Here is a 115,343-nt window from a genome sequence, read left to right as displayed (position 1 = left end):
ACCTCATTAACCAGCTTCTCTAAACTTTTTATATCGCTGGCCGGAGTAACGGAGACCACCGAGGCGATTTTCCCTTCCTGTTTTTCTCCGCGGGACGTTCCAGCTCCTAATTTATCTTCCAAGGCGAGTTTTATTAAATCCAAAATTAATTTTGTCTTGTCTTCATTTAATTCTAATCCGCCGACGCCAATTGGTTTTACAAGGATATTTTTTATTTCTAAACTGTCGCGCACGCCCTTTAGGCCGGAAACGATAACATTAAAAAGCTGGTCCCGCCTAACCGGCGTGAGTGCCACACTCCCACTCTTATCTATTATTTCTTCGGCGATTCTTTTGTAATCCAAAACCGGCCTCTCTCCTCTCGCCGCTTCGTAGGGCGCTAATTCTGCTCCTCTTAAAATATAAAATTTTCCGTCACCCCCTTTTACTAAAACCTCATCATCAGAAAACGTATTAACTGCCGAATGATTATTATTTTTTTTATTGCCAACGGCCATAGAATTATTTCCAGACAAATTGCCCTTTATTTAAATCAAAATAGGAAATATCAAAATAATCGGCTCCACCGGATTTTTTAAGTGCGTTGGCCAAGCGCTGGCCTTCGCGAGCCGCTTCATTAACACTCATCTCCAGCAACTCTTCAAAAATATAACGCAAAAAGGCCTGTAAAAAAATCGTGAGCTCCGGAATGTTGGCGTTTTTTTGGGCGTCGGTTAATTTTTTTGATTTGGCAAATAACGCCTTAAGCCCGCTAAAATTGGCCGGTGATTTTAAAAACGTCATCAATTTATTTTCCTCTGCTAAATAATATAAAATGGATAGCGCTTCGTCTTTGTCCGCGCTCCCCAATAAATTACCGGCGATTTTTTTAAATAGATTATCTGCCGCCGCTTCCAGAGTTTTATATTTCTTTAAAATTTGTGGTTTAGAAATCCTTTGCCAACCGACCGCGCTGTAAGCCGTCGCCACTTCTTCCGGAGCGCGCGCCTTTTCCAAAATTTCCCTGATATCCGCCATCAATTTTTTTATATTGGGGTCCACCTTTTCCGCCCGCCCCTCGGTGACAGTATATGTTTCTCCGTCCTCAACTATTGTTAATTCCTCATCTAACAAAAACGGTTTGAACTGCGCCATTCGCAAATAATCATAAATCTTCAACAAAAGGCCTATCTTATTTTTTTCTTCTTCGCTGGTTTTTTGCATCGCCTCCGACCGCGCCAGATATTCCTGCAATTTTAAAATTTCCGGTTCGGCCTGATTAATATAAGCCAAATAATTTTTAATCCAATCGCTGACAATAAAAAGTTGTTTTTCTCCGATAGCCGCTCCGGCGGCGTTCGCTATTCTTTTGTTATTCTCCTCTATAATTTTTTGCAAGTCGTTTTTGGCGAGCAATCGGTCGGCCAGTATCGGAAAACGGTAGATAAAAAATTTCTTTAATTCATTCAAAACGTCAAATTCGCTCAACTCTAACATAGTCGGCAGACCTTCGGCAAACAATTGTTTAGCATCATCAAATTCCAAAAGAGCAAGGGACACAAACCCGGCCTGCCGCATTAATTTATAATATTCCTCGGCCATCGCCCCTCCCGTTTCATTAATATTTTCTTTAACTAAAATATCACGGAGAGAAGTATAAAGAATTTTGGCGTCATTCAAATCGTATTCCAAAATATCATTATCCAAGCTCCTTTTAAAATCATCTAAAACTTTTTGGTTGTTTATTTTATCCCACATAAATTTACGGGCCTCCCGTCAATTTTGCGATTAAATCCGCAGCTTTAGGCGGTATTTCTTCTTCTCCGGTGGCATAACCCACCGCGGTTATTTTATCGGCCAATTCTTTAGTTAATGTGCCAACTCCAACAATTTTTTCAATACTGCCCTTAACATCTCTCAAGGCTTTTTGTAAAGCCGGAGGAAAAGTTCCTTTAGAAATCATTTTTTCAAAATCGGGAGCAAAAGTAGAAACCACTGTCGCTCCCAAAGGAGTTAAACTCTTTTTCCCTAAAATATCCGTTTTAACATAAGAAGATATTTTAACTTTAACGGCTTGGGAAGCGTCTTTACTGGATATTCTTTTGGCTATAATATCAACCGCCTCATTATCACTGACGGCATCAACCTTACCGGTTGATGGATCTGCTCTAAATATGCCGCCATAAACGGCGTCACCGGATTTTTCCGCATACAAGCTCATTTCACTGCCAACACTATAAGCAGCATTTTTATCGTCCTTATTAACCTTTAAAAGCTCCTTATCAACAAACTCCTTAAAACCAGCTATATCTTCTGTTTTACCCATTTCTTTCAACATATCGCCCATCTGCCCATTTTCACTCAATTTTTTAGAAATAACGTTGGCGGTAGAGGCATCACCATCCGCCAAAGCCTTTTTCAGAGCTCTCATTAAATCCGGAAAGCCAGCGGTGGACGGAATATTTTTAAGCGCTTCGGCTTCGGCCTTTTTGGCCTCCACATCAAACACTAAATGCTTGGGAATATTAGGCAGATATTCCGATTCTATCCTTCTCACATCTTCTTTAATATTTCCTATTACGTTTTGGTTAGTTTTTATTGTATTTTCTGCTTCTCCTCTTGTGAATCCGGGATTATTAGCGATAAATCTGTTTAACCTTTCCTCTGCTTTGTCTTTTTCTTTTTTCACCCTACTCCTTTCATTTTCAAAAGCGAGAGGATTTTTATTGCCGACATATTTATTAAACTCCGAAGCGGAAAGTTTAACTTCGGGAGTGCTTAAAATCGCGTCTAAATACTCAAATTCTTTTTTATCTTTTCCGCTTGCGCCGGGAACACCGGCTTGTATCCTTAATCGCTCCCTTTCTTCTTCTAATTTTTCAATAATATCTCTGTCTCCTACTTTGTCTAACATCACGGTGGAAGTACCGAACCTACCAAAATTCTCAGCTGAAATCTTCTGTTCTTTTTCTAAATCAGCTTGTTTTTCTATTTTATCAGTCAACGTTTTATTTTCGCCCTCTAATTTTTTATAATCAGCTCTCTTAATATCCGCTTCCTGTTTTTTCTGTCTATAACTCTCCAACCCCGGTAAAATGCGGCGAGTTTGATTAGCCGCCTTTAATCTTCCCTTCACACCACCATATTCCATAATAGCTTTGTCCGGAGTGGCAAACGCCATATACGCCGGCAACCAACCAGCTCCGGCTCCCCGGCGCTGAATTGCCAAGGCCTTCTTGGCAATCTCTTTTTCCTCCATTTCTTTTTTGGTAGCAAACCCGGCTTTAATTCTTTCGGGAATTTTAGAGAATTGTATGCCCGTTACGCCCCCTTGCAATCTATCAAGTGCGCCTGCTCCAACTTTCGTCCCACCCCATAATTTACCGCCGGCCCATTTAGCCGCGCCTGCTGCTCCTCTAGCCGCACCCACCGACCATTGCCTGGCCTTACCAGAGGCAAAACTACCAACTTCACCTCCGATTCTCTGCGACATATAAATACCACCCCACATTAAAGCGATACCCACAATAAAGGTGGCAAAAACACTCAAGTCGTCAGCTTGGCTAATGGCTCGCGAAACGGTGTCCCCAGTTGCCGTTTCTCCCACATCCTCTTCTTGCTCGGTGGTTAATGTCCTGGTTAAACTGGAGTTTCTGGGATTATCCGCCGCTGGTTGCATGGCCGCCAAAGATAGCCATAAAAAGAAAGCTAAAATCGGACCGATGACAATGGTCTTGGAAAATTCATCCCACCATTGCGAAGCGAATTTCTGCCCCTGCGGAAAAGCGCTTAATAAAAAAGTCAGAGGGGAAAGCACCACTAAAATCCAAAGCATCACGATGCGATAGGCCAGCGTAAAGCAAATAATGGCGACGGTTATAACAGTGACTACAATATAAATCAAAGCTAAGAGATACGCCGCCACTATAGTTAAAGCATTAACCGTGGCCGAGGAATCTTTCGGCAGGGATAATATTTTATCAATACCTAAGCCAACAGTAAGATTGACATCCGTAGCCGCCGCGAACCCATTGACAAAAGTGAGCATTATCACCTGCCCAAAATCTATAAACAATCCGCAGATGGTTTTGGAAAAATTTATGAGTATCGCCATGATGAGAAGGCGAGGCAGAAGTTTCTTATATTGATAAGATTCCACCCGCAGGATGGTGGCAAAAGCGATAACCAGCAAGATGAGAATAAAAAACATGTTGCTTAAATCGCGGATAACCACCCAACCCAACTGGACCGGTTCGGCGCGAATAAAATCATTATAACCGGCCAAAAGTTTTAAAACTTTCAGAAGTAAAACTAAAAGCTGACCGCCAAGAAAAATAAAAAGTTCCACTATGTAACCGAGGGTGAGTCGAAGAATCGTGGCAGTGGAGCTGTCTTTTATGGTGGCCGCTGGGTCTTCCGCGTGAACAAAATTTCCGATAAGAAAACCGCCCGCGATAATTATCGTCGCGGACAAGATTAAGGATAGAATGAGTTTTTTATGTTGTTTAAACATTCTTGGGCTTATAACTTTTAGTTTTGAACGTGTAACCGACTGGCTTTTATTTATTTTTATTCGCTATTCTATTTGGATTTTTTACAAACCCGGACCATGGTTTCCGCTGTCACTTTTGTTTCTCGAGGAGTGACATCGTTTTGAAATTCCGCCAAGTCGGCCATATTATCTTTAGCTGATATTTTAATTTCGCAAAGACGGCAATTAACATCATCAGGGTCTTCATCACATAACGGTTTTCCCTCATCAACTATGCCTTTGGCGCGGTAAATATGGAAAAATTCCAACGGTTCATTAGTACAACGTTCTGGAAAACGTCCCCAATTGGAAGAATCGCAAACAAATTTATTTTCCAATATATCCACTTCATCAGGGTCAGCGTAATTACCAAAACTACTGGTTACTTCTTGAATACTTTCATCACCCCAGTCAACTTTAATATCGCGGATCGGCAACTGACCTCTGCCGGTTGGGTCAAATACATAGAAAGACAAACTAACCTTGCCGAACTCATTCACTTCAACTTTTGATTGACTGCCACTCACATCATTAACCTTTACTCCGGTAATCTTTGGTTGACCGATCGGTAAAACCGTGTCTAACTCTTTTAAAACTGGCTTATTATAAGTAAAATTGTCATCGGAAAATTTCCACTGCTCAAAAATCCGCGCAAATAACCAAAATAAGGAACTTTCATAATTAATACCCTCACCATCTCTTGAAAGCCGTGATTCTTTCATCGATACATCGTTGTATAAAGCACCACAATACTCGCAATTAGTGTCTGTTTTTTTAATAACATAAGTGTTAAGCGGAGGATGTTCACTATTATGTATCGGCTTAGTATAGGCGTTCGTCCCACCCCAAGGCTGCCAGTTAGAAAGATAGTCAATATCAAGATCTTGTTTAAAATCTAGTAAATCAGAGAGTTTAACTTTGGCATTTACGTTATTAGTAAAAGCATAATTTTTACCATTCTCTGCCACCCTCCCAAGAACTGAGCACCCACCACGAAACTTAATCTCATATCCAGCTATTATGAAAGCTCCTACCCCATCTTTATCATAAGCTTCTACGGTTAAACTGCTTAACGAACTATCATTAGCAAAATCAGCGTAGATTCTTACTGAACCCTGATCATTACTGATGTCATATGTCCATGAATTTTCGTCCGATAATACATTTTTAACAGCGACGGCTATCCCGTATGTTCCAAAATCTGTCTCGCTAGCTAAATCCATACAATCGCCGTTATTAGCTTCAAACCCTTTCTTGTCATCATAATCAGTCCCATTTAAACACTCTAGATATTCTCCGCAGACATCAAAATCTTCCTCTTTAAAATCCATAGCTCCTGTGCTGGTGTGACTTGAAGAAGAAATAAAAATATTTATACTGGCGATTTGATCTTTGTATAACTTGGGTTGGTCTCCTTTATATAAAATTTTAGTAGAAGACCCACCGCCCGCCTCAGCATCTACTATATATAAACCTAATAAATGTCTTGGTAATTCTACCCACATCCCCGAAATTGAACCGCTATCAATCCCCCAAAGCTCGTCGTAAATCCTAGTGGTGTCATATGCATACTCTGGCCAATCAAATAATCTATCATTAATATCATCTTTATTTTCACACTCTTTCGGTAATCCGACAGTAGCTTCGGAAGGCGTAGCTTTATCTCCCCACGCAAAACTAAAATCTGACGATTCACAATAATACTCCGGTCCGCTATGGGTGTAAGTAGCGGCGGGATTGTAGCTGAATAGATTCGCCTCCCCTTCAACCACATCAATCGGATACCAAGTCAAACAACGCCCGGGCTTTTTATTGTCATATTCAAGACAATACCCCTTCCAGCCAAGCTTGAGAGAATTGTCTTTTACTTTTACGCATTCTTCGCCAACGGGACAAATAATTTCTTCACTTCTTGGGTCACAAGCCTGACCGCTAACAGAACAAACATAAGCCGGTATTTGAAAACCGGTCGGATAATACAACTTTTTACCAGAAGCATTGGCTACCTGATAACTGCAATCACAAGTATTAAAAGTTAATCCGGCTTTAGTAATGGAACTCTCGGCGCAGCGCGCGGCGTCGGAATCGGTAGATTTAAATTTATAATCAAACGGTGAAGATGAATCTGGATAGGAGCGGCAGGATTTATCTATAACACATGCTGTGGCAAAGTCCTCACCTTCAACTAGTTGATAACTGGCATTCAAAGTTTCCAGCCCTTCACATGATTCATTTAAAATTTTGTCATTATAATTTGCTAAATAATATTTACTTTCGCATTGTCCGGAAACACTCATATTTTCATATTCGCCACCACAATCATTATTATCATCGCACGGCTCGCCAATTTTCTTTATCCCGCCAGCCACACAATATTTTACCGAACTTTTAACCTCGGCTAAACCTTCGGCGGATTTCATACCCGGGATGGCATAGCCGGAAAAATCCTTGGCTAAAGACCAGGTTAAGCTCCTCTGCTGATAAACCTCTTTAGTTAATTCGGGATAAGCGCATCGGCTATTACTACATTCTTGACCCTCAAGACAATCGGCTGCGGTATCGCATTCTGTCTGCGCCCACTCGGCGCACTCGCCGTTGTTTTCTTTCAAATCTATACATCTGCCAATGTCGTAACAAACATTGCGGTATTGGTTATTGCGCGTCGGGTCCTTAATGCGCTCTCCAATAGTGCAGTCAATCCACTCGGCGCACTCGCGGTCGCGAGTAACTTTAAGGATAGTATTGGCGGCGGAACGATTTTTTATATCTTGCTCAAAATTCAAACATTTGTCTTCAATAAATCCGCCGGTGACTGAACGGCAATCGCTGTCAGAATTACACTGGCTATTTTTAAACCAAATATATCCTTCTGTTTTATCGGATTTCCTGCGACAAATTGAAGAATTTGATGAATCTATAATCTGGCAAGTTGTGCCCGGTTGTTTTTGACAATCACTATCTTTTGAACAGGGTAAACCATCAAAAATAGCGGATTGATTAGCCGTCGCGCAAAAACGATTATCCGTTGAATATTTTACCGGATTCACAAGATTATTATTATTCTTCTCACTGGTTCTATACGACATCGGAGCATTCCAGTAGATATTAGGATTGCTGGTTTCGTTAAAGAGAACACAGCCATCTCGCAGGCTTACTTGCCCGTTGCAAGAAGAACGGTCCAGCTTGTCATTATCCAAATAATAATACGGCTGGCCTTCCGGATGACTCGGGGTAGTAGCCACCGGGTCAATAAACTCTTCGCAGCCACTGTATTCTTCCGCGCAGACACCGGCCCAACCATCATATTTGGAATCGGCATTTTTCAACAACTGATAATTGCCAAAACACGGTTCTTGCGTGTCCTTCTTAAACCAGCCGGTTTGAATTTTCCCTGCGACATTTTCGTTTGTGACATTTTCATCTATGCGGTAATCACACAGCTTAGCTCCCGGGTCCTTAAAATATAATAATTTATCTTTCGCTTTGTATTCTTTACAATTCACCGCCCGCGGCTCGCACAACGTCGCATTGTAACTATCGGGTAAATCTTTAAGATAAGTGGACTCCCAGCCGGCGATTTTATTCTCAATATCAATTGTCGGCTGGCCTAGTTCTTTACAGCCCCTGGCTTGTTTACTGCAAGAGTATTTTTCATTTTCCGCCAGATACACGAAGTTATCCCGCGGCACCACCACTGTGGCCGCGTCGCCCTTAGGCAGACAAGTGGTCTCACCTTTGTTTGCCCAACAGCTTATTGCATTTGAACCGCCTTTTTTACAAGAACAACCGTTTAATTGCGTGCAGACCGACCCGAGGGTGCAACGATCACTCGTTTTCAGCCCTTCATAAGGGTCAGCCGGGTCGGCAATATCATAACGGCAATAAACCTTGCCAGTTTCTATAGTGCAGACATTGTTACCTTCGCGCTGACAAAGATAATCGCCAGACAAATTACTCTCCGGCCGCCAGCAAACGGCGTTTTTTACCTCCGCGTATCCGGCCTCGGAATTTTTAGTATCAATAAATTCATGGCAGCCCACGGCTGACTCGCGGCAAAGTTTGTCAAAAGATTTTAAATTATAAGCCACGCCATTACGGTCAAAATAACCCTGACAACCGACTTGCGCTCGCGGTAAATAATTGCCACTATTATCCGCATCGCACTCCGCCGGAGTTTTCCACGAATCCTGCACCAAGAGTAATCTCTCCTGCACTTCTTTCAAAATAATATTGTCAAAATAATAATCCGCGCCGGATTGCAAACCTTTAAACATCAGATAAAATTTATTGCCCTCTTCCGGTGCCGGGAAAATGACTGTCCCCAAAGAATACAATTTCCATTCTGGTTTCAAATCCGCCGTGCCGAATAAAAACGAACTGGAACCTAATCTGCCCATCTCATCGGAAAATCCTACCTCCACCGTTCCCTTACCTTTCGCCCAGAAAGATAAGGAATAAACTTTATTGGTTACGATTTGCCCGGTTATATCCTTATATAAACCATCAGTTGAAGTGTTGGATACCAATAAAGAATGTCCTCCCACAGACAGAGAATCAGCGCTTAAAACCGAACGCGCACCCTTGGCTCCCCAGCCGGCCGGTATCCCCGCTTCAAAATTATCATTGAAAATAACTGCGATATTTTCAGCGTAATTACCTTTGTATTCGCGACAACCGTCTTCCGCGGCGGGACATATCGCACTCTCCGCCGGATAACCATGATAAACGCAGGTCTGGGTATTGGCATCAAAATAAATCGGCGAATCAGTGAGATTAGCTCCTAACGCCTCGCATTCTAATTGGGAAATTCTCTGCGTCTGCCTGTAAGGATGGCAATCATCGGCAATCGTGATGGTTTTAGAATAATATCTGTAATGCACCCCTCCATTCACGTCATAAAATTGCCGGCAATCGGGGTTTTCCCCATATTCGTCTTCGCAATCGCAATCAATATCAGTATCATTAATACTGCGCCCGACGCAAAGCGGAGCACCGCTCGACGCCGCTTTTAAATTCCAAACTTTGAGCTGATAGCCAGTTTGGTCTGAACCCTCCCAAGTATAAAATACGGGTAGAGCCCCGTTCGGCTTTTCACAAAGCCGCAGTTCGGAAAAATATTCAATTTTTTCCGTGTCTAAATTGGTAAATTCCTCACAACCCACGGCGGTACATCCTCGGGCGGTGGAAGGAATAAAATAATCTTCTGAACCGTCAAAAGCTCCGACGTCAAACTGCGTGGGATGCTCCAAAAACATATCATAACCAATACAGCTTGCCGGACAAAGGTCATTGGAAGTAACAATGCCGGGAACGCCCGGGTCGCCGTTGGTTGGAGTAAAGAGTTCACAACCGACTTCCTCGGCCTGGCAAAAAGGAGCGTAAGAAGCGCAAAGAGGATTATCCGGATTGGTATCACATTTTAAATAATCCGGAGCTTTCTTTATGTAAACCAGATTATCAGCACCGTATTCGGAATAATTCGTAATTTTGGTCGCTTCTTCTAATTTAAGAGCGTCTATAATAAAGCTGCCGCCGCTGACAAAGGCTACTCGAAAATCCACTTGGCCGTTTCTGGTTAGAATAAACGGTTCCGCGGATTCAATGTTCTGCCACCCCCCATTACCTTCCGCTGATTCCACTTCCGTTATTTGACCGGAGTTTCCGGATTCATTATATATGGCAAAAATTTTTATTTTTACTCCCCTATCGGCCTTAAACCATCCGCTCATCATGTAAGGAACTCCGGCGCGTAAATATCCCACGGACTGCGACAATGGATAGCCCGTAGAGCCAATTTTAGTAACCCTTAGAGAATATGACCCTGCGCCCGGATAAGATTCTGAAATAATTTCTGTTTTTAATGACGAGGGACCACCGGCCACGACCTCCCAATCCAGAACTCGATCATTTTTGCCATCGTCAACTTCTCCGTTGAATTTTTCAAAACTTCCATTAACCAAAAGATTGGTGCCGGTGCCGACGGCCGGCCTGATAAGTTCCGTACAGCCGGCGCTAGATTTATCACAACTCTGAACATCTTTATTGAAATATAATTTTTTATTGCTTGCTAAACCCAAATCCGCGTCTTTCACTGTGCAGGACCATAAACTTTGCGAATCGGCGACATCGCAATACCACGAACAACCGGCGTTGGAAGCGTTGCAAATATCTTTGTTAATGGTGTTTTCAAGATAAGCCACGCTACCGCCCTCGGTATCCGTAAAGACTTCACAAGAATTATAATAAGCCGGGCATTCCGTGCCGCCGAATCTCCAGATATTGCGCTCGCGGTCGCAATAACCCCAGGCCAGACAATTTCCCTTTTCGTCTTCACGCAAACAGGTCTTGGTATCCACGCAAATTTCTTCTCTGGCGGAACTCTGCGACACCGTAGTGGCGCCATAGGCCGTAACATCGCAACGTTGCTTAGGCGCCTTAAGCACCCAGTTGGAATCAACTAAATTACAAAATGGCGATTCGCCTATATCGCACTTAACTCCATTTAAAGCACAATCGCTATCACTAATACATGTTTTGCCTATCAGAGCACCGGTAGCCTCAATAAAACATTGATTTCTAGTTCCGCAAACGTCATCATCTCCGTATTTATTAAATCCATCTATTACCTCCTTGAGAGTGGTAGGTTTTTTTGTTTCATTTTTTATAACCTCCGCCGCCAGTTCCCAGCCCACCGGCAAAATCCGCATGGAGCGCAGTTTGCGCATATTATCAATTGAATAAACGTTTTCCAAGTCCGGCTGTTCGGTCTGCGTACCCCCCACCGGATCTTTATATCCGAAGAAATAATCGCCATGGAGCAGGCCTTCGTTAACGGCCTCTCCGACTGTTTTCCCCTCTCTGATGGCCTGGAAGAACTGCTGGTCAACCACGCAATTCTGTTGTTCGGCATCCGAAACATTCTCCGGGCAAGCGATAAGTTTATAGATGTCAACTTCGCCGGAGGACTTTAATTTTGGAGTGCCAATAAATGAGGCGTAGTATTCCTGCGCGGATTTGGTGGTTCTGCCCGTACTACCAGAATAACGATTATAAAGTCCGCCAGTGGTATCGCTGGGAGAAAAAAGACCCTGAAAAGTTAACTGCAAATACTGGGCTAAAAAAGTATTGCCAAAAGCATCTATGGCATCAGCTATGGGATCTAGCGTCCAGGTCATTACTTCTGAGCCTGCTAATCCCGTTGCACTTTTAACTGATTCCCATCCCCAAGAAGCCGGAGTTTTTATTTTTTTAGTGACCGGGTCAGTTAAATCCACCATGGGCTTTTCCGGCAGACGCTCTAAAATCGCTAATTTTTCCTGCTCGGAAATGAGTTCAATCATCTTAGTTTGCAGGCCGAGAGAAACACCTAAATCATTTTCATACGGACTAAAATAAGGGACAAAGTGATCCATGAATCTGGGGTTGTTAACAAAATCTTTCCAGTTTTTAACTAATTCTGAAATGGTACAGATTGGCGGCTCCGGATACTGATACTGTTGTAAACCCAGGGAAATAGATAAACTGATAACAAAATCCGGCTGACAAAAATTAAACTTGGCAAAACCATTTTGCTCGCTTAAATTCTGCAAAAATACTCCGGCGGCGGCGTCAGTGGTATTTAATAAATAATTGCCAAACCCCTCTTCAAATAGTAAACTCTCCCGACCGGCCGCTTTATTCGCTAAATAAGTAGCGGTGTCCATCGCCAATTTGCGACTGAAATATTTTAAAGTGTTTTTAATAGAAACCTTGGCGGCCGTGGCCAAAACGGCTTCGATTTTTGATTCCCCCTCTTTACGAACGGCTTGCGCGGCTTTATAAGCCTCCCAGCCCTGTAATCCTACATCAACTACCGGTAATTGCGCCTTAACGACCCCTGCCCCAAACACAAAATTAAAAATAACAAAACAGGCCAAAACTAACGCCGGAATTTTAAATTTTGAATTGAAATTTTGCATTTTAGATTTTGACCCATTCGGCTGTGCTCAGGGTCAATCCTGAGCCTGTCGAAGGATTGACTTTTAAATTTTTATTCTTCCGTCGCTTCCTTATAAAGTTTAATTAGCTCCTCGTCACTTATTCCCTCAAGGTCGCTTTCTTTCATCCCGCCGGCGATTAAGAGCTGCCTAATCTGCTCCGGAGTGATGGAATCTGACGCTGGGAGTTTGGTGCTCTCGCCATTCTGCGTTTCTGCTGTGCCCGAGGAACTTTCCCCGGCCACAACCTGCTTTTGCACTTCCTGCAAGGTCTTATCGTAAAGTTTTTTTAAATCTTCGTCACTTAAACTATCAACCTGCGCCGCGCTCATTCCCATTTCCTTAAGAAGCGCTCTTAATTCATCAAGGGATAAAGACCCGGAAAGAAGTTTTTGCCCTTGATTTAAAATTTCTTCTTCCGCCGCTGTTAAATTAGTAGCTGTTTCTTCCGTGGCGGTTGAACTTTCAGACGGTGACGAAATACAAACTCGCCCGGCCGGGCAGTTTGGGTCATAGCCCTTATCAATCTCTTCCTTGTCTTTATAATTATCAGAGTCCGAATCGTCTAAATATGGGGAGGTGTTGTAAACATATAATTCATCATAATCATTTAAGCCGTCGCTATCCGTATCTTTATTGCGCAAATCCAAACTATCCTGGGCTTCTTTATTCACCGAACCGCTGGCTTCCTCGTTTTCAGAACCCTTAAAAACGAACGGCCCCTTTATATTGTTATAATAATTGGAAAAACCGAGCGCTACTCCGGTTATGGCTAAAATAAAAACCGCGGCAAAGATAAAATTTGCCTTTCCTTTTGAAGCGGGCTTGACGCGCCTTTCTTCCTTCTCTCCTTCGCCCCCCTCTGCTCCGTATGTATTAAAATCGCCCGGTAAATCAATATTTTTTTCGTAATCTTCGGGCATCATATATAAAATCAAAATTAAGAAACTTTTCTGCTTCCTTGGCTAACCAACTTTTATAAAATTATAGCATAAAACCAAAATAAAGGGAAACCTTCTGAGAGCTGCTGATTTTTATGCTTTAATTGGAGTAATTTTAGCTAACCTTAGCCAATCTTCCACGCTTAACCCTTCCGCCCTTATCTTGGGGTCCAACCCGGCCGCAATTATCCACTTTACTGCCGTTTCTTTCGATATTTCTAAATTCCTAGACAAGTTATTTACCAATTGCTTTCTTTTTGCCCGAAACCCGGCTTTAACTACCTGCCAAAAAAGGCGGTCATCAAAATCTTCCTTTGACCCTCCATGCCTTTCCCCTACTTCGATTTTCAAAAGGGCGCTCTCTACCCCCGGCTTTGGCCAAAAACTTCCGGGTCGCACTTTCATTAAAATTTCCGGCTGGCCGTACAATTGGACGCTTATGGCGAGTAAGCTCATCTCGCCCGGTTTGGCCAAAATGCGCTCGGCAACGTCCCACTGGATTAATATAATTATATCCTTGGGGCGAGGTTCGTCTGTCAAAAATTTTTGTAAAACGGCGGAAGTAATGCTGTATGGCAGGTTGGCAATGAGGCGATAACCCAAATCTTGAAACTTATAACTTGTAACTCTAAATTTTAAAATATCCTCGTTAACTAATATTATATTCTTATGGCCCCTAAAGGTATTCTTTAAAATCGGGAAGATTTTTTTATCCAACTCCACGGCCACAACTTTTTTGGCTTGGCGCGCCAGCGCTTCGGTCAAAACGCCGAAGCCCGGGCCAATCTCCAAGATTGTATCCGTCTTTTTGACCTCGGCTAACCTCAACATTTTATCCAGCACATTTTTGTCCACTAAAAAATTCTGCCCGCGATGTTTTTGCGGGCTGATGCCATTATCAATGCATAGTTGGCGAATAAAACTAAGAGAAGAAAGATTCATCATAAAAATTAAAAATGCAAAATGTAAAATTATCTTTTACCTTTTGCACTCATAATAATAGCAGCAAGTATCTTAGAAAGTTCATCTACTTCCTTTAAAAGTTTGTCGATGTCTAATTTTTGACCATCGCGCAGTAAGCCGAGCCAATATTTTGTTTCATTAGCTGATTTTAGGGCGACGGTGAGAAAATTAATAAAATCTTTCCTTGAACTAGCGGCCTGCGCCTCAATAATATTGGCACCAATGCTTGTAGCGCAACGGAGCAGTTGTTTAGTCATTACCTCAAGTATCCAATCTTTCCTATCTAAACCCCGCAAAAATCGCAATATTTCTAAACTAAAAATATAGGCCCTCTTTTTGATGTCAATTTTTAATTTTTCATTGTAATTTTCCATTTTTAATTTTAAATTTTTTTATCCACTCTGCTGTTTTTTTAATCCCCTCTTCAATGGAAATTCGCGGCGACCAGCCCAATTCTTTTTTTATTTTTCGGGCATCAAGAACACTCCTCCTCTGCTCGCCCGGTTTAGCGGGGCCGCGGATTACTTTTACCGGATACGCGAAATTTTTCGCAATGAGTTTAAAAATTTTGTTTACATCCGTCTCCCGCCCAGTACCGATGTTATAAGAACCAGCGGCTGATTTTTTTAAAGCCACCAAACTGGCCTTAACCACGTCATCAATATAAACATAGTCCCTCGTCTGCCGTCCGTCGCCGTTAATAATTGGCTGTTCGCCCTGCAAAATCTTACTGATGAAAATAGCCACCACTCCTGCCTCGCCGTCTGACCGTTGGCGAGGCCCGTAGATATTGGCGAAACGCAACGCGACGTAAGGAATACCAAATTGCTTCCAAAAATAACACAGGTATTTTTCGGCAGCGAGTTTGCTGACACCGTAAGGGCACACGGGGTTGGTGGGGGCGCTCTCCGGCGTTGGCAAGAGTGAGGATTCTCCATATACCGCCCCTCCGGAGGAAGCAAAAATTATTTTTTTGATTTTATATTTTTGCGCGTTAGCAATAACATTCAGCCCGCCCAAGATATTGACGCGCGCGTCAAATAAAGGGTCGGCCACCGATTTTCTCACGTCCATCTGGGCGGCGTAGTGAAAAACGTAATCTGGTTTTTCTTTTTTAAAAACATTCTCCAGCTTCGGGCCGGAGATATCTAATTTATAAAATTTAGCGCGGGGGTTAAGATTGGATTTTTTGCCGGTTGATAAATCATCAACCGCTACAACTTTAAAATCTTTTTTAATCAACGCATCAACGAGATGAGAACCGACAAATCCCGCTCCGCCGGTAACTAAAACTCTGGACATAAAAAAATTAATAAAAATACTGTCTAATTCCGGCTCTCAGATATGCTTCAATAATCTTTTCTAATTCTCCATCCAGCACCTCCCTAACCTCACTTGTCTCAAAGCCGGTGCGATGGTCCTTAATCATTTTATAAGGGTGTAAAACATAGGAACGAATCTGACTGCCCCACTCCGCCGGCTTAACCTCCCCGCGAATTTTTTCTCTTTCCTTCTTCTGCTCGTTTTCTAAAAAAGTTTGCAATTTGGCGGCGATAATTTTCAAAGCCATTTCTTTATTTTGCGCCTGCGAACGTTCATTCTGACAAGCGGCGCTTAGTCCCGTTGGGATATGGACAATCCGCACCGCCGAATAAGTAGTATTGACTCCCTGCCCGCCATGTCCGGAAGACATAAAAGTATCTATTCTTAAATCGTTTGGGTCTATCTTTATTTCCGCAGTCTCCAATTCGGGCAAAACTTCCACGGAAGAAAATGAGGTGTGGCGCATCTTGGCCGCGTCAAAAGGCGAAATACGCACCAAACGATGAACTCCGGCTTCGGATTTTAACCAGCCGTACGCGTAAGTGCCGGCCATCTGAATCGTAACACTTTTTATGCCTGCCTCGTTCCCGCGGCTTTCTTCTAAAATTTTGACCTGCCAACCTTTCCTTTCGGCAAACCTTGAATACATCCTTAAAAGCATTTCTGCCCAATCCTGCGCGTCAACCCCTCCGGCACCGGCATTAATAGACAAAATAGCGTTAGCTCGGTCATGCTTACCACGAAAAAGCAAAGCAAACTCCAATCCGCTAAACCGCCTTTCTAAATCCGCCAATCTTTTCCCCGACTCTTTTGAAATTTCTTTGTCCGCAGGTGAAGATTTTAGAATCTCAATCAAATCATTTATTTCCCCTGATAATTTTCCCCAAATTTCCAGCTCTTCCTCTAACTCCGTAAACTGTTGGCTAATCTTTTTTGCTTTTTTTTGGTTAGACCAAAACTCCGGTTCAGCCATCTCTCTTTCCAGCTCCTTTAGTTTTTGCAGCTTTTGGACATGGTCAAAGCAACCTCCGTGTTTCCTTGACCCGTTTTTGGAGTTCAAAAAATTTATTTAAAACGTCAGACATAAAATTTGATATTTGACATTAAAATTTTAACACTCTGGTTTCTACTGATTCTCCTTATATTCTTCTAACTTCACTTTTACTATTTTCTCCTCGCCCTTATTATAAATCTTCATTTCTACTTCCTCGCCGGGCTGATATTTGACTATCTGGCGAGCTAAATTAGTTTCCGCATCTATTTTCTGACCGTTAATTTCCAAAATAATATCGTTCTCCACTAGGCCCGCCTTATCCGCCGGGCTTCCCGGGATAATAGCTAAATCGGTCGTATTCCTGCCGCGAATAATTAAAGCTCCGTAATCAACGCTAAGATTATTAGCTTTAGCAATTTGTTCGTTTAATAAAACATAGCGCACTCCTAAAAACGGCCTGATTATTTTCCCGTATGTTTTGACACTTTCAATCGCCGGCTTTACGCTGTTTATCGGGATAGCGAACCCCACGAGTTGCCCCGAACGGTTGATGGCAGTATTAACACCTATAACTTGCCCAGATAAATTGATGAGTGGCCCGCCGGAATTGCCCGGATTAATAGCTGCATCAGTCTGAATCGCGCCTTCTATCACCTCGCTTTGACCCAGCCCGTCACCGGCGGTCACCTTTCTGTCAATTCCGCTGATAACTCCTTTAGTGACGGTATTTCTATATTCTGCCAAAGTATTGCCAATAGCAATAACGGTCTGACCTATTTCCAAATCATCGGAATTGCCGAACTCCACTACCGGCAGATTCTTGGCATCTATTTTTAAAATAGCAATATCATTTAAAAAATCCTCACTTAAAACTTTGGCTTCATAACGTTCCCCACCGCTCGTAATAACCGTATAGCTCGCTTCATTATCAGAAACTACGTGCTTATTAGTTAAAATGAGACCATCGGCTGAAATAATAAATCCCGTCCCGCCGCCGACTTCTGTTTTCTCTACATCCGAATTACCGTCTCCCGAATCAGTGCCATTATTATTAGAGGGGAAACCAAACTCAAAAAAATCGTCAAAGGGGAAAATATTGGGACCGGTCAAATTATAAATTTTACTTAAATCTTTGGTGATTACTATACTGACAACCGACGGAGAAACTTTTTTTACCGCGTCAATGGTTGCCGACTCTTCTTCCACGGTTACAATTTTGTTCTTTTCTTTAATTGAATCATCGCCGTTATTCTTAAGTTCTAAACCAAAACCGCTAAGCCACTCCGGAGCGGTTTTTGCCAAACTCCCCAAGATAACTCCGGCTACACCTCCGGTAATTCCTCCAACAACTAAACTCACCAAAATGGCGACGACAATTATTTTTTTGAATGAATAAAATTGTTGTTCAGACATATGTTTCGATTATTTATTTTTGTTGAACTTAAAATAGTACAAATTCCGCTCCAATTCAACTATCTTTTTCTTCCCTACCCTCACCCCCTCCTCCAATAACAATTTTCTTTTCTTTTTTACTCCCCGATTATACTCCCCCAAGCTCCCATCTGACTTTATAACGCGATGGCAAGGTATCTCTTTATAATTTTTATTCTTTGCCAAAACATTAGCCACGGCGCGCCAGGCCCCAGAGTGACCGGCGGCGTGGGATAAAATTTTATAGGTTGTAACTCTGCCGCTAGGTATCCGGGCGGTGAGGGCTAAAACCGACTTTTTAAAATCGCGCATCTCAATTCATTCTATTTATCAAATTTAAATAATCACTAACAATCTCCCTAATATACGGCGGTAAATAGATGACCGCTAAAATCAGAGGTATTAAAAATAATATTATTTTTAAAACAGCCCAAGCCCCGGCCAGTTTAATACAAAATTCTATCTTCTTTAAGCGCCGTAAAATCTCCCCTTGATTATCTGCTATTTTTTTGATTTCTTCCTCCATAAATTTTTCTTCTTTACGGCCGCTGAACGGGACGACGGCCTTAAAAGGTTATTTAACTCTCTCTGAAAGGTCTCCACATCTTCGAAGGAACGATAAACTGAAGCAAAACGGATGTAAGCGACTTCGTCAAAATTTTTCAATTTTTTCATTATTATCTCGCCAATTTCCTTGCTGGTGATTTCGCGCTTCTTTTTCTTCTGGATATCGCGCTCAATATTATGAATAAGCTTTTTAAAGTCCTCGGCCATAACCGGCCTTTTTTCCAGAGCTTTCTTTAGCCCCCGCTCAATTTTTTCCCGGGAGTAAGCCTCTTTCTCGCCATTTCTTTTTGTTACTGTCAAATCTAAAATTTCCATCTCTTCTATGGTGGAAAATCTAAACCCGCATTTTAGACATTCTCGACGCCGTCGGATACCTAAATTATCAGAAGTTAAACGCGAATCATTTACTTTAGTATCAATGTTATTGCAAACAGGGCAATGCATAAAAATAAATTAAAAATTAAAAATAGCTCTTATTATTATAACACTCTTCTGGAAATTTTAAAACAGCTCGCCTAAACGAACTGTTTTTTATAAAAAAGTCATCGCCCCTGCCTTTCCGCCGATACTCTCTACATCATTTTTCTTCTGATAAAGGCTGGAATTTCTAAATCCTCGTCTTCTTCGCCGACGATATTTTTTTTGAACTCATTGCTTTTGACAGTAAAATCTCTTTTTAACGGTTTCTTGATAAATTCCTTTCGGGCGACTGGCTGCCTTTCTTCTTTTTTTTCTTCAACCGACGGCTTATTAACTTTAGATTGCACAAAAGTGGTCGGCTGATAATTATTTTGTTCCACCCGACTGATATTATTGCCGATTAAATGAGACAAGTCTCTGTTGTCAAAACCCGTAGCCACCACCGTAACTTTTACTTCGTCCTTCATCTCTTTATCAATCACCGCGCCAAAGATAATCTTAGCGCTTGGGTCGGCAGAGGAAGTAACAATTTTAGCGGCCTCATCTACTTCGTGCATGCCCAAATCGGGACTACCGGCAATAGTAAAAAGTATCCCCTTGGCGCCCTCAATAGAAGATTCCAAAAGCGGACTAGAAACGGCCGCCTTAGCCGCTTCTACTGCTCTCGCTTCTCCTTTAGCGCAGCCGATTCCCATTAAAGCCGAGCCAGTATCAGCCATAACGGCTTTTACATCGGCAAAATCAACATTAATAAGCCCGGGGACGGTGATGATTTCCGATATACCGCGCACGCCTTGTTCCAATACGTTATCTACTATTGAAAAAGCTTCCAACAAAGAGGTCCTTTTGTCTATAATCTGAAGCAGGCGATCATTAGGTATGGTAATTATCGTGTCTACTTTATCTCTTAAATTATCCAGGCCTTTTTCCGCCAATTCTCTTCTCTGGGCTCCTTCAAAAGAAAACGGCTTAGTCACCACCGCCACAGTTAAAGCGCCTATCTCCCGAGAAAGTTGGGCGACAATTGGAGCAGCTCCCGTACCTGTTCCTCCACCCAAACCGCAAGTGATAAAAACCATATCCGCCCCCTTCAGGACATCCCTGATCTCATTTTGATTTTCTTCGGCCGATTGTCTTCCTAAATCCGCATTCATGCCTGCGCCTAATCCTCGCGTCACCGTCTTACCGATCTGTAATTTGGTCGGGGCCTGGGAATAATGAAGAGCCTGGACATCGGTATTAATAGCAATAAATTCCACACCCTGGATATTTGATTTCACCATTCTATTGACAGCCGAACCGCCGCTTCCGCCCACGCCGACTACTTTAATTTTAGCAAAAGTTTCCACTTCTGGTTTAACTTCTTTCATATAAAAGGATAAATTTATAATATTTACTGGAATTTATTATATGATAACGAGTATCGGGAAAAACGTCAAGAATAATAGATCTCTTTAATTCCGCCAATTAGGGCAACAAATTTTTAAACCATTTTCTTATCTGGCCCGTCGCTTTATCAATACTTTTAAAACGCGAAACAAATTGAGTTAATTTACTTGATTTATTCTGCGATAAAATCTGCTCACCCCATAAAACTAAACCGACTGCGGTAGTGAAAGAAATATCATTCGTCTTATCAATCGCGGATATTATTTCTTTGGCATGCCCAATGGCCGCCGGCAAGCGCAACTGTTTTTTAGCCACCTCCACTATCCCCCGTAACTTAACACTCCCTCCGGTTAAAATAGCTCCGGCGGGCAGAAGACCACTGCGGTCTATTTTTTTAAGTTCATTATCAACTTTATCAAAAATTTCCTCCGCGCGGGCTTCAATTATTTCGGCCACGTAACGCAGAGAAACCACGCCCTCTTCCGACCCGAGTTCCGCTAAATTGATTTCTTCTTTTTTGTTAAACTCCCGCGAAAGAGCCGACCCGTATTCAATTTTTATTTTCTCCGCTGTGTCAATAGAGATTCTTAGCCCTATGGCAATATCGGCAGTTATATGATCTCCGCCGATAGGTAAGACGGCGGTGTGGATGACCTCTCCTTCTTCAAAAACAATAAGGCTGGTCGTGGAACTGCCGATATTTATGACCACGGTTCCAAGTTCTTTTTGTCTATTTGTCGCTACTGCTTCAGAAGCGGCTAAAATAGAAAAAACTAAATCCTCTATATCCAAACCGGTCCGATAAATACATTTAGTTAAATTATTAACTTGTGAGGAAAGACCCTGAATAATTTGTGTATCCACCTCTAATCTTATGCCGGTCATACCAATAGGGTCCTTCATCCCTCCTTGTCCATCAACGGTAAAGGTTTTGGGAATCACGTGAAGTATTTCGTAGTTTGGCGGACTGACTACGGTCTTGGCTGCCTCGATAGCGCGTTCAACATCCTCCTCTTTTATCTCTCCATCAACCTTGGAAACGGCCACCACTCCCTTACTGCTTTGGGATAAAATATTAGGACCCGAAACTCCCACCCAGGCCTGTTCCAGCGGTATGCCTACCATTCTCTCGGCCTTTTCCAAACAAGCCGAAATAGCATTGCTGGCATCATCAATGCTGGTGATTACTCCTTTATTTACACCGGCTGAAGGAACTTCGGCAATACCAACAATCCGCAATTTTGCTTCCGGAGAATCCTTTTGCCCAACCACTATCCTCACTGCCGAAGAGCCAACGTCCAAACCGGTAATAATTTCATTTATCATATCTTTATGATAACAATAATTAATTTAAAAAGCAAAGGGGAAAATACAATTTTTAATTTGTAAATTTTAAATCAAAAACTAACAACTGCCCTCAAATATGGCCAAAAAATGAAAAGGCCAATTATTATTGCCGCTAAAGAAGCTAATAAAACAGCCGCGGCCATAATATCTTTAATCCCCCTGACATATTCATGAATCCCGGGCTTGATTATATCCACCATCCTTTCAAAAATACTATTAATCAGCTCCAATACTAAAACTAAAGTAATAACTAAAAATAAAACAATAATCTGCCAAGTAGCAATTTGAAAATAAAATGCTAAAATTACCACTAAAATTGCCGCTAAAATCTGTAAACGAAAACTTTGTTCTTCCCTAAAAACTTGCCTTAAGCCCCGGCCGGCGTAACGAAAACTTTTGAAAAATCTTGATAAGCTCAACATAAAAATTCGGTCTAAATTTTTAATTCCTCTCGCACAGGCCTTCCCCTAAAATTTCACATTCTTTTTTATGCATCCTTACTTTATCTTTTTCTGTTTTGTGGTCAAAACCGACTAAGTGCAAGAGTCCGTGGGTAAAAAGAATCTGCATTTCTTTCTCTAAAGAATGTCTGTAAACTTTTGCTTGTTTTTTCGCTTGGGGATAGGAAATTATGATTTCCCCCTCTCTGCCGCTCTCCCCTCCATAAGAAAAACTTAGCACATCTGTTGGTAATTTTTTATTTCTATAAATACTGTTTAATTTCTTAATTATTCTGTTATCAACGATAGCTAAAGAAACCCTAACTCCTTTTCCTTTACGTTTGACATTTTTTAAAAATTTTGTAAAAACCGCGGTAAAAACATTCTTCCTTAAACGACGACCGGCCAGCTGATTTATTTCTAATCTCTTCATAAAGAAGCGCCTGGATTAAAAGTAAAACTATTTACCATCATTTGGAAAATTGTTTTAAAACTCATTTCCGATTTCGTCCCTATATTATAAGTGACAATAAAAATATTTTTCCCATCGCCATTTTTAGGCACTAAATAAACAGTAAGCGTGTCTAAACTTGATACTCCGGAAAAATTTTTTGTTTCAACGGGCTGAATCTGCTCTTTGGCTATCCCCGGAGATTGATTCAGATACCAATCAAGCGGTGAAAGCCCCAAAGAATTTTCCTCAACTATAACCTGGATAAATTCTCCGGTATCGGAATTAAAAATAACTTCTTTACCAGTATTATCAATCACTCTACTCACCCAGGTTAAGGGGTAAAAAATACTATAACCAAACTGCGAATTATTATAAATTTTAACCAAATTAGAATCTTTAAGCATCCCTTCTTTAGCTAAGGGATTATATAAATTAGCTACCTCATTACCATCTAAATAACCATCTTCGTCGGTATCTGGTAAATTAACACCGGTCCCAAAAATTGTTTCCTCTGCATCGGTAAAGTTATCGCGGTCGGTATCTAGGCCAACCGCCGGCATATTGGGCAAAGTCACGACTGGGGGTGACGATTCTTCCTCTTTTGAAATTTCCGGTTCCTCTGTTATTTCTTCTGCTAACGGAGCGGGTTCTTCTTTTTTTTCTTCAACAACCTTAACTTCCTCCGGCGGTGGCGCTATCTCTTCCTTTGGCAACACATTTTCAACTACCGGCAACGGGGCTTCACTCGCTGGCATCTTTAAAACAAAAATGGCGGCGGCAACCACACAAACAATAAAAATTCCGCCCCCAATTAAAACTATTTTTAACCCTTTGCCCGCCTTTTCCCTTTGGTTTAAATAAAATCTTTCGGGCATAACATAAATCTCCCCCACTCTCGGAGGTGACTCAACTGTCTGGGTATTTTCTATTTGTCTATTCTCCGTATTATTAAAATTAACCATAAAACTTGCCTCACTGCCTAAAGTTTAAACATTTTATTACAGATTGATTTCTAATAATTTTCCCTCACCCCTAGGATTATATCCGGACTTAATTTCCTGTCCGTCTAAATAACCATCGCCGTCGGTGTCAGGGTTAAGCGGGTCCGTCTTGTATATTCTCGCCTCTTCACGGTCAAATAAATCATCACCATCAGTATCAACCTTGCTGGGGTCTGTGCCTAATTGTATTTCTTCCTCATCGGTTAAACCATCGCCGTCAGTATCTAAATTCTCGGGAACTTCCGCGGGAGGCAATGTCGTTTCTTCGTTGCCAGTTTCCGGAGTCGTTACTGCCGGAGTTTCTTCCTCCGCCATATTCAATTCTTCAATATTCTCAACTGGGGTAAAAGTTTCTTCACTCGGCTGTTCCTCAAGCTGAATCTCCGCCTCCGAACCGCCGCTTAATTGCGAATACCAATACCACCCGCCAAAACCCATGCCAACTAAAATTATTATAATAATAACCAACCAAAAAATCTTGGCTGAACTTTTTTTCTCTGGCAATTGGGGTCCCGGGAGAGGCGGAGTCGGAATACCCCCCATTTTTAAGGATGACGAAGTGACCGGACGCGGAGGAGGGACAAAAGAAGCCGCCGACGGAGTTTTCTCCACTCCGGCCAAAATATCTTCTGGTTCCTTGCCGCCAGTCGGCAGATTAGAGGGAGGAACCGGTCTGGACGCGTTTTTATTGTCTTCAAACATAAGAATTAAAATTAAATAATAAATTGTATGTTATATTTTTATTCTAATTTCCCCTCCCCCGAGGGATTAAATCCATTACTAATTTCCATATCATCGCGAAATCCGTCACCATCGGTATCGGCTTTCAGAGGGTCTGTTTTATACTTAAATATCTCGTCATAATCCGATAAAATATCGCCGTCGGTGTCAGGATTATTAGGCAACGTATTATATTTAGCAATTTCTTCTCCGTCTAAGATACCGTCGCCATCACTATCCTGATCCCATGGGTCCGTAAAATATTTAAATATTTCTTCTCCATCGCTTGCCCCGTCACCATCCGTATCTTTATTCTCCGGATTTAATACTAAAAATAATTCTGAATCTAGTTTTTCAATATCCTTCTCCGTGATATTTTGGGGATCTAGCCCGGCTTTTTGTATGTCCTCCATAGAACCAGTAAAAACTCTGTAATTTTTTTCATCTTCATCGGTAATGCCGTCTCCGTCCGAATCTCTAGCCCCCGATTGGCCATTGTTGTACATAATAGCCAATCGCTCGGCCGCTTCTTTATCAATACCTACTAATTCTTTCAATGCGATATCTTCATTCGATAATATGTTCTGAATTTCTGCCTCGTCCAAAACATCAGCATTTTCTCTATCTCTCTTATAAAACATTAGCAAAACAAGGCAAACTATTATTACCGCCAGCCCAATCATCAAAATTTTTCGCTTTGATAATGACATTACATTTTATTATTTATGGACAACTACCACACTCATAAACTTTTTTACCGGCAGTATTACAAACCCAATGTTTTTGACATCCTAAAATCTCGCATATTCTTCCATTACAAGCCCCGTCCGTTGACGTCGTATTATGGCAAGAGGTGCCTTTCGGATTGCACTCAACGCATTCGCCGCCATAACAAACGTTATCGCATTGCCGCGGTTCCGTAAAACAACCATAAACACACTCGCGAAGATAAGTACATGTTCCTTCCACACAAAGTTCTAGGCCCGGTCGAGGAACACAAACATTTGAAGTACAATCTCCGTATTTACACTCACATCCCGCCGGCTCGGCCTCATTCTTCTCACAAATCTCTACATCACTGCAATTTTCATAAAGACCATCTTTTTGACCGCAACCATCCACCCACCAAGCGTCACCATCAAAACATTTAGTATATTTAACGGCGTTTTTGGAAGTATGCTCCACCGATGTGCAACCCTTACATTTACCAGTCGCTGAATCGCATCCACCCTTATTACTACAATCAATCCGCTCTTCTGTACATTGATTATTCTTACAAGACGATGTTTTGTGTACTGACGTATTACCGCTACAACTCCAGCTCTCCCGACACTCTCCGCAATCCCCGCCACAACCGTCATCACCGCACTGCTTGCCTGAACAGCTGGAGGAGCACCCACATTTTTTATTAACACATTTTGCATTTGCCCCCATTACCTTACAATCACTGTCAACCTGGCACTGTGGCGCGTCGGCACATTGATTATTTAAACAAATTTTTCCGCCGATACAATTAGCATTCTCCCGACATTCCACACATTCATAATTAACACAAAACTTATCTTTATCATTATCACTGCAATGGTTGTCTTTCTCACATTCCACGCAAGATTGAGTGGCAGAAGAGCAATACTCATCGTTATCGCAACATTTATTATAGCAAGAATCCATTTTATCTTCCGGTGGCACATTGTCTGTCTGACCACTGCCTGTTTCCTGACAAAGTATTTGATTATTTTCGCATTTTTCCACCCCTAAATCATAGACAGAACCATTGCAACAACCAAACCCCGTCAGCAAACACGAATTGCCACAAGTATCTGTATAACGACAGCTAAATTTACCCAAGATACTCCCCGACTGTTGATTACAGGAACCACCCGAACATTGTTCATTCGGTTGGTCGCTGTTTGGTCTAGCTGACGGGCAAAAATCCGACCAACTATTATCCGCATGCCCGCAATCGCCACCGCAAGCGGAACTGCTACAAATATTCTTCTTATAATTTTCAGCGTCAAAAACGCATAAAACAAAATTTCCAGTTATTGGATTGTTGGCTAGGCCTTTAAATTTTTCAAATTCCAATTGCTTTATTCCTCGGTTTAACAGCAAGTCCATATTTAATGTCGGGCATTTGCCGTCCGTGACTTGATTATTTGAAGCCCGATAATAGCAAAGACCTCCATGTTGGGTTAAACCGCCCGGGCAGGACTTCCCATAAAGACCGGCAGTTATTATAGTTTCCGGCAAGCAAAGTTTAAGCGCGGACGAGCATTTCCAACTCAAATCATAGGCCTGCAAACATTGAGAATTGTTAGTGCAATAATCAAAGGGTTTAATAAAACCGCTGACCGCTTGACATTCCGGTTTAACCCGACCATTATTATCAAAACATTTCTGGCATTTGCCATTCACACAACCCATTCCGGCATCGCAAACCTGCTCGTCTCCGCCGCCAACTGTGCAGCTTTCTCCTTCACCGACGTATTCGCACTCTTTGCCCTTATCCCAATCGCAGGAATTATTGCAAGTCAGCTTTCTTACCCTGATTCCGTCCTCGCAATATTCCAGATTATTATTGCCGTCGCACTCTTCGTGGCCGACATCTATTATTCCGTCACCGCAATATGGGCCCTGGACGCGCACGCTCCGGCAATTGGCATCGCAATAAGTGCATTGTTGCGGAGCTTCATTTATTCCTTCACTATAAGGCAATTTTTCTCGACAACTCACCCCATTGACTCCCGCCCCCAAATCACATTCTTCTTTCTGCCCCAGCCCATTGGGATTTTGAATTTTACTGTCCCCGCAAACAGTTAATTTACAATCATTATTACAAGCGTCTTCATTACCATCGGGAATGCCGTTTTGATCCTTATCTCCCGTATTTTTACCGTCATCGCATTCTTCAGTACCTTCTTTTATTTTATTGCCGCACTGCTGTCCGAGAGAAGAACAATCGGCAACTAAGTTCCATTTCTGGCAATCAGAACTACATTGATATTTTTTAAATTGCTGATAACCATCAACTATTGGACAATTTTCCTGTGGAGTCACTATCTCCCCTAATTCACAAACTTCCCCATATTCTTCCTCCACCACTTTGTCGCCGCAATACGGGCCATAGGCCAAACAATCCCAACGACAAGAATTTTCTCTCTTAGTACCGCCATATTCTGTCTTGCCTCCCTTATCACAAACTTCAAATGGTTTATCAATATTATAATCACCGCATTTAACGGCATCAGACTGCCGGCAACTTTTCGGGCAACGACCATACTGCCCATTGCGTTCCACACCATCATCACAGGTTTCGGGACCACTGACAATTCCGTCGCCGCACCTGCCAACATACTGGCAAATGGACGCTGCTAAATTTGTTTCCTCGGACGATGTTTTTATTTCCACTTCCTTGCCGGAAGAATCCTTATATATTTTAGCCGAGCAATCCGACTTACAAGTATAATAAGCGCGGCAAGGGTAATTATTATTATCTTTGATTTCAAAATAACCCGCACCATCGCAAACCTCATTTAAATCAATATAACCGTCACCGCAAACGCCCTTTATCGGACTGGCGGGTGTGGAATTGCAGGACGGTCCTCCGGCCGCGTCAGAAGAAACGGTGATATAGATATTTCTTAACAACTGATAATTCTGTTTTGCGCTGTCTAACCTCCACAAATACTCCGCTGTTTCCTCGTTAGCATTAAATTCAAATTCTCCCGCCAAATTATATTGCCCATCAGCGCGATGGTTATACCAATAGATATGAGAATTTTGGGGACAATAGAAAGCTCCTTTGCTTGACCAGCAAGTGGCGGCATTAAACGGCTCATCAAGAAAAGTTCCTTCCGAACAGTCAGCGGAAAATTCATTCTTAGGGTCTTCGGGCAAAGCCATGCCTAAATTATTGCCCAAAACCGTGTTCCAAGACGGCCAAGCGCTGATTGTTAAACCAGGGAGGAAAGAACCGGCCTCAATTTTTGGATATTGGCCGCTATGATTCTCGGCGTAATTATTCAAGGTGGCGGCAATATCAGTCAAATCCTCCCAGCGCCGCGTATCGCGAAGTAGTTGAGCTTTGGCGGCATTGGCAATGGCATTATTGGAATAAAAGGAGCGGCTGGAGCTTCCGGGACCATGCGGATAAAAACTTTCATTAAATTTTAGATATTTAACCAACTGATTGAAGATATTTTGGATGTTTTGTCCGCCGGTTTCAGTAAAGGAGACCGCCAGCACGTTGGTATAGATAGCGTCAATAAAACAAGAGTCCGCGTTAAAACATTTGGTACTGTTGTTGGCAAAATTAATATAAACAGTGTTGCCGTCGCGAAGAGCTGAATACCCGTCAATGGTCCCCATCGTCTGCGGATTGCCGCTTAATCCTTCTTGCTCTTTATACCAATTTAAAAGCGATAAATGTTTAAGATTGGGTAAAATTCTAAAGCCAACCGCGGCGGGAGTGGAGGGGTCTTTGAACAAATATTCTCTGATACCAGTCCCTTCTTCGGCCACTGTAATTATATTTAAATCCGGTAAGTCATCTTCGGTTTTATCCGGATTACCAGCATCGCGGCAATACCAAGTGGAAAAATTACCAGAAATGGGTGATATTTTTAAAAGGTCTGATTCGAAAAGATACGTTGAGGCCTCCAGCCATTTATATTCATCGTTCTGCGCTGATGACCACAAATTCTCGCAAATACGATTCTTGATATCAATAACTCCTTCCACTTTCTCTCCTTTAGTCGCGGGTTTATTTAATTCATCGTTCAGTATCTCGGCGGTCACCGTGAGTGTCGTATCTCCGCTGTTATTTTCCGGCGTTATCGTTTGGATATCACTTAAAACACAAATGCCGTCCGCGACAGAACATTGAGTGCCGACTTCTTTATCAGAACAATCCTTTTTGGTGATGCTGCAATATTTGTCTTGGCTGGAAACTTTAACTAAACCGGTCTCACCTGGCTGCCAACTCCATGACCAATGATATTCGGGAAAGGGCCGCAAGGGTTGACCGTTCTCCGTTTGTGCCTCCACTTCAAAAATTTCTTCGTCAGCAGCTCTTCTAAAAATATAAGGGTCAATTACTTTACCTCCCTCTGCCGGCCGTTTAAAAACAACCTGCTCCACCTGGCAAATCTCCATACCGGTGACAAAATGCGCGAAGAAATAACGGTCAAAATTGCCGGAACTTTCTTCCATTCTGCCGGTGCTTTCATCTATTTTAAAATGTGTGTTGCCGCCCGCGGCGTCTACTTCTTTAACCCCCACCCCTCCAGTCAAACTGCGCACGCCTTCGGTAATGGCGGCAGTGGTCTCATTGTCTATTTTTACAAACAGACGATAAGTATTATTAACATCTAAAATATCGTTAGGAACAAACTCCGCTTTATTTATTTTATTGCCCCCGTTATCCAAAGTGACGGTTCGCACCGCTCCCGCCACCGGACACCAGTATTCCGGAACGGCCGCCAGACCTATTTTGGCAAACATGTTTTTCGCCCACTTGCCAAGTTTCTCATGCCAAGACAAAGCTTCTTGATTGCAGGGAGTATTTAATTGTAAATGATATAATTTAATATTTTCAGCCAGGCTCGCCAAGTCCATTTGTTGGTCAAACTCTACTTCTAAAACTCCATTGGGACAGGCATTTGGCTCTTCGGGGTCGTTATCGTGAGCTGGTTTTACCGCGACTATGGTCGGCCGCGGATAACAGCAGCGATTCACCTGATTGCAGGCCAAATTCTCGGAATATCCTTCACAATAATCATCATCGCTACAAACGCAAACCACTTCTACTTCGGCGCATCCTTCACCATCGCAAGAAATTTTCTTCCCCGCCGCATTATTCACGCTGGCCTTAATAATCGCCGACGTAGGAGTAGAATCAATGGCCGTCACCGCCTGATACGGGTCTTTCTTGCCGTCGCCACTGCCGGAATCGCATTCTTCACCCGTCTTGATTTCTCCATCGCCGCAGACCGAAGCATTGGTATAAGTTAAAGATGCCCCCTCTTTAACGCACTTTGCGCTACAACCGTCGCCAGCTCTTAAATTGCCATCATCGCAATCCTCGCTGATATCTACCGCGCCATCTCCGCAGATGGCCTTATGACATTCGTTATCTACCCAACGACAAGCCTCAAGGCCAAGGCACTTAATTTCGGTTTTACTTTCACAAACATTATTATAAACGCAAAGGTCATCGCTGGGGTCATCTTCACTCATCTCGTCCCACTGACAATATCCTTGCCGGCCGCAAACAATTTTATCAAAAAAATAAGCGCAAGGAGTAACCCTTGACCCTTCGTTTAAACAGCTATTACTGCAACCGGCGGCGGGATTATTTCCAGCGCCCTCGTCGCAATCTTCCCACTTGCTTTCGACTATCGCATTTTGGCAAACCGCCGCCCCTGCCGCTGACCCTTCATTAAGACAAGCCGCGCTGCAACCGTCGCCCGGCTGGCGATTGCCATCGTCACAATCTTCTCCTCCGCCGATTTGCCCATTGCCGCAGGTACCCAATTCAAAAGCCGCTCCTTCATTTAGACACTGCCCACTGCAACTATCACTGGAACGAGGCTGACATTTTTTATCCAATATGGATTCTAATTTTTTGCCGTCTTTATCAAAAGTGGCCCAATTATTATCTTTGCATAACTCAAAATTGGCGGGCGTGCCGCAGAACCCCCTCATTACCAACTCGCATTCAGTGTCGCTACTGCAATAAGCCCCATTGGCGCAATGTTTGCCATCGTCGCACTCCTCGCCGAAAGATTTAAAATCAGCGGGTAACCTCCCGGCTCTTAGGTCAGTCAGATAATTTTTATATTCGTATTTTTTATCGGGAGCGCCGATATAGCCGTCGCCGCAAACCGCCGGACTGACTGAACCGGCGCTAAGACATTTTGCCGAACACCCCCCTCCGCCATCGCAATCTTCGCCTTTTTCCCAAACCCCATTGCCGCAAATCGCTCCGCCGGTTTTAGAACCAACGCGCAGGCATTTTGAAGAACACGCCCCGCCAATTATGGGATTAGCATCAATTAATTCACCGTCCCATGGCGCCACTCTGCCGAGAGCGCTGCCCGTGAGAGTCACTAAATTCGGCACGCTACTTTCCCATTGCCAATTATAATTATCCAAGCTGGCGCCGGTGTCGGGGTTATTTGTTCTGACCGCTAAACTTTGCCCATTGCCGCAAGCGTCTTCCGGACCCGACACGGAACTCGTCAATTCTTTTCTCTGCCCGATGTAATATAAAGTGGTTTTTCTCGGAAACACTTCAACTTGTTCCACGTCGCAAATTTTATCGTTATCGCGCGTTTGAAACTTCCAAGAATAATCAGCGCCATCATTTCCGCCGATTAAACTGCGCTCGCCGCCCTTTGATTTGACGCCGTTATCCCCGCCCTTAACTTGCACGCGATACCAGGTATCTTTCTCTAAAAACTCATTTTCACCGAGAATGGTCAGCGTAATTTTTTCATTTACTTCCTCCCCGCCCGTCTTGGCGATTTTTTCCGACGTATAAGCCACCGGAATTTCGCTTAAATATTTACAGCTCTCTTCAGCGCATTTATAAAGCAGAATATTGTCTTCATAATTTTCCAATTGGACATTGAAAGTGGCGGAAATCTCCGCGTTGGAGCAAATTCCGTTTTGGCACGCGGGCGAATGATTAATGACCGCCGGAAAAGCGTAATTGATGTGCAACTCCCCGTCGCCGAGTTTGTCTTCAGTATCGGCCATAACTTGCGTAGGTCTGTCCGGCAGGGTTTCATTTTTAGCCGTGACTATCTGCTCCGGCAGACCCTTACCATCCAACTCTGCGTTAGTGACATCGGCCTTAGACGGGTCGGCAATTATCCACCACCAGTCGTAAGCGAACGGATTTATTCCCCAGCAAGAATTATCCTTAGCACGAACCACAACCTCATAATCGCTCTGCGCGTCGGCGCTTCTTAGGGTGTTAGGTGACGGGAGAACATTGATATCCCCGATATCGCAAAGCTTGTCGCCGGTTTTAAATCCCCAACAATAAGCATTGCCCTGACCGCATTCTTCCACATTGGCAATCATATTGGCGCCGGTCTTTCCCTCCGTGTCCGCTCCGCGTAAAGCCGTGGTTAGAACCACCCTGTAAGAAGTATTAGATTTTAAATTAACGCCCGAACCTTTGCCGCCAGGGTAAATCTCAAATCTGTCTTTTCCTGATTCGGAATCCTTAGAACTGGAAATCGCTATGGAATAATCCTCCACCGGAATACAAATCATCTTCCCCTCCGCTCCGGTGGCGCATTCCTCAAAAAGAATATTTTCTTTAATTAAAGTTTCGTATTGCATCGGCACGCTGAAACGAGCCGAGGGAATCACATTAAGACAAACGTCGGTATTGCCAAATTTGGAAAAGGGCACAGGACTGGGCGCGGAATTAGCCGCGCACTCTTCCACCACTTGAGGAATTTTCGGCAATTCTCCGGTATTAAAATACCAGCGATATTTGGCTTTACTGATTTCATCAAAACAAGTTCCGCGGCAAATACCGTCGCCGCAACAAGTTTCCCCCTCCAAGCAAGAATCTTTTTCGCACGCGCCTACTCGAAAAGGAATACGATTGCTTACGAGGTTAGCCCCGTCTTTTTTTTCATTGCTTGTCACAAACACCGGACCGGTCTGGGTATCCGGGGGGACGGTGGTAAATATCTTGTCATCACTCCAGGAAACCGCTTCGGCTTTTTTATTTTGCCAGAAATCAATTCGGCTCTCACTGCCTAATGAAGCAAATCCCCCGCCGCTGATATTAACCTTGGTATTCACTAGCCCATTATCAGGATTCAAATTACAAATGCCGGGCGTTAAAGGATCGCCAGTCACTTCAAAGGGAACGGGATTGCTGTCGCGATTTTTGGCGGTGGTTAAAACTAGGTCGTAAGTTCCATCACCAATCTCCGGAACGCGGACAATCACGTAATTATCGCGCCACCAGCTGCTCTGGCAAGCTGCCGGAAAATCAGTACTGGCTAAAATAGCATTGCCTTTGGCCCGGTTGATAAAATTGACTGTTCCTTGGCCACTGCCAAAACGCGAACCGACAATGGTAACATATTGGCCCTTTCTCCCTTTTTCCGGATTTAGATAATCAACATGCGGCCCGACACTTTTGCCCTCAATTAAAGAAAAATTGACGCCGTTGCTAAATTCTTCTCCGGCTTTTATTAAAACTAAGTAATCCCCTAAATTAAAATTGGGAATGACCGAGGAAATCTTACCGTCTTGCCAGCTGTTTATTTTTTTCAAAATTTCCGAGCCGAAATATAAAGCGCCTGCTTGGTCGCCGAATCCTTTGCCGCTGATATTCAAATCGCCGCCCTCCACTCCTTCGCGCGGAGAAACTTCGCAGATGCCAGGACGTTTACTGTCATTTAACTGGAAATCATTGATAATCGGCCCATAGGCGTCATCCGTGCTGTCCTCGGCTTTATTGCCAGTAATTAATTTAATTGATCCATCGACCACGCCGGCCGGAATTTCCACTACTACCTGCTTATCTTGCCAAGCAGAACTGCAAGACGCGAGCGCGGCTATTTTATCGTCCGAAGAAAGGTCGCTGCCTAAAAAAATCACTTGCCCCAAGGAACGCCCGAAACCTTCTCCTTTAATAGTTAAATAATTGCCCGGCGAACCATTGGGGTTCAGGCCGGCAAAATCATTTTTATCTCCGGAGTAGATATTAGATATTTTCAGGTGAATCTGACATTTACAGGTTGTTGATTCACAATATCCCGAAGCGCAAAAAGTATTGTCTGGCGCGGCACAGGTCCCGGCGTCTTTGTCCGCGCGGTCGCAATCACCACCGGCGCAGGCGCCGCAATAATCTTTGGCCTCGCGCTCTCCGCCGCAATCCACGCCCTCTTCTTTTTCATCTTTAATCCCGTTAAAACAGTGTTTGGCCCGGGCGAGAGCGTAAATTTTATCCGTATTTGTTTTGTGGTCGTTAATATCAAAAACCTGAGCATAAATTTCATGTCTGGACAGAAGCTCCACGCCCGCCGTTTCCCAATATCCTTCGGCAAGATAAGTTGACGCCGTCGGCCCCTCCGGCCCGTCGCTATCAATCAAACGGCCGTCAACATAAAATTCCACGAGGCCGATACCGCTGTCATCTTTGGTTGCCGCCTGAAGCAGAACTGAATCGTCCACACTAAAGCTTCCTCCGTCATCGGGGTTGGTGATTACCCCCGTGGGCGGAGTGACATCAACTAAATCGCCAGTGGTAAAAAATCCATTGCACTTAGGATAAGCGCCGCCGCATTTTAAATCTTTATCATCAGCACTTTTGACCCCTTCTTTAATCTCAACCCGATATTCAGTATTGGAATCAAAACATTTTAAATTTTGATTAGGCTCGGGGCAAGCCGCTGACGGCGAAAATTCCACCGACCGGGAGCCAATATCAAAATTGCCGGCTGCTTCAGAATCATCATTCGCCCTCCTTACTTCTATTTTCCCCGTCACACTCTCCGGTTTTATTTCTTTGTTAAAGATTACTCTGACCTTAACATTGCGAATGGGCACCGGCCCCTGCGGAGTAATACTTTTCACTACTAAATTGTTGGGATAAAAAACCCCGCCGCCGGGGACTTCGCCACCGACAACGCCGCCTCCTCCCCCGCCAGTCGCCTGCATCAATCTGGAAATTACGAAACTGGCAATACCAAAAGAAAATAGCACAATAACTAAACCAATAGCTCCGTTAAGAAGCAACTTCTTAGCCCCGGCCAGCTTTTCCTCATTGCCGGCGGCGGTCATCCATTTGAAACCTCCAATTAAAACAATCACTACCGCCAGAGTGCCTAAAAATCCCAAAATTATGCGGATGATATTGGCAATAGTCACCCTGATATCAGCCGTCCCCAGCCCCGACTGTTCCAAATAACCCAAACCAGCGTCCACTTGGGCCAAAACGGGTTTCCCTAAAAAGAAAATTGCCAGCAATAAACTTGCGGCCAATAAAATTTTAATTGTTAGCTTTCGCGATTTCATTGAAAATTAAAAATTGTAAAATAAAAATTACGGCGTCACTATCTCCGGACCGGGGACCTTCTTGTTCGCCGAGTCCCAAAGACAATTTTGGTAAACATCTTTAAGCTGTGAAGAAATACTCGGCCAATAACCGCTGGATTCAAAAAAGATATCGTGTTTTAAGCTGGTCCGCGTTTTCCTTAACGTTCGGCCATCAACTTCCACGCTTTCATTTTTAGAAATCGGGTAAAACCAGCCATACCACTTAGCGTCCTGCGGCTCGATGACCACGTTAGAATTATTTATTAAACTAACCATCATCGCTTTACTGAAATATATTTCTATGGGTTCTGTTTTATTAATATTATCCAAAATATCGCTCACGCCATCCGGCGGAGAGATGAATTCTCCGGTATTATCTTTATTTTGATGAATTATTTTTTCTACGGCTGGCGAGGTTAAATCAACCTCATCGCTGGTAGCAAAAGACCAGGAATAATTATCCGGATAATTATCTCCTTCTTTTTTATCAACCGCCCCGTCGCCGTCGCCATCCAAGGGGTTGTCACACATATCAACCACTCCCCCGTACGGGAAACTCACTTTTTCCGGGTCAATTGATTTGGCCAAAGCTGTTAATTGAGCGTTGGGCGGCAGACAAAAAACATCTTGCCCGCAGGAATTCTGCCCGCAAAGAACATTGGGAATAAATTCCACTGCTTGGTACTCATTGCCTATATTATATCCACCCTCTTTTGCCACCCCATTTTCCTTTACGCTAATATTCTCAAAGGGAGGAAAGACGCCAGCGGCGGACAAAGGGTCAATTGGTTCGGAAAAATTTATCTGCGCTACGGCGTTCCGCGCTACCGGATTTTTGCCCTCGGAATCGTTTGCCGGAAAAACATTTACCACTTGGGGTGGGGTGATATCAACAAAAGTGCTCACGGTAAACCCCCAACAATATACCCCCGAATTATTTTCACACCGGTCGGCGCCGCTAAAAGCATTTTTGCCATCCGCTTTCTTGATGTCATTAGAAAGAAGAACGATATAATCAGTAGAAACAGAGGAACTGCCCAAAAGATCCAAGGGCTTAAAAACAAAAGTTTTATTATCGCTTGTTGCCATGGCCGAGGCCTCTACAAACGGTCCCGTTTGAAAGGAGTCGCCTTTTTTAATAATACGCACGCTGGTGGTAATCAGACGATCAGAAAGTGAATCTCCAGGGATTTCGCCTTCATCAGCCCCGTCTTTAATAAGAGTATCTGCCTTGATTGATTCTTTGAAAGTAACGACAACTTTTGTGTTGCGAGGTATCTCTTTGGCATTGCGGGCCGGATAATGGCTTTGGATAATGCCAAACCCCAAACCCCCGCCGCCCGCGCCCGTTGCCGGCGTCTCCCCGCCCCCGACCGTAACGCCCGTGGCCCTAAGAAGTGAATTTAAAACAAAACTGGCGATGGAAAAAGAAGTAATAATTATCGCCAGTCCAATAGCCCCGTTCTTTAAAATTTTTTTGGCGGTCTCCATTTTTTCCTCATTGCCGGCGGCGGTCATCCAAAGAAATCCGCCATATAAAATTATCACCGTGGCGATCGCCCCTAAAAGCCCGAGAGCGATACGGATAATCCGCGCGATGGTTATTCTGATATCGGTAACTGCCAAACCGGAACTTTCTAAATAACCCAGTCCTGTGTCAACTTGCGCTTGGACAAAATAGGGAAATAAAAAAATAACCGTCACGACAAAAAATACCGTTAGGACAGTTATCTCTAAAAATAACTTTTTTTTGACAAGCATATTATCCCCCTAATTTGTTCTTAACTACCTCGGCTAATTTATTTCCGCCGGCTCGGCCCGCCGCCATTTTCACGACTTCTTTCATCACCTTGCCAAAATCCGCCGGGGCGGAAGCGTTTAAACTCTTCACCGCTTCATCAACTATTTTTTTAAGCTCTTCCTCTGCCAATTCTGCCGGCAAATATTTTTTTAAAATGGCTATCTCTCTTTCTTCTTTGTCCGCTAAATCTTCTCTGCCGCCTCTTTTATATTCCACGATGGAATCCTGCATTTTTTTTATTTCGCTTCTGATAACTTTCTCCGCATCGGCTTCGGTTAAATCTTTCATTTTGCTGATTCTGGCATTTTTTAAAGCGGCTTTAAGCAGGCGCAGTATGGACACTTCGCTTTCTTTTTTGCCTTTTAGGGCCGCGATGAAATCGGCCTCAATACGCTCTTGTAAATTCATAGTTAAAGCGTATTATTTCCTAAAAAATTTATTTTTATAATCCTCTTCTTTGAGCTTGCCGATTTTCCGCAAGTACTCTTTTTCTGCTCTTACTTTTAAGCGATGCAGAGCTGAACGCTTGCGCAAATTTTTATTGGTAGTTCTCTTAAAGTGCAAGCCCTCTTTTACCTGGATGAGCTTTTTGCTCTGAATCATCCGGCGGTTAAAACGCCTGAGCATTGCTTCAAAAGTTTCCCCTCTTTTGCGCTTAATTTCAAAAGACACGGGTTTTCACCTCCCCTGTTAATATTTAGAATCTCTTTATTATAATAGTATTTTTTTTAAATAACGTCAAATTGGCTAAAATTTATTAAAAAGACCCGTCAGTCGCGACTGACGGGTCTTTAATTTTCCTGGTATTCTAAATATCCAACCTCTTCTTTATCTCTTCTATGGTTTTATTAAAATCAATAACTTCCTGTATCCCGCCCTCCATATCCCTGATTAAAATCGTCCCATCCATAACCTCTTTCTGCCCTAAAATCAAGGTTAATTTTACGCCCAATCTATTGGCCATTTCCAGCTGCTGCCTTAAACTGTCTTTGGCAAAGCTTTCCGCCACGCGGATATTATTACGCCTCAATTCTTCAAATAACACCAAAGCCTTTCTTTTGGCGGTTTCCCCGAGCTGGGCCAAAAAAATCTGGGGTTTAGTCGGGTCATCAACTTCCACGCCCGCTTCCTTAATTTTCAGAATCAAACGTTCAATCCCTATGGCGAATCCGCAAGCCGGCGTATCGCGCCCTCCTAAACCGTAAATAAGCGTGTCATAACGTCCGCCGCCGCCCAGCGCATTCTGCCTTAAGGGCTGGGCTATCTCTTTTTCCTCTTCTTTCTTTTCTTCGGATTTAATTTCCTCCTCTTTCTTTTTCTCCGGTTCCGGGATATTGTCCGCCGGCCAAATTTCAAAGGCGGTACGGTTATAATAATCAAGCCCTCTGACCAAATAAGGATTTAAAATATACGGCACCTCTGCCTCATCTAAATATTCCAAAACTTTTACAAAGTGATTCTTACAAGGTTCACAAAGCCAATCCACCAGCTGGGGCGCCTCTTCTCTGATCTTAACACAGCCCTCTTCTTTACAATCCAAAAGACGTAAAGGATTTTTAGCTAATCTTCTTTTGCAATTTTCGCAAAGCGAGCTTCGTTTAGAGCGAAAATATTCAATTAACTCTTTTTTATACTCCGTGCGGCAAGTTGAACAACCGATACTGTTTATCTGGGCATTGACGTCTAAGCCCAACTCTTTACAAAAATTATGTGCCAAAATCACCAGCTGAGCGTCTACGACCGGGCTGGCATCGCCCAAAACCTCAAACCCCACCTGATGAAATTGGCGTTGTCTGCCGGCTTGCGGACGATCGTAACGGAACATCGGACCGCAATAAAAAAGCTTGACCGGCTGGGGCAAATTAATCATGCCATGCTCTATAAACGCCCGGGCGATGGAGGCCGTCCCCTCCGGGCGCAAAGTAACGCTATCTCCGCCCTGGTCCTCAAAAGAAAACATTTCCTTTTCAATAATGTCCGTCTGTTTGCCGATGGTTCTCACAAATAAATCCGTGGATTCTAAAATCGGGGTATCAATCCGTCCGAAAGTATAACCCCAAGCCAAGGCCTCGGCTTTATTGATAATGTAATACCAATATTTTTGTTCATTAGGTAAAATGTCTTTCATCCCGCGGAGTAATTGCGGAGTTTTGATTTTTGTCTTCCTTTCCTCTGGTTTTGGGGTATTGTCATCCACAGGTTTTTTAACCGCTTTAGTCTGCCCGTGTCTGCCAAAGAACCGCGCCCTGAATGGACTTTTTTTATTTTTTGGTTTGCGACCCATATTTTTAAAATAAATTTTTACAGATTATAACTTGGGTTATTAAAAATTTTTATCTTATTAAACGGCCAACCCCTAATCCAGGCCTTACCGACAATAAAGGGTTCAGCTATCGGGCCGAAAGTTCGGGAATCCAGGCTGGAACTGCGATTATCGCCCAAAACAAAGTATTCTCCCTCGCCTAATTCTATATCAATTCTCCCGGGGGTTAAAACTGTCGCGCTCAAATAATCTCTTTCGTCCAGGAGAATCTCCTGTTTTTTGTTCTCATCATAAAGATAAACCCCTCCGTCTTTCACAATAATCCGCTCATCCGGCAAACCAATAACTCTTTTGATAAAATACTGGCTGGGGTCCTGCGGATATTTAAAAACAACGATATCGCCTCGCTGGGGCATTTCCAGCCGATAAGAGATTTCGTCAATAATCAGATATTCGTGGTCATAAAAATTCGGTTCCATGGAAGCGCCTTTAACGTAAAAGGGTTGTATCAAAAAATACCTGACCGGGACAATGACTATCAAAGAAATAATCACCACTTTCACCAGCTCAATTATAAAATCGCTTATATCCTCGCCCCACCCGCTGTGTTTTTTAAAGATGTCTTTATTGTATTTAGTCATATTTTAATAATGCCGTGTGCTCGTGCCTGGGCTCGAACCAGGGACCTTACGGATGTGAACCGTACGCTCTAACCAACTGAGCTACACGAGCCTTCTTTCTGCCCCCGCCGAAGCAATATTTTAGATAACAAAAAACACTTTTTATCAAAAATTCCACAAAAAGTTAATTGTGTTCTCATTATAATATATAATGAATAAAAAGTAAACTGCTTTTTTAACTCCCCCGCCCGCCCCTCCTCATATTTTAGAGAAATCTCTCACTATGAGGAAAGGAAATTTTCGCTTTCTAACTCCTGCTCCATAATCCCTGGCTATCCCCCGCTGATTTGTATTTCTTAAAAAAATTTTATATAATCAACCTAATGACTTTGCCCAAACTAAATCTAATTAATCCTTTTGAAGGGGATAAAAAAAATTCGACAAAAATTATCGCCGGCAAATTTTTGATTTGCCTTTTTGCCGTTATTCTTATCCTCGGCGCCGGATTTATTTCTTATAATTTCTTTGGGGGTGAGGACACAACAGGGGGGAAAACCGCCGAAACCCCAAGCGGCATTTGGACTCAACTAAAACATTTGGTCACCAGCGAAGATAAAACTTTGCGGGGAGAAAAGGAAGGACGGATAAATATTCTGCTTTTGGGTATCGGGGGTGGGACTCACGATGGGTCACAATTAACTGATACTAACATCATCCTAAGTGTTGACCTTAAAAAAAATCAGGCGGCTATACTTTCTATACCTAGAGACCTCTATGTGCCTCTCGCCGAACAAAATATCTGGCGAAGAATTAACGCTGCCAACGCGCTCGGGGAATTTGATAAAAAAGGCCGTGGCCCGATTATCGCCCAAAAGACTATCGAAAATGTTTTTGACATTCCTATCCACTATTATGTCCGAGTTGACTTTGCGGGGTTTGAAGAGTTAATTGACGCCCTGGGAGGGTTAGAAATTTATGTGGAAAATACTTTGGACGATCCCCAATATCCCATTATGGGTAAAGAAAACGCCGAACCATACGAATCAAGATTTGAGCGCCTTTACATAGAAAAGGGCTGGCAAAAAATGGATGGAGAATTAGCTCTTAAATACGCTCGCTCTCGCCACGCTTTGGGCGCAGAGGGGGGCGATTTTGCCCGCGCCAAAAGACAACAGAACGTTTTAACAGCCGCCAAAGACAAAGCGCTTTCTTTCTCCACCTTTCTTAACCCTAAAAAAATAACCTCGGTCTATAACACCATAAAAGACAATGTTTCCACTAATCTGGAAATTTGGGAAATTTTAAAGTTTGTTGATGTGGCTAAAAAAATAGACACTGAAAAAATTGTCCGCCATATTATTGACGACAGCCCCGACAATCTTCTTTATTCGGCTGTCACTATTGATGGCGCCTTTATTTTAAAACCAAAATCAGGCGACTGGTCGGAATTATCCTATCTTGCTCAAAACATCTTTACTTCCACGCCCACCAGTATCGCCATCAACAGCATGGAAACAAAAAAACCAATCCGGCTGGAAATTTTAAATGGGACAAAAAAGAATGGGCTGGCAGGGAAAACTTCCTACCGGCTATATAAATATGGCTACGAAACCATCAAAATCGGCAACGCGGAAAAACAAGATTACACCAAAACTATCATTTACGATTTAACGGACGGCCAAGAGCCGGAAGCCCTGCGCACCCTTAAAGAAGAGCTGAACGCCAATATCGCCCTCACTCTCCCGGGATGGTTGACTACCTCTCTCTCTGGTACGGGTAATATGTTATTGAATTCTGAAACCGCGCAACTCTATAAAAAAAATATAAATAGCGCGGCGGATTTTTTAATTATTCTCGGGCAAAACACCATCCCGCTTATTTTTAACGAAGAACTTTTAAATGGCGCCATTAAAAACGGCAATCTGGCTACCCGTCCGATGTTGCCTAACACCAACTAAGATGTTAACTAAATCTTCCAAAAACCAACTGCCCAAAGTAGTAATCATCGGCAAAATGAATGTGGGTAAATCCACGCTTTTTAATCGTCTGGCGGAAAAACACCTTTCTTTGACTTCTCCCGTTCCCGGAACTACGCGCGACCGCCACTTTGCCGACACTTTTTGGAATGGTTATGGTTTTAAAATCATTGACACCGGTGGTATTATGGCAATACGAAAAACCGGATTTAAGGCCGGGGAAGAAATTGAGGAGGCCATTCAAAAGCAAACTCAAATCGCTTTGGACGAAGCGGAGGTGATTATTTTTATGGTGGACGGGCGCGAAGGGATTCTTTCACCCGATAAAGAACTGGCTAGAGCGATAAAACAAACCCGCAAACCGACGATTTTGGTGATAAATAAAATTGATAATCCAAAATTAAGAGCCGAATATCTTTCTTTGGAATGGCCCAAACTCAATTTAGGCGAACCAACGGCTATTTCCGCGGCCAACGGTTCGGGCGTGGGCGACCTGCTGGATAAACTGACCGACACTTTCAAAAAATTAAAAATCAAGAAAACCACTCTGGAAAAGGTAGAGAGCATCAAAATTTCTTTTATCGGCAAGCCCAACGTCGGCAAATCGTCTCTCTTAAACGCGCTACTCGGCGAAGAGCGCGTCATCACCAGTCCCATTGCCCATACCACCAGAGAACCGGAAAATATCTTGATGGAATATAAAAATAAAAACTTTCTGCTGGTGGACACCGCGGGTATCAGAAAAAAAGCCAGAGTGGAATCTGGTCTGGAAAGAATGGGCGTGGCTAAAAGCATTCAAAGCTTGGGGGAATCCGACATCGCCTTTTTTGTCACCGACGCGAGCGAAGCGCTTACCGTGCAGGATTCCCAACTTGCCGAAACTATAGTTAACTATGGAGTGGGAATTATTATAATCGCCAACAAATGGGATTTAATTGAAGAAAAAGATTCTGCCACCATCAACAAATTCGTTGATTATTATTATTCCCGTCTGCCCCAGCTCTCTTGGGCGCCGATAATTTTTATTTCCGCCAAAACCGGCAAAAGCGCCAGAAAAACTTTAGATTTGGCTCTGGAAGTTTGTGCCGAAAGAAACAAAGAAATCACTCAAAGCCAATTGGATAAATTCTTGAAAAAAATAATTAAAATACACCCGCCGACCAGAGGCAGCGGCGCCACCGGCGGAGGATTTGGCAAACCAACGCGCCATCCTTATATTTATGAAATAAACCAAATTGACACCAACCCGCCGAAGTTTCAAATTATCATCAGTAAAAAAGTCGTTCTGGACGAAAATTACGTCCGCTTTATAGAAAAACAAATGCGGAAAACTTTTGGTTTTACGGGCACACCGATTCATTTGGTAATAAAACATCGTTAAAATTTATCATAAATACATGAAATTAATTGTCGGCCTCGGCAACCCGGGCAAAGAATACGAAAAAACCAGACACAATATCGGCTGGCGCGTTTTAGATGCCCTGGATTTGGATTGGAAAGAAAATAAAAAACTCAAAGGGGAGATTGCCAAAGAAAAAAATACAATTTATCTAAAACCGCAAACTTTTATGAATTTGTCGGGGGAAGCAGTGGCAACAACTAAACAATTTTATAAAATAAAGCCGGAAAATATCATCGTGGTTTATGATGACCTTGACCTGCCCTTCGGCACAATGCGCATTAAAAAATCGGGTTCTTCCGGCGGGCATAAAGGCTTGGAATCAGTGCTGAAAAAAATAAAGTCCCCTGATTTTACGCGAGTGCGCCTTGGTACAGCCAACAACCAAAGAGCTAAAATTCCCGCCGAAAAATTTGTCCTGCAGCGATTCTCGCCGAGCGAAGAAAAAAAATTAAAGAACGTAATCAAAACCGCCAAAGAGGCGCTGCTGACAATCCTTACTGAAAGCGCCGAAAGAGCGATGAATAAATATAATTAAAGCATAAAAATAAAAAATCCCTCTCCGATATTTATCGGAAGGGATTTTGTTTTGGGAATTATTGTCTTGGCTACTTTTTCTTTTTTCCCTTATCCAGCCGAAATTCGTTAGTCCCGATTTTGATAATATCGCCGGGGCCGATTGCCTTTTTCTCAACCGGATTCAGCCGCTTTTTATTCACATAAGTACCGCTTTCGGAGTAAAGATCGGCAATATAGTATTTCCCGTTTTCGCGAGTGATGCGAGCGTGTTTCTGACTAACCTCATCGTCTCTCGGAAGCGCTATATCCATTTCGCTTGAATGGCCGATTATTAGAGCTTCTCCCTCCTTGAGGTCAAGCGGGCGTTCTCCCCCCTGATATGGACCAGCTGTAACGGTAAGAATATATTTCGGCGGTTTTTTGCTTTGCTCCCTTTTCTTTTTCTCCGCTACTTTCTGTTTTCCCGATACTTCCTGCGGCTTAAACTTTTCCATTAATTCATTCATTTCCGGCTTAATGTCGGAGAAATCGGGAGGACTCGCAGCTTCACCCGCCGTCATTTTTAAAACACTGGCCCCAATCGTTATTCTATCGCCAACAACGAGTTTCTTTTTTTGTACCCGTTCTCCATTGACAAAAGTGCCATTGGTGGTGCCTAAATCTTGGATATAGAATTCGTTTTTTCCACAGGTAATGCGAGCATGTCTTTTACTGACCATATCCTCCACAAGAGCTACATCGCAGTCAGCTGAACGGCCGAGTATAATCTCCTTATCCGCTTCGAGCGGAAAACTGCCGCCCTTGTATTTGCCGGCGATAAACCGCAAAACATACTTCAGCGGCTCTTTATTTTCTTTGTTGGGTATGCCAGTGGGTTTCCTAAACTGCCTACAAAAGTTTCTCTCTATCGCAGCGGTTCCCGTTTTTTTACCTCGCAAAAAGATGGTAATTTCTTCTTTCCTTTCTCCTCCATCGGGCAAAACACAAAGGTAAAATACGAAAGCGTCGGCATCATCGTTAAACTTTAACTCTATTGTGCCTATTTGGAGAATCCCGACCTTACTAATATCCAGTCCGGCCATTATTTTCAGACGGGCGAAAATAGCCGGCTGTAACTTTTGGGGCGGAATCATCGCCTGGTTTTTCTCGCCGTTAATACAATACTCTACGGAAAAACCGCCAGCTTTTGCGTAAGCAAGATAAATCTCCGTTGCTGCCTTCTTAATGGCGTCAAGAAGAATCAAGTTAACCAGTTTTACCACCGGTGCGTCATTGGCCATTTCCTCGTTTACCCTTGCTATATCCTCGGGGCCCGGCTTTTCAAATACGGGCGGTCCCAAAAATTTTTCTTTTTCTTCACCTTTCCCATAATACTTATCAATTGCCTCCAGAATCGCCTCTTCCGACGCCACCACCGCTTCAATATTGTAGTCGGTGATAAACTTGACGTCGTCAATGGCAAAGATGTTTGACGGGTCGCTCATCGCGAGCATTAACGTCTGCTCGTTGCGTGTTATGGCGATAACCATATGCTTCTCGGCGAGCTCTTTAGGGATGAGCTTAATGATTTCGGGAGAGATTTCAATCTTCCGCAAATCAACCGCCGGAATACGATACTGCTTAGCAAGAAACCCGGTTAACTGCTTTTCATCAATCAGCCCCAACTTGGTAAGGTGGAAATTTAACCTTCCACCCTCAACCCGCTGGGCCTCAATCGCCCTTTGCAATTGCTGCGCTGAAATAAGATTTTCCCGCACCAGCAATTCGCCGAGCCGCATTGAACTTGTACCTGGCTTCTTTGGAGTTTCGCCCTCTTTACCATCCGTGTCCCCATTCCCATTCTTCTTTTCGTCGCTCATTTCTTTTTCCTCCTAAATTATAGGTTAACAACAAAAAAACACTTTATTTTCAAACAACTAATTAGAAAATGATATAATAATTACCGTTTTCTGTCAAGACACGTCTGTCGCGACCGACGTGTCAAGGATAAAAAAATCCCGTTCCTAAAATTTGGAACGGGAACATCCTTTTTTTCAACTTGGCCGGCCCGCTTTTTCTTTTTCAAAAGAGCTTTCTTTTAGCTATTTTTTTCAGCCCCCACCATATCGCCACAAAAGCCACCGCTCCTGCGACGACAACAGCAATTTTCCATGTCTCAAATTCTAACATTTTTCCCTCCTCTGAAAAGTTTGTGCTATAATAATACCAACATTTATATTATATTACAAATAATCATTTTTGTTAAAGAAAATGGCAAATGAACTTTCTTATTGGGTAGCTCTTACTCAATTCCCCAAAATCGGTCCGGTCCGATTTAATAAATTATTAAATTATTTCCCCGACATAGCCGGTGCGTGGCGGGCTTCTTTTTCGGAACTAAAAAAAGCGGGGCTGGAAGAAAACATTGCCGAAGAATTCATCATTAAACGCCAAGAGATAGAGCCGGATAGAGAATGGCAAAAAGTAGAAGAAGAGAACCTGAAAATTATCACCATCAAAGATGCCGGATATCCCAAACTGCTCAAGGAAATATACAACGCCCCGTATTTGTTGTATTATCGCGGCTCGCTCCACGATATCAACAACGACTTTACCATTGCCGTTGTCGGCACGAGAAAAATTTCGCCTTACGGCCGACAGGTGACGGAGGAAATTGCCGCGCGGCTGGCGCAAAATAAAATTACCGTCATCAGCGGGCTGGCTTTGGGTGTTGATGCCTTGGCGCATCTTGCTGCCCTTAATAACCGCGGTAAAACTTTGGCGGTTCTCGGAAGCGGGGCTGATAAAAACAGCGTTTATCCGGTGGCCAATCGCTGTCTGGCGGAAAAAATCATTGCCGAGGGAGGAGCGATAATTTCTGAACACCCCATCGGCACCCCGCCCCTGAAGCACCACTTCCCCGCGAGAAACAGAATTATCGCCGGGCTTTCTCTGGGAACGCTTATTGTGGAAGCGGGCGAAGAATCCGGCGCGCTCATCACCGCCCGCTGTGCCCTGGAACAAAACCGCGAGGTCTTTGCCGTGCCGGGCAATATCTACAGTAAAACCTCCATCGGACCCAATAATTTAATAAAAATGGGGGCGCGGGCCGTAACTTCCGCCGAGGATATTTTAGAAACATTAAATCTGGAAAACTCGGAGATATTTACCGCCAACCAAAAAATTCTTGCTGATAATCCCTCTGAAGAAAAACTGTTGCTTTATCTTTCCAAAGAACCGAAACATATTGACGAGCTGGTGCGAGAAACTAAACTGAACGCCGCGGAAACGGCCAGCGCCCTGACGCTGATGGAGATGAAGGGCAAGGTTAAAAATTTAGGCGGCATGAATTATATTTTGGCGAGATAAAAAAAGCGCTCTGTTTAAGAGCGCTTGGCATTCATTTTTAATTCGGTGAATAAATTAATCAAGGCTTCGGCAAAATATTTTGATAATAATTCGCCTTTGGCCCGCTCTTCTTCGTCTCTCCCCCGAAATCTGCCATGAATTTCAATTTGGATAAAATTACCCCGTCCGCCGTTCTTTTTAAACTCCTGGTTTAAATAATTTATCACCGTTGGATAGCCCTGACCCGTGCCATCATACATTTCTCCCCTAAAAGCTATGGCATTAGGAAGATAAATTGTATAGTCGCCGATTAATCCAAGATAAAAAGCCAGCCCGCGGTCCAGATTATGTGCCGGATTCACCGTTTCCCGATGCATAGTCCCGAGGACCAGGTCGGAGTCCTCAAATCTCCCTGGTTTAGAAAATCCGTGGAGGTCTAAGACGACGCAATGGCCGAAGCGCGAGTGAACATCGCTTGCGCGCTCTAAAATCTTTTGGTAGTATAACTTACGAATACTTTCGTTGATATACTGCCGATGGACCTGTTGCACCAGAAGATAAGGGCAACACCCAGTGCGCTCAACAACATTTTTTATAATGTTCCACGCGATAAACTTCACTCCGCCGTCTCTTTTTTCGTTCGGAGCCACGCGCTTAAGAGGAACCACTTGGCCGTTTTTGCAAATTTCAGTCAAATGACCGTCGTGGGGCACCGACAAAATCAAAGGGATATCTCCAGCCACTTCATCAAGCGGAGTATCGCCGTAGAGATATTTCTCCGGCGCTTTCCAATCTATCTTTTTTCCTGATAAAACATACATTATTTCCCTCCTTTTATCAGAATTACAGTTATTAAAAAGCAAAAATTTAAACGTCTAAATAGTTTAATACAATACCTCTAACATGTCAACTAAACTAGTCATCGTGGAATCTCCTACCAAGGCCAAAACTATCGGTAAATTTTTAGATAAAAATTACCGCGTGGAATCGTCTTTCGGCCATATTCGCGATTTGCCTAAAAGCAAAATGGGTATTGATATCCCCAATAATTTTGAACCGCAATACATCATTCCGCGGAGCAAACAAAAACAGGTGACCCTGCTTAAAAAAGCCGCCAGCAAAGCCGCAGAGATTATTCTGGCGTCCGATGAAGACCGCGAAGGAGAAGCGATTGCCTGGCACCTGACTTACGCTCTGGATTTGCCAAAAAATAAATACCAAAGAATTGTTTTCCATGAAATTACCAAGGAAGCGATTTTAAACGCCCTTAAAACTCCCCGCGCCATCAATCAGGATTTAGTGGATGCCCAGCAAGCCCGCCGCGTGCTGGACCGGCTGGTTGGTTATGAGCTTTCCCCGTTTCTCTGGAAAAAGGTGGCCAAGGGTCTTTCGGCCGGGCGCGTCCAATCTGTGGCCGTGCGGCTGACCGTGGAAAGAGAAAGAGAAATTCAAAATTTTAAGAAAGAAGAGTACTGGAGCATTGCCGGTGAGTTTGCCACGGCCAAAAAAGAAAAAATCACCGCCGCGCTGTATAGACTGGCCGGAAAAAAAATCGGCAAAATGGATATTGGTTCTGAAACTGAAGCGACGCAAATTAAAAAAGAATTGGAAAAAGGTGATTATAAAATTGCCGAGGTCATCAAAAAAGAAACTAAAAAATCTCCGCTCCCGCCTTTTACGACTTCCACTCTCCAGCAAGCGGCCAATCATCGCTTGGGATATTCTGCCAAACAAACTATGATGCTCGCCCAGCAACTTTATGAGGGCGTGGAGCTCGGCAGCGAGGGCGCCATTGGCCTGATTACTTATATGCGCACCGATTCCGTCAATCTTTCTGAAAAATTTTTAAAAGACTCCCAAGATTACATAAAAAATAATTTGGGGGCGGAGTATGGCCGGAGCAAAGCGCGCTTCTTTAAAAAACAATCCAAACTGGCGCAGGAAGCTCACGAAGCCATTCGTCCGACCGATGTCAACCGCCACCCCGAAGCAATTAAAAACTTTTTAGACCCCCGACAATATAAATTATATAAATTAATCTGGCAAAGAGCGCTGGCTTCGCAAATGGCGGAAGCGATAATTGATAACACTATTATTGACATTGTCGATTCCCAAAAAGATATTTTCCGAGCCAAGGGTTCTATTATAAAATTTGCCGGGTTTTTAAAAATTTACCCCCTGCAGACCGAGGAAAATGTTCTGCCGCCAATTGACACCGAGGAAAAAGTAAATCTTCTGAAAATTATCCCCGCCCAACATTTTACCGAACCGCCGGCCAGATATTCCGATGCCACCCTTGTTAAAACTCTGGAAGAATACGGTATCGGCCGCCCATCCACCTACGCGCCGACCATCAGCACTATCATTGACAGGGGCTACGTGGAGCGCGATGAAAATCGCCGGCTCAAACCCAAAGACATCGCCTTTCTCGTTATTGATTTATTGATAAAACATTTTTCGCAAATTGTGGACTACAAATTTACCGCCAAAATGGAAGATGAGCTGGATGCCATCGCTAACGATAAAAAAGAATGGCAGCCGATGATTAAAGAATTTTACGGACCATTTAAAGAAAATCTGGACAAGAAATACGAAGAGGTGAGTAAAAAAGAAATCACCGAAGAACCGACTGACAAGGTTTGCGCCAAGTGCGGCTCGCCGATGGTGATAAAAACCGGACGGTTCGGCAGATTCTTGGCTTGCTCTAACTATCCAGCTTGTAAAAATACCAAAAATATCGGAACTGATAATAAACCGGAAGAAGAAATAACTGATGAACTCTGCGCCAAATGCGGCTCGCCGATGGTGATAAAAAGGGGCCGCTTCGGGAAATTTTTGGGTTGTTCAAAATATCCGGAATGTAAAAATATAAAATCCCTTGCTAAGGAAACGGGGGTTAAATGCCCCGAATGTAACGAGGGTGATATTGTGGAAAGAAAATCCAAACGCGGACGTTTATTTTATTCCTGCAACCGCTATCCCCAATGTAAATTCGCTCTCTGGCAAAAACCCACCGGCGAAAAATGTCCCGAGTGTCAGCATCTGCTCGTTTATGGCGCCAAGAAAAAAATCATCTGCTCTAATAAAGAGTGTCATTATTCAAAAGAAGCCGCTTGATAAGCGGCTTCTTTTAATTTTGTAGCTCTGGTTGTATTTTTTTATTTTTCCGAATTTCCGGATTTTTATATTTATCAGGATTCTGTTCTTTTCTTAAGTCATCCAATTCTTCATCTAACTGATTCGGCGGTCTTTTGCTTATTTCTTCTTCTCTCTCCCCTTTCTTTTTCTCAAGTTCTTTTTGGGTAAGTTTTTCCAACATATATAAAAATTATTATTCTTCAGGTGAGCCAGAGGAGATTCCCTAAATGACATTGTGAATGCTCAGGGTTTTGCTCATGGCCCACCATGTATTTATTTTATCATATTTACGACTTTTTTCAAGACCCACAGTTTAAAAAGATTACCTACAAAAAAACTTTAAATTAACATAACTAATGTCTTTGTGAGTGAATCCCGCCATGGCGGGATGAGCGAAGCAATCTATAATACAATGCCGTAATGTTTTATAAAGTATTGAGGATCGCTTCACCTACTGCTCGCCATGACAAAAAAGAGTATTCGCCACACAAAACGGCCTCTGCGTCTTAACACGTCCCTAGCCCCGCCACAAACGCGAAGTATCAAAAACAGAAAAACTCCCTGACCAAAGTCGGGGAGTTTTTCCTGTCTCTCTAGGATTTTAACCCTTGAACATTCACAAATATAGGATAACATAATTTTAAAAATTTGTCAAGACCTTTATATTTTTATATAATTATGTTAGCTTTATGCAGACATTAAACCAACTGACTAACATCATCAGAACCAATGACCCGGGCGCCGATTTGGATATGATTGAATTGGCCTATGAATTCGCGGAAAAAGCCCATCGGGGACAAAAAAGATTGTCCGGCGAGGACTATATCGGACATCCTCTGGCCACGGCCATTATTCTGGCAGAAATGAAATCGCCTATTCCCATTATTATTGCCGGACTGCTTCATGATATTCCCGAAGATACTAAATATACCATCAAGGATATTCAGGATAATTTTGGCAAAGACATCGCCTCCATGGTTGCCGGCATTACTAAATTGGGTAAAATAAAATACCGCGGCATAGAGCGTTACGTGGAAAATTTGAGAAAAATGTTCATCGCGATGGCCGCGGATTTACGAGTAGTGGTTATTAAATTCGCTGACCGCATCCATAATTTGACTTCTCTTAAATACCAGCCCCCCGTCAAGCAACTGCGCATCGCCCGCGAAAGCCTGGAGATTTATGCGCCGATTGCCAACCGTCTTGGCATGGGCGAGCTCAAAGGAAAACTGGAAGACCTTTCCTTCCCTTATGTTTATCCGCAAGAATATAAATGGCTCAAGAAACTAATCGCCAGCACCTACGGCGAAAAAGAAAAACATCTAAAAAAAGTGATCCGGCTGATAAAAAAAGAATTGACTAAGCAGGGATTTAAATACATTTCTGTCCACGGCCGGACAAAACATTTGTACAGTTTATATAAAAAATTACTGCGCCTTGATAAAGACATCTCGCGCGTCTATGACCTCGTTGCCTGCCGCATTATCGTCCGCGACATACCCGAATGCTACACCGTTCTCGGCGTCATCCACACTATGTTCCGTCCTTTGAAAGGACGCATTAAAGATTATATCGCCCAGCCCAAACCGAACGGCTACCAGTCGCTTCATTCAACTGTATTTTCTCCAGACGGAGAAATTGTGGAGGTGCAGATACGCACGCAAGAAATGCATGAAGAGGCCGAGTGGGGTATCGCCGCCCACTGGCATTATGATGAAAAGGGGTCAATCGTGCCGGATAAAAAATTATCCTGGGTTCAGGAGTTGGCCAAAATACAAAAAGAAATGGAGACCAAAGAAAAATTTTTGGAATCTTTGGAATCCTTAAAAATAGACGTTTTTCAGGACCGCATCTTTGTCTTCACTCCCAAAGGCGATGTTATTGACCTTCCTGAACGTTCCACGCCGGTAGATTTCGCCTATTATGTCCATACTGACATTGGCAATAAATGCAACGGCGCGAAAATCAATGACCAAATCGCCAGTTTGGACACTCCTTTAAACAGCGGCGACGTGGTGGAAATTATCGTTGATAAAAAAAGAAAATTGCCCAACAGGGATTGGCTGAAATTCATTAAAACTCATAACGCCAAAGGTAAAATCAAGACCGCCCTCAAGGAAAAATAAAAAATCTCCGCTAAAAAAGATAACCGGCGGAGATTTTTTAAATTAAATAATTTTGGAAATAATATCGCTTAATTCTTCTTCGGAGTAATATTCAATCACTATTCGGCCGCCCTGGCCGCTTTTTTTAATATTAACTTTCGCCCCTAAGGCGTGGCGCAATTCTTCTTCATAGGCCGCTAAATTGGAGTCAACTCGCCGGACATGACTTTTCACCGTCACCGACCGCACCGCCTCTTCGGAAGCGCGCACCGAGAGTTCGTCTTTTAAAATTTTTCTGACGAATTTTAACTGTTCTTTTTCATTTGGTAATTGAAGAATTATCCGGGCATGACTCTCGCTCAATTTGCCGGCGCGCAAAAACTTTTTTATTTCTTCCGGTAAAGAAAGCAGACGTAAGGAATTAGCCACGACCGGACGGCTTTTCCCGACTTTTTTCGCCACTTCTTCCTGTGTCAGGCCGAATTCATCACTCAATCTTTTGTAGGCCACGGCTTCTTCCATCGGATTAAGGTCTTGCCTCTGAACATTTTCTATCAAAGCCAACTCTAACTTTTCCTGGCCCTGGGCGGTGCGAATTATGGCCGGAACTTTTTTCAAGCCGGCGATTTTGGCTGCCCGTAAACGCCTTTCACCGGTGACCAATTCATACCCCTCTCCTTTTTTTGTGACAATGAGCGGCTGAATGATACCATGTTCTTTTATGGAATTAACTAAATCTTCAAGGGCCTGATGGCCGAAATCCTGGCGCGGCTGGGCGGGGTTGGGAGAAATATCCGTTACTGGCAATTGAAAAATTCTCTCACCGTCTTCCGGCAAAGAGTGTGAGCGGAAAGAGGCCTCTTTGGTTGCGACTGGCTCTTTTTCTTTATTGGAACGACTGGGAATAAGCGAACTTAATCCCCTGCCCAGTCCCCCTCGTATTGACATATTAATATTGCTCCATTATTTCTAATAATTCTTTGGCAAATTTTTCATAACATTTTGCCGCTTTTGACCCGCTATCATAATTCAAAATGGTGGCGCCATGGCTCGGGGCTTCGGCCAGACGAACGCTCCGCGGTATCACGGAACGAAAAATTTTATTGGGAAAATACTGGTACAACTCACTGAAAACATCGTTGGCCAAACGATTGCGGCTGTCAAACATCGTGAGCAATGCTCCTAAAACTTCCAATTTTGGATTCAAATTTTCTTTGACCAAGCCGATTGTTTCCAACAACTGGCCAAGGCCCTCCAACGCGTAATACTCCGCCTGCACCGGAATAATCACCGAATCAGCGGCAGTCAAGGCATTGACGGTTAAAAGACCGAGTGATGGCGGACAATCAATGATAATATAATCAAAAGAACCTCGCACCTCTTCCAGGGCATGGGCCAAACGATATTCTCTCTCCTCTAAATTTACCAATTCTATATTGGCACCGGCCAAATCCATAGTTGAAGGCGCCAGGCGATAACCCTCTTGATTGGTCGGTAAAATAATATCGCGTATTTTCACTTCCCCCAACAGAACATTGTAAATACCCTGCTGTAATTCACGGTGATTGACTCCCAAACCAGAAGTGGCGTTGGCTTGCGGGTCTAAATCAATAAGTAAAACAAATTTTCCGAGTAACGCCAAATAAGCGCCCAAATTCATGGCAGTGGTGGTCTTGCCCACGCCGCCCTTTTGATTAACTACCGCAATAACTTGCGCCATATTTTAACAATATTATTTTAATATACTACTTTTTTAAAGTTTTGACAATTGTTAAAAAGTGTGATAAACTGATTTTTACTAGTAAATCTAGCCGGGGATTGAGTGAGCGAAGCGAACCGAAAGGCCGAGGCGGCGGAATCTTTCGACTCATTCCATTCGCTCAAGATTATTCAGAAAAAATGACGTTTAATATTAATCAGGTCTTGAGTGAGCGGAACGAACCGAAAGGCCGAGGCGGTGGAATCTTTCGACTCATTCCATTCGCTCAAGATTATTTAGAAAAAATGACGTTTAATATTAATCAGGTCTTGAGTGAGCGGAGCGAACCGAAAGGCCGATGTGGTGCCTGCCTACCGGTAGGCAGGGAATTGGCATACCCCGCAAAATTTTCGCTCCGCTCAAATTAACGGGGCAGGCACGCACGACTAACCCGTAAAGACGTAAAAATTTGCGTTTCTGTAATTTGTATATTTAGACATAGAAATGATTCATGAATCGTCTCTACAAAACGATAAAACGAGGATTAAAGTAAGAAAAAGAATATTAAAAATCTATTATTCAGCCGATGTGGTGGAATTGGCATACACGCACGACTCAAAATCGTGTGGAGCAATCCATGTGGGTTCAACTCCCACCATCGGCACCAAATTAAAAAGGACCTTGTTTGGTCCTTTTTTAAAAAATTCTTAATTTTAAAGCGACTACAGAACTACGAGGACGCGGAAAGCGACGTTGCCGTCGTGAGTGCCACGCCAGCGGCAGTGCACGCCCGCAAGCCCGCCGCGCTCGCGACCACCCCCAATAAGACGGGAGTTAGAACCGTAAACGTTCTCGCACCACTCCCAGGAGTTGGTGCTACCTAAATCGGGCAGGGGCTCGTTGAATTTATTGCGGAGGTAATTAAACATATTTCCAACGAAATTATACTCCTCCGCATATGGCGAGCGAACCTGCTCCGACGGGAAGCCAAGAACTTGCGCGGCTTTGGCGAGAATACCATCTTTGCCGTACAGTTCATCCCAGCTCACTCCGAAACGGCTTTTAAGGCCAAGGACTTGCCCGAGCTTGTCATCGGGATAGCCGTTTGGGTCGTCCCAGTTCGGCTTGGCAATGGTTTCTATGGCCACGAAACGACCGGGTAGGGGCTGGCGCTTGATATCGGCGATATTGAGATACCTCCCCCATTCCGGCTTGGAAAACGATTCGGGATATTTATCCTCGGTGATAGCCGGGATGAACAGAATGCGGAAGCCGTATTTTTCGAGCTTCGCCGCCTGCTCATCAGTAAGCCGGGGACCGACCGCAATCCCGAATTCTTCCTCATAGAACTCTGGAGTGATAATGCCGCCGGGCAAGAACTTGGTTCCACCCTTAGGGTTTAACAATGCTTGAAGTTTACGGTGAAAATTCTTAGCATCTTTACTATTAAGCCGCTCCACTACTTCCTTCACATCAGACAAATACTTTTCTCCCATAACTTTTTCTCCTTCCGCCAAAGGCACTAGCCAAACCAATCCCGAACCATTCGGAACCGAGTTGGACATTCACCATTTGGCAAAATACCCTACTCTCCGGGCCGGAGTTTTTGCTTATATTCGCGATTATCGCAAATATAAGCGGTAAAAAGAACCACTTTATAAAATAACACAAAATCTTTAATTCGTCAAGACCCCGAGCGCTTTAAACGTCAAAGGGCCAATGGGTTTGACAAAAACATGATTTATTTATATAATACAAGATATAATCATCGCGGGGTACCTGCCTGCCGGCAGGCAGGGAGCAGCCCGGCAGTCCCGAAATTGTCAAAATCTCCGATTTTGCAACAATTTCGAGGATCCTCGATTTTTAGGCCGCTTGCAGCGGCTCTAAAAATCGGGACTCGCCAGGCCTCGCTGTAATTAAAATCTATAAATGGCAAACTATTTCACATACATCATTAATAGCATACCATTTAATAAATATTATATAGGTCATTGTAATAATTTGGATACCAGAATAAAATACCACAATACGGGTAAAAACAAGTCAACAAAACCGTATTTGCCGTGGCAATATGTTTATATAAAAGGATTTCCGACCAGATCAGAAGCGGTTAAACATGAAAAATATTTAAAATCATTAAAAAGTAGGAAAGCTTTGGAAAAATTTGTTGATAATTGCCAACAACATCGCGGGGTAGAGCAGCCCGGCAGCTCGCCAGGCCCATAACCTGGAGGTCGTGAGTTCAAATCTCACCCCCGCAACAAGAAAAAAGCTGTAAGCCAAGCGGCTTACGGCTTTTAAAAGCCAGGGTAGCTCAGTTGGTAAGAGCGTGGCACTCATAACGCCAAGGTCGAGGGTTCGAATCCCTCCCCTGGTACATTTACTACGACGCTCATAATCCCGAGTACTCGGGATCGGTGGTTCCCAGCCAGAGGCTGGTCCGCCTTTGGCGGAGACCCCACCCGCCGCTACTATTAAAAATTCATGACTTATATTTATTTTGATATTATAATTTTTACTTACCTCTTTCTGACAGCGTTGCTGTCTTTTTTGTTTTGGCAAAAAATTAAACAGCGACAAGGTAAAAAAATAATTTGGCAAATTTTAATTACCCTGACTATCTTTTCGGGGTTGGTTATATTTTATGGCAGTTTTATAGAACCGAGAATAATCACCGTAAAAAATAAATATCTTGATATCAATCCAAATTCCGATAATACCGTTACCATCGCCCTCCTCTCCGATATACATGTCGGACCCTTTAAAAAGAGCGGATTCGTCAATAAAATCTCTTCCAAACTGCTGGCATTGAATCCCGATTTAATCTTCTTCGCCGGCGACCAGGTTTTTGGAGGATATGATAAAATAGACGGGCTGAAAAATCTCGCGCCGGCGACCGAAAGAATTCCCTCGTATGCCGTGAGCGGCAATCATGAATATGATATCGGCCGTATCTACGAATTCAATAAATTTATAGACAAGTCCAGCGAGGTGCAAGATATTTTTGAGAGTATCGGGGCCAACTATTTATCTAATGAATCACGGCTTATAAATATCCGCGACAGCCAATTCTGGCTTTTGGGGATTGACGACGTCTGGGCTGGTTTGGATAACATGGAGCACGCCCTGAAATATACCGATAACAATTATCCTAAAATTGTCCTTGCCCATAGCCCGGATATAATGAGAACTATTATCCGGAGAAATCGCCAAGTGGCTTTAATCCTTTGCGGGCACACTCACGGAGGGCAAATCCGTTTGCCCTTTATCGGCTCCGTGCCGACTATTCCGACTTTCTTCGGCCGCCAATACGACAAAGGGCTTTTTAAAATAAAAAATTATCTCCTCTATATAACGAGCGGCATCGGGGAATCCGGAACCCGGGCCAGATTATTTAACCCGCCGGAAATAGTCCTGCTCCACATAAAAATATAAAAAGACGGAAGTAAAATTCCGTCTTTTTTAATTTCCGTAGTCGGTAGTCCGTAAGCCGTAAGCTGCTTTACCTCCACTCGTAATTACTAAACACCCAATAAGCCAAGGCCTTAGTGTCTTGAAATCTATTGTCCAGCGAATCGCTGCCCAAAACTACGGTGATAATGTTGCCTGCTCCGTTTTTCTCAATTTCTGTCGCTAGACAATAACCAGCGGCATTAGTATAACCGGTTTTCCCCGCGGCAACGCGGTAATCACCCTCGTTCAAAAAACTGGTCAAAAGATAATTAGTATTATAAATATAAAAATAGCGATTGGTATTTAAGGTGTGGATGGTATAACGCTCGGGAGTGGTCGCTTCTCGGATATCGGAATTGGCAAAAGCCACGCTGGCTAACTTTGCTATATCGCGGGCAGTGGAGATATTAAAGTCATCAAATCCCACGATATCTACAAAACGAGTATCGGCCATGCCAAATTCTTCCGCCTTTTTATTCATCAAACTCACAAATTCGCTTCGGCCCAAACCCGTGGAGCGCACTAAGGCAGTAGTAGCGCTATTGTTAGACATCATTAGGGAAAGGTAAAAAAGGTCGCGGACCTTGACGCTTTCGCCCACGTATAAATAGTCCGTGCTCCCCTCGCTTTTGTCTTCTTCATTAAAAATAATTTCTTTATCCCACCCGGGATTATTGTCTAAAAACACGAGTACAGTTATTAGCTTCGTAATGCTCGCTATCGAACGAACGGCGCTGTCATTGTTTTGATATAGAACTTTCCCGGTAGCGCCATCAACAACCACTACGCTTTGGGCGGTAATTTTTACTCCCAAGCTTTTACTTTCCAGATTTATCCTCTCCGGCGTTCTAATTGTTCCTTCAGATGTTGGTTCTCCCGTTAGATTTTCACTGACGTTTTTTACTGCTTCATTCTGGGCTGACTCTTCTGCCGCGGCAGGCGCGGCGGCTTTGGCCGGTAAAATAATTTCTCCCGGCCCGGAAAACGATTGTCCGATAGTCAGGGCAACAAACAAATTGATAATTAAATTAGCCAACATATTTAAATGATTGGTTCTTTATCAACGGCGGGCGCGGCCGGCGGAGGGGTCAGACGAATGTCTAATAACTTCTGCAAATTTTCATCGGAATTGAGCTTCTCAAAATTAGGTAATTCCGAAGCCTCGTGTACCCCTAAAAATTTTAAAAATTCAAAAGTGGGCTTATAATAAATCAGCTTGGTTTTTTTATCTTCTTCCTGCTCCGCTAGACCACGAATCATCAAATTGCGCAAAATCAAACTGCAGTTCACGCCCCTGATTTGTTCCAGTTCCGGTTTGGTAATCGGCGCGCGATAAACAATGATAGCCAGGGCCTCCAGCGACGGTTTAGTCAACTCTCCGGAAATTTCATCTTTAATAAAATCTTTGACCAACTTGGAATTGTTCGGAGTGGTGGTCATCTGATAATCCCAAAAATTTTTGACAAGCTGAATGCCGCCGGCCCGGTCATTAAATTCTTTCATCAGCTCGCTAAGCGCCGTTTTAACTTCATCTTTATCACTCCCTGTCAGCTGGGCTATTTTCGCTACTGACAACGGCCGCGGGGAAATAAACAATAAACTTTCAATTTTTGACTTAAGCATATCAATTTACGAATTATTTATTCTTTCTATGGTAATATCCTGAAAGATTTCCGGCTGTTTGACGTCAATAATTTTTTGTTTGACGAGTTCCAAAACTGCGAGGAAGCTCACGATGATATCCGTTTTTCCCTTGGCGCCCTTGGTGAACTCCTGAAAACTTAGAGTCGCCTGCGCTAAAATACGATCTCGCAATTGGCTGATTTTTTCTTTAATAGACATCGCCCGAACGATAGCTCTCTTGGGCAGCTCAATAATCGGTTCAATTCTGCCTAAAATGGCGGCAAAAGCGCGAGCTAAAATATCTTTTGTCAGTTTGGGCGGGGGAGAAAAAGTCGGTTCAATAATAATGGCTTTTTCTCTGGAAAAAACAAAACGCTTTTTAGAAATCATCTTCTCGATATCCTGCGCGGCGGTCAGATACTCCTTGTATATTTTGAGTTGGTACTCCAGTTCTTGCGCGTCCTCGTCAATCTCTAAAGACGGAATCAAATTCTTGGATTTGATATAAATCAATTTGGACGCCACAACCAAAAAATCCGCCAACTCTTCCGGATGGCGTTTTTCTATTTGGTCTAAATAACCCAGGTATTGTTCCGTAACTTCAGCCAAAGAAACCTGGGTAATATCCAGCTCTTGCTCCTCAATAAGTCCGAGCAAGAGATCAAGGGGGCCTTCAAATTTCCCTATTTTTATATTATACATCGTCAGTTTTATCTGATGACATTTTTATTTTCTCTTCTTGGATTTCGTTTTTATCGGTTTAAACTTTTTTATTTTGCCAATGGCCCCAAAAATCGGCTTCTCGGATTTAAGCCAATCCTTGGTTTTTATTCTTAATGATTCAGTATAACTGCCGGCCCCAACTAAAATATCGGCTAATTTTTTAAGTGAATTGTCCGCCACCAATTCAACCTTGTGAAAACTGGCAAAGGGGGTCAGAGCGCCGGGTTTTACTTTAAATAATTTCACCATTATTTTTTCCTTGGCTAATTCTACCGTTTTGGCTTTAACCAACTTTTTTATTTTCCCAAAATCCAGCTGATAATGCGCGGGAATTGTCACCAGATAATACCTCTTATCAGCGCGCACCAATAACGTTTTGGCGATTTTTTTAATGTCTTCTTTAAGCGTCGCCGCCAAATCGTAAGCCGTGTAAACTTTTTTGTGCGGTATCACCTGATACTTGATTTTATTTTTTTCTAAATGTTTAAGAATGCTTTTGGGGATGGTCATAAAATTTTATATTTGAACTTAGTTTTAAAGGAAGCTTTTTTTGTACTCCTAAAAATTTTTTGGCTGATTTTCTGCCTAAGGGCGTCAGGAAAATTTCTTTAATAAACCATTTCTCCTTGGTTCTCACCCCATAACCGGTTAATAAACCCTTGCCAATCAGACGTTCCAAGCTTTTAGTGATGATATTAGTAATATCCGCTTCTTTCGGTTTTCTTTTGTAATTATTATAAAATTTAACCAAAATATTCCGGCTGAATTTGCCCTTTTGATTCAACCCCTGAAGCAGGATATATTTTTGCAATGAAGATGCCCGCATATTTTTTCGCCACAGTTTTAGCCCTCTACTCCCGATTATCGGAAAAATTTATTTACTTTTTTAAATCCTTCTTTATTAATTTGATGTGCGCTTCCTTTAATCTTTCTTCTTCCAACGCGCTCGGCGCGCCCATCATTAAATCCTTGGCATCGCTCGTTTTCGGAAAAGGAATAACTTCTCTGATGTTCGGTTCTCCGGCCAGCAACATCAGCAGGCGGTCAAAACCAAAAGCGATTCCGCCGTGCGGAGGCACGCCATATTTAAAGGCCTCCAACAGATGCCCAAAACGCTCGGTGATTTTTTCGTCATCTAACCCCAAAATCTTAAATATCTTATTCTGCAATTCGCGACTGTGAATTCTGATACTGCCGCCGGCGATTTCAAAACCGTTTAAAACCAAATCGTAAGCCTCGGCTTTAACTTTTACCGGGTCGCTTTCCAAAAGCGGCTCGTCCTCCTTTTTGGGCGAAGTAAAAGGATGATGGCAGGAAACTAATTTTTTTTCTTCTGCGGAATATTCAAAAAGCGGAAAATCAACTACCCAGGCAAAGGCCAGCTCGTCCGGATTATTTTTATCCTGCCGCAAATCCGGCTTGTCGGTATTATATTTTTCTATTGTTTCTTTGTAAGTAAGCCGCGGGAAAGGGGTGCTTAATATTGGCTTCCCCGGGCAAAGAGTTTTGATAAGTTCGATAACTAATTCTTCTGCCAACTTTAAAATATCTTCCTGCTCCACAAAGGACATTTCTAAATCTATCTGCGTAAATTCCGGCTGCCTGTCTCCCCTTTGGTCCTCATCACGGAAACAACGCGCCAATTGGCAATATCTTTCCGCCCCGGCCACCATCAGCAACTGTTTGAACTGCTGCGGTGATTGAGGCAAAACATAAAATTCTCCGGGGAATAAACGCGAGGGAAGAATATATTCTCTCGCCCCTTCGGGAGTCCCCTTAGTTAAATACGGCGTTTCCACATACAAAAATCCCTTGCGCTCCAGCCATTGCAGAAAAAAATGAGTGAGTTTGCTACGCAGAACCAAATTATTTTTCATTCGCTCACTGCGCAAGTCCAAATAGCGATACTTTAAACGCAGCTCCTCGCTGATTTCCCTAGTGTCTTTATCCACTTCAAATGGCGGCGTTTCAGCGGTACTTAAAATTTCCAAATTTTTAGCTAAAATTTCAATCTCGCCGGTGGCTAAATTAGGATTTATCTGTTTGGGCCCGCGCTTTTGCACCATTCCTTCAATGGATAAAACAAACTCCGAACGGATATCTTTGACTAAATCCTGCCCGCTTTCCATTTCACTTGGGATAAAAATAACCTGTACTAACCCCTCCTTATCCCGCAAATCAATAAAAGTAAATTTACCGAGATTACGGCGGGAGTGAACCCAGCCCTTGATTAAAACTCTTTCTCCGACTTTTTTTATTGTCTCCTTGGTTAATGTTCTCTCCATAATATCTTATTCGGGCTTTCGCCCATTATTTCAAATAATAAAACTAAAATTTACGGTTTTAACCTGTTTATAGTTCTCGGGAAAGGGATACACTCACGGATATGCTCCACGCCGGCAATCCAGCGCACGGTGCGTTCCAGACCGATGCCAAATCCGGAATGCGGCACAGAGCCGTAGCGGCGCAAATCCAAATACCACTCGTAATCTTCCCTTTTTAATCCCTCCTTATCTATCCTGGCGGATAATAGTTCTATGTCATCTTCGCGCTGGGAACCGCCGATAATTTCACCCGCGCCCTCGGTGGCAATTAAATCATCGTTCAAAACCAGTTTAGGATTTTTAGCGTCGCGTTTCATATAAAATGGCTTGATGCTTTTTGGCCACTTCTCTATAAATACCGGCATGGGACTATCCTTGGTCAAAAGTCCCTCATCGTCATTGCCCAAATCTTCGCCGTATTTAATATCACTGCCCAGTTCCTGCAGTTTGGCGATGGCTTCGTCGTAAGTCAAACGTTTAAATGGCCCGTCGGCTTGTTTTAATTTCGCCGCATCTCTCTCAAGAATACGAAGTTCTTCGCCGCAATTTTTTAAACAATAACGAATTATACTGCGGACAAGGTCTTCCTGAATTTTTAAATTTTCTTCGTGCTCCACAAAAGCGGCTTCGGCATCCAGCATCCAAAATTCGGTTAAATGTCTTTTGGTTTTACTTTTCTCGGCACGGAAAACGGGGCCGAAGTCATAGCATCGGCCGACCGAAGCGATAGCGGCTTCCAGATAGAGCTGGCCGGACTGAGAAAGATAGGCGGTTCCTAAATCAAAATATGGGACGGGGAAAAGCGTGGTGGTCCCCTCGCAGGCATTAGGGGTAAAAATCGGCGAATCAACTTTAATAAAATCTTTCTCGTGTAAAAAATCATTCATAGCGGTAATCACCGCGTCGCGGATTTTTAAAATCGCCCACTGTTTTCCGGAACGAAGCCAAAGATGCCGGTGGTCCATTAAAAAGTCCGGGCCATGTTCCTTTTTTCCGATGGGATATTCGCCGGCCAGTTGGATAATTTTTAAATCTTTGACTTGTAGTTCAAAAACTCCTTCTTTTTTGGGATGCTTGGTCACTATTCCCGCCACCTCCACCGAAGTTTCAAGAGTCAATTTTTCACAAGCTTCCCACGACCCCTCGGAAACCGAGCTTTTATTAACAACTGCCTGAATAAAACCGGAACCATCGCGAATTTCCAAAAAGAAAATACTGCCGGAAGAGCGATAATTGTGAACCCAACCGCCGACAGTTACTTCTTTGTCTATTTTTTGGCTAATCTTAGACAATAAAACCATACTTATCCAAAATTAATCTATTTGATTATTATATTCTAAAAAGCTGATTTTAGCAAGAAAAAAAGCCGACTCTTTTATAAAGTCGGCTAAAATTTACTACTTATCTAAACTTAAACGCCTGACGCATTTTATTGGACCCTACCTCCTTTGGGGCCATTAAATTCTTGGCTTTTGTTCTCCCGTCCAAAATCGTCACGATAACCAAAGCTCCGTTATTTTTGTTACTTTTTCTGGTAACAAAATAAACATCGCCCCATTCGGTTTGCTTGGCAACATAGATATCTCCTCCTTCGGAAGAATGACCTATCTCTTTCGCCTCTGACCACACCCGCCGGATTTTGGGAATAACCAAGCGAAAAGAAAGCTTTTTTATCCTTTTTCTTCCCCCGTTTGTCGCTTGGCGCGGCAAAATTTTTCTCTGAAAAATTGTCAGCGCCAGAGAGGTAATTTCCAACCCCTCGTCAATCGGATAATGAGACTTTACTTCTTGGAAAAATTTTCTCCGTCTCCGGCGGAAAAGCAGAATTTTCCCAAAACTATTACTGTTATTCCCGTTGCTAAAAATGCTCGAAGTGCTCAATTCTTTTCTCCTTCTGGTTGTTAATTGAAAATGAACTCGAAAAAATCATTATGCTAATTTAGCATACGCTTTCCAGTTAGTCAAATAGCGGTCACTGGCCAATTCCCGGTCTAGTTGATAATGAAGAAAGGAATCAATAATCCTTTCTGTTTCTTTTAAAAGATTCTCGGTTAAGGAAATTCGTTCTATTTCTCCTAAATCGCTAATCAGCATCAGCCGCAAAAACTTTATGGTGTTATTGGAAATCGGAGCGCGCTCCAGAAAAATCTGACTACATTTTTTGCACAGCATTCCGCCGCGGGCGGAATGAAAAAAATTTTCCGCTTCGGCAATTTCGGTCTTGCAATTGACACAGCTATAAAGCTCCGGCGTATAGCCCAGATAGTCCAATAACTGCAAAATAAAAATCTTTAAAGCCGTCTTGCTTTTAACAAAATCATTATCGCCGGCAAAGCCATCGTTTAACAGAATAAAAAATCTTTTCAACAATTCAAAAATCCTTGCATCGCCGTGCTCCAAATCCACGAACTCGTCAACAAGCTCCACTGCCTGCCCGGCCAGAATCAACCGCGGAAAATTATTTTTTAAAAGGCAAAAATCGCGGACCAAACTGCTGCCAGCGACTTTGTCCACCCCCCTTGATGAACGTGCCACCATTAAATCCGTCACCATCAACGGCTCAAGATGCGGCGCCAATTTGCTGGAAATTCTTTTCGCCCCCTTGGCTACCGCCTTTATTTTCCCGAAATCTTCGGAATAAAAAGAATACAGGGCATCATTTTCCCTCCAAGTTTTTTTGGTTAAAACTATAGCCCGCGTCTTATAGGTGGACATCGCAAACCTTTATTAATCTATTGGCTAATTATAGCAAAAATATGAATACTTGAGTAGAAAAACAATTAACACCTCTACCTCTTTTTATCTAAAAAACTCTGAAGAATAAGCATGGCGGCCACGGCGTCACGGTCCACTTTTTTGCCGAATTTTCTTATTAAAGCGTCAACTTGGCGGCTGGACAAACGTTCATCCTCTAAAAAAACCGGCGCCGCCACCGCCCCCTGAAGCAAGTCAAAAAAATGCCGCGTTTCCCGCGTCTGTTCCGATTCCCCGCCGGATAAACTAAGCGGCAAGCCAACAACCAAGGAAGCGACGTCTTCTCCGCTTATTATCTTTTTTAGATTCTCCAAATTTTTCTGCCAACCCTCATTCGCCAAAGTTTTAAAAGGCGTAGCGATTTTAACTCCCTCATCAGCTAAGGCCAATCCGATTCTTTTTGAGCCATAATCAATAGCCAGTATCTGCGGCATAATTATTTGGTTAAAATTTTAACCCCGTTTTTAGTGACCGCCACAGTATGCTCAAAATGAGCGGCCAAACCGCAATCATTTGTCACTACCGTCCACTTATCATCTAAAACTCTCACGTCGCAATGTCCGGTGCAAACCATGGGTTCAATAGCCAGCACCATCCCCTCTTTTAAAATAATCTTTTCTGAAACCGGGTCGTCAAAATTAGGCACTGCCGGGTCTTCGTGAACACCATAACCCACGCCATGTCCGACTAAAGCCCGCACCACCGTAAACCCCTCTTTTTTTACATACTCCTCAATGGATTTGCCAATCACATTTAATGGTCGACCGGGTTTTATTTTAGAAAGTCCGATATTTAAAGATTCTTTGGTGACCTTAATCAGTCTTTCTGCCTCTCCGGTAACTCTCCCTACCGCTACCGTAATGGCCATATCCGTAAATAAATTTTTATATTTCATGCCAATATCTAAGCCAACGATATCTCCTGACTTTAAAATTCTCTCTGCTGATGGAACTCCATGCACTACTTCTTCGTTGACGGAAGAGCAGATGGAGCCGGGAAATGGCGGATGACCATAGTTTAAAAAGGAGGGACTTCCGCCCCTTTGCGTAACTAATTCTCGCGCCAAACAGTCCAACTCTAAAGTAGAAATGCCAGGCTTAACTGCGCACCCTAATTCTTTTAAAATTTCCGCTAAAATCTTTCCTCCCTCGGCGATAATTTCTATTTCTTCCGCTGATTTTATCTTAATCATATAAATCTACTTTGCTAAATTTTTTTTATCTCGCGATAAACCTCCAGAATGCCCTTACTTCCGTCAATATCATAAAGAATCTCCTGTTTTTTATAAAAAGCGACTAAGGGCTCTGTCTCCCGCCGGTAAATTTTAAGGCGTTTCTTGACAGCGGCTGGCCTGTCATCCTCTCTCACGTAAAGCTTCTCCCTGCAAAAATCGCATCTCATATCTCTTTTAGGGGGATTAAAAAACTTATGAAAAACCCTGCCGCAGGAACAAGATAACCTGTCTTTGATTCTTTTTACCGCTTCTTTATCGGAAATATTGATATTAAAAACATGGGTAAATTTAACCAATTTGGTCAATAATTTAAGCTGTTTTAAATTGCGAGGATAACCATCAAGAACAAACCCGCGAGCGCAATTTTTGGCTTTTAAGTGTTCAATTAATAAATTGTTAACAACCATATCGGGGACTAATGCTCCACGCTTCATATAAGCGGCGGCTTTTCTCCCCCACTTGGATTTTCCCACTGCCGCGACGCGCAAAAGATTGCCGACAGAAATAACCGGAATGTCATAATCCTTTTCTATAATCTCTGCTTGCGTCCCCTTGCCCGCCCCCTGCGGACCGAAGACAATGATTTTATAAACTTTTTTGTTTTTCATTATTTAAGATGACTTATCTAATTATAGCATAATGTCAAAAATAAAAAACGCCTATTCTGCCAAAAAAGCGTTTTTATGTAAAAAATTCTCTTTAAAATCCTTCGTATTCCCTCATCGTCAACTGAGATTCTATCTGCTTCATAGTTTCAATAACCACGCTCACCACGATGAGCAAACTCGTTCCGCCGATAACCAAAGTCTGTAAACCGGTAATCTGCTTAACGGCCAGAGGTAAAATAGCGATTAGGGCCAAAAATAAAGCACCGGCGAGTAAAATTCTGTTTAGGGTGTATTGCAAATACTCGGCAGTTGGTTTGCCCGGACGAATGCCCGGGATAAATCCACCCTGCTTCTGCAAATTTTCGGAAATCTGGTCCGGATGGAAAATAACCGCCGTATAAAAATAAGTAAAGCCAAAAACCAAAATAAAATATGCAATACCGTAAAAAAGCTGGTTCTGAAATAATTCAACAATAAAATGGGCGGCGGAAACAAGCCAAGCGGTTTTGGCCTGCAGAAAAAACTGGGAAATCATCGGCGGAACAAGAATTATAGAAATAGCGAAGATAATGGGAATCACGCCCGCCATATTAACTCTCAATGGCAAATGGGTATTCATGCCGCCATACATCCTCATTCCGCGAACACGCCGGGCGTAAGACACCGGCACATTACGCTGACCTTCATTAATAATAACCACACCCACGATGGTCACAACGGCTAATAAAGCAAAAATAATCAGATTAAATAATTGCGAGGGGTCAAAAACAATCAGCGTTCTTTGTACGGCTGTCGGCAACGCCGTGATAATGCCGGCAAAGATAAGAATGGAAATGCCGTTGCCGACATGCTTTTCGGAGATAAGTTCGCCAATCCACATTAAAAAAATCGTACCGGCAGTCAAAGTAATGATGGTAGTAAATAATTGAAAAAGAGACAAATCGGAAATAATCTGATAAGAAGAACGTTTTAGAATGGTAATCATGCCGTAAGATTGGAGTATGGCCAAGGGCACGGCGAGAATCCTCGTATAATGGTTTATTTTCTGCCGTCCGGACTCTTCCTTGGAAATTTCTTCCAATTTAGGAATAATCATGGTCAATAGCTGAAAAATGATGGAAGCGGTGATGTAAGGAGCAACGCCCATGGCCACGATGGAAAAATTTTCCATGCCACCGCCGGAAAATATATTCATTAATCCTAAAATCTGGTTGGAACCAAAAAAATCTTTTAAATTTTCCACATTAACCCCGGGAATCGGTATATGGGCGGCTAAACGAAAAATAGCCAACATACCCAAAACATAAAGAATGCTTTGGCGTAAATCCTTAATTTTCCAAATTTGGGTTAATTTCGTGTACCACATAAAAAATAAAAATCAAAAACAAAGTTTAAAACCTAACCCTTTTTCTTTAATTCTATCACTTTCCCGCCAGCTTTGACAATTTTTTCTTTGGCTTTAGCTGACAACCGGCAACCTTCTATGACAATCTTTTTGGTAATTTCTCCGTCGCCCAAAATTTTAACGCCACCCACAAGGCCTTTCACCACCCCCTTGACCAATAATAACTTAGGGTTAATCATCTCCCCCTCCTTAAACTTCTTTTCTAAAGCATTAAGATTAACCACATTCATCTTGGGTTTTCTGCTTTTGAAACCGCGAAGCTTTGGGATGTTGAGCAAATTCTGCCTTAATCCTTTTAATTTTAATCCCTTACTGCCGCCGGAACGAGCGCGCTGTCCCTTGGCTCCCCTGGTGCTATAAGTACCATGCCCGGAACCGAGACCGCGGCCGATTCTTTTCTTATTTTTTTTGGAACCGCGGGCGGGTTTAATTGTATGCAAAGCTAATGCCATAAAAATTATTTTTTATCCTTAGATAAATTTTCAGTTTTTTCTTTTTCCTTGATATTTTTTGAATCCTTTTCTTTTTTCACCGCTTCTCCCTTAGCGGTCATATTAGCAGCTGACGGATTAATTCTTAAAATGCTTTTTAAATCCTCCAGCGCGGCGATAGTACAACGCACTATATTTATTTTATTGGAAGAGCCCATAATCTTGCCCACCACATTGGGTACTCCGGCTAATTCCATGATGGAACGCATCGCGCCTCCAGCCTTTACTCCAGTACCGCGCGGGGCGGGTTTTATCATGATCTTGGCTGCTTTATATTTTTTAATTATCTCAAAAGGAATGGTGTCGTTAACAATAGAAACTTCAATTAGATTTTTTCGGGCTTTATTCACCGCTTTATTTACGGCCATGGTCACGTCCGCTCCCTTGGCTAAACCCATGCCCACTCGGCCCTTACCGTCACCAATGGCTACGCAAGCACGAAAGCGCATTCTTTTCCCGCCCGCCACAACGCGAGTCACTCTCGCCAAATCAATAATCTTCTGTTCAAATTCTTTCTCTTCTCTAAATTTTTCTTCTCTTCTTCTTGCCATATTATTTTAATCTTAAAATTTTAAACCGCCTTCTCTGGCTCCGTCAGCCACGGCTTTAACCCGACCGTGATATTTATAACCGCCGCGGTCAAAAACCGCTTCTTTTATCCCGGCGGCCAAGGCTTTTTTAGCCAGCAATTTACCTAACTCTAAAGCGATTTCCATCGGCTTTTTACCCTTAGCTTTTATTTCTTTATCTGAAACACTCGCTAACGTTTTTCCCGCGTTATCATCAATTAATTGGAGATAAAAATGTTTTAAACTGCGGAAAACCGATAAACGCGGACGGTCGGCCGTGCCAATCACAATACTACGGATACGATTCCGCCTTAACTGTCTGCCTGCTTTTTTCCTTTTTTGTTTACCAATCATATTTATAATTAAGACATTTATTAAGCCCCGGCTGTCTTAACGGTTTTGCCGGCTTTTCTTCTCACTACTTCATCAATATATTTAATCCCCTTACCCTTATAAGGTTCCGGTTTTCTGATTTGGCGAATCTCGGCGGTCACCTTACCGACTAATTGTTTATCGGCTCCGGAAATGGTAATAATATTTTTCTCCACCGCCGCATTAATGCCCGCCGGCAAAGCGTATTCAACTGGATGCGAATAACCCACATTTAAAACTAATTTTTTGCCGCTGACCGCCGCTTTAAAACCAATGCCGTTTATCTCTAATTTCTTCTCAAACCCCTTAGTCACGCCTTCTACCATATTACTGACCAGACTGCCAAACAGCCCCCACAATGAACGCCCCAGCTTTTCTTCTGTGTCATCAACGGTAATTTTTAGTTTGCCCTCTTCCTGAAAAATCTTTATCCAGGGATGAATTTTTTGCTGCAATTCACCCTTCGGCCCTTTAACAACAATCAAATCGTCGGAAATTTTCACTTCCACTCCGCTTGGAATAACAATCAATTTTTTCCCTACGCGCGACATATTAGTATATTTTACAAATTATTTCTCCGCCTAAATTTCTTTTTTTAGCTTCTTTGTTAGTCATCACGCCTTCCGGTGTGGAAATAATAGCAATGCCCAAATTGTTTAAAATCACCGGCAGGCTATCCTTTTTGGCGTACACTCTTCTGCCCGGAGTACTGACTCTCTCTATTTTATTAATTATTGGTTTATTTTTATGGTATTTTAAGACCACTTTGATTTCCGAAAAATTATCGCCCTTAATCTCTTCCACGTTACCGACAAATCCTTCTTTTTTCAGAATATCGGCAAGGGCCAATTTCATTTTGGAAAAAGGAATCAAAACCTCTTCTTTTTTTGCCAAAGAAGCGTTCCTTATTCTTGTAAGCATGTCTGAAATTGGGTCTGTAATCATATTAAAAACAAATTAGTCAATGATTTATAAATATTACCAACTTGATTTGGTGACACCGGGTATCTCACCACGGCGAGCCAGTTCTCTAAAACAGATACGGCAAAGGTCAAACTTGCGCATATAACTTCTATTTCTGCCGCAACGCCAACAACGCCTCACTATTCGCGTGGAATACTTGGGAGTTCTTTTAGATTTAGAAATTTGTGCTTCGGTAGCCATATAATTTAATCTTTCTTAAAAGGGAATCCTAATGACTTAAATAATTCCAGCCCCTCTTCTTGGGACGCGGCGTTAGCAGTAATAGTAACCTCCAGACCGTGCGAGCGTTCCATCTCCTCCTGGCTTACTTCCGGAAAGGCTAAATTTTCTTTAAACCCGATATTTAAATTGCCATTTTTATCAATAATACCCGGGTCTAAACCGCGAAAATCCCGAACGCGGGGAAGGGTGACGTTCACCAGTTTATCTATAAAATGAAACATTTTTTTGCCGCGAAGAGTGACCATCAGACCGACTACCATGCCCTGCCTTATTTTAAAACTGGAAATGGATTTTTTGGCCTTGGTGCTGACCGGTTTCTGGCCGGTAATTTTGGACAGCCCGAGAGTAATAGCATCTATTTGTTGCTGGTCCCCTTTTTGCTGGTTAATCCCCACGTTAATCGTCACTTTCTCTATTCGAGGTACGGCCAATCTATTTTTATAACCGAATTTCTTCTGTAGAGCGGGGATAGCCTTGGTTTCGTATATTTTTTGGATTCTTGTTTTCGTTTCCATAATATTTTTCTTAAATTGTCTCTTTGCATTTCCGGCAAACTCTCAACTTCTTCCCGGCTTCGGAAAATTTATAACCAACGCGCGTCGCTTTATCGCATTTAGGGCAAATAAGCATCGCGTTGGAAGCGTTAATCGGAGCGGGCAATTCTATTTTTTGCCCCTTTTCTCCCTGTCGGCGAGGACGAGCGTGCTTAGTCAAAACATTTATACCCTCCGCCACCAATTGCCGTTCGGCAATCAAAACCTGCAAAACTTTGGCGGTTTTGCCCTTATCTTTACCGGCTAACACTTTTACTTTATCGCCTTTTTTTATTTTAATCTTTGATTTGGACATATTATAAAACTTCTGGCGCTAAACTAATTATTTTACTGAAACCCTTGGAGCGCAACTCGCGGGCGACTGGCCCGAAAATACGCGTTCCTTTCGGCTCCAAACTCTTAAGGTCAATGATTACCACCGCGTTATCATCAAATCTAATATAAGAACCGTCGGAGCGGCGGGTCTCTTTTCTGGCGCGGACAACGACTGCGTGTAATACTTCTCCTTTCTTCACCATACTATGGGGTTGCGCCACTTTAACACTGACAGTCACAATATCGCCCAAACGAGCGTATCTCCTTTTATATCCGCCGAGCGCTTTAATACACTGGACTTTTTTAGCTCCAGTATTATCAGCGACATCTAAAATTGATCTTAATTGAACCATAATTCTGTTATTTAACCTTACTTAACACGCGCCACCTCTTAGTTTTGCTTAAAGGGCGACATTCCTCAAACCTGACCACCTCTCCGATTTTATATTCTTTTTTAGGGTCGTGCACGGCATAATTTCTACTCACCATGTATCTTTTATGATATTTCTTGTGAATTCTAACTTTATCAATTTTAACGATAATGGTTTTTTCTCCCTTGTCGGAAACCACTTCTCCTTCAAAAACTCTTTTAATTTTAGGGGCTATTTCTTTAACCATAAGCTATATTAATTTTTCTCATTTTTTTTCTCGCTAAACAGAGTCAAAATCCTGGCGATTATCTTTCTTGATTTCTTAATATCACTAACTTTTTTAAGCTGCCTTTGGGCCACCTTAAATCTTTTCTCTCTCAACCCTTCTTTTTCTCCCGATAAAATGCGCGCCAGCTCGTTAGGAGATTTTGCTTTTAAATCTTTAAACTCCATACCCTAATCTTTAGTTATAAATTTAGCTTTGACGGGCAATTTATGAGCCGCTAATCCCAGGGCCTCTTTGGCATCCTTAATGTCTATCCCATCCATTTCAAAGATTATCGTCCCCGGTTTAGCCACGGCCACATAATGGTCAACCGCTCCCTTTCCTGAACCCATAACATTTTCGTTTCCGTGAAAAGTTACCGGTTTATCGGGAAAAATGCGAATCCAAATCTTGCCGCCGCGTTTTATGAAGTGAGTGATAGCCCTTCTCGCGGCTTCAATTTGCCGGGAAGAAATCCAACCATGCTCTAACGACTTTAAACCATAGCTCCCGTAACTTAAACTATTAAGGCTGCCGGCTACGCGTTTCCCGCGCCTTCTGCCTTTAAACCATTTTCTATGTTTTACTTTCTTGGGAATTAACATATCTTTAAAATTAGCTCTGCTTTATCGCTTTTCAATCTTTTTATTAAAAATTTCTCCTTTACAAATCCAAACTTTCACGCCAATTACTCCGTAAATCGTCTGGGCAATGTCAGAAGCATAATCAATATCGGCTCTGATAGTGTGTAAAGGTATTTTACCGACGCTCAAAGTTTCGGTACGGGCGATTTCCGCGCCATTCAAACGCCCGGAAACCGTAACCTTGACTCCGATCGCACCGGCCTTTTCCACTCTCCCGATGGCCTGTTTCATCACGCGGCGGAAAGGAATGCGTTTTTCCAAATCCGCGACCATTGACCTTAAAACAACCGGGGCCGACAAATTGGGGTTTTTTACTTCTTTAATATTGATATTGATAACCACTTTGCCGACATCGGCAATTGATTTTTTGTTAATGATTTTCTTCTTTAATTCTTTTTTTAAATCTTCAATGCCTGAACCGCCACGGCCGATAACTATCCCCGGTTTGGCTACAAAAATGGTAATAGTGATGGAGGACGGGTTTCTCTCAATCATCACGTCTTCAACCGAGGCCTCTTTTAATCTCTCTCTTAAAAAATCCCTAATTAAAACGTCCTGTCTCAATAATTTGCGATAATTTTTCTTATCAGAAAACCACTTGGAATTCCAAGTGTAGATTGTGCCTAAACGTAAACTTTTTGGATTAACTTTATGACCCATAGTAAGCTAAATTAGCGCCATTATTATTTTTTATTATTTTTGACTTCCTTTTCTCTTATCTTGGGAGTTTTAGTTTTCTTCTCGGCCGGTTTTTCTTCTGCCTTAACTCCCACGGGGGCATTTTTATCTTCCTTGGTTTCCAAAACTATACTGATATGCGCCGACCTTTTAAGAATCGGAGTGGCACGGCCTTGGGCTTTGGGTGTCCATCTCTTTAAAGACGGACCCTGGTCAACTCTTATTTCTTTAATAAATAAACCGCTCTTATCTAATTGGAAATTATGCTCCGCGTTAGCCATGGCCGAACGCAACAATTTCAAAACCGGCCCAGCCGCGTCCTTGCGCATAAAACGTAACTGACTCTCGGCCGAAGTTACATCCAAACCACGGATTAAATTAATCACCAGCCGAATTTTTTTCGGAGACATTCTGATAAATCTTGCTTTGGCCTGCACTTGTTTCATATTCATTATCTAAATTGAAAAATTTATTTAGCGGGCGGAGTTTCCGGTGTGGTCGCCGTGGCGGTCACCTTGCGGGCCACTTCGGCCGCTTTTAACTCCTGCTCTTTTTGCATTTTCCCGCCATGTCTGACAAACTTTCTCGTAGGCGAAAATTCGCCTAATTTATGCCCAACCATATTTTCCACTACTTTAACGGGAATATGAACCTTACCATTATAAACTCCAATAGTAAAGCCGACCATCTCCGGAGTAATTGTTGAGCTCCTGACCCAAGTTTTAATTACTGTTTTATCGCCAATCTTAAGATTGGAAATTTTCTTCTTCAATTTCTCATCTACGTAAGGGCCTTTTTTAAGCGATCTGGACATAAAAATTTATAAATTATCTCTATTATTTCTCGCGGCGCTTAATTATCAATTTATTCGAAGACCGGGAAGGTTTTCTTGTCTTCACACCCAAAGCCGGCTTGCCCGTCGGAGTTTTAGGATGTTTTAAACCAATCGGGTTTCGGCCCTCGCCTCCGCCATGCGGATGGTCAACCGGATTCATCGCCTTACCTCTGACGGTCGGCCTGATTCCTCTGTGTCTCATGCGCCCGGCCTTGCCCCAACGGATATTTCTATAATCAAGATTGCCGACCTGGCCCACGGAAGCCAAACATTCCTTGGGAACCATTCTGACTTCGCTGGAAGGCATTCTTAAATGCGCAAAATCACCCTCAATGGCTAAAAGCTGAATTCCTACCCCCGCCCCCCGGCCGATTTGACCACCTTTGCCGGGAGTTAATTCTACATTATAAACCATTGTGCCAATTGGTATATATTCCAGGGGCAGACGATTACCGGTTTTAATGTCCGTTCTTGATCTTGAGGAGATAACTTTATCTCCGACTTTTAAATCTAGCGGGGCGACAATATATCTTTTCTCTCCATCTTCATATTGAACCAAAGCGATTCTCGCGTTGCGATTGGGGTCATATTCAATGCTTTCCACTTTTGCGGCCATATCAAATCTATCTTGTTTAAAATCAACAATTCTGTAAAATCTTTTGGCGCCGCCTCCTTGGTGCCTGACGGAAATATTTCCCCAGCTGCCGCGACCCGCTTTTTTCTTCAAGGGCACGATCAATGATTTTTCCGGCTCTTTTCTGGTGATATCTTCAAAAGTTTGGACGCTGGAATGGCGCCGGCCGCTGGTGGTTGGTTTGTAGATTTTAATTCCCATAACTGCTAAATTAGGAATAATTACGAATCATGCGAATATCTGGTAAACCTAATTTCTTATTATTTAAATTTGTGGAAACCAATGGATTTAAAGCTATACTCCCTCGTAGATTTCTATTTTATCCCCTGACTTCAGGGTAATAATCGCTTTGCGCCAATTTTTCGTCCGACCGACTGAACGTCCATACTTTCTGTCTTTCCCGCTCATATTCATAATATTAATTTTTATCGGACGGACTCCGTAAACGCTTTCAACGGCCTTGGCCACATCAATTTTGGAAACACCGGGGGCAATCTCAAAAACGTATTTACTAGATGTGCCTAAATAAGTCGCTTTTTCGGTAACTAACGGTCTTACTAAAATTTTATGGGCGAAAGGCGTAGTTTGTTTAATTTCTTTCTTGTCTTTCTTTAATCCCTCTTTAAGAGATTTTTCTCCGACTGGCGGCTTAGCAACCTCTTTCTCTTTGACAACTACCGGCGCTTTTTTTGGTGCCGGTTTTTTTATTACTTCTTTTTTCCCTTTTTTAAAAATATTTTTTAATATGCCCATATCTATTTTTTCAAGTAAGTTTCTTCTATTTTTTTAACCGCCGCCACCGGCATAAGCAAAGAATTGCTATTAATCACATCAATAATGTTCAAATTATCAGCTCGGACAACTTTGGTATTTTTTAAATTCCTGACTGATTTTACAATTTTTTCATCGCTGGCGGGAATAACCACGACCACCTTTTTACCTAAGGGCAGCTTTTTTATAATCTCGGACATCTTTTTTGTTTTGATGCTCTCCAGTTTTAATTCGTTAACTAAAATTATACCGTTTTCTTTGGCTTTATCCGACAATCCCATAAACAAAGCTTTTCTTTTGGCTTTTTTATTTATCTTTTGGCTGAAGTTTCTGTTTTTTCTCGGACCAAAAGTAATTCCTCCACCAATCCAAATCGGAGAACGAGTGGAGCCGTGTCTGGCCCGGCCAGTGCCTTTTTGCCTCCAGGGTTTTTTCCCGCCGCCCCTCACTTCACTCCGGTCTTTGGTATGAGCAATGGCTACGCGTTTATTGGCAAAAAAAGCTTCAACTGCTTGGTGGACTAGTGAATTTTTAATTTCCACGTCGAAAATATCCGGATTCAAATTTTCTTCTCCGACTTCCTTGCCTTCTAAATTGTAAACCTTTATCTTCGCCATAATAGTATAATTTTACTTCTTGCCCTCTGTTGAAACGATATTTTCTTTCGGCTCCTCCGCTGGCACTTCAGCAACGACTTGCTCGGCGGGAACGGCTACGGCCGGGGTTTCCGGGGCCTTAATGGTTTCTTCCGGTTTGGCAATTTTTAACTCCCCCTCGCCCTCAATCTTTAAAAGCGTGCCCCGAGCGCCGGGTAAAGCTCCCTTAATCAATAAGATATTATTGGATAGATCAACTTCTACTATTTCCAAATTTTTTATCGTCACTTGTTCTCCGCCCATACGACCCGCCATCCGCTTGCCTTTCTGCACCGGCCCCTGACGTTTAGAACCGATGGAACCGGGCATCCTCAACTGGTCTTCATGACCATGAGAAGCTGGCGAACCATGAAAGCCGTGTCTTTTGACAACACCCTGAAACCCCCGTCCTTTAGAAATACCAATAACTCTCACCATATCACCCGGGGCAAAAGTAGCGACATCAATTTTGTCCCCAATTTTAAGTTCATCTTTGTCGCCCAAAACAAATTCGCCCAAATGGCAAAAATTCGGTAGTCCTTTCAAATGCCCAGCCAGAGGTTTATTCAAGGGTTTCCTTTTTAAGCCAAATCCAAATTGCGCGGCTTTATAGCCCTCTTTCTCTTTGGTCTTTACTTGAGTAACAACGCAAGGTCCAGCTTCTACCTTAGTAACCGGAACAGCCGTGCCGTCCTCTAAAAATTTCTGCGTCATTTCTATTTTTTTTCCTAAAATAAATTTCATAATAAATTAACTTTTCGGGGTAAAAATAAAAACCAGAAGTCTAAAATTATTTCCGCGACAAACTTTAAATAATAATTTTAGGCTTCTAGCCTTTACTCAACGGATGTATTTAAAGGCCTTAATTTTTTATCTTCTCAAAATTCTCCTAATAATTCATTGAAGGTATAGAGGTTTTCCCAAAGGATCTTTCTCTACATTTCCAATAAACTACTATTTAAAATTACATTTTTATTTCTATATCCACTCCTGAAGGCAAATTCAGATTGGTCAAAGAATCTACGGTTTTAGGGGTGGGGTTAAGAATATCTATCAAACGCTTATGCACTCTGATTTCGTACTGATCTCTCGCGTCTTTATGCACAAAGGTTGATTTATTAACCGTGTATTTGCTTTTCTCGGTCGGCAAAGGAATCGGACCGGCAATGGAAGCGCCGGTGCGTTCGGCGGTCTCAATAATAGTGCGGGTGGATTGATCAATAATCTTATTGTCAAAAGCTTTGATTTTAATTCTGATGCGCGGTTTATAATCCTCGCTCTTTGCTTTTTCCTCGACTTTTGCCTTACTTTCGGCTTTCTTGACTTTGTCGGTTTTTTTGGCTTTAGTGGGCGACATCTATTTTTTTATATTCTTTAGCGATGTTCCAGCCCCGTCCGAGTACTCGGACGGGGCTGGAAAACCTATCTGTGATATTCTATTATTTACTGATTTTATTAACCACGCCCGCGCCGACTGTTCTGCCGCCTTCGCGGATAGCGAATCTCATTTTTTCCTCCAAGGCAACCGGGGCGATTAATTTAATCTTCAAATTAACGGTATCTCCGGGCATAACCATTTCCGCTTCGGCCGGCAGTTCCACTTCGCCGGTAACGTCAGTAGTGCGGATATAAAATTGCGGTTTATATCCTTTGAAAAACGGCTTATGACGTCCACCCTCTTCTTTGGTTAAGACATAAACTTTGGCTTCAAATTCAGTATGCGGAGTGATAGACCCTGGTTTGCACAATACTTGACCGCGCTCTACTTCTTCCTTCTTAGTGCCGCGCAGTAAAACACCCGCGTTATCTCCCGCCCGACCCTCATCCAAAGATTTATTAAACATTTCTATGCCAGTAACTACTGTTTTTTGGGTATCCCTAAAACCGACGATTTCCACTTCATCGTTCAAATGGACAATGCCTCTCTCAATTCTCCCGGTCACCACTGTGCCGCGTCCTTCAATGGAAAAAATATCCTCAATAGGCATAAGAAAAGGATGCTCGGTATCGCGTTGCGGTTCGGGGATGTAAGTATCTAAGGCATTTACTAAATCAAAAATCGGCTTAGCTGCCTCAGCATCCGAAGAATTCTCTAAAGCTTTTAAAGCAGAACCGCGGATAATCGGAGTATTGGCTCCATCAAATTCGTATTTATTGAGCAAATCGCGGACTTCTTCTTCCACTAAATCAATTAATTCCTTATCTTGAACTTGGTCAATCTTATTTAAAAATACCACGATTTTCGGAACACCGACTTGTTTAGCCAAAAGAATGTGTTCGCGAGTTTGCGGCATCGGGCCGTCGGCGGCGGAAACTACCAAAATAGCTCCATCCATCTGGGCGGCACCAGTAATCATATTCTTGACGTAGTCGGCGTGACCCGGGCAGTCAACGTGAGCATAATGACGTTTCTCACTTTCATACTCCACGTGAGCCGTGGCAATAGTGATACCGCGCTCTTTTTCTTCCGGAGCTTTGTCGATATCATCGACATTTTTCGGCTTAGCTAACCCCTTGAGAGCTAACACGCTTAAAATAGCCGCCGTTAAAGTGGTTTTACCATGATCAACGTGACCGATAGTGCCAACATTGACATGGGGTTTAGTGCGTTCAAATTTTTCTGCCATAGTAATTATCTCCTTTAACGGCCCCCAAATTTGCGGGGTTTTATCCAGCCGTCAGTTTATTAATTTTTAATATAGTGTAAAAATTATACCATATCTGCTTTTTTTAGGCAAGAAAGCGAAAATTTCAGCGAATCCACAGCTTTTCCACTAGACTTAATTGGGATTAATCAACCGGTTCAAGGTAATAACGGTCTTCTTCTGCCTCCCATTCTTTATCGTCTTTTTCCTCTAAATCATCAATTAAATCGTCGGCTAGAATATCCAAACCCTCGTCCTTTTTACTTTCTTTCCACAGGGCAATATCGCCGTTTATTTTATCTAACATTTCGGAATCTGTCAAGGACTTAACTCTTTCTTTATAAATTTGGTTTTCTTCTCTTAGAGATAATCCATTATTCTTGGCTAAGAATAGCTCATAATCCTCTAAACTCAAAATTACGCAGGACGGTTCGCCTTCTCCATCGGTGATGATATAACGCCCGCCAACTTTTTTTAATAAATCAATTATTTTTTTAAAATTAGCCATAAAATTATCCTTTTCTTTTACTTATAATTTCCTCGGCTACATTGCGCGGCACCTCTCCGTAATGACCAAATTCCATGGAATAACTGGCTCGTCCTTGGGTCATAGAGCGCAAATCCGTGGCATAGCCGAACATCGCGGCTAAAGGAACTTCGGCATCAATGACTTTGGCCGTTCCGCGATCGCGCATTTCTTTAACATGCCCGCGGCGGGCGTTTAAATCACCAATGACATCACCCATAAATTCCTCCGGGGTGACAACTTCAATCTTCATAATCGGTTCAAGTAAAACGAGGTTAGCTTTTTTAGTCGCTTCCTGAAAAGCTAACGACCCGGCGATTTTGAAAGCCGCTTCCGAAGAATCAACATCGTGATATGAACCGTCAAAAACCGTAACCTTGATATCAAGCATCGGATAACCGGCGAGCACTCCCCTGCCCATGGCTTCCTGAATGCCTTTGTTGATCGGAGCGATATACTCTCTGGGAATAGCGCCGCCTTTAACCGAGTCAACGAATTCATATCCTTTACCGGCTTCCAATGGTTCAACGGTAATGACGCAATGTCCATACTGACCACGGCCGCCGGATTGTTTAATATATTTTCCTTCGCCTTCAGCGGATTTTTTAATGGTCTCCTTGTAGGCCACCTGTGGTTTGCCGACATTGGCCTCCACATGAAATTCTCTTTTCATGCGTTCAATAATAATTTCCAAATGCAATTCACCCATACCGGAAAGAATGGTCTGCATGGTTTCCTCGTCCGTATGCACGCGGAAAGTCGGGTCCTCTTCGGCTAATTTTTGCAGGGCCATACCCATCTTTTCCTGGTCGGCCTTGGTCTTGGGCTCCACGGCAATGTCAATAACCGGAGTCGGAAAAATGATAGATTCTAGAACAATCGGATGGTCGGGGTCGCACAAAGTATTACCAGTGGTGGTATTTTTAAGCCCCACCGCGGCGGCAATTTCTCCGGCATAGACATCTTCAACTTCTTCACGGGAATTGGCGTGCATGCGCAAAATTCTTCCAATGCGTTCTCTCTCACCAGTAGTAGCATTTAAAACATAAGAACCTGCCTTTAACTGCCCGGCATAAACCCTGAAAAAAGCCAGCTTACCGACAAAAGGGTCGGTAGCTATTTTAAAAGCTAAGGCGGTGAAGGGCTCATCATCGGAAGTTTTTACTTCTATTTTTGTTTCCGGATTTTTTGGATGAAATCCGATAAGCGGCGGGACATCCAGCGGGGACGGTAAATAATCGGCGACTCCGTCCAAGAGAAGCTGCACGCCTTTATTTTTTAAAGCGCTGCCGCAAAATACCGGAATTATTTCATTGTTAACCACTGCTTTTCTCAGGGTCTTTTTTAAATCCTCTAAAGGGATTTCTTCACCATTCAGATACTTATTCATCAAAACTTCGTTGTGTTCCACAATGGCTTCAAGTAACTCCGCTCGGTACTTCAAAACTTTTTCTTTCATCTCTTCCGGAATATCTTTGTCTTCCCATTTGGTCCCCAGTTCGTCTAAATAAACACGCGCTTTTTGTTCTAATAAACTAACGATTCCTACAAAATTGGCCTCGGTGCCAATCGGCAATTGAAGCGGATAGGCCTTTTTGGTTAAACGGTCGTGGATGGATTTTAAATCAGCGTAAAAATCAGCTCCCATTCTGTCTAATTTATTGACAAAACAAATTCTCGGAACATTATATTTATCCGCCTGCCTCCAGACGGTTTCCGACTGCGGCTCCACGCCTGCCACGCCGTCAAAAACTACGACCCCGCCATCTAAAACGCGCAGGGAGCGTTCCACTTCAGCCGTGAAATCCACGTGACCCGGAGTATCAATAAGATTAATACGACAATTTTTCCAAAAACAGGTGGTGGCGGCCGAGGTAATGGTAATTCCGCGTTCGCGTTCCTGTTCCATCCAGTCCATCGTCGCTTCACCCTCGTGCACCTCGCCAATTTTATGCTTTTTGCCAGTGTAAAACAAAATACGCTCGGAAACCGTAGTTTTTCCGGCGTCAATATGGGCGATAATTCCGATGTTGCGAGTATCGGCTAAACTGTATTCTCTAGGCATGGCTTAGTAAATTAACATTTTATTTAAAAATTGGCATCAGTTATCTGGAAAAATGCGCGAAGGCGCGATTAGCTTCGGCCATTCTGTAAACGTCTTGCTTCTTTTTAACCGCGTCGCCCTGCCCTTGAGCCGCATCCATAAGTTCTAAAGCCAATTTCTCGTACATGGGCTTGCCTTTGCGGCTTCTCGCGGCATTAAGAAGCCAGCGATAAGATAGCGCCAGTTTTCTTTCCCCGCGAACAGCGGTCGGAATCTGGTAGTTGGCGCCACCGACACGTTTACTCCTTAGCTCCACGCTCGGTCCGACATTCTTTATGGCTTCATTATAAATTTCTAACGGGTCCTGCTTGGTTTTCTCTGAAATATAATCAAAGGCCTTATAAATAACCCTCAAGGCGGTGCTTTTCTTGCCACCTCTCATTAAATAATTGGCCAATTTGGCAATTTGAATACTGTTAAATTTATAATCAGGAGTAATTTTTCTTTTGGGTGCTGGTTTGCCTCTCATAATCAAAAATTATTTAGATTTTTTAGCTCCATATAAAGAACGTCCCTGCTTGCGACCTTCCACTCCGCTGGTATCAAAAACGCCCCTGACTATATGATAACGCACGCCCGGCAAATCTTTCACTCTGCCTCCGCGAATCATTACAATGGAGTGCTCCTGTAAATTATGCCCTTCGCCAGGGATATAAGCAGTGACTTCCATACCGTTAGAAAGCCGCACGCGCGCGATTTTTCTTAAAGCCGAGTTAGGTTTTTTAGGCGTAGTCGTGGTGACTTTAACACAAACCCCGCGTTTATACGGACTGCCTTTGGGCAATTCGTTTCTGCGTCGCCTTAAAGTATTAAAAACCGTCTGCAAGGCGGGAGTTTTAGATTTTTTCTTTGAGCTCGTCCTTCCATGACGGACTAATTGGTTAATTGTAGGCATAATAATAAAAATTTAAGTAAAATAAAACAGCTTACTTCAGCTTTAATTTTTCTCACAAGATACTACTAAATTACCATAATCCTAAAAACTCGTCAAGAGCGGAAAAAATCACGGTTTTTCGGGGTGTAATTTTAGCTAAAATTAGCCGTTTTAAAAAAGCAAAGGCCTCCCGACAATTAGCCCGTAGATTAGCCAAATAATGGGAGATAAAATTTCAAAAGCAAAAAAGACAAAAAATAATACAATTATCATGCCATAACGCTCTAGGGAATATAATCTTTCCGCCCACTGGCTGGGCAATAAAACGTAGAGAATTTTGGAACCATCCAGCGGGGGGAGCGGCACTAAATTAAAAACTGCTAAAAGGATATTGGCATAAACAATAACGCTTAAGACCAACGAAAAATTATTCATTGGATAAAAGCGCACCAAAAGACCGAAAACTATGGCCACCAACAAATTAGCTAAGGGTCCGGCTATGGCTACCAAGGCCGGCCCCCATTTAGGATATTTTAAGTTGTAAGGATTAAAGGGTACGGGCTTAGCGTAAGCGAAGACAAAACTGCCGCCGGAGAGCAATAGCAAAATAATCGGCAATATAAAAGTCCCCCAAGGGTCAATATGAGCTAAAGGGTTTAGAGTCAGACGGCCAAAACGTTTGGCCGTCGGGTCGCCAAGCGCATCAGCCGTCCAGCCATGAAAATACTCGTGGATAATGGCCGAGGGAATAATTATTACAAAAAATAATAGTAAACTATAAAACATATTTATTTTTTACTCCGCCTAAAAATCTTACGGTCCATATACCAGTATACCATTCTCTTGACTCCCTTAAAAGAGCGTGCTAAAATAAATTTACTATTAATTTAATTTAAAGATATGTCCAGAAGATGCGATGTTTGCCACCGCAAGCCAAAAACCGTGGTCAGCCGAAGCCATTCCAATATCGCCACTAAGCGTAAACAATTTTTAAATCTGCAAAATAAAACGATTGGGGGAAAAAGAATAAAAATCTGCAGCCGCTGTTTAAAGACCATGGCTAAAAAAGCAAAATAAATAAATTTTAAAACTCCCCCGTCCCGAGTACTCGGGACGGGGGAGTTTTTTGTTTCAAAAAAATTGGAATTTTTACTAATACTATTTTAAAAATCCTTATTTATTTTTTATCTTAAAACTGCCTAAAATCTTATCAAACAATTCCCCATAAGAAGTAAAATTACTTTTAGTGGCATTGAAAGAAATCGCCCAAATATCATTACTACCGCCGGCAGTCAACGCCACGGCTGCCCCAAAATCAACTCCCCGCTGTTTCACCGTAGCTTCAATCAAAAGAAAATCCCTGCCGTTAATTGTCTTCACTTGTTCACCGGTAAAAACAACTTCCGGCACCACTTGTTTTAAAGTATTCTTAAAATACTCTACGTATTCTTCGCGAGTGCGGTCGCCAAGAGTGTCATAACTCACCGAAAAATTGGTCTGAAAATTTATCTTCTGCGCTTCCGGGTCGGTGATTTTTTCCCGCGCGTTCACCGCCATTACCGAAACCCCTGGCGGAGCCGAGGTCTCGCGCCACCCGGCCGGCAACATAATGGAAAAATCCGCTTTGTCTAAAATACTATTGTCTCCGGCCACTCCTTCTCGTGGCGCTCCGTCCATGTTTAAAGCTTCCCCTTTATCTGAAGCGCCCCGCTGGCCAAAATAAAAACCGAGGCCAATGCCAATGGCTAAAATTACTAAAATCACAACGCCGATTAAAATTTTGTTTCTCATAAAATATATTTTTAATACTTATTCTTTAATCCCGCTTTTTTATTGTCATTCTGACCCTCACCCCCACTTGTTATTCTGAGTCCTGGATCCCGAGTACTCGGGACGGGACGAAGAATCTCGGGTTCATATCCTTCCCCCGCATTTGCGGGGTCAGGATGACATTATAATTAGAGTTTTAAAATCCAAAACCCCTATAAAATAAAAACAGACATCCTTTTAAATCGGGATTTCTGTTTTTAACATATAAAAACCCTATTTGATTTTTTTCACCAGCATCTCCAAAAGATTCTTAACTTCCAGCTGGGCTTCGGCTTCCGTACGGCTTTCGGTAAATTTCTGCCATTGTGCTAAAATCTCCTGGTCATCAATTTCCCTGACGGCATTTTCCAACTTTAAACGGGTTTCAAAATCCACCTCCCCCTGCGCCTTAAGAACATGTTTAATAAACAAGTTCGTAAAACTTAAAACCTTTCCGTTTGTTTCCTCTCCATTCAGGGTAGATTTAAGCTGCTGACACTCCTTAAATACCATAAAATAGCGGGTGATGGCAAAAACATTGCCCGCGATTAGCAAGAGAATGACGACCGTAAGAATGGCTTTTTTAACGCTCATACTATTTATTATGTTTATTTATTATATATTATTTTAAAATTTATTACAAGGTTTTATCCACTATTTTCTTAAACATCTATCTCTTTTGCGGTCCTGATAAAAATTGTAAAGTAAGAACAAAATCACCACTGCTAAAGCCGCGGTTTTCCAGTCCAAAGTTTTCAACCACCAATATTTGGGCTTTATTTCTATATTAAAATGCACGCCCCGGCCTTCTTTTACCTGAAAAGGCTTGCCTTCATATTTAAGATAACCATTGGCCTCTACCGTGGTATAGTAAAACCCCGGCGGCACCAAAAAAGAGTATTTGCCGGTAATATCTGTCACCTGCGGGTTTTCCTGTTGATAATCTTTAGCCGGCCAGAGTTCATAGGCCTTAGTTTGCGGGTTTAACCAAAAGATAGAAACAATGGCGCCCGGAACGCGAATTTCTTTATCGCCGTAACCCTCATAAATATAACCTTCCGGGTCAACCACCGCCAGCAGGCGCAACTGACGCCGCCCCACTTCCGGGTCAATATAATCAATCACCGTAATAATTTCGTATTCACCGTCAACTACCGGCGCCTGAATTTCCGCCGTGTAAATGCCATCATTATCCGGGTCGGTATATTCAAATTCTAATAGCACCAACTTTTCTTCAACGCGCACCGGCTCTTTTTCCTCCTGCGCCAGCGCCGGCTGACCAAAAAGCCAGGAATAAATCAAAGAATCCACCGGCCCCTCAAAAGCCGTGGGAGTTGAAGCGCGTGATTTAAAAACTAAATAGCCAATAACTTTTTGAGCCGGGCCGTCGGGTTTCACCGCCAGATTCAAAGTGCGGCCCGCCACGGTCACAATTTTCTGCTCCGCCTGCCCCCTCTCGTTGATGGTCAGGGCGATATTAAAATCTATAATTTCCCCGCCGGTTCTGGCAAAAATAATTTCCGAAGGCATCTTTTGTTTAAATTGAAAAGGTAATTGGGCTAAAGGTATGCCGCGTGGCAAAGTTAATTCACCGGCTTCAATCGCCGTTGCCGGCAAACCAGCACCTTGCTCTAGGCGAGCCAGGGTTAAACTCTCAATTCCCGTATTTGTTGCCGGAACTCCGATAATTTTTTGGAGTTCGGATAAAGTCAGTTTGCTAAATTCCGCTCCGGCCAAGGCTTCCAATTGCTCCAAAGTGAAATTCTCCAAGCCGGTATTTTTTATCTCTACGCCAGACATCTGCCCCAATTGAACGAGGGTCAACTGGCCCCATTCCTCAACTGTCGGCAAGCCGACGAGTTCGGACAAGCCCGGCAAAGTAATCTGCGCGTTTTCCAGTTTCTGGATATCGGTGACTTTGGTGATTCCGACTTCCGCGAAGGTCTTGCCTAACTCCGGAAATTTCTGCGTCAAAGCGCGGATGCTTGTGGGCAAAGGCGCGAAAACAAACCTCCTTAAAGGTTCCCGCGAAAATAAATCCCACTCGCCCTTCATTGCCAAGGGCGTATAAAGCGGGACTATTTTTTCCAAGGGGACTTCCGAGGGAGCCAGCCCTTCTATTTTTGATTTTAAAAATCCGGGGACCAATTTGCTTAAAAATTTAGGAACTAAATCCAAGACCTTTTCTATCTGTTCCGGAAGCGGAGGGAAAAATGGTTGCTCACCGGAAGGCAGCGTGGTGGGAGGGGCTATTTCTACACCCGGAGAAACTTCTTCGCTTGGCGCAACCGCTTCAGCCGGAGGAAGAACTGGGGCATAAGCATAATCTAATTTTATAGAATCGGAAAAAGTGCCGAGAATAAACCCGTATTGGTCATAAAAATGGACGTAAATCGTATAGTCGCCCGCCGGGCACTCTAAATCCCGTCCGCATAAATCCCATCCTTTCACCGAAACGGGAAGTTCCTGAACAGCATTTAAAAAATCCGTCCGATTGGAAATAGCTATCTTTTGAACTGTGGCATCAAATTCCAACCGCAAACTTATGGAGCGATTGTTGGTATAAACATCATTATTATTAATAACGACTTTAAAGGCCGGGGGCAGCCCTCCGCCGCCATCACCGGGAGATGCCGGTCCCGGTCCGCCGCCATCACCTTCATCATTATCATCAGCAGAAGTACAGCCGTTATCAGCCGGGTAATCCGTCCGACCGTCACCGTCATCATCTATGTCGTTATTACATTTTGACCTGGACGAACCCGGGCGATAATCTGTCCTGACGGAATAATCAACGGTCGCGCAAGAAGAAGTTGTTGAACAATTAAAAATAATCCAGCCGGTATTTTCGCCCCAGGCATAGCCGCTAAAATTACCAGAACTATCTATACTTACGCCGCCGTAAGTCGGATTAAAATTTATCCAGCCCACGTTTTCGCCCCAGGCATAGCCGGACAAAGTGCCGCCCCCGTCATTGGCTACTTTATAATCCACCGTAGCGCAGGAATTGCCATCGGAACAATTAAGAGAAATCCAGCCGATGTTCTCGCCCCAGGCGTAGCCGGACAAAGCCGAATCAGTGACATGCACATCGCCTTCCGTTGTGCCTAAATTAAGCCAGCCAATGTTCTCGCCCCAGGCATATGGATAGGAACTGTCAATTGTGCCGTCGGTGGTACTGGCTAAGGCCGGCTGAAAAACAAAAAAAATCAGAGCCAGAGAAAAAGCTCCGAAAAAAAATATTAAAAAATTTATTGCTTTTCTTTTAATCACTTTTGCGTGTTAAAAAATAACCAAGAGACAATTCTATATTCTTACCATCACATTCCCAGCCCCTCTTTTATATCTTTCAATTGTTCTAAAATACTCCCGTTGGCATTGGCGTCAACGGCGCTGGAATCATAAGTACCAACCACCACATTCCAAACATCCTCCAAACTGTTCATACTAGTAGCCGGTGCGGCGGTGGGGTTCAAACTGCCGGCCCGCACCCAGTCAACAACCTTAAAAAGTCCTAAAAGCAAAAAGAAAGCGAAAACATAAATCGCTATCCTTTTAAAACATTTTAATTTGATGTTTTTCTCGGACATAAGTTTGATTAGAGATCCTTCACTGCGTTCAGGATGACATCATGTTTTTGTATTGTCATCCTAACTTTTTATTTTTTTGTCATTCTGACCCCGCCTTGGCGGGGGAAGAATCTGAATTCTACATATTTTCCGACAAATCTTCCCATTTAGGATTGGCTTGTGTTATCAGGGCGATTTTCTTTCTCCTCAACCAACCCTTTATTTCCTTTTCTCTTTCAAGGGCCGCTCCGACATCATTTGTGTCTTCGCAATAAACTAGTTTGCCAACATTATATTTTTCAGTAAATCCTTTAATCAACTTGTTTTTATGTTGATACGCTCTCGCTATTATGTTGTTTGTAATACCCGTGTATAAGACCTTATCTGTTCTATTAGTCATAATATAAACAAAATATCTTTTGGACATGGGTTCGAATTAGAGATCCTTCACTGCGTTCAGGATGACAATAAGTGTGTCATTCTGACCCCGCCTTGGCGGGGGAAGAATCTGATTTAAAAGTTATTCTACCGGGGGTTCTTCCACGGGTGGTTCCTCAACAATCGGAGGTTCTTCCTCTGGCGGGTTTTCGGCGGCCGGCTCTTCTTCAACTGGAGGATTCTCTACTACCGGTTCTTCTGCCGGAGGTTCCTCGGCGGGCGGATTATCTGCCCCTCCACTTTGGTCGGGGTCTTCAATTGGCGGATTTTCCACGGTCGGTTCTGTAGATGGCGCAACTGGTTCAACAACGATTTCTTCTTCCGGCTCATAGCCAGCGCGCACCGCCATCACCATCCAATCAAAATCAATGTTGGAATTACCGCCGTTTAACTCTCTGACCGTGAAACCGATATATTTATCGTCCGTTGATTTCATTTTTTCCGAAACATACAAGCCCTGCGTATTTTGGGTCGGAGTTAAAATAACTTTAAAAGGAACCTTGTGAGAAATTATCTCCGCAAAAGTCGGGTCAACTTCTTCAAAGAGTATAATCTTTTGGCCATTGGTCAAAGTGGAGGAGCCGGAAATCATTAATTCCGCTTTATCGGAAAGCAAAGAGAACATCACGCGTTTGCCGTCCGATGTTTCAAACTCCACGCCAAAGGCTTTGGCGGTAATTAAATTGTCTTTGTCGTCAAGCGACCAATAGGCCGTCGCTCCATCGCTGGTCACCACCTCGCCATTGTTCAAACCGTTGGAAATTATGTCAGCTAACACCAAGGAATCATCCAAATAATCCGGCACTTCGTATTTGTCTTTGTCCGATTCTTTATCTAATAATTTATTTTCATTTAAATCTTTGATGTAAATCAGCTGTTCGCCGGTCAACTCTTCCAAAATTCTCACCACCTTGGTCATATCCACGTTAATTTCTTTGTCATCTTTTCTAGAAAAGAATGACCAGGCCATTTCTTCGCTCTTGCCTTCCGGAATAGCCGAAAAATTATGCGGAGAAAGGTTGGTTTCATTGCCGTCCTCGTCACGAACAAATAATTCGGAAGTGACTGACGCATCGCCGTCATCATAATCAACGGCGTAAAGGATAATGGCGTCAGTCACCGAAGCCGAAGGGTCAGTGCCGTTGTAGATAATAACTTGATTAGTACTTTGCAAACCGACGGCCTTGACTGTTTCGGCAAAATCAAATCTGTCTTCATCTTCCATATATGTCAGCGTGCCGCTATTACTATTGCCCCAAAACTCTATTACGGCGTCGGTCGCTAATTCATCAGTACCAAGGATAATCCGGTCGTCCTTGATTTTAAGGACTGTCGCCGCACTACCGGTACCGTCAATCGGGATATAAAATTGCAGCCAGGGGTCAGCTCCCTGCATAAGTTGAATTTGCGCGGTTTGTGTAGTTCCGGCAGCGTCCGCCTGCATGTATAAAATACCACTATTAACACTTGACCCATTTTCTTTTAATAAAATGTCCTTATCAAGTTCCAATCCCCCGTCATCAATCCTTGCAATCTCCGTCCCATCCACATTAAACTTGAATTGACCTTTGTCAGCCGTGGCCGAAGCCGCGTCAGTGGTGAATTGAACATAGTTCAAAGTTTGAGCTCCGGTATCATAAACGGATTGAATGGTTAATTCTTCAGCATCAGCCGCGCCAAGCTTAATAGTTGGGCTGCCATCATTGGAAGCGTCATAAATAGTCAAATCGCCGGTATCTGATACCAAGAATTTGCTTGTTCCGCCAACCTGCAAGTCCATCAAGCTAACTGTCGGCCAACCGGTTTTGTTGGTTTCGGTTATATTGGCGAGGATATGGGTATAGGTTTCACCACCTGCCGAAGCCGCATCACTAAGAGTGCGGGTGATACTTACTCCATAGTTACCGGCGGCGCCGGAAGTAAGACTACCCAAAGCAACAAGAAACCCGTTGTTAATCGTGGTCGCCCCTGTCCCTGTGCCGACATTCGCTCCCGTTGATAGAACCAGATTCGTTTGGTTATGTGAAAACGCACCATATTGATTATTTGATATATCGGGGTCTATTCCGGAGAAAATACCTAGTAATGGATCTGTTTGTGCCGCAATATCAAAATCTCTGCCCCCATAAAGCGAGTCAACTAATAAAAATTGTCTCCCCAGACCGCTACCTACACCCCAAGTAAATTGGTTGTTCGTTGTATCAACGTGAGAATACCAATTTGTTGATACCACGGTCCCACCCATAACATAAGCATTATCCCCAACCGCCCATCCGCTATTGAAAACAGTAAAACCGTCAAGATAACTACGCCCCTGGACATAGAATGAATTATCATAATAAATAGCCCCGTTAAAACTAGCAGCTCCACTTGCGCCGACCATAGTATAGCCATAATAACCAGTTCCAGCTTTTTCTCCGCCATTCAATTTCAAAATACCGCCGTTATGGTTGCCTGTCCCGCCGCTTCCGGCATCATCCGCAACGATTGATATGCCTACACCGTTCGCATCGTCTGTCCCCTGCGTCGGAACGCTGATTGCCAAAGCGTTATTTTTAGTGCCAGTGATGGCAGTGGTGAGGCCGGTAAGGGTGCCACCCATAGCAATACTTGTAGCCGAGCTGATAGCTCCACCAGTGAACACCACGCTTTCTATGGCAACTGTTCCGCTTGTGGAAGCAATGGTAAGAGAAGTCGTGCCGGAATGAGTGATATTAACTGTATTACCCGACATTGTTAAATCGCCGGACATTCCGAGGGTGGTAACACCAGACAACGCCCCGCCCATCGCCAAAGAGGTAACACCAGTAATAGCGCCCGAACCATCAATCGTCATTGTCCCATCGGTAAATCCGGCAGTCGCATTAACGCTACCAGTTAATTCCAATCCCCCGTCATCAATCGTCAAAATATCCGTGCCATCTACATCAAAGATATATTTACCTTTGTCGGCCGTGCCACTGGCAGCGGCAGTAACAAACTCCACATAATCCAAGGTCTGCACGCCAGCGTCATAGACAGTTTTAATGGTTAATTTTTCGGCTGTTGCCGCTCCTAAAGTAATTAAAGGATTGCCGTCATTGGAGGCGTCATAAATCGTTAAATCACCAGTATCTGATACTAAGAATTTACTTGTTCCACCCACCTGCAAGTCCAGCAAACTAACAGTCGGCCAGCCGGTTTTATCTGTCTCTGTCAAATTAGCTAAGATGTGGGTATAGGTCTCGCCACCTGCCGAAGCCGCATCGCTTAATGTTCTTGTGATAGACACGCCATAGTTCCCCGCCGCAGCCGCGGTGAGGTCGCCAAGAGCGACAAGAAAACCGTTATTGATTGTAGTTGGTCCAGTTCCAGTTCCGACATTAGCGCCTGTTGAGAGAACAAAGTTAGCTTGGTTATGTGCTAATAAGCCATACTCGTTGTTGCTTGTATCCGGAGAAGTGGCCGAAAAGATAGCCAAAGTCGGATTTGTCTGATCGACTAAATCGTGGTCTTTTGTTCTATTTGTGTTGCCCCCCGTAATAATAAGGGAATTTCCTAATGCCGTGCCAGTCCAAAAAATCAACTGGTCTTGTGTTGTATCCACATAAAAACCAGCACCAGTGCCTGCTATAGTTCCCATATTTAGGGTCTGGCCGTCCATCACACCTAAACTATTTGAAAAATAAGCTCCAGCATCAAAATAAGTTATACCATTAACCTCCAATTTACCGCTAATCAATAAATCATCATTAGCAGCCAAGGATTGGCTAGTCGTTCCTGCGTCGCCGATCCTTACATAATCTCCGGTGGTGGGAAGGATAGTGAAGGTAGTGCCGTCATCTGAGATAGTTCCTCTTGAATTCAAAGTAATATTACCAGTTAATTCCAATCCCCCATCATCAATGGTCAAAATATCCGTGCCGTCAACGTTAAAGATGTATTTACCTGAATCCGCTCCCGCGAGGGCTGTGTCAGTGGTAAAAGTTACGCTGGCAAGGGTTTGCGCCCCACCCGTGTAGTTCGCTTGGATATGGAGCTCTTCAGCATCGGCCGAGCCCAGACGGATTTCGGGTGAACCGTCGCTAGTCGCTTCGTAATCGGTAATATCACCGGCCATAGTAATGCCACCATCCAAACCAAGTAAACCGTCTTTGTCTATGTAGGCCTTTTCGGTGGAGAGGTTATCGCTATAGAAAGAAATAATTTTAGCTCCGGAAGTGGAAAGAGGATTGGAGTTACCAATTTTTACTGCAATAGCGGCGGCATTATCACTAGCACTAGCCACAATAGTCATTGCGGAAGCGCCGATAGTGGTTAAGTTATTAGCCATGAAAGCAGTGGTCGTAAATGCGGCAGTCAGAGCAGAATTTGTTGTAACATAGATTTGGCCGCTACCTCCCAAATAAAAACCAGTGTCGGCATCGCTGGAAAAAGTCATAGACGGAGCGTAATAAGCGCCGTCACCCACCGCCGCGCTACCATAAATAAGAGCTCCACTATCTCTGATATTAAGAATTTCACTGCCATCAACATTAAACACAAACTTGCCTTTGTCTGCCGTGCCGGAAGCCACATCGGTCTGGAAGAGAACATAGTTTAAAGTTTGCGCACTGCCATCGTAGACGGATTGGATGTGCAGTTCTTCGGCGTCGGCAGAACCAAGACGGATTTCCGGACTGCCGTCGTTAGTGGCTTCGTAAATAGTTAAGTCGCTAGATAGACCAAGAGTGCCGGCTAAGGTGACGGTGCTGTCAAAATAAGCAGCGCCAGCAACCTCAAGAACATCCCCAATCATAAGCGAATCCGTACCCAATGTTTGAGTTGGATTTACGTTTCCAATACTTACCCATCCATCGGCGCCAGCATTCGCGCTGTTTCCGCCAAACAAATAAACCTTCCCGCCGGCATTATCTTCTGCCCCCTCCCCGCCATTTCCCCCGTAGATAACCAAATCGCCACCAACTCCGCCCGTGGTAGCTGCTCCACCATCACCAGCGGCTAACGTAAGAGTTGTCCCGTTAGTATCTCCGGTTGCTTCTCCGCTCCGCACATCCAACGACTGATCTGCCACACCGCTAACAGTTCCTGACACCTCTATCCCCCCATCATTAACGGTTAAAATATCCGTGCCATCAACATTGAAAACGAACTTGCCTTTGTCTGCCGTGCCGGAAGCAACATCAGTGGTGAATTTGACGTAATCCAAAGTCTGGGCGCCGGAGTCATAGACGGACTGGATAGTTAGCTCTTCAGCATCAGCCGCGCCAAGTTTAATAGTTGGACTGCCATCATTAGAAGCGTCATAAATCGTCAAAGAACCATTATAAAGAAAATATGCCTTTTCTGTTGTGTTATTCATAAATGACGCTAACTTCCCGGCGCTGTAAGAGGAAGAGCTTCCGATGGCAACAGCGGAAACACCCGCTCCATCTGTATAGTTACTCGTCAAAGCTAAGGGGCGGTTTGTTAAAATTCCTAAGACTGTCGGGGTATACGTTACCCCAAAAGTTGTTTGGACAGGGTTTAATTGCAAAGCTGAGTTACTTCCCAAAACAAGACTACCATCCTCCATCCAAAACGCCCTTCGAGTCCAGGCGCCTGCCCCTTCTTTAGAATAAATTTGTAAATCGTTACGGTGAGCACCAGGGTATATAGGGGCTGCAAAAATTCTCCAATTATCTGTTTGCGTTGCCGTACCACTCCACGCTTGAGTTATAAACTCCAAAGCGGGTGAATATTGTGCAGCGACATTTGTGGCTGCGGTTGTATTTTGTAACACCAATCCAGCAGTAGAAGGATAAGTCGCGCCTAGGGCATCATAAGTTAAGGTCTCATCTCTCGCGGTTATGGAGTTTACAACATCAATCCCCCCATCATCAATCGTGAGAATATCCGCACCATCTACGTTAAAGATGTATTTACCCGAATCCGCGCCAGCGAGGGCTGTGTCAGTGGTAAAGGTGACGCTGGCAAGAGTTTGAGCTCCGCCGGTATAATTTGCTTGGATATGCAATTCTTCGGCGTCGGCAGAACCAAGACGGATTTCCGGACTGCCGTCGTTAGTGGCTTCGTAAATAGTGAGGTCACTACCCAAAGCAAGGGCACTAGAAAAATCAACCATACCAGTAACCGACAAAGCATTAGTCGGGTCCGTAGTGCCGCCAATGCGAGTATTGGAATATAAAATGTTATAGCCCTTATTAGTGGCTTCATAAATTGGGTAATAGGTTATATCAGTATCGCTGACATTGGAATAAAAACCGTACTGCGTGCCGCCGGTGGAAGCCCCCCAGCCATTGCCGATGGAAATATGATAGCCAGTATCACCGGCCTTGGTTCTCATATTGGAATCAACGCCATAAGCTGTAATAGTGCCGCCGGCGGAGGTCGTCAAAATATCATTCCTGACCCCATAGATTGTTAAAGTATTCCCCGCGGTTAAATTATTGGCGTAAATGGCGTTGCCAACTCCGGTTAAATTTCCTCCGTTAGGCGTGATAATGGTGGTTGGTGATAAATAGTTCCAAACGCCTTCAATCTCGCCGTAATCCTCCAAATTAGCATCGGCGTAATTATAAACGCCAGTGGAAACGCCCATCTCTCCGGTAACAGTAAGGTCGTTTCTAACCCCAACGGCTACCGCTTGATAGTTCTCGCCGACATCAGTGTCCGTACTGGCCTCAACGGAATTATAAACGCCATACGCAAATCTACCATCTGCCGCCAGAGTGCCGGTGCCGGTGTTTACCGTGCTATACGTTCCATACACAATATCTCCATCCGTATCAGCGGAAACAGTTAAAGTTATCCCTTTTTGGGCATTAGCGGATAAAGGGGCAATAGTTATGGTGCTGTCAAAATAGGCGGCGCCATCAACCTCTAATCTGCCAGCGATAAACAAATCGTCGTTAGTATTTAAAGTATGCGAGGTGGCACCGGCATCGCCCACAATGGTGATACCTGAACCATTTGGTAGTAAAGTAAGGTTGCCGTTGGCAGTGGTGGCAATAGAGCCGCCGGAAGTGAGGGCAATGTCATTAGTAACAGTTAGATTGTCAGCGGTGATAGTGGAACCCGCAAGAGTAAGGGTAGCCGCAGCATTACCAAGGGTGACGGCGTCAGCCGCCCCAAGGTCAATATCAAAATATACTGTGCCGCCGGTAGCATTTTTAATCTGAAAAACATCATCGATGGCATCAGTGAGAGTAGTGTCAAAATTGTCTGAAGTCAAAGCTATATTGCCGGTGGCATTGCCGATGGTAACATCAGAGCCGGCGGTGGTATCGGCTAAATTAACCGAACCGTCAACATCCAAGGAAGTAGTGCCAGTAATAGCACCCGTAACATCTAATCCTAAACCAGCATCAACATTGCCGGTGAAAATCACTGTGCCGGTACCGGTTTGGGTGAGAGCTGAATTGGCCGCGGCAATTGTCCAAGAGCCGGCCGTGCCCGTAAAACTAAAAGCACCGCCAGACACATCAAGGCCAGCGGTAGCGTCAATATTTCCTCCGTTGGTAATACCGCCGTTATTAACATTTAAGCTGGAAACACTGGCTGAACCAAAAACAACGGCGCCATTAGAGCCAATGGAAAATTTCAAATCATTTCCACTGTTGTCATAACCGCGCAGAAAATAACCATTAGCATCGCCGTCATTGGAAAGTTTTAAATCTAAAATAGAAGTAGCGCCAGAAAAATCGTTACTATCAGTATTGGAAATGGTGGAAATTGTTCCCGTATCCAAAGTTGATGTCCAAGTATTGGTATATCCGGCAAAAGCAATGGTGGAATCGGCATCCGGATCGCCAATATCATCATAAGCGGAAGAAGCCGAACTCACGGCCTTAAAATAATATTTATCATTATCGGCATCGTAGGCCAAAACATAATCGTCTGTTGTCGGCAAATCTGCGGCAGCCAAAGCCACCGTGTATTGTTCTGCTGTGCCATTATGGAATACCAAGGTGCCCTGCTGGTTGGCAATGGTTGAGTCAATCGCTATTTCTCCGGCAGCATCAACAGTGGGCGCGGCGGCGCTTAAAATATCAACGCTGTCCGAGTTAACGGTAAAAACGGCCGTGCCATTATTCTGCACCTCAAATTTATTGCCACCCAAAATGTTGACTAATAAGTTTGAGTCCGTCGCCGTATCCGCTAAACTAAAAGTAATCGTTTTGTTATCCGTGGTGGTAATAGTGGCGGCGGAAGAGTTGGTGTAAATATTTTGCAAACTTAAACCAGCAATGTATTTCAACTGCTGTGAAACGTTTCCGTCAATATCGGCTATCTGGGCAGAAGAATCATAAGTACCGGCCAAAGTGTTAAAAATCTCCGACAAGCTCCGCATAGTAGAGCCCGGAGCCGCCGAAGGAGTCAAACTTCCCGCCTTGGCCGCCGCTATTCCAATAAAAAAAGTAATGGCCAGAAACCAAACAAAGGCGGTGAATACCTTTTTCACCCTCCACATATAGTAAAAGTTATATTTATTTGTATATTTATTATAGCATAAAATAGCCGAAAAATCAAACTTTTTTACTAAAAATCAGAAAAACTCCCTTTCTCTTTGTAAATTTCTTGATTTTTGGTCAATTTTTGATATTTTTTAGCTAATATTAGCTAAAAAATTCTAAAAACTCTACTGGCTAACCCCTAATAGTCTAAATTTTAAGGTCATAGAACGCTAAAATAGTTAAAAAATTCAAAAGTTATCCACAGGGTGCTAGAAATGGTTATCCACAAGGAAATACTTCTCTGATTTCTCAAATTCTTTACTCTATTGAACCCTACTTTCTACCGTTTCTGATTCCTTTTATTTTATTACTATTTCAAATCCCCTTCTGCATCATCTTAAGCCGCCTGCTCAATGTTATTTTGAGCCCAAAGAACTCGGGACGAAGAATCTGAATTAACAATTTAAAAGGGGACACCGCTTAGGCGCTCCTTTTTGTATTCTAACTATTTAATTCTATTTTCCAATTTCTATTCCGCTGGCTGAACAATTTCTCCGCTACCGCCTGACTGACTCGTAGCCGGTAACCCTTTTTCTAAATTATCCAAAATCTTCTTAACATCTTCGTTATCCGGAGCAATTTCTTTTAACTTTCTAAATGTTGTCAACGCCTTTTCCTTTTCCCCTTTGGCGTCGTAAGAAAGTCCGAGGATAAACAGGGCGTTGCCATTCTCCGGCACGACTTTCAAGATATTTTCCATAGCCGTAATAGTTTGGTCATAATCCTTATTGTTATACAACAGCCGGCCCAAATCAAACAAGGAATTAACATTCTGCGGATTCAACGCTCTGGCCTTTTTCAGATTCTCAATGGCTTTATCTATTTCCCCTTTGGCTTCGTAATACTGCGACAGAACGAGATAGGTTGCCTCAAGGTCAGCTTTTTTTTCTATGGCTAAATTCAATTGCTCCAAAGATTTATTAAGATACTCATCGGACTTTTCCTGGGATTTTTTTATGGCTTCCTTGTCTACATCTTGCTGGCTTTCGGCCTGCTTAATACTCTGCTTTAAGAAATTAGCGTAAGCAAGATACGTGCGGCCCTTGGCTAAATAAATCACCGGATTCATCGGCTCTAATTTTTCCACTTCGCTATAGGCGACAACGGCCGCGTCCGCGGAATTAGTGACAAAAGGTATCAGATTCTCGTAAATCGCGCCCAAAGAGAACCAATTTTCTCTTTCCAAAGGGTTAATTTCCGTAGCTCTTTTGGCAAAGCCAATGCCGTTCTGAAAACCGGTCTGAATAGCGGCCAATCCATCCTCTTTAATTTCCCCGCGGTTAATTTTCCCCACGTAATCGCTCACCATCGTAATACCCAGAGTGCGGTAATAAGCATCATCATGATACCATTTGAGGGCCTCGGAAAAACTTGTTATCGCTCCGCCCGTATCACCGGCGGACAATTTTCTTAAACCCTCGGTATAATTAATCTCGGCCCGGAAATGGCTTAAAAAAATAAAGAGAATAAAAGCCGCGCCTATTAACACGCCAATCAAAGACAGGGCACCGATAAGCGCTTTGTGGGCCAAAGTGTCAAAAGAAAAAATTTCCGTTTCTCCCCTGACTTTGCCCGCGATGACTAAAGCCAAAATCAAAAAGAAAAACAAATAAAAGAAGGTCACAAAATTAAGCGGATAAATAAAGAGAGAAATGGCTAGCACTAAAAAGGCCAAAAAGGTTCCGTTAAAGAAATAATCTTCCCCGCCGCGCAAATTAATGGCTCTCTTTAAAAGCAGAAACAAGTGGTAAAGGACAAAAACGCCTAAAGATACAAGACCTAAAAGACCAAGTTCAGCCATTAAAGTCGGGATGGCGGCATAACCGGAAGTGAACCGGACGTTCCAAAGATTGGTCTGATTTAGCAGGTCTGGTTTATAGCGGGCAAAATCATAGGCGAAGGTGGCTGGTCCCGAACCGAGAATAAAATTTTTAGCTCCTTCACTCATCGCTTTCCAACCGATTTCAAAAGATAATTTGACATCTGGACTGATTTCTACGGGAACAATAAAAAATCTGGCCAAAGAAAAACTGAAAATAAACAATAAAAGAAAAACTGTGAAAAGCAGAAGCGGAGTATTTATTTTTTTGATGAATTCATTTTTATATTTAGCAAAAATAATCCCGATAAAAACAAAAAGAGTTATAGCCACGGCCAAATAAGCGTTCCGATAGCCGGTGATGAGAAGCAGAACGAGAGCGGAAACGGCTTCCAGCGCCAGCAAAAATTTAAAGCCCCTTCCCAAAGTATTCTTGGTAAATAAAATGCCGACCGCAAAAACAAACGAAACGGCCGCAAAAATAGCCAAAGCATTGGCACTGCCAAACGGATTCCAGGTGGCCGTACCGAAGATATTGATAAAATAAGAAATTTTAAAAACCCCGACCAAAAAAGCGATGGCAATCGTGCCTAAAAATAAGACAGTGGAAGACAGTGAGAGAAGCAATAAATTCTTTCTTAAAAATTCCTTGTCAATAAAAAGAGTTCTGGCTAAAAAGTAAAAAAGGACGACCAAAGCAACCGACAAGCCGGTAAAGGGCTCGCTGCCGCCGAATCCCCAAAAGCTTAGATATTTGGCGCCGGAAAAAACCGAACTCAAGGCCACACCGATGACAAATAACAGCAGTAAAAAGTTAAGTCTAGTTTTCACCAGCGGCGCATTATCCCCCTTAAAAAGAACTCTGGCCACGAGGGCGATAACACTTAAGAGAACAAAAACCGCGGCTAAAAACTGCTTGCTTAAATATAGAGAGTCAACTATCTGGGGCAGGAAGAAAAGCGGCATTAAGAAAACGAGGAGATAAATGCTCCACCGCGAGATAACATCCAAAATTTTGGAAATCATATCCGGAGCCGGCTCAGGGCCGAACGGAACAGGTCTTCCTACCTCAACTTTTTTGATAGACATAAATTTAAAAAATTTATTTAATACTTGCTGTTATTATAGCATAAATACTAGGCGCTAAAAAGGACCTCCCTAACCCCCCCCCCCAACCCCTCCCTGCCCGCCGGACTTCGGTGAACTCAGTCGAACCGTAGGCAGGTTACTCTAAGAGGGGCGGAAGAGAAAAGGTGCCTTACTTTAAAAGGAGGATTTTTATGACCTCCCCTTAAGGTAAGGGGAGGGTAAGAGGGGTTAAGAATATAGATAATCGCCGAACTAGGGCAGAATATCGCCGCAGGAAGCGGAAGAAGCCGCGTCCTTATAAACATTAATAGCTAGGGGCAAAGAAGCCATTAAATCATCAAGGGATATATTAAGAATGGTTTTTGACTTACCCTCCGTCGCGGAATTTAATTTATAACTGACTTCGCCCAATTTGGCACAACTGCCTTTTTGAATATAAACCGGCTGGGGGTCTAGGGGATAAGAAGCCAACTCAATTAAAACTTCTGTTTCGTTGAGAGTGGCCGCCACCACTGCCACCCCAGCTTCGCCCGAATCGTTTTGAGGGATTAAACTTATTTTTAAAGATTTCGCCTCCCTGACTTCGGGAAGCAGTTCTTTCTTTATTTCATCGTATTTATTATCAGTTATAGCCGAAGTTATTGCACCGTTCCTTGTTTCCACTCTGATTTCGTGCGGCGTCATCATTTGCGCTAAAATCTCTCCGGTTCGGTCACCATAGCCCGCTTGGCTGGAGGTAAAAGAAAAAAGATGTTCAAAACAACCGGAACAAGTAAGAGATTTGGTCTCCATAAAATTCAACCCCGCGCCATCAAACCTATAGGTCGGAGAGTTTGCTAAAATCCAATCTCTGGCGATATTTTTGGACTCTCCCCCGGCCGAATCATCTTTCTCCCCCGTCTGGCATTCCCCGCGGAAATAAGCCCACTCTTCACATTCGCTTCCATCTGAAAAAACGCAGACGCCATTTTCTCCCGCTGGCTCTTTCCTGATTTCCAATTTTCCACCCTGCTCTTCACAATAAACCGAGGCCGGGTTGGCAAGGGCGGCTGTTTGCTCCACCGTTCCTTCCTCATTGTCCGACGGCGATTTCCTTGTTTCTATTTTTACGCAACCCGTTCCGGCTAAAATCAAAATAGTGATAATAAATAAAATCTTTTTCATATCTTTGATGTTAATTAACACCTTAATTCTCTCATAAAAAAATGTAAAAATCAAACAAAAACGGTCCGCTAAGGACTCGTTTTTTATAGGACAAAATGTTTGAATTGGTCGGGCCAGCGGGACTTGAACCCACGGTCTCATGCACCCCATGCATGCGCGATAGCCAACTTCGCTATGGCCCGAAATAAAAAAACTTCTTTAAGTACAAATCCGAGGGCGAGAGAATAAAATTAGACAAAAAAACTCCACAATAATTGGATTGTATTTGGCTGCTTGCCAATGGGTCCCGATTGCTCGGAACGCCGTAAGCCCGCATTGCTCCGCCTCGGCGAAACAAAATATAGAGCTTTTTTATATAAGGTTGTCCCAAAACAAGAGCCAATTATGGTGAAGTCAATTAAAATATAACATTTTTGGTTGAAAAAATCAACCTAAAATTTCCGGCTAATATATAATTACTCTCTAATCCCATCTAAATTAACATCGTAAAGGATTTTATCGTGAGCGATATTATATTTCATTATTTCTCCGGATTTAAACCAGATGGCAATTTCTTTTTCCGCTTCTTCCGGGGAGCCGGAAGCGTGAATCAGATTTCTGATGGCGCGTTCGCCGGTATCAGCCAAATCATAAGAATCAACGGTCAAATCGCCGCGGATGGTGCCAACGTCGGAAGACAATGGTTCGGTTCCGCCGGTAATCTTGCGAACAATACCAACCGCTTTATTCCCCTCCCAAATCATGGCGATGACCGGTCCGGACGACATATATTTTTGCAATCTTCCCAAAACCGCCTGTCCACATTCCAACGGGTCCTTAAAGGGCGATTTTAATCCTTTGCTTTGATATGAAGCCATCGATTTTTCCCCAACTTTGCGCACCCACTCCGGGTCAACAAGATAATGTTTACGAATCAACTCCTCGGTGGGGATTATCATTTTAAGCCCAATAAGCTTCAGCCCGGTTCTTTCATAACGATGAATTATCTCGCCAATTAAAGCGCGCTGTACTCCGTCGGGTTTAATAAGCACCAGGGTTTTTTCCATAAAAAATATTAATAAATAATTATTCCAGTATAACAAAGCTGAAATATTTGGCAAGACCAGTCAGTCGCGACTGACTGGTCAAAACCCGTCGGTCGCGACCAACGGGTCAAGCAGTGGGAAGAAAGAGTATAGGAATATAAAATTAGAAATTAGAATGGGCTGGACGAATGTCAAAATCCTAATGTCAAAAAACCCTAAAACAAAAAGCTAAATTACTCTTATAGAATTTTTGTCATCGGCGGAGCCCCACAGACCTACGCCCGCGGCATCCGCTTCGCAGAGGAGAGTAAATAAAGACGGGGAATTTTTAAAGCTTCCAAAAGTTTTTAATCTTAAATCCCCCCCCTGATTCCGAGTGCTCGGAATCAGGGGCTCCCTTTGGCAAAGGGAGAAAAAGTTACTCAACCTTTTTATACACGCGATGACGTCATCGCGTCTTCGACTCTTTAAAAATATTAGAATTTACTCCCCCCTTACCAAAAGGAGTAAGGGGGATTTTAAATTTTAAAGATTATTTAAAAACCTACCCTTTATGTACTATTTGTAATTTGGAGCTCAAAACTTACTTAACTCATTGGCTAAATGTCTGACTGCCGACCGTCAATCTCTCTCCATCGCTATAAATAACAACGTCGCCGTCTCTATCCGTGCGATAAATTGCCGCACCGGATTTTTCTAAATTCTTTAAGGTCCGATAACTGGGGTGACCAAATTTATTTCTGGCCCCGACGGAAATCACTGCGATTTCCGGGTCTGTTGCTTTTAAAAAATCCAGCGAAGAAGAATATTTACTGCCATGATGACCGACTTTTAAAACAGCCGTTTCTAAATTCAAACCGCTCTTTAAAAGCACCTCTTCCGTCTTGGCGCTCATATCTCCGGTAAAAAGAAAAAAATCGTTGCCATAACTCATTTGCCCAACAATTGAAGTATCATTTAAATCGTCTAACAAAACTCCCGAGGGCGGGGGAATTAACTTCAAGTGGAGTTTATCGCCAAGAGGTATATCAAAAATCTCTCCGACTAAATGTTCTTCTGCTCCTTCTTTTTTAAGTTCTTCAAGCCAAATAGAATATATCGGAGAATCGCCGACGGCTGGAGTAAAATAGATATTTTTGATTTTGTAGCGGCGCAGGGTTTCAATTAAACCGATAAAATGATCTTCGTGCGGATGCGTGAGAATCATCGTTTCAATGTCTTTATCATAAAAGGGCAAATACTTGCCCAGTTTATAAACAATGGAATTGTCAGGACCGCCATCAATTAAAATCGTCTGCTTCTCCGGCGTGCGGATAATAATACCATCGCCCTGCCCGACATCACAAAAAATAACTTTTAAACGGTGGTCAAAATATCCCGTGTCCCACAAAACCAGCCCGCCAAGAGTGCCGGATAATAAAATTAGAGCAAAACAAAGAAAAAATAATTTACGAAATTTATTAGCCATAAATCAAAATATAATTTAAGACAACTGTCTTTCCCTCGCCAACTTTGCTTGTCCCCCAAACATTAACGCGGCAATTAACAAATAACCGCCGACGACGTAAGCAATGGAAAAATTTTCTATCGCTAAACTTGACCAAGAAAAAGACGAAAAAATCTCGGCTATATTCTCAATATAGTTAAGGATGAGAATCGCGACCCAGCCCAGCACTTTCCCCAGGGGCAACCAAATAAACCCCGTCACCACTGCGGCAAAGCCGGTGGCCATGGCCAAGGGGATAACCGGCAAAACAAGAAGGTTGGCCAACGGAGCCACGACGGATAACCGACCGAATTGGAATAAAATAATCGGCAAAGTGAGAATGATTGCGGATAAAGTATTCGTCAGGGATTCTTTAATGCCGAAAAATTCCGGCAATCTTTTCAAATAGAGACTAAAAATTGGAGACAAATAAACCAGCCCGATAGTGGCCGCGAAAGACAATTGCCAACCGGCATCGTAAAATAAAAGCTTGGGGTTAAAGAATAACATCAGGGCGGCGGTTAAAATTAGAACATTACTAACTTTACTCAACCGGCCGCTTTGGCGGGCCAACAGCACCAAGCCGCCCATCACTCCGGCGCGCACCACTGAAGCAGACGCACCGGAAAAAATCACAAAAAATAAGATCAGAAAAATCGTCGCCCAAAATGCCTTTTTGCGAGAAACGTATAAACCCATTAAAATGTTTTGGCTCACTGCCGCTAAAATCGTAATATTATACCCGGAAATGGCAATGATGTGAGTGATGCCGGTACGATTAAATTTATCCATCAGACCTTCCGGAATTCCTCCCCGCGCTCCATACAACAGCCCGCCCAAGAAAGAGGCCTGCGGTTCAGGGAAAATTTTATTTATCAAACGAATGATTTTGCCTTTTAGTTTAAAAATCCCGCCGAGTAACCAATTACTTTTATTTTGACCAAGCGACTTAATCTCCGGTTCAAAACACAGCGAATAAATTCCGTAACGGGCCAAATACTGGTCGTAATGAAAATCTTGAATCAGCTGCGGCTGACAGAGCTGGCAGGAAATCTCTAAAAAATCGCCATAAAAATACTCCGGATAAAGGGGAGTTTTTATTAAAACTTTGCCGGAAACCGCTTGACCGGTAGCCGCTAAATAATCAGCGTTTACCACTATCTTGACATGGTCAACGCGCCTGTCCGGTTCCTCTGCCACCGTTGCATTGAAGGTTATCTCGCCCTTATTATTATAAAAATCAATAAAAACATTACTGGCCTCCCGTTCCGCCAAAATAGCAACACTAAAACCGACGAAGAAAAAAAATAATACCAAAAACGCGTTCCTGACATTCAGCCGTGTCCAAATAAAAGTTAAAAGCGTCGTCAAAGACAAGACAACTACATAAATAATAAAAATATCGGCTTGCCAAAAATGCTCCAAAGCAATGCCGATGATAAAAAATAAACACCCCAGAAAAAAAATTTGCGAATTTTTGAGAAGCAACATCCCCTCCTAAAAAATTAATTTATGTTTTTATATTATAATACACTATTTCGTAAAAACAAAACGCCCCCGAATACTCGGGGACGTTTTTATCTAATCTATTTTTACTGAATGTAGCCCAGCGCTCTGACAGTTGACCAATCTAACGGGGAAGCCGGACTCTTAAAGAACTTGGCTTTAAATTTCACTATGCCAGCTTTTTCTTTAACCAAATCTCTCGTGAAACGAATGCGATACATCATGGTATTCCAAGCGAGGTCTTCGTTGGCATCCTTGAAATTCGGCTGATGTCCATAAATCTTCACAAACACTTTCAATACTACACCAACCTGTGCTCTTTCTTTGGCTAGATTGCGATTAACTACTTTTTGGCCAGTCGCTATCTTTTCAATATCAGACCAAATAATATCAGCGCGGCCGACGGTTTCCAAATAATCTCTTAATATAGCCCTTCTCTCACCAGCGCCGAATTTCTTAGTGGCCGTGGAAACACCATAGGTCACAAAGTTAGTCATTGCCGTCTTCTGCGCTTCGGTGGCAGTAAGTTTAAATTCTTTAATATCTTTGACAACGAGCGCTAAATATTTTGTTTCAGAAGTGGTATCGCGAGTGACACCCAAAGTGCTCAAAATAGTAGTGACATTGGAAGGATCGGACACAAAGATATCGGAAACTTCAAGAATAGTCGGAGTTGTAGTAGGAGTAGTGGTTTTTTCCGCTTCAGTCACTGGCGTTCCGCCACCGCCACCGCCGCTGCCACTATCATCATCGTCATTAGAGGAAGTCGGGGAAGAAGCGGCGAAATAAGAGAAAGTGGTCGTAGAGAAGCTACAAATTCCGCTGGAAACAATACAACTTGCCGCAACCGACCAACCACTCGTAGCACTCGTATCGCTTTTAAATACATTGAGGGCCTGGCCGTTCAAGCTGGTGCTTACCGGGATAGAAATAGTGACGGCCGTATCCGAAGTTAAACCAACGCTTGGGATACCAAACTGCACCGCACCTTGTATCGATTGCCCGGTAATGGTTGCTGAAGAGGTTTGGTCAGAAGAGGTTAAAGCAGAAAAATTAAAAGCTCCACCAGCTGTCTTGGTAAACGTAGCCCCCTCTGGAATGGCAATACTGATAGTGCCGGCAGTAGCCGTCACTTCCACCGTCACATCATCCACAAAAGTAGCCTCCGTTGTAGAAGTTATGTCGGAACCATCAACTAAAATTAATCCTGCCTCAAATAAATTCCCTAAATCACTCGACGTAACAGTATATACTCCACCTTCGGGAGCGGCAAGCATATAACCATAACCATAATTATAAAGATACTGATTATCAGATCCGCCGGCACTTCTATAACTCTTTGTGCCACCATCATTACCATAGCCAACACCGTAGCCATAACCATACCCAAAACCCCAGCCCTCCGTACCGGTCGTTCTTATGAATTGGGCATATAATGGCCCCCCGAAAACCAGTGTAAATACTAAAATAATTAGAGTTGAAAAGATAAATTTGGAAATTTTCTTTTCCAATAAAAGATTCCCCATAGAAATAGCTATTTATTTATATATTTTTAAGATACCACAAAAAAACGTTTTTTTCAAGTGGATAAACCCCGCCTGTGGATAACTTTTTTAAAAAAATCTTTTAAAACTACCCCTTTTTTAAATACCGGCTGAGCTTGCGTCATTTTATTACTTTTAATATCCCCCCTGATATATTCGCTTACTCCTGTAAAAATCATTATCGCCATAAAACAATAACTATACACCGCAAATAATTCGGCCCAAGACGGCTTATTCAAAATAAAAAAAATAGAACACATAGCAATTAAAATTAAAGCAACTCCCGCCGCCACCCTACTATCTATCACAAATAAAATAGATGAGAGGGCGTAACTTAATACTAAAAAATCAAAAATTTCAATTTTTTTATATAAAGAAAAAGCGATAACTACAATAATTAAAACTATTTTTATATAATCTCCTTTCTTTAGCCTCGCCATTTGTCTCCTGATAAAATTAGCCAATTCCCTAAACAACACCTTGGCGATATCCCGACTTAATGAAAACCCCAAAATTAAGAACAACAAAGCGCTTCGGCCTAGGTCAAATAAACTTTTTATAACTGTCCGGATTTTTTTGGGAGCTGACTCTTTAACTCTAAATCGACCAACAATGACCCGCCAACGGGTTAGCGCGTCCTTAAATCTGGCCCGATCGATGGCATCCTTAAACGAAAAAATAGCGCTCTTTACTTGGCTACTAAATAAACTAAAAATACCGAGAAGTATTATGAAAAAATGAAAATACCCCCAATTAAAAAATAGCGCCCAACTTTCAATAAAAAACGCCAAGATAACACAAATAAAATAAAAACTAAAAAAATAGGCATAAAATTTGGCAATGTCATCTACAACTAATTGAAACACTTTTCTTATATTCATATTATTGAGAAGTGACCACGTAAAGTTTAAGAGTTTTGGTTTCTTTTAAGAGTTCCGTATCTTTGTTATTCTCCAACCACAAATAATTGCCCCAATCCACTTCTTTGGCTAGAATAATATAACCAATATTTAATTCATTAATAGCAAGCGAATTGCGCCCCTTTGTTGCTATCCAGTTATTGATTAATTTATCCTCTCTGCTCCACCCGCTGTCATAAATCCCCCCCCATTCCATATTAGTCCCGCTTAAAACCGGGCAACTGAAAAATACCGGCGCCGGGTTAGTAACTATGTTCCCCACCCAAGAAAAACTCATATACATATGCCAAGGCAGAAATAAAAGATTATTTTTACAATTGTTTTCCTTAACAATATCTTCATTAATTTCCTGCCAATCTTCGGGGTAATTAACGGGATTTACTTGTCTGCTAAAACCGAATAGAAGGAAAGAGGCCTGCATAACAATAAGCCCCCCCAAAAAAAAGGAGGTAATAAATTTATTATCAACCACTATTTTTTTCTGATAAAATCTGCTTAATCCCAGTGATAAAAATATCGTATAAATAATCACAATAACCGCCACCCATTTGTGCGTTTCCCTTAAGCCGCGGTAGGGGGGGAAATTATCAAACAAATAAAACGTAATCTCTTTGGCTACGGGCATTCTGATCCCTACCGCCAAAATGACCGCCGCTAGAAACAATACCAGTAAGCCGACGGATATGAGACGGCTCCTTTTATTTCTTATACCTTCAATCACTCCCCAAATTATAAGAGGCAAAAGGAGGAAAAAACTTCTCCCCCAGTTTTCCTTAATACCCTTTAAATCCAAATATCTAAATTGGTCTTTGCCCCAAAAACCAGACATCATGACCACATTGGCCGCCACCTCGCCGGTCGTGGACCCGGAGGTTTGAAACGCCGCCAAATCTTGTTCGGAGATATTATAATTAAGGAATTTATTTAAATCGGAATCGCCATAAAACAAACCGGCTAACCAGTTAAAATTTAAACAAATACCTATAAAAATTGCTAGGACCGTATTAAAAACCAACCTTTTCTTTCCCGTTCTGTCGTTTTTCAAAATACCCCATAAAAAAAATATGGAATAAAAAATAACAAAGAAAAATAAAAAGTGAGGCGACAATTGAAAAGCCAGGCCGGCGAATAAACCTGACCACAAAATTTGGCGGCTATTCCCGCCGCGCCAATACTCCAAAAGATAACCAATCGCTAAACCTAAAAAGCCAAGGGCCAAAAGAGCTCCAAATTGTCCGTATCCAAAACGGTCGTAGACAAAAGGATTAAAAAGAGCGAATAAGCTGACTAAAAATACCGCCACTTTATCGTTAAGAAAAATTTCCGCTATCTTTTTCCCGCCGAGCATCACCACAAGTAAAACAAAACTGATAAAAATCTTCTGCACCAAATCTAAGGGCAAGATAAAAGATAAAAGTTTAATCAAAGAATATAAAAGAAAAAGGCCGCTTTGGGGATCGGGTGCCCAATTCGGCCCCCAAGACATATCAGTAAAAAAAAGATAACCTGATTTAAAAAACCAGGGGCCGGTAATAAAAAATAGCGTCAATAAATAAGGAAGGTAATTCCTTAATTTAATTCTGGCCATTTTCCCTTTAAATTTATATGAATAAATTGGTATCGGGGCTTAAAAGAGAAACACTCTCAACCGCCGAGAGTTCTTGGACCGCCGCCACCACGCCGCTGACATTTAAATCCTTTTTGGAATAAATTGAATAGGTGATTTCACTACCCGGCGCCTCCGTAAAGGCCGATTTTATTTTCCACGACAAACCGTATTTATCCAGTATCTCTGAAATTTTTGCCTGCATCTCCTGGGATTTTGTTTTCACTACCATTACATAATCAGTATTACTCTTAAAGAAGAGTTTTGACCGACTTAAAAAGAAAACGATAAAACCAATGATAATAATACCAACTATGGCCACCGCGTAATTCTGCGCGCCCACGGCTAAGCCCATAGCGATACTCCAAAACAAGAAAGCCATGTCCATAGTATTTTTTATCGCCGTTCTAAACCTGATAATAGACAAGGAACCAATCAACCCCAAAGATAACGCCAGGTTAGACCCAATAGTGATCATAATAGCGGTGACAATGACGACAATCATCACTAAAGTAAAACAAAAATAACTGTCATAAGAAAACCCCCGCTGAATTTTTTTATAAACCAAAGAAATAATCACCCCAAAAAGAAAGGCGAGGAGAAAAGAAAAAATAACAGTTCCAATACTGATGACCGGATTCACGATCGGGTCCAGGAAAGAAGAAATTGACATAAATTTGTTAAGTTAAATTATTTTAAAAATTATTTAACGCTTAAGGAGCTATTGAGAGCCATGTTCTGAACAGCTAAAGAATATTTACTAATACTGGTTTTTCTTAAGGAATACTTCTTTATAAGATACGCAAGCCAAAAAGGGAAACGACCCGGGGTTTTTATTTCTAAAATTTTTGTCCCGGGCGGAAGGGCGGGGATAAAAGGTTTGCACAGCTCCTGACTACCAGAACGACAACATCTTACATCATAATCAAAAGTAATTCTAATATCTCGGTCATTCTGAGCAAAAAATGCCTCTCTCTTATAATCAATGCGGATAAATGGCCAGAAATTATTTATTTTCTTAAACTCCAGAAATTTCCATAAAACCGGATCGTTTTTTATCTGTGCCGGAGGCAGGGGTTTGTCGGCTAAAATTTTAGGCAAGAGAGCGGGGTCAACCCTTGTTTTCACCTTAAGACATTGATCTAAAATTTTATATTTAAACTCAATATTTAATTGGCTTTCTGCGTCTAGGGGATAAAATCTTAATCTTAATTTTATCTTTCTTGCCTGCCCTTCTATTTTATCAAAATACGACCTCAATGCCATGTTCTCAAAATAAATGGAAGCCACCTGATAAACACCGCTCTTCGGAGCATTTTTATCCCGTAGAACAAACTTCTTTAAATCCTGCAATAAAAAAGGATAGGCCGACAGTGGAACATAATATTTGTACTCTTCCCTGGGCAGGAAATTTTTTTTCTCTGGCATAATCTAAAATTAATTTTTTATAACCCCCGCAGGAAGGCCGCCAAAAGGGTTATCTTCCGGCAAACCTTCTTCCGCCTTATTAACCAATGTCGCAAATTTATAGCCAACATCCTCCAGAGTATCAGTTAAATAAGCTATCAATAATTGTTTTTTTGAGGGGAGCTTTTTTTTGGGTTCTTTTATCACTTCTCTGGTTTTAGCGCCTGACAATTTATATTTAGAATTATAAACTATGCAAGTTGATTTATAAAAATCATTAAATGAACGATTATCACTTTTCTCTATTTCCTCCACTCCAAAATCTTGTCTATTTTCATTGAAGATAGCGTTATAAACAAAAGCTTTTCCCCCACCAAAAATCTCCTTTTTATTATAACTTGCCACGCCCACTTTGTTTTTAATAAAACTATTATTAATAATTCTGGCAGATGAAGAATCTTTGACCGCTACTCCGTAATTACATTTTTCTAAGATATTGTTTTTTATCACCGCATCCGATTTTTCACCAATACTAATACATTTATCTCCGGATTTTACTATCCTATTATTTTCAATGACAAAATTAGATCCCGAAACATCTATACTGTCACCGCCATTTTTTAAAAAATAATTATTTATTATTTTAGAGCCCTCTTTGGAAAAATCAAAATCAATGGCGTCAGATTTATTTTTATAAAAATAACTGTCTTCTACCGTAAAAAGTCCGTTTTTAAAATTCAAGGCATCATCACCGGTTTTCTCGCTAGCGTATTGAAATTTACATTTTTTAACGCTGGCATCCGCATGATAGACGGATAACATGCCGGAAAAATAAATACCGTTGATATAAGCGTCGTTGCCATTTTCAAAAGTGCAGTGTTCAAATATTCCGCGCGCTCCTTCTCGTAAAAGAGCAAAAGTTCCCCACCCCTTTTTCCAAGGCATGGAAGTAAAAACAATAGGTTCATCTTCAGTACCAATAGCCCGTACTTCGCCATAAGACACCACGGAAACGTCCGGAGCGATTTTGATTTTTGTTCCTGGCTCAAAAATCAATATTATTCCTTTTGGTATAATCATATCTTCTTCAACTTTGTATCCCCCTTGCGGCCAAGTAAACTCGTTCGGGGAATCGGCGCTCCTTTTTAGGAAACCGAATTCGGCGGCAAATTGATCTGTTGTATATAAAGATTTATCCAAATATTTATATGTTTCCATGTCACTGACATTTGGCTCCTGGACTTTTTCTACCTTATCGAAAATGTCATCTAAAGTGGCGCCGGAGAAAAAAACATCATTCTCAACCGAAGCAACTAAGTACCTTTCCCATCCCTCGTAAGAAACTTTAACGTCTCCTCCGGCGGGGCTGTACCAGCTCCACAGCTCCAGCTCCACTTTGCTGATATTTTCTTTCTTGAGGGCAGGAGCGCCGATTCTTTTAGCGCCGTTGTTTTGATCTTTCAAGATATTGTCAAAACTGACTTCGGAAATTTCCCCCACTTTATGGTTATTCCTGATATTAGTTATAAAACTAATACCGCCGGCGATCGTATTAATATTGGCCCAATGGTCAGTAGCGCCATTTAGAACATAGGTTAGGTTGGAAACAAAGTTACCATCCGGGTCGTAAAATTTGAAAATAACCGTGCTTTTGGCTTCCGGACCTTCAAATTTCTCGGGATAATACCTTACCCGGATGGGTTCGGTTAGGTAGGAAAGGCTTAGGGAATCGGAAAAATTTTCCACTCCGCTCAATTTTATGGATCCTTCCATTTTTCTGGCCTCGCTATTAATCTCTAAGCTACTGCCCGTGGTAGCATTCACGGCATCTATTTTTACATCACTTAAAACATTAAAAATACTACCAACACCTCCAACTTTCAAAAAATAAACGGATTTAGTGTAGCCGGGAATATAATCAACTTTTTTAAATAATTTTATTAATTGGCTATTTTTAGAATCTACATATAAATAATACGCTCCGGTCTTTTCATCAAATTCATAGGCAGAAGACAGGAGCGATTTTTCCTCATCATTTAAAAAGCCGGAATCAGACATTTGTTTAAAATCAGCAACGCTTAAAACGTAAGGGGCGATATTAATATAAGTATTATAATAAAATTTAGAAGGCAAAATCCCGCCCAGCCCTAAGTAAGCCGATCTGTCTTCAATTGATAAACTGGAAATCAGGGCATCGCTCTCCAAATCAAAAATTCCATCTTTGTTGCTGTCTTCATAAATAGATAAACTCTTCCCGGCGAATTTCTTGCCCAATGAGATACCCCGGAGCAGTGAAGAACTAAAATCATCTTCCAATTCCGGCTCGATTGCCATTTTTACCAAGAGCTCGCCATCGTCTCCCTTCCCCATGTCTAAAAAATTTACAGATAATACATTGTTTTTTGATAAAAGATCGGCAATTTGCTTATCGTGCTCCGCAATCAAAGTAAGTGTATCCTCCAAAGATTTTTCAATACTTTTATAGTTGTCTATTTCTTCCGCACCCCAACTGTATATTTCTGAAGCTTCAAGCGGCTTTTTAATTTGATCTAACACTTGTTTATAATAATCCCTGTCGTCTTTCACATTATCCTTGTCAGTAACATAATCCCATAATATTTTGTTCCTTTTGTCAAAAACATTAATATCTTTTAAAAGAAAGTCGGCAAAAGTATTATATATGATATTGCCTATCTGCTCCGGACCGTAATAAGCCCTCATATCCCAAGGTATCGGCTCAAACCCGCCATAAGTATTGTCAAAATAAAATCTGTTGTTATGGACTTGGTCTTGATGGGTGCTACCCACTAAAATAGCGTGGGCATTCCATATTAAAAATTTTTCCATATTAATCATTGCTTCGAATTTGTCCAGCATCCCCCAATCCAAAAAATTAATCAGCAAAAGAATGTTGGTATTATCATTTTTATTCTGAAAAGGGTCTTTGGTATACTTATCCCAAAAAACTGGCGTAACTTTTTTATAAGCATTAATATGCGCTTCAGTCCCCATGTCATCTCCCTCGCCGCTATACAGATCACCTAGCGGTTTTTGGTTTTTTTCAAGCAATTCCTCCGACCATTGTTCCATTTCATGCATTAAGCCATAGGGTCGACCATTGACTCTAAGAAACACAAATTGATTATCCAGGTTAATTAAACCCAATTTTGCGGCTACATAATAACTGTATTCCTCATTGATAAACCCTCGAACCAACGGCCTGATTAAATTTATGGAGCTTTTGCCATAAAAAGATTCCGACCCCGAAAAATCAATTCGCAACGACTTGACGGGTGCCACGGAATGAACTCCGTAATCGCCCCTCACCCTCATTTTAGTTTTATAGGAATTTCCGTTATAAACAAGAGTGGCGGCTATCTTGTCACTTTTAATATCCCCGGAATAAAATTTATTTTCGTCAAAATACAAATCGTAAATCGGCACGCCCAGCCCATCATAAGCGGCCGAGAGTTCATTCGCGAATTCTTCCCCGTAAAGCTTGGAATAATCCAAGGCGGTGGGAATAAAATTTTTATTGTCTTCTTTGATATTAAAAACTTTCGCTATATCGGATAAATATCTCTTTCTACTATAATCGGACGGCACTTTAATCAGCCAAATATTGTCAAAATCAACACGATCGGAATTAATTTTATTTAGCGCATTAAAAACTTTTAACTTTAACAAGGCCTCGGAGCCATTTGAAGAAAACACTCCTCCGAACCGGTACCAACCCGCCTGACCCAGACAAAAATCCAAACTTTCTGAAAAAAGAGTGTTGTTTTGAGAATCAACTATCTCTATAATGGGCGAGCTTTTACCGGCCCTTACGCGGGCATCGGCTAATAAAATATATTCCGTTCCCGGCTCCAAATTAATTTTTTGCGTAAATTCGGAAAAATGATGGAGGGGCGCGGATAATTCCAAATATTTTTGACCATCGCTCGGAAAATAACGGGCTTTATAAATTGGAGAACGCTCCTGCAAGTTTTCATCATGCAAAACATCTATAAATTTAAAATTAACATTGCTATCAACGTAGGCGTACCTTTCCCATCCCTCGTAAGAAACTTTAACGTCTCCTCCGGCGGGGCTGTACCAGCTCCACAGCTCCAGCTCCACTTTGCTGATATTTTCTTTCTTGAGGGCAGGAGCGCCGATTCTTTTAGCGCCGTTGTTTTGATCTTTCAAGATATTGTCAAAACTGACTTCGGAAATTTCCCCCACTTTATGGTTATTCCTGATATTAGTTATAAAACTAATACCGCCGGCGATCGTATTAATATTGGCCCAATGGTCAGTAGCGCCATTTAGAACATAGGTTAGGTTGGAAACAAAGTTACCATCCGGGTCGTAAAATTTGAAAATAACCGTGCTTTTGGCTTCCGGACCTTCAAATTTCTCGGGATAATACCTTACCCGGATGGGTTCGGTTAGGTAGGAAAGGCTTA

At 42.7% G+C, this 115,343-nt stretch carries 96 protein-coding genes, 5 tRNA genes and 1 pseudogene (1 of these 102 running past the window's edge); 12 read left to right on the top strand and 90 right to left on the bottom strand.

Features of this window, described 5'->3' with window-relative positions; all coding sequences use genetic code 11:
- The 27 genes from PHG22_00510 to PHG22_00380 all read right to left on the bottom strand — a co-directional run.
- On the bottom strand, positions 1-497 hold the 5' portion of the coding sequence (locus PHG22_00510; protein ID MDD5490262.1) for a hypothetical protein. It extends 919 nt beyond the left edge of the window; 497 of the gene's 1,416 nt are visible here — the first part of the coding sequence; its start codon is at positions 495-497; its stop codon lies beyond the left edge, outside the window.
- 4 nt (positions 498-501) lie between these two features.
- Complete coding sequence (locus PHG22_00505) at positions 502-1,737, bottom strand: hypothetical protein (GenBank protein ID MDD5490261.1); 1,236 nt, start codon at positions 1,735-1,737, stop codon at positions 502-504.
- Between the two features lie 4 nt (positions 1,738-1,741).
- Positions 1,742-4,492, bottom strand: a complete 2,751-nt coding sequence (locus PHG22_00500; GenBank protein ID MDD5490260.1) for a hypothetical protein — start codon at positions 4,490-4,492, stop codon at positions 1,742-1,744.
- A gap of 68 nt (positions 4,493-4,560) precedes the next feature.
- Positions 4,561-12,468: a carbohydrate binding domain-containing protein gene (locus tag PHG22_00495; protein ID MDD5490259.1), complete on the bottom strand. Its 7,908-nt coding sequence runs from the start codon at positions 12,466-12,468 to the stop codon at positions 4,561-4,563.
- Positions 12,469-12,539: 71 nt separating this feature from the next.
- The gene (locus tag PHG22_00490; protein MDD5490258.1) at positions 12,540-13,412 is read right to left on the bottom strand and encodes a hypothetical protein; all 873 of its coding nucleotides are present in this window, start codon (positions 13,410-13,412) and stop codon (positions 12,540-12,542) included.
- A 108-nt stretch (positions 13,413-13,520) separates the two neighbouring features.
- Positions 13,521-14,372 (bottom strand): 16S rRNA (adenine(1518)-N(6)/adenine(1519)-N(6))-dimethyltransferase RsmA, encoded by an 852-nt coding sequence (gene rsmA / locus PHG22_00485; GenBank protein MDD5490257.1) that lies wholly within the window; start codon positions 14,370-14,372, stop codon positions 13,521-13,523.
- Positions 14,373-14,398: 26 nt separating this feature from the next.
- Positions 14,399-14,764: a four helix bundle protein gene (locus PHG22_00480; GenBank protein MDD5490256.1), complete on the bottom strand. Its 366-nt coding sequence runs from the start codon at positions 14,762-14,764 to the stop codon at positions 14,399-14,401.
- On the bottom strand, positions 14,748-15,692 hold the full coding sequence (locus PHG22_00475) for an NAD-dependent epimerase/dehydratase family protein (GenBank protein MDD5490255.1): 945 nt from the start codon (positions 15,690-15,692) through the stop codon (positions 14,748-14,750). Before PHG22_00475 ends, PHG22_00480 begins: the two co-directional genes overlap by 17 nt.
- A 7-nt stretch (positions 15,693-15,699) precedes the next feature.
- Positions 15,700-16,798 (bottom strand): peptide chain release factor 2 gene (prfB, locus tag PHG22_00470; protein ID MDD5490254.1). Its coding sequence is split into 2 segments (ribosomal slippage): positions 15,700-16,731 and positions 16,733-16,798, totalling 1,098 coding nucleotides; the frame shifts between segments, so codons are not numbered across the junction.
- 41 nt (positions 16,799-16,839) lie between these two features.
- Entirely contained in the window at positions 16,840-18,120 is a 1,281-nt protein-coding gene (locus PHG22_00465) for a trypsin-like peptidase domain-containing protein (protein ID MDD5490253.1), read from the bottom strand.
- 9 nt (positions 18,121-18,129) lie between these two features.
- Positions 18,130-18,450 (bottom strand): MGMT family protein, encoded by a 321-nt coding sequence (locus tag PHG22_00460; GenBank protein MDD5490252.1) that lies wholly within the window; start codon positions 18,448-18,450, stop codon positions 18,130-18,132.
- A 1-nt stretch (position 18,451) separates the two neighbouring features.
- Entirely contained in the window at positions 18,452-18,664 is a 213-nt protein-coding gene (locus PHG22_00455) for a hypothetical protein (GenBank protein MDD5490251.1), read from the bottom strand.
- Positions 18,640-19,149, bottom strand: a complete 510-nt coding sequence (nrdR, locus tag PHG22_00450) for a transcriptional regulator NrdR (GenBank protein MDD5490250.1) — start codon at positions 19,147-19,149, stop codon at positions 18,640-18,642. Before nrdR ends, PHG22_00455 begins: the two co-directional genes overlap by 25 nt.
- Positions 19,150-19,277: 128 nt before the next feature.
- A complete protein-coding gene (ftsZ, locus tag PHG22_00445) occupies positions 19,278-20,495 on the bottom strand; it encodes a cell division protein FtsZ (GenBank protein ID MDD5490249.1) in 1,218 nt (405 codons plus the stop codon).
- A gap of 97 nt (positions 20,496-20,592) precedes the next feature.
- On the bottom strand, positions 20,593-21,840 hold the full coding sequence (ftsA, locus tag PHG22_00440; protein ID MDD5490248.1) for a cell division protein FtsA: 1,248 nt from the start codon (positions 21,838-21,840) through the stop codon (positions 20,593-20,595).
- Between the two features lie 71 nt (positions 21,841-21,911).
- Positions 21,912-22,283, bottom strand: a complete 372-nt coding sequence (locus PHG22_00435; protein MDD5490247.1) for a diacylglycerol kinase family protein — start codon at positions 22,281-22,283, stop codon at positions 21,912-21,914.
- Positions 22,284-22,302: 19 nt separating this feature from the next.
- A complete protein-coding gene (ybeY, locus tag PHG22_00430; protein MDD5490246.1) occupies positions 22,303-22,734 on the bottom strand; it encodes an rRNA maturation RNase YbeY in 432 nt (143 codons plus the stop codon).
- Positions 22,731-23,717, bottom strand: a complete 987-nt coding sequence (locus PHG22_00425) for a hypothetical protein (GenBank protein MDD5490245.1) — start codon at positions 23,715-23,717, stop codon at positions 22,731-22,733. The genes ybeY and PHG22_00425 overlap by 4 nt, the downstream gene beginning before the upstream one ends.
- Before the next feature lie 36 nt (positions 23,718-23,753).
- A complete protein-coding gene (locus tag PHG22_00420; GenBank protein MDD5490244.1) occupies positions 23,754-24,458 on the bottom strand; it encodes a hypothetical protein in 705 nt (234 codons plus the stop codon).
- Between the two features lie 38 nt (positions 24,459-24,496).
- The gene (locus PHG22_00415) at positions 24,497-25,186 is read right to left on the bottom strand and encodes a hypothetical protein (GenBank protein ID MDD5490243.1); all 690 of its coding nucleotides are present in this window, start codon (positions 25,184-25,186) and stop codon (positions 24,497-24,499) included.
- Positions 25,187-25,199: 13 nt separating this feature from the next.
- Positions 25,200-35,531, bottom strand: a complete 10,332-nt coding sequence (locus tag PHG22_00410; GenBank protein MDD5490242.1) for an Ig-like domain-containing protein — start codon at positions 35,529-35,531, stop codon at positions 25,200-25,202.
- Between the two features lie 27 nt (positions 35,532-35,558).
- A complete protein-coding gene (locus tag PHG22_00405) occupies positions 35,559-37,313 on the bottom strand; it encodes an Ig-like domain-containing protein (protein MDD5490241.1) in 1,755 nt (584 codons plus the stop codon).
- A 1-nt stretch (position 37,314) separates the two neighbouring features.
- Positions 37,315-37,761, bottom strand: a complete 447-nt coding sequence (locus tag PHG22_00400; protein MDD5490240.1) for a GatB/YqeY domain-containing protein — start codon at positions 37,759-37,761, stop codon at positions 37,315-37,317.
- 12 nt (positions 37,762-37,773) lie between these two features.
- Positions 37,774-38,025 (bottom strand): hypothetical protein, encoded by a 252-nt coding sequence (locus PHG22_00395; protein ID MDD5490239.1) that lies wholly within the window; start codon positions 38,023-38,025, stop codon positions 37,774-37,776.
- Positions 38,026-38,161: 136 nt separating this feature from the next.
- Entirely contained in the window at positions 38,162-39,637 is a 1,476-nt protein-coding gene (hisS, locus tag PHG22_00390) for a histidine--tRNA ligase (protein MDD5490238.1), read from the bottom strand.
- A 17-nt stretch (positions 39,638-39,654) separates the two neighbouring features.
- On the bottom strand, positions 39,655-40,257 hold the full coding sequence (gene lepB, locus PHG22_00385; GenBank protein MDD5490237.1) for a signal peptidase I: 603 nt from the start codon (positions 40,255-40,257) through the stop codon (positions 39,655-39,657).
- Positions 40,258-40,274: 17 nt separating this feature from the next.
- Positions 40,275-40,348 (bottom strand) — tRNA-Val (locus PHG22_00380).
- Positions 40,349-40,619: 271 nt separating this feature from the next.
- Here PHG22_00380 and PHG22_00375 point away from each other — a divergent pair.
- The 3 genes from PHG22_00375 to pth are packed head-to-tail and all read left to right on the top strand — an operon-like array spanning position 40,620 to position 44,149.
- Positions 40,620-42,194, top strand: a complete 1,575-nt coding sequence (locus PHG22_00375) for an LCP family protein (GenBank protein ID MDD5490236.1) — start codon at positions 40,620-40,622, stop codon at positions 42,192-42,194.
- Between the two features lies 1 nt (position 42,195).
- Positions 42,196-43,593, top strand: coding sequence for a ribosome biogenesis GTPase Der (gene der, locus PHG22_00370; protein MDD5490235.1), 1,398 nt, complete (start codon positions 42,196-42,198; stop codon positions 43,591-43,593).
- Between the two features lie 16 nt (positions 43,594-43,609).
- The gene (gene pth, locus PHG22_00365; protein ID MDD5490234.1) at positions 43,610-44,149 is read left to right on the top strand and encodes an aminoacyl-tRNA hydrolase; all 540 of its coding nucleotides are present in this window, start codon (positions 43,610-43,612) and stop codon (positions 44,147-44,149) included.
- A 70-nt stretch (positions 44,150-44,219) separates the two neighbouring features.
- Here pth and PHG22_00360 read toward each other — a convergent pair whose 3' ends face one another.
- Positions 44,220-45,989: an FHA domain-containing protein gene (locus tag PHG22_00360; GenBank protein MDD5490233.1), complete on the bottom strand. Its 1,770-nt coding sequence runs from the start codon at positions 45,987-45,989 to the stop codon at positions 44,220-44,222.
- A 391-nt stretch (positions 45,990-46,380) separates the two neighbouring features.
- On the opposite strand from PHG22_00360, the gene dprA reads away from it, so the two are divergent.
- Positions 46,381-47,478, top strand: a complete 1,098-nt coding sequence (gene dprA, locus PHG22_00355) for a DNA-processing protein DprA (protein ID MDD5490232.1) — start codon at positions 46,381-46,383, stop codon at positions 47,476-47,478.
- 14 nt (positions 47,479-47,492) lie between these two features.
- On the opposite strand, the gene PHG22_00350 is transcribed toward dprA, so the two are convergent.
- Complete coding sequence (locus PHG22_00350) at positions 47,493-48,278, bottom strand: hypothetical protein (protein ID MDD5490231.1); 786 nt, start codon at positions 48,276-48,278, stop codon at positions 47,493-47,495.
- A gap of 82 nt (positions 48,279-48,360) precedes the next feature.
- On the opposite strand from PHG22_00350, the gene topA reads away from it, so the two are divergent.
- The gene (gene topA, locus PHG22_00345) at positions 48,361-50,574 is read left to right on the top strand and encodes a type I DNA topoisomerase (GenBank protein ID MDD5490230.1); all 2,214 of its coding nucleotides are present in this window, start codon (positions 48,361-48,363) and stop codon (positions 50,572-50,574) included.
- A 13-nt stretch (positions 50,575-50,587) separates the two neighbouring features.
- On the opposite strand, the gene PHG22_00340 is transcribed toward topA, so the two are convergent.
- Positions 50,588-50,776: a hypothetical protein gene (locus PHG22_00340; protein ID MDD5490229.1), complete on the bottom strand. Its 189-nt coding sequence runs from the start codon at positions 50,774-50,776 to the stop codon at positions 50,588-50,590.
- 508 nt (positions 50,777-51,284) lie between these two features.
- Between PHG22_00340 and PHG22_00335 the strand changes: the two genes are divergently transcribed.
- Entirely contained in the window at positions 51,285-52,721 is a 1,437-nt protein-coding gene (locus PHG22_00335; GenBank protein MDD5490228.1) for a RelA/SpoT family protein, read from the top strand.
- Between the two features lie 42 nt (positions 52,722-52,763).
- Here PHG22_00335 and PHG22_00330 read toward each other — a convergent pair whose 3' ends face one another.
- Together PHG22_00330 and PHG22_00325 are read right to left on the bottom strand one after the other, a co-directional pair.
- Positions 52,764-53,648: a ParB/RepB/Spo0J family partition protein gene (locus tag PHG22_00330; protein ID MDD5490227.1), complete on the bottom strand. Its 885-nt coding sequence runs from the start codon at positions 53,646-53,648 to the stop codon at positions 52,764-52,766.
- 1 nt (position 53,649) lies between these two features.
- Positions 53,650-54,420, bottom strand: a complete 771-nt coding sequence (locus PHG22_00325; protein ID MDD5490226.1) for a ParA family protein — start codon at positions 54,418-54,420, stop codon at positions 53,650-53,652.
- Positions 54,421-54,461: 41 nt separating this feature from the next.
- On the opposite strand from PHG22_00325, the gene PHG22_00320 reads away from it, so the two are divergent.
- Complete coding sequence (locus PHG22_00320; GenBank protein MDD5490225.1) at positions 54,462-54,827, top strand: hypothetical protein; 366 nt, start codon at positions 54,462-54,464, stop codon at positions 54,825-54,827.
- Positions 54,828-54,981: 154 nt separating this feature from the next.
- Positions 54,982-55,066: transfer RNA gene (locus PHG22_00315), tRNA-Leu, on the top strand.
- A 55-nt stretch (positions 55,067-55,121) separates the two neighbouring features.
- Here the strand turns inward: PHG22_00315 and PHG22_00310 are convergent.
- A complete protein-coding gene (locus PHG22_00310) occupies positions 55,122-55,964 on the bottom strand; it encodes a hypothetical protein (protein MDD5490224.1) in 843 nt (280 codons plus the stop codon).
- Between the two features lie 625 nt (positions 55,965-56,589).
- Here PHG22_00310 and PHG22_00305 point away from each other — a divergent pair.
- From PHG22_00305 to PHG22_00295, 3 genes are all read left to right on the top strand, one after another.
- Positions 56,590-56,663, top strand: a tRNA-Met gene (locus tag PHG22_00305).
- 42 nt (positions 56,664-56,705) lie between these two features.
- Positions 56,706-56,779, top strand: a tRNA-Met gene (locus PHG22_00300).
- Between the two features lie 107 nt (positions 56,780-56,886).
- Complete coding sequence (locus PHG22_00295; GenBank protein MDD5490223.1) at positions 56,887-57,837, top strand: metallophosphoesterase; 951 nt, start codon at positions 56,887-56,889, stop codon at positions 57,835-57,837.
- A 67-nt stretch (positions 57,838-57,904) separates the two neighbouring features.
- Here the strand turns inward: PHG22_00295 and PHG22_00290 are convergent, their stop codons facing one another.
- From PHG22_00290 to PHG22_00100, 39 genes and pseudogenes are all read right to left on the bottom strand, one after another.
- Positions 57,905-58,894, bottom strand: coding sequence for a serine hydrolase (locus PHG22_00290; protein MDD5490222.1), 990 nt, complete (start codon positions 58,892-58,894; stop codon positions 57,905-57,907).
- 2 nt (positions 58,895-58,896) lie between these two features.
- Positions 58,897-59,478, bottom strand: a complete 582-nt coding sequence (gene scpB / locus PHG22_00285; protein ID MDD5490221.1) for an SMC-Scp complex subunit ScpB — start codon at positions 59,476-59,478, stop codon at positions 58,897-58,899.
- A 6-nt stretch (positions 59,479-59,484) separates the two neighbouring features.
- Positions 59,485-60,180, bottom strand: a complete 696-nt coding sequence (locus tag PHG22_00280) for a ScpA family protein (GenBank protein ID MDD5490220.1) — start codon at positions 60,178-60,180, stop codon at positions 59,485-59,487.
- Between the two features lie 24 nt (positions 60,181-60,204).
- On the bottom strand, positions 60,205-60,711 hold the full coding sequence (locus tag PHG22_00275) for a YbaK/EbsC family protein (GenBank protein MDD5490219.1): 507 nt from the start codon (positions 60,709-60,711) through the stop codon (positions 60,205-60,207).
- Positions 60,686-61,027, bottom strand: a complete 342-nt coding sequence (locus PHG22_00270; protein ID MDD5490218.1) for a hypothetical protein — start codon at positions 61,025-61,027, stop codon at positions 60,686-60,688. Before PHG22_00270 ends, PHG22_00275 begins: the two co-directional genes overlap by 26 nt.
- 52 nt (positions 61,028-61,079) lie before the next feature.
- Positions 61,080-62,486 (bottom strand): aspartate--tRNA ligase, encoded by a 1,407-nt coding sequence (gene aspS, locus PHG22_00265; protein MDD5490217.1) that lies wholly within the window; start codon positions 62,484-62,486, stop codon positions 61,080-61,082.
- Positions 62,487-62,536: 50 nt separating this feature from the next.
- Positions 62,537-63,826, bottom strand: coding sequence for an asparagine--tRNA ligase (asnS, locus tag PHG22_00260; protein MDD5490216.1), 1,290 nt, complete (start codon positions 63,824-63,826; stop codon positions 62,537-62,539).
- 100 nt (positions 63,827-63,926) lie between these two features.
- Complete coding sequence (locus PHG22_00255) at positions 63,927-64,406, bottom strand: hypothetical protein (protein MDD5490215.1); 480 nt, start codon at positions 64,404-64,406, stop codon at positions 63,927-63,929.
- Positions 64,407-64,454: 48 nt separating this feature from the next.
- Positions 64,455-65,240: a DNA repair protein RecO gene (recO, locus tag PHG22_00250; GenBank protein ID MDD5490214.1), complete on the bottom strand. Its 786-nt coding sequence runs from the start codon at positions 65,238-65,240 to the stop codon at positions 64,455-64,457.
- Between the two features lie 74 nt (positions 65,241-65,314).
- Positions 65,315-65,713: a Holliday junction resolvase RuvX gene (gene ruvX / locus PHG22_00245; GenBank protein ID MDD5490213.1), complete on the bottom strand. Its 399-nt coding sequence runs from the start codon at positions 65,711-65,713 to the stop codon at positions 65,315-65,317.
- Between the two features lie 2 nt (positions 65,714-65,715).
- A complete protein-coding gene (gene map / locus PHG22_00240; GenBank protein MDD5490212.1) occupies positions 65,716-66,471 on the bottom strand; it encodes a type I methionyl aminopeptidase in 756 nt (251 codons plus the stop codon).
- Between the two features lie 14 nt (positions 66,472-66,485).
- Positions 66,486-67,121 (bottom strand): nucleoside monophosphate kinase, encoded by a 636-nt coding sequence (locus tag PHG22_00235; protein MDD5490211.1) that lies wholly within the window; start codon positions 67,119-67,121, stop codon positions 66,486-66,488.
- Positions 67,122-67,212: 91 nt separating this feature from the next.
- Positions 67,213-68,487, bottom strand: coding sequence for a preprotein translocase subunit SecY (secY, locus tag PHG22_00230; protein MDD5490210.1), 1,275 nt, complete (start codon positions 68,485-68,487; stop codon positions 67,213-67,215).
- A 32-nt stretch (positions 68,488-68,519) separates the two neighbouring features.
- Complete coding sequence (rplO, locus tag PHG22_00225) at positions 68,520-68,978, bottom strand: 50S ribosomal protein L15 (protein MDD5490209.1); 459 nt, start codon at positions 68,976-68,978, stop codon at positions 68,520-68,522.
- Between the two features lie 5 nt (positions 68,979-68,983).
- Positions 68,984-69,568 (bottom strand): 30S ribosomal protein S5, encoded by a 585-nt coding sequence (gene rpsE / locus PHG22_00220; protein ID MDD5490208.1) that lies wholly within the window; start codon positions 69,566-69,568, stop codon positions 68,984-68,986.
- 12 nt (positions 69,569-69,580) lie between these two features.
- A complete protein-coding gene (gene rplR / locus PHG22_00215) occupies positions 69,581-69,940 on the bottom strand; it encodes a 50S ribosomal protein L18 (protein ID MDD5490207.1) in 360 nt (119 codons plus the stop codon).
- Positions 69,941-69,960: 20 nt separating this feature from the next.
- Positions 69,961-70,509 (bottom strand): 50S ribosomal protein L6, encoded by a 549-nt coding sequence (gene rplF / locus PHG22_00210; GenBank protein ID MDD5490206.1) that lies wholly within the window; start codon positions 70,507-70,509, stop codon positions 69,961-69,963.
- Position 70,510: 1 nt separating this feature from the next.
- Positions 70,511-70,903 (bottom strand): 30S ribosomal protein S8, encoded by a 393-nt coding sequence (gene rpsH / locus PHG22_00205; GenBank protein MDD5490205.1) that lies wholly within the window; start codon positions 70,901-70,903, stop codon positions 70,511-70,513.
- 33 nt (positions 70,904-70,936) lie between these two features.
- Positions 70,937-71,122, bottom strand: coding sequence for a type Z 30S ribosomal protein S14 (locus tag PHG22_00200; protein MDD5490204.1), 186 nt, complete (start codon positions 71,120-71,122; stop codon positions 70,937-70,939).
- 5 nt (positions 71,123-71,127) lie between these two features.
- Entirely contained in the window at positions 71,128-71,679 is a 552-nt protein-coding gene (gene rplE, locus PHG22_00195; GenBank protein ID MDD5490203.1) for a 50S ribosomal protein L5, read from the bottom strand.
- Positions 71,680-71,689: 10 nt separating this feature from the next.
- Positions 71,690-72,013 carry a 50S ribosomal protein L24 gene (rplX, locus tag PHG22_00190; GenBank protein MDD5490202.1) on the bottom strand — a complete coding sequence of 108 codons (324 nt, stop codon included), beginning with the start codon at positions 72,011-72,013 and terminating at the stop codon, positions 71,690-71,692.
- 1 nt (position 72,014) lies between these two features.
- A complete protein-coding gene (gene rplN / locus PHG22_00185) occupies positions 72,015-72,386 on the bottom strand; it encodes a 50S ribosomal protein L14 (protein ID MDD5490201.1) in 372 nt (123 codons plus the stop codon).
- Between the two features lie 7 nt (positions 72,387-72,393).
- Complete coding sequence (gene rpsQ / locus PHG22_00180; GenBank protein MDD5490200.1) at positions 72,394-72,651, bottom strand: 30S ribosomal protein S17; 258 nt, start codon at positions 72,649-72,651, stop codon at positions 72,394-72,396.
- A gap of 8 nt (positions 72,652-72,659) precedes the next feature.
- Positions 72,660-72,857, bottom strand: coding sequence for a 50S ribosomal protein L29 (gene rpmC / locus PHG22_00175; protein MDD5490199.1), 198 nt, complete (start codon positions 72,855-72,857; stop codon positions 72,660-72,662).
- 3 nt (positions 72,858-72,860) lie between these two features.
- On the bottom strand, positions 72,861-73,274 hold the full coding sequence (rplP, locus tag PHG22_00170) for a 50S ribosomal protein L16 (protein MDD5490198.1): 414 nt from the start codon (positions 73,272-73,274) through the stop codon (positions 72,861-72,863).
- A 21-nt stretch (positions 73,275-73,295) separates the two neighbouring features.
- Complete coding sequence (gene rpsC, locus PHG22_00165; GenBank protein ID MDD5490197.1) at positions 73,296-73,973, bottom strand: 30S ribosomal protein S3; 678 nt, start codon at positions 73,971-73,973, stop codon at positions 73,296-73,298.
- Positions 73,974-73,996: 23 nt separating this feature from the next.
- Complete coding sequence (rplV, locus tag PHG22_00160) at positions 73,997-74,437, bottom strand: 50S ribosomal protein L22 (protein ID MDD5490196.1); 441 nt, start codon at positions 74,435-74,437, stop codon at positions 73,997-73,999.
- A 23-nt stretch (positions 74,438-74,460) separates the two neighbouring features.
- Positions 74,461-74,805, bottom strand: coding sequence for a 30S ribosomal protein S19 (gene rpsS / locus PHG22_00155; protein ID MDD5490195.1), 345 nt, complete (start codon positions 74,803-74,805; stop codon positions 74,461-74,463).
- A 22-nt stretch (positions 74,806-74,827) separates the two neighbouring features.
- Positions 74,828-75,661 carry a 50S ribosomal protein L2 gene (gene rplB / locus PHG22_00150; protein ID MDD5490194.1) on the bottom strand — a complete coding sequence of 278 codons (834 nt, stop codon included), beginning with the start codon at positions 75,659-75,661 and terminating at the stop codon, positions 74,828-74,830.
- 93 nt (positions 75,662-75,754) lie between these two features.
- Positions 75,755-76,213, bottom strand: a complete 459-nt coding sequence (gene rplW / locus PHG22_00145) for a 50S ribosomal protein L23 (protein MDD5490193.1) — start codon at positions 76,211-76,213, stop codon at positions 75,755-75,757.
- 2 nt (positions 76,214-76,215) lie between these two features.
- A complete protein-coding gene (gene rplD / locus PHG22_00140; protein MDD5490192.1) occupies positions 76,216-76,848 on the bottom strand; it encodes a 50S ribosomal protein L4 in 633 nt (210 codons plus the stop codon).
- Positions 76,849-77,013: 165 nt separating this feature from the next.
- Positions 77,014-77,613 (bottom strand): annotated as a pseudogene (gene rplC, locus PHG22_00135) (50S ribosomal protein L3).
- A 217-nt stretch (positions 77,614-77,830) separates the two neighbouring features.
- Entirely contained in the window at positions 77,831-78,124 is a 294-nt protein-coding gene (rpsJ, locus tag PHG22_00130) for a 30S ribosomal protein S10 (GenBank protein ID MDD5490191.1), read from the bottom strand.
- A 181-nt stretch (positions 78,125-78,305) separates the two neighbouring features.
- Positions 78,306-79,493 carry an elongation factor Tu gene (gene tuf, locus PHG22_00125; GenBank protein ID MDD5490190.1) on the bottom strand — a complete coding sequence of 396 codons (1,188 nt, stop codon included), beginning with the start codon at positions 79,491-79,493 and terminating at the stop codon, positions 78,306-78,308.
- Between the two features lie 163 nt (positions 79,494-79,656).
- Positions 79,657-80,019 (bottom strand): hypothetical protein, encoded by a 363-nt coding sequence (locus tag PHG22_00120; protein ID MDD5490189.1) that lies wholly within the window; start codon positions 80,017-80,019, stop codon positions 79,657-79,659.
- A 4-nt stretch (positions 80,020-80,023) separates the two neighbouring features.
- Positions 80,024-82,102: an elongation factor G gene (gene fusA / locus PHG22_00115; GenBank protein MDD5490188.1), complete on the bottom strand. Its 2,079-nt coding sequence runs from the start codon at positions 82,100-82,102 to the stop codon at positions 80,024-80,026.
- Between the two features lie 40 nt (positions 82,103-82,142).
- Entirely contained in the window at positions 82,143-82,610 is a 468-nt protein-coding gene (rpsG, locus tag PHG22_00110; protein MDD5490187.1) for a 30S ribosomal protein S7, read from the bottom strand.
- A gap of 9 nt (positions 82,611-82,619) precedes the next feature.
- Positions 82,620-83,036 (bottom strand): 30S ribosomal protein S12, encoded by a 417-nt coding sequence (gene rpsL / locus PHG22_00105; GenBank protein MDD5490186.1) that lies wholly within the window; start codon positions 83,034-83,036, stop codon positions 82,620-82,622.
- Positions 83,037-83,186: 150 nt separating this feature from the next.
- Positions 83,187-83,801, bottom strand: coding sequence for a site-2 protease family protein (locus tag PHG22_00100; protein ID MDD5490185.1), 615 nt, complete (start codon positions 83,799-83,801; stop codon positions 83,187-83,189).
- Positions 83,802-83,915: 114 nt separating this feature from the next.
- On the opposite strand from PHG22_00100, the gene rpmB reads away from it, so the two are divergent.
- Positions 83,916-84,092 carry a 50S ribosomal protein L28 gene (rpmB, locus tag PHG22_00095; protein MDD5490184.1) on the top strand — a complete coding sequence of 59 codons (177 nt, stop codon included), beginning with the start codon at positions 83,916-83,918 and terminating at the stop codon, positions 84,090-84,092.
- A 96-nt stretch (positions 84,093-84,188) separates the two neighbouring features.
- On the opposite strand, the gene PHG22_00090 is transcribed toward rpmB, so the two are convergent.
- From PHG22_00090 to PHG22_00005, 18 genes are all read right to left on the bottom strand, one after another.
- Positions 84,189-84,806 (bottom strand): hypothetical protein, encoded by a 618-nt coding sequence (locus PHG22_00090; protein MDD5490183.1) that lies wholly within the window; start codon positions 84,804-84,806, stop codon positions 84,189-84,191.
- Between the two features lie 252 nt (positions 84,807-85,058).
- Positions 85,059-85,418 carry a hypothetical protein gene (locus tag PHG22_00085; protein MDD5490182.1) on the bottom strand — a complete coding sequence of 120 codons (360 nt, stop codon included), beginning with the start codon at positions 85,416-85,418 and terminating at the stop codon, positions 85,059-85,061.
- 60 nt (positions 85,419-85,478) lie between these two features.
- Positions 85,479-88,097, bottom strand: a complete 2,619-nt coding sequence (locus tag PHG22_00080; protein ID MDD5490181.1) for a carboxypeptidase-like regulatory domain-containing protein — start codon at positions 88,095-88,097, stop codon at positions 85,479-85,481.
- A 47-nt stretch (positions 88,098-88,144) separates the two neighbouring features.
- Entirely contained in the window at positions 88,145-88,414 is a 270-nt protein-coding gene (locus PHG22_00075; protein ID MDD5490180.1) for a hypothetical protein, read from the bottom strand.
- Between the two features lie 118 nt (positions 88,415-88,532).
- On the bottom strand, positions 88,533-88,820 hold the full coding sequence (locus tag PHG22_00070) for a GIY-YIG nuclease family protein (GenBank protein ID MDD5490179.1): 288 nt from the start codon (positions 88,818-88,820) through the stop codon (positions 88,533-88,535).
- A 93-nt stretch (positions 88,821-88,913) separates the two neighbouring features.
- Positions 88,914-97,283, bottom strand: coding sequence for a hypothetical protein (locus tag PHG22_00065; protein MDD5490178.1), 8,370 nt, complete (start codon positions 97,281-97,283; stop codon positions 88,914-88,916).
- A gap of 512 nt (positions 97,284-97,795) precedes the next feature.
- Positions 97,796-100,234, bottom strand: a complete 2,439-nt coding sequence (locus PHG22_00060; protein MDD5490177.1) for a tetratricopeptide repeat protein — start codon at positions 100,232-100,234, stop codon at positions 97,796-97,798.
- Between the two features lie 252 nt (positions 100,235-100,486).
- Positions 100,487-101,398: a DUF333 domain-containing protein gene (locus tag PHG22_00055; GenBank protein ID MDD5490176.1), complete on the bottom strand. Its 912-nt coding sequence runs from the start codon at positions 101,396-101,398 to the stop codon at positions 100,487-100,489.
- A gap of 105 nt (positions 101,399-101,503) precedes the next feature.
- Positions 101,504-101,580 (bottom strand) — tRNA-Pro (locus tag PHG22_00050).
- A 273-nt stretch (positions 101,581-101,853) separates the two neighbouring features.
- A complete protein-coding gene (locus PHG22_00045; protein ID MDD5490175.1) occupies positions 101,854-102,444 on the bottom strand; it encodes a nucleoside-diphosphate kinase in 591 nt (196 codons plus the stop codon).
- 571 nt (positions 102,445-103,015) lie between these two features.
- The gene (locus PHG22_00040) at positions 103,016-103,891 is read right to left on the bottom strand and encodes an MBL fold metallo-hydrolase (protein ID MDD5490174.1); all 876 of its coding nucleotides are present in this window, start codon (positions 103,889-103,891) and stop codon (positions 103,016-103,018) included.
- Between the two features lie 15 nt (positions 103,892-103,906).
- Positions 103,907-105,400 carry a ComEC/Rec2 family competence protein gene (locus PHG22_00035; protein MDD5490173.1) on the bottom strand — a complete coding sequence of 498 codons (1,494 nt, stop codon included), beginning with the start codon at positions 105,398-105,400 and terminating at the stop codon, positions 103,907-103,909.
- A gap of 101 nt (positions 105,401-105,501) precedes the next feature.
- On the bottom strand, positions 105,502-106,941 hold the full coding sequence (locus tag PHG22_00030) for a hypothetical protein (protein ID MDD5490172.1): 1,440 nt from the start codon (positions 106,939-106,941) through the stop codon (positions 105,502-105,504).
- 53 nt (positions 106,942-106,994) lie between these two features.
- A complete protein-coding gene (locus PHG22_00025) occupies positions 106,995-107,840 on the bottom strand; it encodes a hypothetical protein (protein MDD5490171.1) in 846 nt (281 codons plus the stop codon).
- Between the two features lies 1 nt (position 107,841).
- The gene (locus PHG22_00020; GenBank protein MDD5490170.1) at positions 107,842-109,467 is read right to left on the bottom strand and encodes a hypothetical protein; all 1,626 of its coding nucleotides are present in this window, start codon (positions 109,465-109,467) and stop codon (positions 107,842-107,844) included.
- Positions 109,468-109,480: 13 nt separating this feature from the next.
- Positions 109,481-110,158 carry a DUF4956 domain-containing protein gene (locus PHG22_00015; GenBank protein MDD5490169.1) on the bottom strand — a complete coding sequence of 226 codons (678 nt, stop codon included), beginning with the start codon at positions 110,156-110,158 and terminating at the stop codon, positions 109,481-109,483.
- A 29-nt stretch (positions 110,159-110,187) separates the two neighbouring features.
- Positions 110,188-110,913, bottom strand: coding sequence for a polyphosphate polymerase domain-containing protein (locus PHG22_00010; protein ID MDD5490168.1), 726 nt, complete (start codon positions 110,911-110,913; stop codon positions 110,188-110,190).
- A 9-nt stretch (positions 110,914-110,922) separates the two neighbouring features.
- Positions 110,923-115,343: CotH kinase family protein (locus PHG22_00005; protein ID MDD5490167.1), on the bottom strand; the 4,421-nt coding region annotated here is incomplete at its 5' end.

The sequence above is a fragment of the Patescibacteria group bacterium genome (genome assembly GCA_028716045.1).
In the GTDB taxonomy this organism is placed as follows: domain Bacteria; phylum Patescibacteriota; class Patescibacteriia; order JAQUQO01; family JAQUQO01; genus JAQUQO01.
The sequence above is the reverse complement of the archived record's forward strand: the minus strand, read 5'-3'. Positions and strand labels throughout refer to the sequence as shown.

Coding starts and splice junctions, on each gene's coding strand:
- PHG22_00435 (MDD5490247.1), bottom strand. CDS start 22,283: ATGTTGAGCTTATCAAGATTTTTCAAAAGTTTTCGTTACGCCGGCCGG.
- rsmA (MDD5490257.1), bottom strand. CDS start 14,372: ATGATGAATCTTTCTTCTCTTAGTTTTATTCGCCAACTATGCATTGAT.
- PHG22_00505 (MDD5490261.1), bottom strand. CDS start 1,737: ATGTGGGATAAAATAAACAACCAAAAAGTTTTAGATGATTTTAAAAGG.
- asnS (MDD5490216.1), bottom strand. CDS start 63,826: ATGGTTTTATTGTCTAAGATTAGCCAAAAAATAGACAAAGAAGTAACT.
- PHG22_00480 (MDD5490256.1), bottom strand. CDS start 14,764: ATGGAAAATTACAATGAAAAATTAAAAATTGACATCAAAAAGAGGGCC.
- recO (MDD5490214.1), bottom strand. CDS start 65,240: ATGTCCACCTATAAGACGCGGGCTATAGTTTTAACCAAAAAAACTTGG.
- rplF (MDD5490206.1), bottom strand. CDS start 70,509: ATGTCGCGCGTAGGGAAAAAATTGATTGTTATTCCAAGCGGAGTGGAA.
- rplP (MDD5490198.1), bottom strand. CDS start 73,274: ATGTTAATTCCCAAGAAAGTAAAACATAGAAAATGGTTTAAAGGCAGA.
- PHG22_00420 (MDD5490244.1), bottom strand. CDS start 24,458: ATGTTTGAAGACAATAAAAACGCGTCCAGACCGGTTCCTCCCTCTAAT.
- topA (MDD5490230.1), top strand. CDS start 48,361: ATGTCAACTAAACTAGTCATCGTGGAATCTCCTACCAAGGCCAAAACT.
- PHG22_00060 (MDD5490177.1), bottom strand. CDS start 100,234: ATGTCTATCAAAAAAGTTGAGGTAGGAAGACCTGTTCCGTTCGGCCCT.
- PHG22_00335 (MDD5490228.1), top strand. CDS start 51,285: ATGCAGACATTAAACCAACTGACTAACATCATCAGAACCAATGACCCG.
- PHG22_00270 (MDD5490218.1), bottom strand. CDS start 61,027: ATGCGGGCATCTTCATTGCAAAAATATATCCTGCTTCAGGGGTTGAAT.
- PHG22_00100 (MDD5490185.1), bottom strand. CDS start 83,801: ATGTTTTATAGTTTACTATTATTTTTTGTAATAATTATTCCCTCGGCC.
- PHG22_00410 (MDD5490242.1), bottom strand. CDS start 35,531: ATGAAATCGCGAAAGCTAACAATTAAAATTTTATTGGCCGCAAGTTTA.
- rplE (MDD5490203.1), bottom strand. CDS start 71,679: ATGGAAACGAAAACAAGAATCCAAAAAATATACGAAACCAAGGCTATC.
- map (MDD5490212.1), bottom strand. CDS start 66,471: ATGATTAAGATAAAATCAGCGGAAGAAATAGAAATTATCGCCGAGGGA.
- PHG22_00070 (MDD5490179.1), bottom strand. CDS start 88,820: ATGTCCAAAAGATATTTTGTTTATATTATGACTAATAGAACAGATAAG.
- PHG22_00085 (MDD5490182.1), bottom strand. CDS start 85,418: ATGAGCGTTAAAAAAGCCATTCTTACGGTCGTCATTCTCTTGCTAATC.
- PHG22_00425 (MDD5490245.1), bottom strand. CDS start 23,717: ATGGTTAATTTTAATAATACGGAGAATAGACAAATAGAAAATACCCAG.
- PHG22_00375 (MDD5490236.1), top strand. CDS start 40,620: ATGACTTTGCCCAAACTAAATCTAATTAATCCTTTTGAAGGGGATAAA.
- rpsE (MDD5490208.1), bottom strand. CDS start 69,568: ATGGCAAGAAGAAGAGAAGAAAAATTTAGAGAAGAGAAAGAATTTGAA.
- PHG22_00310 (MDD5490224.1), bottom strand. CDS start 55,964: ATGTCCAACTCGGTTCCGAATGGTTCGGGATTGGTTTGGCTAGTGCCT.
- PHG22_00460 (MDD5490252.1), bottom strand. CDS start 18,450: ATGCGCGATTTTAAAAAGTCGGTTTTAGCCCTCACCGCCCGGATACCT.
- rplR (MDD5490207.1), bottom strand. CDS start 69,940: ATGATTGGTAAACAAAAAAGGAAAAAAGCAGGCAGACAGTTAAGGCGG.
- PHG22_00235 (MDD5490211.1), bottom strand. CDS start 67,121: ATGAAAAACAAAAAAGTTTATAAAATCATTGTCTTCGGTCCGCAGGGG.
- dprA (MDD5490232.1), top strand. CDS start 46,381: ATGGCAAATGAACTTTCTTATTGGGTAGCTCTTACTCAATTCCCCAAA.
- PHG22_00495 (MDD5490259.1), bottom strand. CDS start 12,468: ATGCAAAATTTCAATTCAAAATTTAAAATTCCGGCGTTAGTTTTGGCC.
- PHG22_00405 (MDD5490241.1), bottom strand. CDS start 37,313: ATGCTTGTCAAAAAAAAGTTATTTTTAGAGATAACTGTCCTAACGGTA.
- rpsQ (MDD5490200.1), bottom strand. CDS start 72,651: ATGGTTAAAGAAATAGCCCCTAAAATTAAAAGAGTTTTTGAAGGAGAA.
- PHG22_00490 (MDD5490258.1), bottom strand. CDS start 13,412: ATGATGCCCGAAGATTACGAAAAAAATATTGATTTACCGGGCGATTTT.
- PHG22_00065 (MDD5490178.1), bottom strand. CDS start 97,283: ATGTGGAGGGTGAAAAAGGTATTCACCGCCTTTGTTTGGTTTCTGGCC.
- scpB (MDD5490221.1), bottom strand. CDS start 59,478: ATGCTTAAGTCAAAAATTGAAAGTTTATTGTTTATTTCCCCGCGGCCG.
- PHG22_00045 (MDD5490175.1), bottom strand. CDS start 102,444: ATGGAAAAAACCCTGGTGCTTATTAAACCCGACGGAGTACAGCGCGCT.
- aspS (MDD5490217.1), bottom strand. CDS start 62,486: ATGGAGAGAACATTAACCAAGGAGACAATAAAAAAAGTCGGAGAAAGA.
- ybeY (MDD5490246.1), bottom strand. CDS start 22,734: ATGAAGAGATTAGAAATAAATCAGCTGGCCGGTCGTCGTTTAAGGAAG.
- rplD (MDD5490192.1), bottom strand. CDS start 76,848: ATGGCGAAGATAAAGGTTTACAATTTAGAAGGCAAGGAAGTCGGAGAA.
- rplX (MDD5490202.1), bottom strand. CDS start 72,013: ATGTCCAAATCAAAGATTAAAATAAAAAAAGGCGATAAAGTAAAAGTG.
- rpsH (MDD5490205.1), bottom strand. CDS start 70,903: ATGATTACAGACCCAATTTCAGACATGCTTACAAGAATAAGGAACGCT.
- fusA (MDD5490188.1), bottom strand. CDS start 82,102: ATGCCTAGAGAATACAGTTTAGCCGATACTCGCAACATCGGAATTATC.
- rpsC (MDD5490197.1), bottom strand. CDS start 73,973: ATGGGTCATAAAGTTAATCCAAAAAGTTTACGTTTAGGCACAATCTAC.
- PHG22_00455 (MDD5490251.1), bottom strand. CDS start 18,664: ATGGAGGAAGAAATCAAAAAAATAGCAGATAATCAAGGGGAGATTTTA.
- PHG22_00295 (MDD5490223.1), top strand. CDS start 56,887: ATGACTTATATTTATTTTGATATTATAATTTTTACTTACCTCTTTCTG.
- PHG22_00465 (MDD5490253.1), bottom strand. CDS start 18,120: ATGTCTGAACAACAATTTTATTCATTCAAAAAAATAATTGTCGTCGCC.
- tuf (MDD5490190.1), bottom strand. CDS start 79,493: ATGGCAGAAAAATTTGAACGCACTAAACCCCATGTCAATGTTGGCACT.
- hisS (MDD5490238.1), bottom strand. CDS start 39,637: ATGGGTCGCAAACCAAAAAATAAAAAAAGTCCATTCAGGGCGCGGTTC.
- der (MDD5490235.1), top strand. CDS start 42,196: ATGTTAACTAAATCTTCCAAAAACCAACTGCCCAAAGTAGTAATCATC.
- PHG22_00330 (MDD5490227.1), bottom strand. CDS start 53,648: ATGTCAATACGAGGGGGACTGGGCAGGGGATTAAGTTCGCTTATTCCC.
- PHG22_00055 (MDD5490176.1), bottom strand. CDS start 101,398: ATGAAAAAGATTTTATTTATTATCACTATTTTGATTTTAGCCGGAACG.
- rpmC (MDD5490199.1), bottom strand. CDS start 72,857: ATGGAGTTTAAAGATTTAAAAGCAAAATCTCCTAACGAGCTGGCGCGC.
- rpsG (MDD5490187.1), bottom strand. CDS start 82,610: ATGAGAGGCAAACCAGCACCCAAAAGAAAAATTACTCCTGATTATAAA.
- PHG22_00035 (MDD5490173.1), bottom strand. CDS start 105,400: ATGTTGCTTCTCAAAAATTCGCAAATTTTTTTTCTGGGGTGTTTATTT.
- rplV (MDD5490196.1), bottom strand. CDS start 74,437: ATGAAACAAGTGCAGGCCAAAGCAAGATTTATCAGAATGTCTCCGAAA.
- PHG22_00400 (MDD5490240.1), bottom strand. CDS start 37,761: ATGAATTTACAAGAGCGTATTGAGGCCGATTTCATCGCGGCCCTAAAA.
- PHG22_00090 (MDD5490183.1), bottom strand. CDS start 84,806: ATGAGAAACAAAATTTTAATCGGCGTTGTGATTTTAGTAATTTTAGCC.
- PHG22_00325 (MDD5490226.1), bottom strand. CDS start 54,420: ATGGCGCAAGTTATTGCGGTAGTTAATCAAAAGGGCGGCGTGGGCAAG.
- PHG22_00075 (MDD5490180.1), bottom strand. CDS start 88,414: ATGTCCGAGAAAAACATCAAATTAAAATGTTTTAAAAGGATAGCGATT.
- PHG22_00200 (MDD5490204.1), bottom strand. CDS start 71,122: ATGGCTACCGAAGCACAAATTTCTAAATCTAAAAGAACTCCCAAGTAT.
- PHG22_00030 (MDD5490172.1), bottom strand. CDS start 106,941: ATGGGGAATCTTTTATTGGAAAAGAAAATTTCCAAATTTATCTTTTCA.
- rpmB (MDD5490184.1), top strand. CDS start 83,916: ATGTCCAGAAGATGCGATGTTTGCCACCGCAAGCCAAAAACCGTGGTC.
- rplW (MDD5490193.1), bottom strand. CDS start 76,213: ATGGGCATATTAAAAAATATTTTTAAAAAAGGGAAAAAAGAAGTAATA.
- PHG22_00275 (MDD5490219.1), bottom strand. CDS start 60,711: ATGACCATCCCCAAAAGCATTCTTAAACATTTAGAAAAAAATAAAATC.
- secY (MDD5490210.1), bottom strand. CDS start 68,487: ATGTGGTACACGAAATTAACCCAAATTTGGAAAATTAAGGATTTACGC.
- PHG22_00415 (MDD5490243.1), bottom strand. CDS start 25,186: ATGTCATTATCAAAGCGAAAAATTTTGATGATTGGGCTGGCGGTAATA.
- rplB (MDD5490194.1), bottom strand. CDS start 75,661: ATGGGAATTAAAATCTACAAACCAACCACCAGCGGCCGGCGCCATTCC.
- pth (MDD5490234.1), top strand. CDS start 43,610: ATGAAATTAATTGTCGGCCTCGGCAACCCGGGCAAAGAATACGAAAAA.
- PHG22_00010 (MDD5490168.1), bottom strand. CDS start 110,913: ATGCCAGAGAAAAAAAATTTCCTGCCCAGGGAAGAGTACAAATATTAT.
- PHG22_00340 (MDD5490229.1), bottom strand. CDS start 50,776: ATGTTGGAAAAACTTACCCAAAAAGAACTTGAGAAAAAGAAAGGGGAG.
- PHG22_00020 (MDD5490170.1), bottom strand. CDS start 109,467: ATGGCCAGAATTAAATTAAGGAATTACCTTCCTTATTTATTGACGCTA.
- PHG22_00040 (MDD5490174.1), bottom strand. CDS start 103,891: ATGGCTAATAAATTTCGTAAATTATTTTTTCTTTGTTTTGCTCTAATT.
- PHG22_00015 (MDD5490169.1), bottom strand. CDS start 110,158: ATGTCAATTTCTTCTTTCCTGGACCCGATCGTGAATCCGGTCATCAGT.
- rplN (MDD5490201.1), bottom strand. CDS start 72,386: ATGGTTCAATTAAGATCAATTTTAGATGTCGCTGATAATACTGGAGCT.
- PHG22_00475 (MDD5490255.1), bottom strand. CDS start 15,692: ATGTCCAGAGTTTTAGTTACCGGCGGAGCGGGATTTGTCGGTTCTCAT.
- PHG22_00025 (MDD5490171.1), bottom strand. CDS start 107,840: ATGAATATAAGAAAAGTGTTTCAATTAGTTGTAGATGACATTGCCAAA.
- rpsL (MDD5490186.1), bottom strand. CDS start 83,036: ATGCCTACAATTAACCAATTAGTCCGTCATGGAAGGACGAGCTCAAAG.
- ruvX (MDD5490213.1), bottom strand. CDS start 65,713: ATGCCGCAGATACTGGCTATTGATTATGGCTCAAAAAGAATCGGATTG.
- nrdR (MDD5490250.1), bottom strand. CDS start 19,149: ATGCATTGCCCTGTTTGCAATAACATTGATACTAAAGTAAATGATTCG.
- lepB (MDD5490237.1), bottom strand. CDS start 40,257: ATGACTAAATACAATAAAGACATCTTTAAAAAACACAGCGGGTGGGGC.
- PHG22_00500 (MDD5490260.1), bottom strand. CDS start 4,492: ATGTTTAAACAACATAAAAAACTCATTCTATCCTTAATCTTGTCCGCG.
- ftsZ (MDD5490249.1), bottom strand. CDS start 20,495: ATGAAAGAAGTTAAACCAGAAGTGGAAACTTTTGCTAAAATTAAAGTA.
- PHG22_00120 (MDD5490189.1), bottom strand. CDS start 80,019: ATGGCTAATTTTAAAAAAATAATTGATTTATTAAAAAAAGTTGGCGGG.
- PHG22_00280 (MDD5490220.1), bottom strand. CDS start 60,180: ATGTATAATATAAAAATAGGGAAATTTGAAGGCCCCCTTGATCTCTTG.
- PHG22_00360 (MDD5490233.1), bottom strand. CDS start 45,989: ATGAGCGACGAAAAGAAGAATGGGAATGGGGACACGGATGGTAAAGAG.
- PHG22_00290 (MDD5490222.1), bottom strand. CDS start 58,894: ATGTTGGCTAATTTAATTATCAATTTGTTTGTTGCCCTGACTATCGGA.
- ftsA (MDD5490248.1), bottom strand. CDS start 21,840: ATGATAAATGAAATTATTACCGGTTTGGACGTTGGCTCTTCGGCAGTG.
- rplO (MDD5490209.1), bottom strand. CDS start 68,978: ATGGCATTAGCTTTGCATACAATTAAACCCGCCCGCGGTTCCAAAAAA.
- rpsS (MDD5490195.1), bottom strand. CDS start 74,805: ATGTCCAGATCGCTTAAAAAAGGCCCTTACGTAGATGAGAAATTGAAG.
- PHG22_00350 (MDD5490231.1), bottom strand. CDS start 48,278: ATGTATGTTTTATCAGGAAAAAAGATAGATTGGAAAGCGCCGGAGAAA.